At 68.5% G+C, this 113,420-nt stretch carries 98 protein-coding genes, 1 tRNA gene, 1 pseudogene and 1 riboswitch (2 of these 101 only partly in view); of the genes and pseudogenes, 36 read left to right on the top strand and 64 right to left on the bottom strand.

Features of this window, described 5'->3' with window-relative positions; translation table 11 throughout:
• From AB7878_RS07295 to AB7878_RS07275, 5 genes are all read right to left on the bottom strand, one after another.
• Window positions 1-454: the 5' portion of an SLC13 family permease gene (locus AB7878_RS07295; protein WP_369495737.1), read on the bottom strand. It extends 1,364 nt beyond the left edge of the window; only the first 454 of its 1,818 coding nucleotides appear in the window; it begins with the start codon at window positions 452-454; its stop codon lies off the left edge, out of view.
• Between the two features lie 343 nt (window positions 455-797).
• Complete coding sequence (gene trmB / locus AB7878_RS07290) at window positions 798-1,499, bottom strand: tRNA (guanosine(46)-N7)-methyltransferase TrmB (RefSeq protein WP_369493724.1); 702 nt, start codon at window positions 1,497-1,499, stop codon at window positions 798-800.
• A 218-nt stretch (window positions 1,500-1,717) separates the two neighbouring features.
• Window positions 1,718-2,518: a thiazole synthase gene (locus AB7878_RS07285; protein WP_369493723.1), complete on the bottom strand. Its 801-nt coding sequence runs from the start codon at window positions 2,516-2,518 to the stop codon at window positions 1,718-1,720.
• Between the two features lie 171 nt (window positions 2,519-2,689).
• A complete protein-coding gene (gene thiS / locus AB7878_RS07280; protein WP_369493722.1) occupies window positions 2,690-2,830 on the bottom strand; it encodes a sulfur carrier protein ThiS in 141 nt (46 codons plus the stop codon).
• Window positions 2,782-5,205: a DUF6600 domain-containing protein gene (locus AB7878_RS07275; RefSeq protein ID WP_369493721.1), complete on the bottom strand. Its 2,424-nt coding sequence runs from the start codon at window positions 5,203-5,205 to the stop codon at window positions 2,782-2,784. Before AB7878_RS07275 ends, thiS begins: the two co-directional genes overlap by 49 nt.
• Window positions 5,206-5,447: 242 nt before the next feature.
• Between AB7878_RS07275 and AB7878_RS07270 the strand changes: the two genes are divergently transcribed.
• The 5 genes from AB7878_RS07270 to AB7878_RS07250 all read left to right on the top strand — a co-directional run bounded on the left by AB7878_RS07270 (window position 5,448) and on the right by AB7878_RS07250 (window position 9,241).
• Window positions 5,448-5,521 (top strand) — tRNA-Gly (locus AB7878_RS07270).
• A gap of 105 nt (window positions 5,522-5,626) precedes the next feature.
• A complete protein-coding gene (locus tag AB7878_RS07265) occupies window positions 5,627-6,079 on the top strand; it encodes an ATP-dependent zinc protease family protein (protein WP_369493720.1) in 453 nt (150 codons plus the stop codon).
• Window positions 6,076-6,993, top strand: coding sequence for a 30S ribosomal protein S6--L-glutamate ligase (gene rimK, locus AB7878_RS07260; RefSeq protein ID WP_369493719.1), 918 nt, complete (start codon window positions 6,076-6,078; stop codon window positions 6,991-6,993). Before AB7878_RS07265 ends, rimK begins: the two co-directional genes overlap by 4 nt.
• A gap of 294 nt (window positions 6,994-7,287) precedes the next feature.
• Window positions 7,288-7,974, top strand: coding sequence for a response regulator transcription factor (locus tag AB7878_RS07255; RefSeq protein ID WP_077485657.1), 687 nt, complete (start codon window positions 7,288-7,290; stop codon window positions 7,972-7,974).
• Window positions 7,958-9,241, top strand: coding sequence for a sensor histidine kinase (locus AB7878_RS07250; RefSeq protein WP_369493718.1), 1,284 nt, complete (start codon window positions 7,958-7,960; stop codon window positions 9,239-9,241). The genes AB7878_RS07255 and AB7878_RS07250 overlap by 17 nt, the downstream gene beginning before the upstream one ends.
• 101 nt (window positions 9,242-9,342) lie before the next feature.
• Here AB7878_RS07250 and AB7878_RS07245 read toward each other — a convergent pair whose 3' ends face one another.
• The 5 genes from AB7878_RS07245 to AB7878_RS07225 all read right to left on the bottom strand — a co-directional run bounded on the left by AB7878_RS07245 (window position 9,343) and on the right by AB7878_RS07225 (window position 13,251).
• A complete protein-coding gene (locus AB7878_RS07245) occupies window positions 9,343-9,777 on the bottom strand; it encodes a hypothetical protein (protein WP_369493717.1) in 435 nt (144 codons plus the stop codon).
• Between the two features lie 29 nt (window positions 9,778-9,806).
• A complete protein-coding gene (locus AB7878_RS07240) occupies window positions 9,807-10,985 on the bottom strand; it encodes a glutathionylspermidine synthase family protein (RefSeq protein ID WP_369493716.1) in 1,179 nt (392 codons plus the stop codon).
• Window positions 10,985-11,527 carry a DUF1190 domain-containing protein gene (locus AB7878_RS07235; protein ID WP_369493715.1) on the bottom strand — a complete coding sequence of 181 codons (543 nt, stop codon included), beginning with the start codon at window positions 11,525-11,527 and terminating at the stop codon, window positions 10,985-10,987. The genes AB7878_RS07240 and AB7878_RS07235 overlap by 1 nt, the downstream gene beginning before the upstream one ends.
• A 73-nt stretch (window positions 11,528-11,600) precedes the next feature.
• Window positions 11,601-12,548 (bottom strand): serine/threonine protein kinase, encoded by a 948-nt coding sequence (locus tag AB7878_RS07230; protein WP_369493714.1) that lies wholly within the window; start codon window positions 12,546-12,548, stop codon window positions 11,601-11,603.
• Between the two features lie 265 nt (window positions 12,549-12,813).
• Window positions 12,814-13,251 (bottom strand): hotdog fold thioesterase, encoded by a 438-nt coding sequence (locus tag AB7878_RS07225; protein WP_369493713.1) that lies wholly within the window; start codon window positions 13,249-13,251, stop codon window positions 12,814-12,816.
• 29 nt (window positions 13,252-13,280) lie between these two features.
• Between AB7878_RS07225 and AB7878_RS07220 the strand changes: the two genes are divergently transcribed.
• Window positions 13,281-14,372 carry a 2Fe-2S iron-sulfur cluster-binding protein gene (locus AB7878_RS07220; protein WP_439653774.1) on the top strand — a complete coding sequence of 364 codons (1,092 nt, stop codon included), beginning with the start codon at window positions 13,281-13,283 and terminating at the stop codon, window positions 14,370-14,372.
• 85 nt (window positions 14,373-14,457) lie between these two features.
• Here the strand turns inward: AB7878_RS07220 and AB7878_RS07215 are convergent, their stop codons facing one another.
• The 3 genes from AB7878_RS07215 to AB7878_RS07205 form a co-directional block, all read right to left on the bottom strand.
• A complete protein-coding gene (locus AB7878_RS07215; RefSeq protein WP_369493712.1) occupies window positions 14,458-14,904 on the bottom strand; it encodes a rhodanese-like domain-containing protein in 447 nt (148 codons plus the stop codon).
• Window positions 14,905-14,993: 89 nt separating this feature from the next.
• Window positions 14,994-15,407 (bottom strand): hypothetical protein, encoded by a 414-nt coding sequence (locus AB7878_RS07210; RefSeq protein ID WP_369493711.1) that lies wholly within the window; start codon window positions 15,405-15,407, stop codon window positions 14,994-14,996.
• Window positions 15,408-15,475: 68 nt separating this feature from the next.
• A complete protein-coding gene (locus AB7878_RS07205) occupies window positions 15,476-15,955 on the bottom strand; it encodes a YiiD C-terminal domain-containing protein (protein WP_369493710.1) in 480 nt (159 codons plus the stop codon).
• Between the two features lie 72 nt (window positions 15,956-16,027).
• On the opposite strand from AB7878_RS07205, the gene AB7878_RS07200 reads away from it, so the two are divergent.
• From AB7878_RS07200 to AB7878_RS07185, 4 genes are all read left to right on the top strand, one after another.
• Complete coding sequence (locus AB7878_RS07200) at window positions 16,028-16,792, top strand: uroporphyrinogen-III synthase (protein ID WP_369493709.1); 765 nt, start codon at window positions 16,028-16,030, stop codon at window positions 16,790-16,792.
• A 54-nt stretch (window positions 16,793-16,846) separates the two neighbouring features.
• On the top strand, window positions 16,847-17,962 hold the full coding sequence (locus AB7878_RS07195; RefSeq protein ID WP_369493708.1) for a uroporphyrinogen-III C-methyltransferase: 1,116 nt from the start codon (window positions 16,847-16,849) through the stop codon (window positions 17,960-17,962).
• Complete coding sequence (locus tag AB7878_RS07190) at window positions 17,959-19,212, top strand: heme biosynthesis HemY N-terminal domain-containing protein (RefSeq protein WP_369493707.1); 1,254 nt, start codon at window positions 17,959-17,961, stop codon at window positions 19,210-19,212. The genes AB7878_RS07195 and AB7878_RS07190 overlap by 4 nt, the downstream gene beginning before the upstream one ends.
• A gap of 223 nt (window positions 19,213-19,435) precedes the next feature.
• Window positions 19,436-20,332, top strand: a complete 897-nt coding sequence (locus tag AB7878_RS07185) for a crotonase/enoyl-CoA hydratase family protein (protein WP_369493706.1) — start codon at window positions 19,436-19,438, stop codon at window positions 20,330-20,332.
• Here the strand turns inward: AB7878_RS07185 and AB7878_RS07180 are convergent, their stop codons facing one another.
• From AB7878_RS07180 to polA, 5 genes and pseudogenes are all read right to left on the bottom strand, one after another.
• On the bottom strand, window positions 20,333-22,519 hold the full coding sequence (locus tag AB7878_RS07180; RefSeq protein WP_369495735.1) for an ATP-binding protein: 2,187 nt from the start codon (window positions 22,517-22,519) through the stop codon (window positions 20,333-20,335). It lies immediately after the preceding gene.
• A 4-nt stretch (window positions 22,520-22,523) separates the two neighbouring features.
• Window positions 22,524-23,582: an HD domain-containing phosphohydrolase gene (locus AB7878_RS07175; protein ID WP_369493705.1), complete on the bottom strand. Its 1,059-nt coding sequence runs from the start codon at window positions 23,580-23,582 to the stop codon at window positions 22,524-22,526.
• A gap of 182 nt (window positions 23,583-23,764) precedes the next feature.
• The gene (locus tag AB7878_RS07170) at window positions 23,765-26,053 is read right to left on the bottom strand and encodes a DNA helicase II (protein WP_369495734.1); all 2,289 of its coding nucleotides are present in this window, start codon (window positions 26,051-26,053) and stop codon (window positions 23,765-23,767) included.
• 26 nt (window positions 26,054-26,079) lie between these two features.
• Entirely contained in the window at window positions 26,080-26,298 is a 219-nt protein-coding gene (locus AB7878_RS07165; protein WP_369493704.1) for a hypothetical protein, read from the bottom strand.
• A 542-nt stretch (window positions 26,299-26,840) separates the two neighbouring features.
• Window positions 26,841-29,560: pseudogene (polA, locus tag AB7878_RS07160) on the bottom strand (DNA polymerase I).
• A 93-nt stretch (window positions 29,561-29,653) separates the two neighbouring features.
• Between polA and AB7878_RS07155 the strand changes: the two are divergent.
• Together AB7878_RS07155 and AB7878_RS07150 are read left to right on the top strand one after the other, a co-directional pair.
• Window positions 29,654-30,181: a DUF2782 domain-containing protein gene (locus tag AB7878_RS07155; RefSeq protein WP_369493703.1), complete on the top strand. Its 528-nt coding sequence runs from the start codon at window positions 29,654-29,656 to the stop codon at window positions 30,179-30,181.
• 113 nt (window positions 30,182-30,294) lie between these two features.
• Window positions 30,295-31,296, top strand: a complete 1,002-nt coding sequence (locus AB7878_RS07150; protein WP_369493702.1) for a bile acid:sodium symporter family protein — start codon at window positions 30,295-30,297, stop codon at window positions 31,294-31,296.
• A gap of 213 nt (window positions 31,297-31,509) precedes the next feature.
• Here AB7878_RS07150 and purH read toward each other — a convergent pair whose 3' ends face one another.
• The 10 genes from purH to cutA form a co-directional block, all read right to left on the bottom strand.
• Entirely contained in the window at window positions 31,510-33,120 is a 1,611-nt protein-coding gene (gene purH, locus AB7878_RS07145) for a bifunctional phosphoribosylaminoimidazolecarboxamide formyltransferase/IMP cyclohydrolase (protein WP_369493701.1), read from the bottom strand.
• A gap of 87 nt (window positions 33,121-33,207) precedes the next feature.
• Window positions 33,208-33,495: a helix-turn-helix domain-containing protein gene (locus tag AB7878_RS07140; protein ID WP_369493700.1), complete on the bottom strand. Its 288-nt coding sequence runs from the start codon at window positions 33,493-33,495 to the stop codon at window positions 33,208-33,210.
• Between the two features lie 224 nt (window positions 33,496-33,719).
• Window positions 33,720-34,568: a zinc-ribbon and DUF3426 domain-containing protein gene (locus AB7878_RS07135; protein WP_369493699.1), complete on the bottom strand. Its 849-nt coding sequence runs from the start codon at window positions 34,566-34,568 to the stop codon at window positions 33,720-33,722.
• A 48-nt stretch (window positions 34,569-34,616) separates the two neighbouring features.
• Window positions 34,617-35,516 carry a 50S ribosomal protein L11 methyltransferase gene (gene prmA / locus AB7878_RS07130; RefSeq protein ID WP_369493698.1) on the bottom strand — a complete coding sequence of 300 codons (900 nt, stop codon included), beginning with the start codon at window positions 35,514-35,516 and terminating at the stop codon, window positions 34,617-34,619.
• A 230-nt stretch (window positions 35,517-35,746) separates the two neighbouring features.
• Window positions 35,747-37,114 carry an acetyl-CoA carboxylase biotin carboxylase subunit gene (gene accC, locus AB7878_RS07125; RefSeq protein ID WP_369493697.1) on the bottom strand — a complete coding sequence of 456 codons (1,368 nt, stop codon included), beginning with the start codon at window positions 37,112-37,114 and terminating at the stop codon, window positions 35,747-35,749.
• Window positions 37,115-37,124: 10 nt separating this feature from the next.
• Window positions 37,125-37,583, bottom strand: coding sequence for an acetyl-CoA carboxylase biotin carboxyl carrier protein (gene accB, locus AB7878_RS07120; RefSeq protein ID WP_369493696.1), 459 nt, complete (start codon window positions 37,581-37,583; stop codon window positions 37,125-37,127).
• A gap of 58 nt (window positions 37,584-37,641) precedes the next feature.
• A complete protein-coding gene (aroQ, locus tag AB7878_RS07115; RefSeq protein WP_369493695.1) occupies window positions 37,642-38,085 on the bottom strand; it encodes a type II 3-dehydroquinate dehydratase in 444 nt (147 codons plus the stop codon).
• A gap of 266 nt (window positions 38,086-38,351) precedes the next feature.
• The gene (locus AB7878_RS07110; protein ID WP_369493694.1) at window positions 38,352-38,879 is read right to left on the bottom strand and encodes a TlpA disulfide reductase family protein; all 528 of its coding nucleotides are present in this window, start codon (window positions 38,877-38,879) and stop codon (window positions 38,352-38,354) included.
• 64 nt (window positions 38,880-38,943) lie between these two features.
• Window positions 38,944-41,199, bottom strand: a complete 2,256-nt coding sequence (locus AB7878_RS07105; protein WP_369493693.1) for a protein-disulfide reductase DsbD family protein — start codon at window positions 41,197-41,199, stop codon at window positions 38,944-38,946.
• Window positions 41,200-41,319: 120 nt separating this feature from the next.
• Window positions 41,320-41,646, bottom strand: a complete 327-nt coding sequence (gene cutA / locus AB7878_RS07100; protein ID WP_369493692.1) for a divalent-cation tolerance protein CutA — start codon at window positions 41,644-41,646, stop codon at window positions 41,320-41,322.
• A 350-nt stretch (window positions 41,647-41,996) separates the two neighbouring features.
• On the opposite strand from cutA, the gene AB7878_RS07095 reads away from it, so the two are divergent.
• Window positions 41,997-42,290: a co-chaperone GroES gene (locus tag AB7878_RS07095; protein ID WP_077481096.1), complete on the top strand. Its 294-nt coding sequence runs from the start codon at window positions 41,997-41,999 to the stop codon at window positions 42,288-42,290.
• Between the two features lie 110 nt (window positions 42,291-42,400).
• Complete coding sequence (gene groL / locus AB7878_RS07090; protein WP_369493691.1) at window positions 42,401-44,044, top strand: chaperonin GroEL; 1,644 nt, start codon at window positions 42,401-42,403, stop codon at window positions 44,042-44,044.
• Window positions 44,045-44,130: 86 nt separating this feature from the next.
• On the opposite strand, the gene AB7878_RS07085 is transcribed toward groL, so the two are convergent.
• The 5 genes from AB7878_RS07085 to AB7878_RS07065 form a co-directional block, all read right to left on the bottom strand.
• Complete coding sequence (locus AB7878_RS07085; protein WP_369493690.1) at window positions 44,131-45,354, bottom strand: MvaI/BcnI family restriction endonuclease; 1,224 nt, start codon at window positions 45,352-45,354, stop codon at window positions 44,131-44,133.
• A gap of 11 nt (window positions 45,355-45,365) precedes the next feature.
• Window positions 45,366-45,779: a very short patch repair endonuclease gene (locus tag AB7878_RS07080; protein ID WP_369493689.1), complete on the bottom strand. Its 414-nt coding sequence runs from the start codon at window positions 45,777-45,779 to the stop codon at window positions 45,366-45,368.
• Window positions 45,779-46,054: a hypothetical protein gene (locus tag AB7878_RS07075; RefSeq protein WP_369493688.1), complete on the bottom strand. Its 276-nt coding sequence runs from the start codon at window positions 46,052-46,054 to the stop codon at window positions 45,779-45,781. The genes AB7878_RS07080 and AB7878_RS07075 overlap by 1 nt, the downstream gene beginning before the upstream one ends.
• Before the next feature lie 18 nt (window positions 46,055-46,072).
• Window positions 46,073-47,329, bottom strand: coding sequence for a DNA (cytosine-5-)-methyltransferase (gene dcm, locus AB7878_RS07070; RefSeq protein WP_369493687.1), 1,257 nt, complete (start codon window positions 47,327-47,329; stop codon window positions 46,073-46,075).
• A 96-nt stretch (window positions 47,330-47,425) separates the two neighbouring features.
• Window positions 47,426-49,315, bottom strand: coding sequence for an LTA synthase family protein (locus AB7878_RS07065; RefSeq protein WP_369493686.1), 1,890 nt, complete (start codon window positions 49,313-49,315; stop codon window positions 47,426-47,428).
• Window positions 49,316-49,674: 359 nt separating this feature from the next.
• Here AB7878_RS07065 and glnE point away from each other — a divergent pair, with 359 nt between their 5' ends.
• The gene (gene glnE, locus AB7878_RS07060) at window positions 49,675-52,515 is read left to right on the top strand and encodes a bifunctional [glutamate--ammonia ligase]-adenylyl-L-tyrosine phosphorylase/[glutamate--ammonia-ligase] adenylyltransferase (RefSeq protein WP_369493685.1); all 2,841 of its coding nucleotides are present in this window, start codon (window positions 49,675-49,677) and stop codon (window positions 52,513-52,515) included.
• 157 nt (window positions 52,516-52,672) lie between these two features.
• Here glnE and AB7878_RS07055 read toward each other — a convergent pair whose 3' ends face one another.
• Both AB7878_RS07055 and AB7878_RS07050 read right to left on the bottom strand, forming a co-directional pair.
• On the bottom strand, window positions 52,673-52,879 hold the full coding sequence (locus AB7878_RS07055; RefSeq protein WP_369493684.1) for a hypothetical protein: 207 nt from the start codon (window positions 52,877-52,879) through the stop codon (window positions 52,673-52,675).
• Window positions 52,880-53,085: 206 nt separating this feature from the next.
• Complete coding sequence (locus tag AB7878_RS07050) at window positions 53,086-54,051, bottom strand: mitochondrial fission ELM1 family protein (protein ID WP_369493683.1); 966 nt, start codon at window positions 54,049-54,051, stop codon at window positions 53,086-53,088.
• A 239-nt stretch (window positions 54,052-54,290) separates the two neighbouring features.
• On the opposite strand from AB7878_RS07050, the gene AB7878_RS07045 reads away from it, so the two are divergent.
• A complete protein-coding gene (locus AB7878_RS07045; protein WP_369493682.1) occupies window positions 54,291-54,875 on the top strand; it encodes a YceI family protein in 585 nt (194 codons plus the stop codon).
• A 68-nt stretch (window positions 54,876-54,943) separates the two neighbouring features.
• Here AB7878_RS07045 and AB7878_RS07040 read toward each other — a convergent pair whose 3' ends face one another.
• Window positions 54,944-56,206, bottom strand: a complete 1,263-nt coding sequence (locus AB7878_RS07040; protein ID WP_369493681.1) for a Yip1 family protein — start codon at window positions 56,204-56,206, stop codon at window positions 54,944-54,946.
• A 181-nt stretch (window positions 56,207-56,387) separates the two neighbouring features.
• On the opposite strand from AB7878_RS07040, the gene AB7878_RS07035 reads away from it, so the two are divergent.
• From AB7878_RS07035 to AB7878_RS07020, 4 genes are all read left to right on the top strand, one after another.
• Entirely contained in the window at window positions 56,388-56,594 is a 207-nt protein-coding gene (locus tag AB7878_RS07035; RefSeq protein WP_369493680.1) for a zinc-finger domain-containing protein, read from the top strand.
• A 94-nt stretch (window positions 56,595-56,688) separates the two neighbouring features.
• Window positions 56,689-57,816: a glycosyltransferase gene (locus AB7878_RS07030; RefSeq protein ID WP_369495733.1), complete on the top strand. Its 1,128-nt coding sequence runs from the start codon at window positions 56,689-56,691 to the stop codon at window positions 57,814-57,816.
• Between the two features lie 53 nt (window positions 57,817-57,869).
• The gene (locus tag AB7878_RS07025) at window positions 57,870-59,171 is read left to right on the top strand and encodes an O-antigen ligase family protein (RefSeq protein WP_369493679.1); all 1,302 of its coding nucleotides are present in this window, start codon (window positions 57,870-57,872) and stop codon (window positions 59,169-59,171) included.
• The gene (locus tag AB7878_RS07020; RefSeq protein ID WP_369493678.1) at window positions 59,161-59,913 is read left to right on the top strand and encodes a glycosyltransferase family 2 protein; all 753 of its coding nucleotides are present in this window, start codon (window positions 59,161-59,163) and stop codon (window positions 59,911-59,913) included. Before AB7878_RS07025 ends, AB7878_RS07020 begins: the two co-directional genes overlap by 11 nt.
• A gap of 72 nt (window positions 59,914-59,985) precedes the next feature.
• On the opposite strand, the gene AB7878_RS07015 is transcribed toward AB7878_RS07020, so the two are convergent.
• From AB7878_RS07015 to lpxL, 3 genes are read right to left on the bottom strand one after another with little or no spacing between them, the layout of a single operon-like run.
• Window positions 59,986-61,068: a glycosyltransferase family 4 protein gene (locus AB7878_RS07015; protein WP_369493677.1), complete on the bottom strand. Its 1,083-nt coding sequence runs from the start codon at window positions 61,066-61,068 to the stop codon at window positions 59,986-59,988.
• On the bottom strand, window positions 61,065-61,784 hold the full coding sequence (locus AB7878_RS07010; protein ID WP_369493676.1) for a polysaccharide deacetylase family protein: 720 nt from the start codon (window positions 61,782-61,784) through the stop codon (window positions 61,065-61,067). The genes AB7878_RS07015 and AB7878_RS07010 overlap by 4 nt, the downstream gene beginning before the upstream one ends.
• Before the next feature lie 11 nt (window positions 61,785-61,795).
• The gene (lpxL, locus tag AB7878_RS07005) at window positions 61,796-62,731 is read right to left on the bottom strand and encodes an LpxL/LpxP family Kdo(2)-lipid IV(A) lauroyl/palmitoleoyl acyltransferase (RefSeq protein WP_369493675.1); all 936 of its coding nucleotides are present in this window, start codon (window positions 62,729-62,731) and stop codon (window positions 61,796-61,798) included.
• Between the two features lie 81 nt (window positions 62,732-62,812).
• Here lpxL and waaA point away from each other — a divergent pair, with 81 nt between their 5' ends.
• Complete coding sequence (gene waaA, locus AB7878_RS07000; protein ID WP_369495732.1) at window positions 62,813-64,063, top strand: lipid IV(A) 3-deoxy-D-manno-octulosonic acid transferase; 1,251 nt, start codon at window positions 62,813-62,815, stop codon at window positions 64,061-64,063.
• Window positions 64,064-64,126: 63 nt separating this feature from the next.
• On the opposite strand, the gene AB7878_RS06995 is transcribed toward waaA, so the two are convergent.
• Both AB7878_RS06995 and AB7878_RS06990 read right to left on the bottom strand, forming a co-directional pair.
• Window positions 64,127-65,476, bottom strand: a complete 1,350-nt coding sequence (locus AB7878_RS06995; protein ID WP_369493674.1) for a TolC family outer membrane protein — start codon at window positions 65,474-65,476, stop codon at window positions 64,127-64,129.
• A 41-nt stretch (window positions 65,477-65,517) separates the two neighbouring features.
• A complete protein-coding gene (locus tag AB7878_RS06990; RefSeq protein WP_369493673.1) occupies window positions 65,518-66,177 on the bottom strand; it encodes a protein-L-isoaspartate O-methyltransferase family protein in 660 nt (219 codons plus the stop codon).
• A 239-nt stretch (window positions 66,178-66,416) separates the two neighbouring features.
• Between AB7878_RS06990 and AB7878_RS06985 the strand changes: the two genes are divergently transcribed.
• Together AB7878_RS06985 and thiC are read left to right on the top strand one after the other, a co-directional pair.
• Window positions 66,417-67,067, top strand: a complete 651-nt coding sequence (locus AB7878_RS06985) for a TetR/AcrR family transcriptional regulator (RefSeq protein WP_369493672.1) — start codon at window positions 66,417-66,419, stop codon at window positions 67,065-67,067.
• Between the two features lie 47 nt (window positions 67,068-67,114).
• Window positions 67,115-67,211: riboswitch (TPP riboswitch) on the top strand.
• A 104-nt stretch (window positions 67,212-67,315) separates the two neighbouring features.
• Window positions 67,316-69,193, top strand: a complete 1,878-nt coding sequence (thiC, locus tag AB7878_RS06980) for a phosphomethylpyrimidine synthase ThiC (protein ID WP_369493671.1) — start codon at window positions 67,316-67,318, stop codon at window positions 69,191-69,193.
• 40 nt (window positions 69,194-69,233) lie between these two features.
• Here the strand turns inward: thiC and AB7878_RS06975 are convergent, their stop codons facing one another.
• The 4 genes from AB7878_RS06975 to lipA are packed head-to-tail and all read right to left on the bottom strand — an operon-like array spanning window position 69,234 to window position 71,759.
• The gene (locus AB7878_RS06975) at window positions 69,234-70,184 is read right to left on the bottom strand and encodes a PLP-dependent cysteine synthase family protein (protein ID WP_369493670.1); all 951 of its coding nucleotides are present in this window, start codon (window positions 70,182-70,184) and stop codon (window positions 69,234-69,236) included.
• 1 nt (window position 70,185) lies between these two features.
• Window positions 70,186-70,527 (bottom strand): carboxymuconolactone decarboxylase family protein, encoded by a 342-nt coding sequence (locus AB7878_RS06970; protein ID WP_369493669.1) that lies wholly within the window; start codon window positions 70,525-70,527, stop codon window positions 70,186-70,188.
• A 23-nt stretch (window positions 70,528-70,550) separates the two neighbouring features.
• On the bottom strand, window positions 70,551-70,724 hold the full coding sequence (locus AB7878_RS06965) for a hypothetical protein (protein WP_369493668.1): 174 nt from the start codon (window positions 70,722-70,724) through the stop codon (window positions 70,551-70,553).
• Window positions 70,725-70,781: 57 nt separating this feature from the next.
• Complete coding sequence (lipA, locus tag AB7878_RS06960; protein WP_369493667.1) at window positions 70,782-71,759, bottom strand: lipoyl synthase; 978 nt, start codon at window positions 71,757-71,759, stop codon at window positions 70,782-70,784.
• Between the two features lie 214 nt (window positions 71,760-71,973).
• On the opposite strand from lipA, the gene AB7878_RS06955 reads away from it, so the two are divergent.
• Complete coding sequence (locus tag AB7878_RS06955; RefSeq protein WP_369493666.1) at window positions 71,974-72,561, top strand: ferritin-like domain-containing protein; 588 nt, start codon at window positions 71,974-71,976, stop codon at window positions 72,559-72,561.
• A 132-nt stretch (window positions 72,562-72,693) separates the two neighbouring features.
• Here AB7878_RS06955 and AB7878_RS06950 read toward each other — a convergent pair whose 3' ends face one another.
• From AB7878_RS06950 to AB7878_RS06915, 8 genes are all read right to left on the bottom strand, one after another.
• On the bottom strand, window positions 72,694-73,710 hold the full coding sequence (locus tag AB7878_RS06950; protein WP_369493665.1) for a zinc-binding alcohol dehydrogenase family protein: 1,017 nt from the start codon (window positions 73,708-73,710) through the stop codon (window positions 72,694-72,696).
• 141 nt (window positions 73,711-73,851) lie between these two features.
• Complete coding sequence (gene ppa, locus AB7878_RS06945; protein ID WP_369493664.1) at window positions 73,852-74,388, bottom strand: inorganic diphosphatase; 537 nt, start codon at window positions 74,386-74,388, stop codon at window positions 73,852-73,854.
• 237 nt (window positions 74,389-74,625) lie between these two features.
• Entirely contained in the window at window positions 74,626-75,456 is an 831-nt protein-coding gene (locus AB7878_RS06940; RefSeq protein WP_369493663.1) for a 2OG-Fe(II) oxygenase, read from the bottom strand.
• Between the two features lie 177 nt (window positions 75,457-75,633).
• Window positions 75,634-75,960, bottom strand: coding sequence for a hypothetical protein (locus AB7878_RS06935; RefSeq protein WP_369493662.1), 327 nt, complete (start codon window positions 75,958-75,960; stop codon window positions 75,634-75,636).
• Window positions 75,961-76,292: 332 nt separating this feature from the next.
• Entirely contained in the window at window positions 76,293-77,735 is a 1,443-nt protein-coding gene (pdxR, locus tag AB7878_RS06930; protein ID WP_369493661.1) for a MocR-like pyridoxine biosynthesis transcription factor PdxR, read from the bottom strand.
• Between the two features lie 533 nt (window positions 77,736-78,268).
• A complete protein-coding gene (locus AB7878_RS06925) occupies window positions 78,269-81,319 on the bottom strand; it encodes a TonB-dependent receptor (protein ID WP_369493660.1) in 3,051 nt (1,016 codons plus the stop codon).
• Between the two features lie 224 nt (window positions 81,320-81,543).
• Window positions 81,544-82,263 carry a helix-turn-helix domain-containing protein gene (locus AB7878_RS06920; protein WP_369493659.1) on the bottom strand — a complete coding sequence of 240 codons (720 nt, stop codon included), beginning with the start codon at window positions 82,261-82,263 and terminating at the stop codon, window positions 81,544-81,546.
• Window positions 82,264-82,751: 488 nt separating this feature from the next.
• Window positions 82,752-83,405 (bottom strand): glutathione S-transferase family protein, encoded by a 654-nt coding sequence (locus AB7878_RS06915; protein ID WP_369493658.1) that lies wholly within the window; start codon window positions 83,403-83,405, stop codon window positions 82,752-82,754.
• A 310-nt stretch (window positions 83,406-83,715) separates the two neighbouring features.
• Between AB7878_RS06915 and AB7878_RS06910 the strand changes: the two genes are divergently transcribed.
• Window positions 83,716-84,633 (top strand): sigma-70 family RNA polymerase sigma factor, encoded by a 918-nt coding sequence (locus AB7878_RS06910; protein ID WP_369493657.1) that lies wholly within the window; start codon window positions 83,716-83,718, stop codon window positions 84,631-84,633.
• 138 nt (window positions 84,634-84,771) lie between these two features.
• Here the strand turns inward: AB7878_RS06910 and AB7878_RS06905 are convergent, their stop codons facing one another.
• The 3 genes from AB7878_RS06905 to AB7878_RS06895 all read right to left on the bottom strand — a co-directional run bounded on the left by AB7878_RS06905 (window position 84,772) and on the right by AB7878_RS06895 (window position 89,771).
• Window positions 84,772-86,901, bottom strand: a complete 2,130-nt coding sequence (locus AB7878_RS06905) for a prolyl oligopeptidase family serine peptidase (protein ID WP_439653773.1) — start codon at window positions 86,899-86,901, stop codon at window positions 84,772-84,774.
• A gap of 289 nt (window positions 86,902-87,190) precedes the next feature.
• Window positions 87,191-89,248 (bottom strand): sodium-translocating pyrophosphatase, encoded by a 2,058-nt coding sequence (locus AB7878_RS06900; RefSeq protein ID WP_369493656.1) that lies wholly within the window; start codon window positions 89,246-89,248, stop codon window positions 87,191-87,193.
• Window positions 89,249-89,402: 154 nt separating this feature from the next.
• Entirely contained in the window at window positions 89,403-89,771 is a 369-nt protein-coding gene (locus tag AB7878_RS06895; RefSeq protein ID WP_369493655.1) for an RcnB family protein, read from the bottom strand.
• A gap of 185 nt (window positions 89,772-89,956) precedes the next feature.
• Here AB7878_RS06895 and AB7878_RS06890 point away from each other — a divergent pair, with 185 nt between their 5' ends.
• Entirely contained in the window at window positions 89,957-90,775 is an 819-nt protein-coding gene (locus AB7878_RS06890; RefSeq protein WP_369493654.1) for an isocitrate lyase/PEP mutase family protein, read from the top strand.
• 43 nt (window positions 90,776-90,818) lie between these two features.
• Here the strand turns inward: AB7878_RS06890 and AB7878_RS06885 are convergent, their stop codons facing one another.
• The gene (locus tag AB7878_RS06885; RefSeq protein WP_369493653.1) at window positions 90,819-92,096 is read right to left on the bottom strand and encodes a 6-phosphofructokinase; all 1,278 of its coding nucleotides are present in this window, start codon (window positions 92,094-92,096) and stop codon (window positions 90,819-90,821) included.
• 155 nt (window positions 92,097-92,251) lie between these two features.
• On the opposite strand from AB7878_RS06885, the gene AB7878_RS06880 reads away from it, so the two are divergent.
• Window positions 92,252-92,836: an adenylate kinase gene (locus AB7878_RS06880; protein ID WP_369493652.1), complete on the top strand. Its 585-nt coding sequence runs from the start codon at window positions 92,252-92,254 to the stop codon at window positions 92,834-92,836.
• Between the two features lie 155 nt (window positions 92,837-92,991).
• Window positions 92,992-94,398, top strand: coding sequence for a UDP-N-acetylmuramate:L-alanyl-gamma-D-glutamyl-meso-diaminopimelate ligase (gene mpl, locus AB7878_RS06875; protein ID WP_369493651.1), 1,407 nt, complete (start codon window positions 92,992-92,994; stop codon window positions 94,396-94,398).
• A gap of 33 nt (window positions 94,399-94,431) precedes the next feature.
• Here mpl and AB7878_RS06870 read toward each other — a convergent pair whose 3' ends face one another.
• A complete protein-coding gene (locus AB7878_RS06870) occupies window positions 94,432-95,676 on the bottom strand; it encodes an aminotransferase class I/II-fold pyridoxal phosphate-dependent enzyme (protein ID WP_369493650.1) in 1,245 nt (414 codons plus the stop codon).
• Between the two features lie 151 nt (window positions 95,677-95,827).
• Between AB7878_RS06870 and rsgA the strand changes: the two genes are divergently transcribed.
• The 4 genes from rsgA to aceE all read left to right on the top strand — a co-directional run bounded on the left by rsgA (window position 95,828) and on the right by aceE (window position 103,721).
• Complete coding sequence (rsgA, locus tag AB7878_RS06865) at window positions 95,828-96,883, top strand: ribosome small subunit-dependent GTPase A (RefSeq protein WP_369493649.1); 1,056 nt, start codon at window positions 95,828-95,830, stop codon at window positions 96,881-96,883.
• 109 nt (window positions 96,884-96,992) lie between these two features.
• Complete coding sequence (locus tag AB7878_RS06860) at window positions 96,993-98,261, top strand: peptidase MATCAP family protein (RefSeq protein ID WP_369493648.1); 1,269 nt, start codon at window positions 96,993-96,995, stop codon at window positions 98,259-98,261.
• 77 nt (window positions 98,262-98,338) lie between these two features.
• Window positions 98,339-100,615, top strand: coding sequence for an NADP-dependent malic enzyme (locus tag AB7878_RS06855; RefSeq protein ID WP_369493647.1), 2,277 nt, complete (start codon window positions 98,339-98,341; stop codon window positions 100,613-100,615).
• A gap of 409 nt (window positions 100,616-101,024) precedes the next feature.
• Window positions 101,025-103,721 (top strand): pyruvate dehydrogenase (acetyl-transferring), homodimeric type, encoded by a 2,697-nt coding sequence (gene aceE, locus AB7878_RS06850; protein ID WP_369493646.1) that lies wholly within the window; start codon window positions 101,025-101,027, stop codon window positions 103,719-103,721.
• Window positions 103,722-103,836: 115 nt separating this feature from the next.
• Here the strand turns inward: aceE and AB7878_RS06845 are convergent, their stop codons facing one another.
• The 3 genes from AB7878_RS06845 to AB7878_RS06835 all read right to left on the bottom strand — a co-directional run bounded on the left by AB7878_RS06845 (window position 103,837) and on the right by AB7878_RS06835 (window position 106,575).
• Window positions 103,837-105,444, bottom strand: coding sequence for an MFS transporter (locus tag AB7878_RS06845; RefSeq protein ID WP_369493645.1), 1,608 nt, complete (start codon window positions 105,442-105,444; stop codon window positions 103,837-103,839).
• A gap of 66 nt (window positions 105,445-105,510) precedes the next feature.
• Complete coding sequence (locus AB7878_RS06840) at window positions 105,511-105,828, bottom strand: hypothetical protein (RefSeq protein WP_369493644.1); 318 nt, start codon at window positions 105,826-105,828, stop codon at window positions 105,511-105,513.
• 75 nt (window positions 105,829-105,903) lie between these two features.
• Window positions 105,904-106,575, bottom strand: a complete 672-nt coding sequence (locus tag AB7878_RS06835) for a glutathione S-transferase family protein (protein WP_369493643.1) — start codon at window positions 106,573-106,575, stop codon at window positions 105,904-105,906.
• Window positions 106,576-106,895: 320 nt separating this feature from the next.
• On the opposite strand from AB7878_RS06835, the gene AB7878_RS06830 reads away from it, so the two are divergent.
• The gene (locus tag AB7878_RS06830; RefSeq protein WP_369493642.1) at window positions 106,896-107,189 is read left to right on the top strand and encodes a hypothetical protein; all 294 of its coding nucleotides are present in this window, start codon (window positions 106,896-106,898) and stop codon (window positions 107,187-107,189) included.
• Between the two features lie 35 nt (window positions 107,190-107,224).
• Here AB7878_RS06830 and AB7878_RS06825 read toward each other — a convergent pair whose 3' ends face one another.
• The 3 genes from AB7878_RS06825 to AB7878_RS06815 form a co-directional block, all read right to left on the bottom strand.
• Window positions 107,225-108,142 carry an arginine deiminase-related protein gene (locus AB7878_RS06825; RefSeq protein ID WP_369493641.1) on the bottom strand — a complete coding sequence of 306 codons (918 nt, stop codon included), beginning with the start codon at window positions 108,140-108,142 and terminating at the stop codon, window positions 107,225-107,227.
• A 34-nt stretch (window positions 108,143-108,176) separates the two neighbouring features.
• Window positions 108,177-109,433: an MFS transporter gene (locus AB7878_RS06820; RefSeq protein WP_369493640.1), complete on the bottom strand. Its 1,257-nt coding sequence runs from the start codon at window positions 109,431-109,433 to the stop codon at window positions 108,177-108,179.
• 69 nt (window positions 109,434-109,502) lie between these two features.
• Window positions 109,503-111,308: an FAD-dependent oxidoreductase gene (locus AB7878_RS06815; RefSeq protein ID WP_369493639.1), complete on the bottom strand. Its 1,806-nt coding sequence runs from the start codon at window positions 111,306-111,308 to the stop codon at window positions 109,503-109,505.
• Between the two features lie 157 nt (window positions 111,309-111,465).
• On the opposite strand from AB7878_RS06815, the gene AB7878_RS06810 reads away from it, so the two are divergent.
• From AB7878_RS06810 to AB7878_RS06800, 3 genes are all read left to right on the top strand, one after another.
• The gene (locus AB7878_RS06810) at window positions 111,466-112,341 is read left to right on the top strand and encodes a LytTR family DNA-binding domain-containing protein (RefSeq protein WP_369493638.1); all 876 of its coding nucleotides are present in this window, start codon (window positions 111,466-111,468) and stop codon (window positions 112,339-112,341) included.
• Window positions 112,342-112,418: 77 nt separating this feature from the next.
• Entirely contained in the window at window positions 112,419-113,153 is a 735-nt protein-coding gene (locus AB7878_RS06805; RefSeq protein ID WP_369495730.1) for a hypothetical protein, read from the top strand.
• A gap of 169 nt (window positions 113,154-113,322) precedes the next feature.
• Window positions 113,323-113,420 carry the 5' portion of a DUF6491 family protein gene (locus tag AB7878_RS06800; protein WP_369493637.1) on the top strand. The gene runs 355 nt beyond the window's last position, so only the first 98 of its 453 coding nucleotides appear in the window; its start codon is at window positions 113,323-113,325; its stop codon lies beyond the right edge, outside the window.

Genomic DNA, 113,420 nt, shown 5'->3' with positions numbered 1-113,420 from the left:
AGTTCGCGATCAGCGTGGTGTTGGTGCCGGTGAGGATGCAGAACGCCATCGGCAGCAGCAGCTTCGACAGCGGCACGCCGGTGCGCGCGGACAGTCGGCTCGACACCGGGATCATCAGCGCGGCCAGCGCTTGGCTGGGGATCACCGCGCTGAACAGGCTGGCCATCAGGTTGATCACCAGGCCGAGGCGCGACTCCATGCCCTTGGCCAGCCGCATCACCATGTGCGCGGTGAGGTTGAGCACGCCGGCGCGATCCAGTCCCTCGCCCATGATCATGATCGCGATGATCGCGATCACCGCGTTGCCGGCGAAGCCGTTGAACACGCGGTCGGAGGGGATCACCCCGGTGAGGCCGATCACCACCACCACCAGCAGCGCCACCATGTCGGCGCGGATCCACTCCAGCACCAGCATCAGCATGGTGAAGCCCACCAGCCCGAGCACCAGGATCATTTCGGGGGTGAGCGTGAGTGGCACTAGCGCGCTTCCCGGACGGGCACTGGACGTGGGTGGATGCGGGGTGGCAGTGGCGGATTCACGCTGCGGCGCTCGTCCCTGGCAGGATCGCGCAAGTATAAGCGGCGCGATGCAAGGGCTGGTGAACCGCCGCTCCATTCCAGGACACGCTTTTTGCGTTCACCTCCTCTCCCCGGAGGGGGAGGGAGCAAACGAGACGCGGTATGCCCTCTCCCCAACCCTCTTCCTCGCTCCCCAAAGCAGGGCCATCCATGGCCCTTCCCCGCGTCCGCAAGCGGGAGAGGGGGCAAACGAAACGCCGCCCAGGGCGGCGTTGCTCTTATTTGATTGGAGCTCGGTACAGCAGATCCCACACCCCATGCCCCAGCTTCAGCCCGCGCCGCTCGAAGTGGGTCTCGATGCGCCATGCCGGTTTCTCGGCGTACTGGCCGGGTGCAAGAGCATTGCGCCAGTCCGGCGCCGCTTCCATCGTTTCCAGCATGTGCTCGGCGTAGGGCTGCCAGTCGGTGGCCAGGTGCAGCAGGCCGTCGGGCGCCATGCGTGAGGCGAGCAGGGCGACGAACGCCGGCTGGATGATGCGGCGCTTGTTGTGGCGCTTCTTGTGCCAGGGATCGGGGAACCAGATGCGCGCCTCGGCCAGCGTGCCGGGCGGGATCTCGTTTTCCAGCACTTCCACCGCGTCATGCTTGTAGAGGCGCACGTTGCGCGCGTCGCGCGCGGCCAGCGCATTCATCAGCCGGCCCACGCCGGGGCCGTGCACTTCCACGCCGAGGTAGTCGCGCGCCAGGTCGTGCTCACTGGCCCAGGCCAGTGCCTCGCCGTTGCCGAAGCCGATTTCCAGCACCAGCGGCGCGAGCCGGCCGAAGCGGGCGGCGTAGTCCTGCGCACTGCCCGTGTAGTCGATGCCGAAGCGCGACCAGTGCTCGTCGAACGCGCGCTGCTGCGCCGGCGTCATGCGGCCTTCGCGAAGGACGAAGCTGCGGATGCGGCGGAGATGTTCGGGGACGGGATGGTCGGTCATGTCAGGCGAAACGTGTCGAGTGAATCCCTCTCCCTCCGGGAGATGGTGCCGCAGGCGGGTGAGGGTACGGGCGGAGCGGGCAGGTGGAGACTTGTGCGAAGGATTGCTGCCGCGCTTCGCCCGAACCCTCTCCCCCAGCCCCTCTTCCTCGCTCCTCAAAGCAGGGCCATCCATGGCCCTTCCCCGCGTCCGCAGGGAGAGGGGAGAAAGCCAGCGAATCAGCCGATGGTGCCGTCGATCGGACTGGAAGCCGAGGCGTAGCGCTTGCGCGGGATGCGGCCGGCCTTGAACGCGGCGCGGCCGGCTTGGATCGCCAGCTTCATCGCGTGGGCCATCAGCACTGGGTCCTTCGCGCCGGCGATGGCGGTGTTCATCAGCACGCCGTCGCAGCCCAGCTCCATCGCCACCGCGGCGTCGGAGGCGGTGCCCACGCCGGCGTCGACGATGATCGGCACCTTTGCGTTCTCCACGATCTCCAGCAGGTTGTAGCGGTTCTGGATGCCGAGGCCCGAACCGATCGGCGCGGCCAGCGGCATCACCGCCACGCAGCCGATCTGCTCCAGCTTTTTCGCCAGGATCGGGTCGTCCGAGGTGTAGACCATCACGTCGAAGCCGTCGGCGACGAGTTCCTCGGCAGCCTTCAGCGTTTCCACCACGTCGGGGAACAGCGTGCGCTGGTCGCCCAGCACCTCCAGCTTCACCAGCTTGTGCCCGTCCAGCAGTTCGCGCGCCAGTTTGCAGGTGCGCACCGCGTCGGCCGCGTTGTAGCAGCCGGCGGTGTTCGGCAGCAGGGTGAACTCGTCCGGCGGCAGCGCGTCGAGCAGGCTGGGTGCGTTCGCGTCCTGGCCGATGTTCACGCGACGGATCGCCACCGTGACGATCTCCGCGCCGGCCGCCTGCGAGGCGCGGCGCGTCTCGTCGAAATCCTTGTACTTGCCGGTGCCGGTGAGCAGGCGCGAGGCGTAGCTTTTGCCGGCGATGACCAGCGGGTCGGCGATGTCGAGGGTCTTGAGGTTCATGGGGAATATGAAAGTCGGTTTGAGGAACCTGGGATTCATCCGCTGCGCGGATGGACGATGTTGCTAAGCTCGCGCATCCTGCGCTCGCCAAGCAACCCGGCCCTCGGCTCCTGCCTCGGGCGTTCGCTCGTGCGGCTGATGCCCTTCAAGGCATCAGCCAGACGCACGCGCTCACCCTCCGCCGATCGCGTGCACGATCTCGACCTGGTCGCCATCGGCGAGGGTGCGGCTGGCGTGCTGGCCGCGCGGCACGATCTCGCGGTTCAGCTCCACGGCCACGCGCCGACCGCTGTAGCCGGCGGTTTCCAGCAACTGGGCGATGGTGGTGGCGGGAGCGCAATCGCGCGGCTGGCCGTTGAGCGTGATCTGCATGCGCCCATTGTAGCCGCTGGCGCCGGATCGCGGCGCCAGCGGCGGTGGCATGCCTCAGTGCTGCTGCTCATCCTTGCGCGGCGGCGGTGGGGCTTTGCGCGCCGGTTCGGCGTGCTGCTGCGACTGTGCGGCGGGGCGGGGCGCCTCGTAGCGCGGTTGCGGTTGTTCGTAGCGCGGCTGTGGCTGGTAGGTCGGTCGGGCGTATTCGCGCGGCGGCTGGTACGCCGGCTGTGGCGGGTTGTCCGCCCGCTCGTAACGCGGCGGTGCGGCTTCGCGCGTCGGTTCGGTGCGCTGCGGCTGGTAAGGCTGTTCGCGCGGCCGCACGTAGGCCGGCGCGGGAGCGCGCTCGACCGGTGCGGCGGGCTGTGCGGGCTGTGGCGCACGCTCGAAGTGCTGTGGTTGCGGCAGCGTGTTGGCCGGGCGCTCGTTGCGATAGTCCGGTTGCCGGCGTACCTGTTCCGGACTGGCGACGTAGCTCGCGCCCGGCCGCGGCGCCTGGCGCGATTCGGCCGGCGTCGCGCGGCGGATCGGTTCGACCGCGGGCAGGCTGCGCTCGTCGCTGCGCGGATGGGCGAAGCGCGCCGAGGGCAGGGCGCCGGCCTGCGCCGGGGCCGGTTCCGCACGGCGCACGTCCGGCAGGTTGGCGGGGGCATTCGGGGCGCGCATCGTGCGCGATGGCGTCGGGATGGCGCCGGCCGCCTCGGCCTGCGGCGCGGCGGTCGGGGCGGCGCGCCACGGCCGTTCAGCACGCGCACGTTCGCGAACGGCGTGGCCGCACGTTGCGGCGTGCGTGCGGTTGCCGGGGTGAAGTTCGAATGCACCGCAGGCAACGCGGCCGGTGGCGGCGTGCGCGCCACCACGTTGCGGCGGAAGTCGGCAGTCGGCAGCGGCCGCGCCTGCGGCCCGCGCGCCGGCGCCACGCTGCGCACGGAGGGCCGCAGAGCAGTCACGCCACGGGCCAGCACCGGCGCGGCGGCGAGCTGGCGCGGGTCGACGCGCAACAGGTCGCGCTGCACGCGCCGGCCGCCGGCGAAGGCCGTGCCGGACACCGCGGTGAAGCCGCGCGGCGCGGCGCGATTCGCGTAGCGCTGGTTCTGCGGCGCGCGTCCCTCGCGGTAGTAGTTGTACTGGTTGTTGATGTTGTTGATCACCGTGGTGCGGTAGACGGTGTTGTGCACGTAGATGTTGGTGACGTTGACGCGACGGTAGTAGTCGCGGTCGCAGTGGTACCACGGGTTGTAGACCTCGCCCGGGCCGAGCGGGAACCAGCCCACCGGCGCGCCGCCACCGATGCCGACCGACACGCTCCAGCCGCCGCCGCCCACGAAGGCCACCAGCGCCGGCGCATACACCGGGCGCGCCACGATGGGTCCCGGGATCCAGCCCCAGGCGCCGCGGATGTACGCCCAGCGGCCGTAGTGGTAGGGCGCGAAGCCCCACGGCGAATCGTCCACCCAGGTCCAGCCCCACGGCGCGACGTAGGCCCAGTGGCCGTCGCGGTACGGCGCCCAGTCCGTCGGCACCTGGCTGGGGTACCAGACCGCGCCGTAGTCGGGGCTGCTCTGCCAGTTGCCGTACTGGTCGAGGTCCTGGTAGCCGACCACGTCGTCGGACACGTAGCGGCGCGTCTGCGATTGCGCGTAGCGCTGGTCGCGCTCGCTGCTCCACGCGTCGAAGGCGTCGCCGCCGCCGATGTCGCTGACCGTCAGCGCCGCCAGCGAGGCGTCGTCGAACTGGTAGCTGCGGCCCCGGAACACGTCGTGCTGCGCGTTGTTCTCGCCGTAGACCGTGGCCTGGCCGTCGAACACGGTGACGCGGGTGCCGTTGCCGCCGTTGTCCACGTCCACGCGGAACGTGCCGGGACTGGTGACCACCAGCGCCAGCGTGGGCGTGTCGATCTCGTAGCTCTGGCCCTGGTCGAGGTGGCGCACGCTGAGGTTCAGCGCGCCCTGGGTCAGCTCCACCTGGGCGAGGTTGTCATTGAGGTTGAGCAGGCCGAAGTCGGTGCCGCCGGCCATGCGCAGCACGCCGCCACCCAGCTCCAGTTCGGCACGCGAACCGTCGCCGGTGGAGAGGCGGTCGCCGGTGGTCAGCGGCCGGTTGAGGTCGGCGCTGGCCCAGTCCTGGCTACCGGCGGGCAGGAAGCCGAGGTCGCCGGCTATGTAGGACAGCCGCGCCACGCGGTCCGGCGGCGCGGCGTCGCCGTCGTCGGCGGATTGCGCCTGGGCCAGCGCAGCCACGGCGCACAACAGCAGCACGGCCAGCGGTCGCCAGCCGTGGCGCCACGAAGCAAGCAGGGAAGCAAGCACACGCATCGGAGTCTCCCGGTTCCAGGCGCAACGCGAGCGGCGGCGGTGGCCGTCCCAAGGCACGCTGCGCGACGTGCATTGACGGCCCGATTATGCCTACGGTCCGGATTAGGCCCGGCTTAGTTTTCGCGGCGACTGCGACCATGGTTCAGCGGGCGGATATCCAGCGGCCGGCGACGGTTCATGCCGGTGCGGCCGGGCGGCGATTTCCACCGCGCCGTTTCCCGGGTTACCATCCGCCGGCCGATGCGGGTGTAGCTCAATGGTAGAGCTGTAGCTTCCCAAGCTACTGACGAGGGTTCGATTCCCTTCACCCGCTCCATGGCTTCCCCGCCATGGCCTGCCGCCCCATATCGCCACCCCAGCGAGCGCGCCTACACCGATGACGGATCCGATCACTCCGAGCCCGCTCGTGCCGGGGCCGACCGTGCCGGGTCCGACCGTACTGGGCTGGCGCGAACGGCTGGCGCTGCCGCAGTTGGGCATCGCCCAGCTCAAGGCCAAGCTCGACACCGGCGCGCGCAGCAGCGCGTTGCACGTGGAGACGCTGGACAGTTTCCTGCGCGACGGTGCGGTGTGGCTGCGTTTCACCGTGCGCGCCGGGCGGCATGCGTCCGATGCGGTGCGTTGCGAGGCGCGCGCGCTGGACCGGCGCGTGGTCACCGACACCGGTGGCCGCCGCACCGAGCGCTGGTTCATCCGCAGCGAGATCCTCTTGGCGGGGCGGCGCTTCGAGGCCGACATCAACCTGACCGATCGGCAGCACATGCTGTTCCCCATGCTGCTCGGCCGCAGCGCCCTGCACGGGCGCTTCGCGGTCGACCCCGCGCGCGCCTACACCCAGCCCCGGTTGCCGCTGGTGGCCACGGACCATCCATGAAGATTGCCATCCTCTCGCGCAACACGCGCCTGTACTCGACCCAGCGGCTGGTGGACGCGGCGCGCGCGCGCGGCCACGTGGTGCGCGTGCTCGACCCGATGCGCTGCTACGTGCGCATCGCGCCCGGGCACGTGGCGATGCGCTACAAGGGCAAGCCGGTGCGCGACATCGACGCGGCGATCCCGCGCATCGGCACGCAGAGCACGTTCTACGGCACCGCGGTGCTGCGCCAGCTGGAGACGATGGGCGTGTACACGCCGAACTCCTCCGATGCGGTGCTGCGCGCGCGCGACAAGCTGCGCAGCCTGCAGATCCTCGCCGCGCAGGGCATCGCGATGCCGGTCACCGTGTTCGGCGACAACCCCGACGACACCGAAGACCTGCTCGCGATGCTCGGCGAGCCGCCGCACGTGATCAAGCTCAACGAGGGCAGCCAGGGCAACGGCGTGGTGCTGGCCGAGAAGCGCAGCGCCTCGCAGAGCGTGATCGAGGCGTTCCGCGGCCTGTACGCGAACTTCCTGGTGCAGGAGTTCATCGCCGAGGCGAAGGGCTGCGACCTGCGCTGCTTCGTGGTCGGCGGCAAGGTGGTGGCGGCGATGCAGCGCGAAGCCAGCGCCGGCGATTTCCGCGCCAACCTGCATCGCGGCGGCAGCGCGGTGGCGGTGAAGCTGAGCGCGGCCGAGAAACTCATCGCCGTGCGCGCCGCCGAAGCGCTGGGCCTGGGCGTGGCCGGCGTCGACCTGCTGCGTTCCGATCGCGGCCCGCTGGTGCTGGAGGTGAACGCCTCGCCGGGGCTGGAAGGCATCGAGGCGGTCACCGGCGTGGACGTGGCCGGCGCGATCATCGAACTGCTGCAGGCGCAGGTGGGCGGCACCCAGCGTGTCGCACGACGCAGCAAGACAAACGCGACATGAATGCCGCGCGCGGGGGTTAACCCGGTCCTAACCCCCGAGCTTCTATAAACGATTCCGCTGTCGATTTGCCCGAATCGTGCCGTGAGGTTCGACGACGGTGGATGGCGGTAACGGGACGAGCCCTGTACCCGGATGCGACGGCGACTCGCCGGCACATCCGGGTTTTTTCTTGGGCGAGTTTTCCCGGAAGCAGTCATTCAGGCCGGAGCCGGTTGACCGCGAGTTATCGGTGCCGCAAATGTTAAGCTTGCGGCTGGGCCGGCCCGTGCCGCCGGCGACACCATGGAGCAGCGCATGCGCGTACTGGTGATCGAAGACAACAGCGACATCGCGACCAATATCGGCGACTATCTGGAAGATCGTGGCCATGTGGTGGACTTCGCCGGCGACGGCGTCACCGGCCTGCACCTGGCGGTGGTGCACGATTTCGACGTGATCGTGCTCGACCTCACCCTGCCCGGCATGGACGGCCTCGAAGTGGCGAAGAAGCTGCGCCACGAGGCGCACAAGCAGACGCCGATCCTGATGCTCACCGCGCGCGATGCGCTGGAGCAGAAGCTCACCGGCTTCGAGTCCGGCGCCGACGACTACATGACCAAGCCGTTCGCGCTGCAGGAACTGTCCGCGCGGCTGGAAGTGCTGGCGCGCCGCGGCAAGGGCCCGCAGAGCCGCGTGCTCAAGGTGGCCGACCTCACCTACAACCTCGACACGCTCACCGTGAGCCGCGCGGGCAAGGCGATCCAGCTCAACCCGATCGGCCTCAAGCTGCTGCAGGCGCTGATGGAAGCCAGCCCCTCGGTGGTGACGCGCCAGGACCTGGAACAGAAGGTGTGGGGCGAGGAGCTGCCCGACTCCGACTCGCTGCGCGTGCACATCCACGGCCTGCGCGCGGCGATCGACAAGCCCTTCGACAAGCCGCTGATCCACACGCGGCACGGTATCGGCTACAGGATGGTCGAGCCGGATGCAGTCCAGGCGTAAGCTCCGTTTCCGTCTCGTCCTCTCCTTCGCGCTGTTCGGTTTCGGCCTCAGCGTGCTGTTCGCCGTGGCCTCGTTGTACGTGCGCTCCAAGGTGGAAGATCAATTGGTGGTGTCGGCGCTGCAGCACGACGTCGATCAGGCCGTGGAGAACAAGCACGAGCATCCCGACCAGCCGCTGCAATCCGAGCTGGTCTCGGCGTGGTTGTGGAGCGACCGCACCATCTACAAGGCGCCGTTGGCGTGGCAGAACCTGCCCAACGGCGTCTATGACATGCATGACACGGGTCAGGATGGTCGCCCGCGGCATTACAAGCTGGCGGTGAACCGCAAGTACGGCTTGATCGCCTTTCTCAGTTACGACGTGAGTCGCGAGGAGTTGGGTAAGCGCCAGCTGGTGACGGCGCTGGTCACGGTGGTGCTGCTGTTCAGCCTGTTGTCGCTGGCGATCGGCTTGTGGCTGTCACGCAAGGTGCTGAAGCCGGTGACCCTGCTGGCGAATCGCCTGCGCGATTTCCGCAAGGCCGGCAAGGCCGAGCCGCTGGCGCAGCATTTCGCCGACGACGAAGTGGGCGAGCTGGCGCACGCGCTGGACGAATACGCCGCGCGGCTCACCGCGATGGTGGAGCGCGACCGCGAGTTCAACTCCGACGTCAGCCACGAGCTGCGCACGCCGCTGGCGGTGATCGCCAGCACCACCGAGCTGCTGCAGGGCTCGCCGGATCTCACGCCCAAGCTCGCCGAGCGGCTCAAGCGCATCGAGCGCGCCTCGCGCCAGGCCACCGAGCTGATCGAGGCGCTGCTGCTGCTGTCGCGCGCCGAGCGGCGCGGCCCCACCCGCGGCGAGACCACCGAGGTGGCCAAGGTCGCCGCCGACGTGATCGAGAGCCAGCGGCCGCAGGTGCGCGGCAAGCCGCTGGCGATCGAGCTGGCGGCGCACGAGCCGGTCAGCGTCAACGCGCCGGCCTCGGTGCTGTCGGTGGCGCTCACCAACCTGATCGGCAACGCGATCAAGTACACGCTCGAAGGCACCGTGCGCGTCGAGGTGGGCGCGGGCCGCATCGAGGTGATCGACACCGGACCCGGCATCAAGCCGGAGGATGCCGAGAAGCTGTTCCAGCGCGGCGTGCGCGGCGAAGGCGCGGGCGGCAGCGGTGCCGGCCTGGGCCTCGCCATCGTGCGCCGGCTGTGCGAGCTGTACGGCTGGGAAGTGTCGATGCGCCCGCGCAGCGACGCGAACGGCGCGATCGCCAGCATCGTGTTCGGCTGAGCATCCCCGCGCGGAAGGAAATTGTAGGAGCGGCTTCAGCCGCGACCGTGGCGCGAGGAATCGCGGCTGAAGCCGCTGCTACGGCTGCTCCTGCATGGCGATCAGCGCAGCTTGAGCACCAGCCACGACAGCAGTGCCAGCAGGTTGATGCCGAGGTGCGCGGCGGCGGGGCCGCCGACGGCGAGCACGAAGGCCTGGCTGCCGAAGTGCGCGGCCAGCCCCAGGTGCGGCGGCAGGTGCAGCGTGGCGAACACGTTGACGTAGCCGCCGCAGTGCAGCGCCCAGCTGAACACCGGCGTGGCGATCAGCGGCAGCTGCAGCAACTGCGCCCAGCCCGACCAGCGCACGCCGCGCTCGCTGTTCTCCAGCAGCAGCACGCCGGCCACCAGCACGAACGCGTACAGCGCCAGGCCGATCAGGGCGACCACGCTGTCGTGCGCGCGGAACGGCAGCAGGCGGTACAGCATCTGGATCATGCCGTAGCCGCCGCCGGCCACTTCGAGGATGCCGATCAGGCGGAACAGGATCTGGCGCACGTGGCGTCCCTTCTGGAAAAGCGCGCAGCTTACGCGATCAATACGCCGCGCGCTTCTTCCACGATCACATGCGGCACGAAGCACGCGCTGTCTTTCGTGATCGGCGTGGCATCCTCGCGCAGCCCCATGCCGCAGGCGCGGTCGCCCACCACCCAGCTACCGATCAACGGATAGCGCCCGTCGAACGCGCCCAGCGGCTGGCAGACCTGGCGGATGCACGGCCCGCCGTAGGGGCCGCCGGTGGCGAGTTCGCGGCCGTCCGGGAGCCGCATCGCGATGTTCGCGCCCTCGCGCGAGTGCAGCGGCTTGCGCACCCAGCCGCGCGGCAGTTCGCCGCCGTCGTCGAATGTCGCCGGCAGCAGGTTGGGATGGCCGGCATGCGCTTCCCACAGCAGCGGCAGGATGCCCTTGTTGCTGAGGATGGCCTTCCACGCCGGCTCGATCAGCTGCAGGCCGGAACGTGGCAGGTGGCGGCCGAAGGATTCGCGGAACAAGTCCTCCAGCGGGTACAGCTTGAACAGGCAGCCGATCACCTGGTCGTCGAGGTCGGTGTAGCGGCCGTCGGCGGTGATGCCGATGTCCTCGATCGCCAGCTGCTCGCAATCGATGCCGGCCTGCAGCGCGCAGTCGCGCAGGTAGGCGACGGTGCCCTGGTCTTCCGTGGAACCGCGCACGGCGGCGAGCCGGAACGGTCGCGCGATGGAGCGCGCGATCGTGCCGAACGCCTCCACCAGCGATTCCTGGATCGAGTTGAACTGGTCGGCGCCGGCCGGCAATGCGCCTGCCGCAAGCTGGTCCTCGAGCCATTGCCACTGGAAGAACGCCGCCTCGAACAGTGAGGTGGGCGTGTCGTAGTTGAGCTCGTAGAGCTTCGCGGGGCCGGTGCCGTCGTAGGCGAAATCCATGCGGCCGTAGAGGTGTGGCGCGCGCTCGCGCCAGCTTGCCGCGATCCAGTCGCGGAAGCCCTCCGGGATGGCCAGTCTTTCCATGTCGCGTTCGCTGCCCACCACGCGCTCGACCATGTCCAGCGCCATCGCGTGCAATTCCTCGGTGGGCGCCTCGATGTCGCGCTCGATCTCGCGCAGGCTGAACGCGTAATACGCCGTCTCGTCCCAGTACGGCGCATCGTCGATGGTGTGGAAGCCGAAACCGCAGGCGGCGGCCTTTGCACGCCAGTCGGCGCGCTCGGTACAGGCGACGCGGCGCATCAGCCGCCGGCGCCGCGGCTGCCGGCGGATTCGCCGAAGCCGCCGCGGCTCACCGTCACCGCGCGATCCGGCGTGGAGCTGATCGGCACCATCGCGGCGCCGGTGCCGCCGCGGTACACGCCGCCGGCGCCACCACCCGCGGCCGGGCGCTGCCAGCCGCCATTGCTGTCGCGGAACGCCGGCGCGCTGTTGAAGCCGCTGGCGGCCGTGCCGTTGCGCAGCATCTGCGACAGGAAGAAGCCGGTCATCATCGGGCCGAAGAACGAGTGACCACCACCGTCGTTGCGCTCCGTGCACTTGTCCGCACCGTAGTTCGCCTCGCATTCCGCGCGGTTGGCGAAGCGCGGCGCTTCGGTGGTCGCCTCCTGCTGGGCCTTGGCGAACGCCTGTTTGCAGGTGGCGCTGTCGTTGGTCGCCGCCACGCAGGCCTCGACCGAGGTGTACAGGCCTTGGCGCGAGGCCTCCGAATCGGAGTTGCACGCGGTCAGCAGCAGCGGGGCGCTGCCCATCAGCAGCAGGGCGGCGGTGCGGGATCGTTTCATGGTCGTGCTTCGCAGGATATTCCGCCGAGTTTGGCAGTTCGCGCGGGACTCAGGAAGCCCTCGTCCGGCAGGCTCAGGCCAGCGCGTCGGCCAGCTCGTGCAGGTCGGCGATGTGCTCGTCCCACCAGCGCGCCTCGGCCGCGAACGGGAATGCGGCGGGGAAGGCGGGATCGTGCCAGCGCTGGGCGATCCAGCCCGCGTAATGCAGCTGGCGCATCGCGCGCAGCGCGGGCACCAGCGCGAGTTCGGCGTGATCGAAGTCGCGCAGCTGGGTGTAGCCGTCCAGCAGGGCGCGCATGGCCGCGTCGTCGCTGGCGAGCATCCACAAGTCCTGCACCGCCGGGCCCATGCGCGCGTCGTCGAGGTCGACGAAGTGCGGGCCGGCATCGGTCCACAGGATGTTGCCCGGATGGCAGTCGCCATGCAGACGCAGGCTGCGCAGTGGGCCCACGGCATCGAGGCGTGCGGCCACCGCGGCATCGAGCCGCTGCGCGGCGTTGCGATAGGCCGCGTGCAGGTGTGCGGGCAGCAGACTGGAGGCCAGCACGGCCTGCATCGGCTGCGCGATCAGCGTGGCGCGATCCAGCGTGCCGCGCTGCGCGAACGGCCGGCGCGCGCCCACCGCATGCAGGCGCGCGAGCAGGCGGCCCAGCCATTCCAGTTGTTCGCGCGACTCCAGCGAGGGCGCGCGGCCGCCGCGGCGTGGCGTCAGTGCGTAGCGGTAGCCGCCGTGCTGCAGCAGGCTGCGGCCATCGAACACGAGCGGCGCCACCATCGGCACCTCGTCGTCGGCCAGCTCACGCGCAAAGGCGTGTTCCTCCAGGATCGCCGCATCGCTCCAGCGCCAGGGGCGGTAGAACTTCGCGATCACCGGCGCGTTGTCTTCGATGCCCACCTGCCACACACGGTTCTCGTAGCTGTTCAGCGCGAGCAGCCGGCCGTCCGGCCACAGGCCGCAGGCGGCCACGGCGTCGAGCACGAGGTCGGGGGTGAGGTTCGAGTAGGGCGCCGCTTCAGTCATATGAAGCTCCATGATCGAAGGTGCTCAATGCAGCCTGCGCGCTCGATCAGGCGAACCCGCTCACCGCGTTCGCCTCCTCTCCCCTTGGGGGAGAGGATTGAGGTGAGGGGTCGGGGCTCGCGGAAACGCGCATCGAAAGCTGCTTCGAAATTGCCGTGCGGCAAGATTGGCCCCTCACCCCGACCCTCTTCCTCGCTCCTCAAAGAAGGGCCATCCATGACCCTTCCCCGCGTCCCAGAGGGAGAGGGAGAAAAACGTGATGGCATCACTTGGTCACCACCTCCACCGGCACCACCGCCATGGTGATGCGCGACACGCACACCAGCCGCTGCCGCTCGTCCTCGATGCGGATCTCCCACACCTGGGTGCTGCGGCCGATGTGCAGCGCCTTGGCGGTGCCGGTGACGGTGCCTTCGCGCACGCCGCGTACGTGGTTCGCGTTGATCTCCAGCCCCACGACGCCGAACTTCGCCGGGTCGAGCGTAAGCATCGCCGCGCTGCTGCCCAGCGTCTCGGCCAGCGCCACCGAGGCGCCGCCGTGCAGCAGGCCGTAGGGCTGGCGGGTGCGCGCGTCCACCGGCATGGTGCCGCGCAGCCAGTCCTCGCCGATCCCGGTGTAGCGGATGCCCAGCGTCTCCAGCATCGTGTTCGCGGCCCAGCCGTTGATGCGGGCGAGGTCGGTGTCCTGCTGCCAGATGCCCATGGTCGTCGTTGCCTGCGGGAAAACCCGCATTGTCGAACCAGGGCCATCGCGGCGACAATGTGCGGGTGTTCACCGTCACCCTGCAAAGCACCGGCCGTCGCTTCGACGTGGCCGCGGGCGAAACCGTGCTGGAAGCCGCGCAGCGCGCCGGCATCGCCCTGCCGTACTCGTGCCGGGCCGGCGTCTGCGGCAGTTGCAAGGCCACCCTGCTGGCCGGCCGCTGCGAGTACCCGCGCAACCCGCCGCTGGCGCTGGACGCCGACGAGCGCGCGCGCCACGCCGTGCTGCTGTGCCAGGCGGTGCCGGCCAGCGACCTGCTGCTGGCGGCGCGCGAGGTGGCTTCGGTGGAGGACATCGCGCGCCGCCGCCTCGACGTGCGCGTGGTCGAGAAGCGCTTGCTGGCGCCCGACGTGACCGGCCTGCACCTGCTGCCCGCCGACGGCGAGCCGCGCCTGCGGTGGCTGCCGGGGCAATACCTCGACGTGCTGCTGGACGGGGGACGCCGGCGCCCGTTCTCGATCGCCAACGGGCCGCAGCCGGATGGCGCGATCGAGCTGCACGTGCGCCACGTCGCCGGAGGCGGCTTCACCTCGCGGGTGGCCGACGGGCTTGCGGTGGGCGACACGCTGCATATCGAAGGACCGCTGGGTACCTTCGTGGCGCGCGAGGATTCCGAGCGGCCGATGGTCTTCATGGCCGGCGGCACCGGCATCGCGCCGGTGAAGGCGATCGTCGAGCATTTCCTCGCGCTGGGCACGCGCCGCGCGATGGACGTGTACTGGGGCGTGCGCCATGCGGCCGACCTGTACCTGCGGCCGCAGATCGAACAGTGGCAGCGGCAGGCGCGACAGCTGCGCTTCCACGCCGTGCTGTCCGACGTGGCGCCGGATGCCGCCGCGCCGCTACGCACGGGGCTGGTGCACGAGGCGGTGCTGGCCGATTACCCCGATCTTTCCGGCCACGACGTCTACATGAGCGGCCCGCCCGCGATGATCGACATCGCGCGCCATCGCTTCGTGGCCACGGGCCTGCCGGAGGAGCGGCTGTACTACGACTCGTTCGACTACGCGCCGGACGTGCTGGCGCAGATCATCGCCAAGCGCGCGGGTTTCCACCTGTAGGGGCGGCTGCAGCCGCGACAGGATGCCGTGGATCGCGGCTGAAGCCGCTCCTGCAGCCGCTCCTACAGTCGCTTCTGCGCCGTGCCTATTTGTTGCCTTTCGCCACCGGCAGCTGCGCCGCCTGCCAGGACAGCACGCCGCCGCCCAGGGTGTAGACCTTCTGGAAGCCGGCCTTGACCAGCCGCTGCGAGGCCTTCACCGAATTGCCGCGGCCGTCCTTGTCTATCACCACCACCGGCAGTTCCTTGGCCTTGGCCAGGTCCTTGTGCTCGGGGTCGAACTGGCTCATCAGCACGTGGCGCGCGCCGGGCACGTGCATCTTCTCGAAGTCGGCGATCGCCGAGAGGTCGATCAGCAGCGGGCTGTCGCGGTTGATCAGCTGGGTGAGGCCGGCCGGCGTCAGCTCGCGGCTCTTGCCGAACAGCAGGCCGACCTGCACCACGATCAGCGCGATCAGCAGGATCGCGAACAGCGCGGCCAGCGCCGCATGGTTGCCGATGAACTGGGGCAGCTTGTGCAGGAAATCTTGCATGTCGGGTCCACGGGGCGCGACGGTCGCGCCGGTACGGTCAAACCGGCGATTATACGGACATCCGTTGCCGCCATGAGCTTCGGCCGCCGTCAGTCCTGCCGGATGTCCGGCAGGCCGCTTTCCAGCCACCAGTGCTTCAGCTTCTCGTCGTAGCGCCAGACCTGGCGCGTGGTGATGCTGCGCTCGGCCTGGGTGTGGATGTTGATGAGGCGGATCTGCACGGTCTGCTGCACCTCGTTGTCGCCCAGCGGCACCGGGCCGGCGCCGTCGTCGTAGTCGCTCACCGTCACCTGCCGGTAGCGCGCCAGATCGAGATCGGTGGGTGGGCGTGCCTTGAGCACCGCGGGGTCGACGAACTGCAGCGCGCTCTGCAGGCCGTTCCAGCGGACCGCGTTGCCGTAGGCGGTGAGCGTGGAGGTCAGGGCGTCGTTGCGCGTGCTGGCGGCGCAGCCGGCGAGCAGCAGGACGGTGCTGGCGATGAGCGGAAGCAGGATGCGGCGCATGCGGTGTTATCCCCCGGGGAGCCGCGCCATTCTGCGGCGGCGGACGCGCCGCTTCAATCGGAGGGGGTTCAATCGCGGCGCTTGGCCACGAAACGGGCGGTCAGTGTGGCGGCGGGCTGGCCGTCCGTGCCGGGTACGCGGCAGGCCACCTCGATGCGCGCCTTGCCGCGCGCACGCAAGGTGTCGAAGAACGTGGACCAGTCCGCGCCTTCCGCCAGCCGTGCCTCGGCACCGAAGTCCGCCCACACCGGCTGCAGGTAGCGCACCGTGGATTCGCCCACGTACACGTCGCAGTCGTGGCCGCGAGCGCGCAATGCCAGTTCCACCAGGCCCCAGCCGCACAGCGTCATCAGGCTCACCAGGCTGCCGCCGAACGCGCAACCCTTGTCGTTGACGTTCGGCGCCAGCGGCGCGCCCAGCACCAGCAGGTCGTCGTCGTGCGCCTGCAGTTCCAGTTCCATCGCCTGCGCCAGCGGGATCTTGTCGCGGATGAAGCGGATGAGGTCGTGTGCGGCGTCGGTGCCTGGGTTCACGGGCGATGGGTTCACGGACTGTCCATGGGCGGGCGATGGCAGCCGCTACACTGCGGGCTGGCCGAATCATGCAGATGTGGGGCGCGCGTGGTTTCCTCAAGTGCAAGCAAGTCGCCGGCGTTGCATGGTCGCGTGGTGGTGATCACCCGCCCGGCCGGCACCTCCGCCGCGCTGGCAGGGCGCGTGCGCGTGTACGGTGGCGTGCCGCTGCTGTTGCCGGGGCTGTCGCTGCGTGGCGCGACGGATGGCACGGGCCTGCGTGCGGCGATGCGCGCCGCGCTGGGCGATGACGTGCTGGTGTTCACCAGTCCCGCCGCGGTGCGCTTCGCCGCCGCCCTGGCGCCGCTGCGCACGAAGGCCGTGGTGCTGGCGGTGGGGCAGGGCACGGCGCAGGCGTTGCGCCGGCATGGCGTGTCCGCGCAGGCGCCGTCGCGGCAGGACAGCGAAGGCCTGCTCGACCTGCCGGCCGCGCAGGCCTTGCGCGGCCGGCGCGTGGCCCTGGTCGGCGCGCCCGGCGGTCGCGGCGTGCTGCGCGGGCAGCTGGCCGCACGCGGCGCGCGTCTGCGCGAACTGCAGGTGTACCGGCGCGTGCCGCCGCGACTGGATAGCCGGCATGTCGATGCCGTGCTGGCGCTGCCGCGCTCGGCGCGCGTGCTGCTTTCCAGCGCCGAGGCGCTGCAGAACCTAGTTGACCTGTTGCCGATGCCGGCACTGGCGCGCCTGCGCGCGGCGGTGGCCGTGGCCAGCAGCGCGCGACTGGCGCAGGCGGCACGCACGGCGGGTTTCGCGCGCATCGTGCAGGCCGAGTCCGCGCTCGCCGCCGATCTGCTCAGGGCCGCGGCGTTGCGCTGATCGTTTCACGGCCTTGCAACGAACGCCCCGGGCCTGCCTGTTAGCATGCCGGGCATGAGCGAACACGAGCCCGCACCGTCCGCCACGCCTGCGTCCACGCCGCGTGCCACGAAACCCGCCTCGCGCGACGCCGCCCCCCGCGGCGGCAGCGTCGCGCTGGCCCTGCTGCTGGCCTTGCTGGCTTTGCTCGCAGCCGGTTACGTGGGCTGGCGCCAGTGGCAGCAGCGGCAAGGCCAGGCCGCCGATGCGCAGACCTTGAACGCCTTGCAGCAGCGTGTGAGCACGCTGGAATCCACCCTGGCCAGCGTCGGCGGCGACCGTACGAACCTCGCCCAGCGCCTGGATGCCGCCGACCAGCTCGACCGCTCGTTGCAGGCTGCGCAGCAGTCGCAGGGCGATCGCCTGCGCCAACTGGAAGACGCGGTGGGCAAGCTCTCCGAGAACACGCTTTCCGCGCGCGATGCCACCCTGCTCGACGAGACCGAGTCGCTGCTGCGCATGGCCAGGGAACGCTACGAGCTGTTCCACGACGCGCAGGGCGCGGCGGCGGCGTATGCGCTGGCCGCGCAGGCGCTGGCCGCGGTGAACGACAGTGCGTTCGCGGGTTTGCGGCAGAATATCGAGGCGGAACGTCGCGCCTTGCTCGCCAGCCAGCCGACCGGCCAGGCCGAAGCGCTGGCCAGGCTCACGGCGTTGCGCGGCATGCTGCCCACGTTGCCCCTGAAGCCGCTGGACGCGCCGGCGAGCGCGTCGTCGACCAGCGCGTGGTCGCGCATCGGCCGCGCGTTGGCCGGCGTGGTCAGCGTGCAACGCGACAACGGCGCACCACTGGCGGTGGCCGATGCGCGCTTCGCCCGTGAGCTGCTGGCGCTGGATCTTGCGCAGGCGCAGGCCGCGCTGCTCGCGCACGATCCCAAGGCCTTCGCCGCGGCGCTGCAGCGCGCCGACGCCGGGCTCGCCAGCCAGTTCGACGGCAGCGCCGAGACCGTGCAGCAGGCACGCAACACGCTGCAGCAACTGATCGATGCCGCGCCGAACAACGCGCCGGTGCAGCTCGGCGCCGCGCTCACCGAATTGCGCAACCTGCGCGCGGTGCATGCGCTGTCGAACAACCCCGCGCCTGCCGCCAGCGCGGCAGTGCCCGCGCACGGTGCGGGAGCCGCGCGATGAGCCTGTGGCGCTGGATCCTGCTGCTGGTGATCGTCGCCGCGCTGGCCGCGTTCGGCTGGCACTGGGTGGCGGTCGATCCCGGCTACGTGCTGGTGCGCCTGCGCGGTTGGCGCGTGGAGACCACGGTGGTCGCCGCGGTGCTCATCCTGTTCGCGGCCTGGGCGGTACTGATCTTGGCGTGGCGCTTGCTGCGCTGGCCGTTCGGCGCGCTGTCGCGGCGGCATCGCCGGCTCAGCCGCAAGCGGCTGGCTGAGGGCCTGATCGCGCTGATGGAAGGCCGCCACGGCGACGCCGAGCGCGACCTCAACCGCGCCTCGCGGCTGGATGCCCTGCGCGGCGTCGCCCTGCTGGCTTCCGCCGAAGCCGCCTCGCGCCGCGGCGAGCACGGCCGCGCGCTGGAAATCCTCGCCGAAGCTTCGCAGGCCGCGCCGCAGGCGGCCCGCGTGCTGCGCGCCCGCGTACTGCGCCGCGACGGCAAGGCCACCGAGGCGCTGGCCCTGCTGGTGCCCGATGCCGACAAGGCCGCGCTGCCGCCCGGCGGCTGGCGCGAACTGGCGCTCTCCGCGCTGGCCGCGGGCGACACCCGCCGCGCGCTCGCCGCGCTGGAACCGCTGCAGAAAAGTGGCGCGCTGGGCACGCGCGGCTATACCGCACTGGAAGCGAGGGTGCTGGTCGCCGCCATCGACGCCGCACCCGACGGCGCCGCGCTCAACACGCTGTGGTCGCAACTGCCCAAGACCCAGCGCCGCGCTCCCGCCGCGATCGACGCCTACGCCCGCCGCGCCGCCGGCTTCGGCCTGGTGCTGCCGGCGATGGACGAACTCGAATCCGCGCTGCGCCGCGAATGGTCGCCGGAACTGGTGGAAGCCTACGGCGTGCTCGCCGGCGGCGACCTCGACGCCCGCCTGCGCCGCGCCGAAGGCTGGTTGGCCGGCCATCCCAACGATGCCGCCCTGCTGCTCGCCACCGGCCGCATCTGCGTGCGCGCCAAGCTGTGGGGCAAGGCCCGCCAGTACCTCGAACGCTCGCTGGCGCTCGAACCAGGCGTGGGTGCGTGGGAAGCGCTGGGCGATGCCTGGCAAGGCCAGGGCGACGCCACGCAAGCGCAACGCTGCTACCGCAACGCGCTGGCCATGATCCGCGGCGAAATCGTGCGCCAGTCCGCCAGCCAGACCAGCGGCGTGATCGACACCAGCGCCATCGCGGTCGAGGAGCGCGACGAGCACGGGGTGCCGCGGTTGCGCGGGTAGGTTGCCCGGCGAGGAGCGCGTGCCCGGCAAGCGCTGATCGCAACGATGGGTGCAGGGTCGGACCCGCAGCTTCCCATCGATCCGCAGCATGCAACTTCCGGAGCCGGGTGTTTCCTTGCACTCCCGGGCGTTTGGGTGCATAGAGGCCTTCGGGCCTCCCTTGACGTACCTTCCGTGTCCCGCCGGCCACGGCCCGGGCTGGCATCACCCGTCTGGAGCGACCATGGCTACCGCGATCCTGGAGAAGCTTGCTGCTGCCCCCCGTTACCCCACCCTGCGCGTCACCGAGAGTGCCGATGCCGCCGTGCACTGGTGTCACATGCACGCCGATCTGGCCAGCTCGCCCGGCCGTGCCTGCTTCAAGCCGGCACTGGTTGCCGACATCCTGCAGTACCAGAACGTCCTGGGCGACCGCCTGCGCCGGGAGCGCATGTTCGGCGAAGCCGGGCTGCGGCACGTGGTGCTCGCCTCCGACTGCGATGCGTTCAACCTCGGTGGCGACCTGGAATACTTCTGCGACGCGATCCGCCACCAGAACCGTCCTGCCCTGCTGACCTACGCCCGACAGTGCGTGCGCGGCGTGCATGCGTTCCATGCCGGGCTCGATGCCGACGTGCACAGCATCGCGCTGGTGCAGGGCGATGCGCTGGGCGGCGGCTTCGAGGTCGCGCTGAGCTGCCACACCATCGTGGCGGAGGAAGGCGTCGGCATGGGGCTGCCGGAGGTGCTGTTCGACCTGTTCCCCGGGATGGGCGCCTATTCCTTCCTGTGCAAGCGCATCCCGCCGCACCGGGCCGAGCAGCTGATGCTGAGCGGCGACATCCTGTCCAGCGAAGAGCTCTACAAGATGGGCTTGGTGGATGTCCTGGCCCCGCGCGGGCAGGGCGTGCAGGCGGTCGAGGAAGTCATCCGCGGCAACCGCCGCATCCCGCACGCACGCATGGCCATGCATCGGGTCCGGACGCTGGCGCAACCGGTGACCCTGGAAGAGATGATGGCGATCACCGAGGTCTGGGTGGATACCGCATTGCAGCTCGGCGAAAAGTCGCTGCGGACCATGGAGCGGCTGGTGCGCGCGCAGTACCGCCGGCACGGCGAACCAACCGCCGCGCAGGCCTGATCATGACGGCTTCGGGTTGTCCTCGCGCGCGGGTAGCCAGCTCCCGCGCGCTTGCAGCGCCTGTTCGCCGTCGTGCAGGCGCTGGGTCAGGCTTTCGCAATGGCGCCGCCAGTCGCGGTCCAGTTCGAAGGCGGTCATCCGCATCAGGGCGCCGCTCAAGCCGGCGCACTGCACCAGGCCGAGATTGCCGGCGATCCCCTTCATGGCATGGGCATGGTCGCGGAACTGTTCCCAGTCGCCCGCCGCTCCGGTCTGGCGCATCTTGGCCAGCGCCACCCGCGCGTCGGCGACGCACTGGCCGATGAAGTCGGCTTCGAAGACCTTGCCCATGCCTAGCGATGCGAGTTCGTCCAGCACCGACGGGTCCAGCACTTCCGCGGAGGAGGTATGCGCGACCGGTTGCGGGTTGTCCTGCTCCTCGCCGTCGCCGCCGCTCAGGATCGCCGCAATGGCGTCGAGCAGTCTGCCGGCGGCAAAGGGTTTGGTGATGAACGCGCGCGCGCCGGCGTTGCGGCAGGCCTGGGCCGATTCAGGAGTGGCATCGGCGCTGATGATCACCACCGGGGTACGGGCACGCGAGCCCGCTTCCATCACGCGCAGCTGACGCAGCAGGTCAATGCCGCTCAGCGACGGCATGTGCAGGTCCAGCAGCGCCAGCTCGAAGCCGCCACCCACCAGCGCATCGAGCGCGACTTCGCCGTCCTCCACCGTCATCACCCGGTGCCCGGCCTTCTGCAGCACACCCTGCAGGAGCAGGCGGTTGGCGGCATGGTCGTCGGCGACCAGCACACGCGCCGACTTGACCCGCGCGCGATGGCGCGAGAACGGATCGGCGAATGCGATGACGTTGTGCGCGGCCGACGGCGCGGGCGACAGGCGCGCGTCCACGGCCGGCGCTGTGCCGCTACCGGTTGTGTGCGCGGATTCGTCGGCGAGATCGAACGGCAGCTCGACCCAGAAGCTGCTGCCGACGTTCTCGTGGCTTTCGAACCCGATCGATCCGCCCATGGCCTCGGTCAGGCCCTTGGCGATCGTGGTGCCCAGGCCGCTGCCCTGGTGCTTGCGGACCAGGCTGTTGTCGACCTGCTCGAAGGCCTCGAACAGCCGCGCGCGCGCCGATACGGGAATGCCGATGCCGGTATCCGACACCGTGAAGCGCAGGCGCACCTGCCCCGCGCCGGCCACGGCCGATTTCGCCACCGTCATGTGGACCTCGCCCGACGCGGTGAACTTGATCGCGTTGCTGAGCAGGTTCACCAGCACCTGCTGCAGGTGGTGGGCGTCGCCGCGCAGTTGCGTGGGGACTTCCCGCATCACCGTCACCGCGTAGTCCAGCCGCTTCGAACGCGCCTCGGGGCGCAGCATCAGGTTGATCTGCTCCAGCAGGGCGTGCAGGTTGAAGCTTTCCTGCTTCAGCCGCAGCTTGCCGGCCTCGATCGCCGAGATGTCCAGCACATCCTCCACCAGCGCCAGCAGCGAGCGGCTGGCGGCCTGGATGGTTTCCAGGTAGCCGCGCTGCTCCGCGTCCAGCCGGGTGCTCGCCAGCAGCTCCGACATGCCCGACAGCCCGTTCAGCGGCGTGCGGAACTCGTGGCTCATGTTGGCGAGGAAGCGGCTCTTGGCCAGGTTGGCGCGCCGGGCTTCCTCGATCGCGGCGGTCAGCGCCTTGAGCAGGGCGGCGAAGTACAGCGGCACCGCGACCAGGCCCAGCAGCAGTCCCCAGGACAGGTAGCGGTTCTGCAGCCAATAGGGGGTGAACGTCATCATCTCCCCGAACGACAGCGTGGCCAGCGTCGTGGAGGCGTACAGGTAGCGCGGCCCGTAACGCATGCCGTTGCCGATCGTGACCCACAGGTAGGCCGCGTACAGCGGGGAGGCCGATTCGCCCTGCAGGTACATGACGCCGCCGATCGCCGCGTAATCGGCCAGCATCCCCAGCCAGCGCCGCAACTCCGACGGCTGCGGCGCCACGAGGATCGCGACCAGCAGGCCGATCGACAGACCCAGTTCGCCGAGCAGGATCAGCCAGGTCGAGAACAGCGCCGGGGTGTCGTTGCCCCAGCCGACCTTCCAGCCGAGATAGATGGAGAACAGCAAGGTGATCGCGATGCGCACGAATACCTGCGCATGCTCGCTGTCCGCGCGCCCGCGCAACCGCTGGCGCACCCAGGCCAGGGCCGGGCGCAGGCCGTCAACGCCAGTCACGATGGAGCGGAACATGGGAGTAGCGTTCGCAGATGCCGTGCAGGCGCGGCAGGTTGTCCATCAGGGCGCGCACGCAGGCCGGATCCAGCAGCACACCGCTTTGCGTGCCGATGTATTCGAGCGCGCGCTCGATGCTCCAGGCCTCCTTGTACGGGCGCGGCGACAGCAAGGCGTCCAGCACGTCGGCCACGGTGGTCACCCGCGCCTCGATCGGGATCGCCTCGCCGGCCAGTCCGTCCGGGTAGCCTTTGCCGTCCCAATGCTCGTGGTGGCGCAGCGCGATCTGCGCGCCCGCCTGGATGAAGCGGCTCTGGCTGTCCTGCAGCAGTTGGTAGCCGATGCGCGGGTGCTGCTGCATGCGCGCCCGCTCCTCCGCGTCCAGCGGGCCGGGTTTCAGCAGGATCGCGTCGGGGATGGCGATCTTGCCGATGTCGTGCAGCGGCGCAGCCAGTTCGATCATGCGGACCTGATCTTCCGGCAGCCCCAGCCCCTCCGCGATCAGTCCGGCGATGCGCGCCATGCGCTCGAGGAAGGCGCTGGTGCCGGCGTCGCGGAGTTCGATGGCCCGCGCGAGCCGCGACAGCGTTTCGCGCTCGCGTTCCTCGACTTCGTGCATGCTGGCGAGCAGCCGCTGCTCCAGCGACAGTGAGCGTTGCTTGATCGACTCCGACTGCTGGCGCAACTGCAGCAGGTTGCGGCAACGCGCGCGCAGCTCGCGCGGATGGATCGGCTTGACCAGGAAATCGATCACCCCGGCATCCAGCGCCGCCTGCCGCACCGGCTCGTCGCCCACCACCGTGACCAGCACGATGGGCACGTCCCGATTCCGCAGCGGCTTGCGGAAGGCCTTGGCCATCTCCAGCCCGTCCATGCCCGGCATGCGGTAGTCCAGCAGCAGCAGGTCGGGCCGGTTGTCCTCGCACCAGTCCAGCGCCGCTTGTGGCGCGCCGAAATCGTGCACGACGAGCTGTGGCCCGATGTCCTGCACGATGTGTCGCAGCATCGTGCGGGCCGAAGCCTGGTCGTCGACGATCACGACATCCATGCAATCCTCCTTTCAGCCAGAACGCAGGAAGGCGCGACTGTCGGCATCCTCCCCGCAATCCGGCGCCTTGGCAAGGGCCAGCCGGCGGGTTTGGCCACCCAAACAAGCGCGGTCGGAAACAGCGGGAGCGGGGTTTGCTTTCCGATATCGGCAGCCTCGTTGCCGGCTGGAATCGACATGATCTACAAGGGCGTGAGATTGGCGTACGCCGCCACCAGCCACTTGCTGCCCGCGCCCGCGAAATTCACCTGCAGCCGGGTGTGCGTGCCGCTGCCTTCGGCACTGACCACCACGCCTTCGCCGAAGCTGGGGTGGCTGACGCGCTGGCCCAGCTTGACCGGCAGGTCTTCCTGCAGCGAACTGGTGTCAGTGTAGCGGCCGGCGCCGGCGTAGAGCGGGCGGCTCACCTGCACGCGCGGGCGCACCTCGTCGATCAGTTCGGCAGGCATCTCGGCGAGGAAGCGCGAGGGCCGCGCCAGCATCTCGGTGCCGTGCATCCGGCGCGATTCGGCGTAGCTGATGACCAGGCGATCGCGGGCGCGGGTGATGCCCACGTAGGCGAGCCGGCGCTCCTCTTCCAGCCGGCCTTCGTCCTCGGTGGAGCGCTGGCTGGGGAACAGGCCTTCCTCCAGCCCCACCAGGAACACCAGCGGAAACTCCAGGCCCTTGGCGGAGTGCAGGGTCATCAGCTGCACGCAGTCGTCCCAGGCCTCGCCCTGGCCTTCACCCGCTTCCAGCGCTGCGTGCGAGAGGAAGGCGGACAGCTCGTCGAGGCCGGCGTCGATGTCTTCCTGGGTGCGCTCGAAGCGGCTGGCCACGTTGACCAGTTCGTCGAGGTTCTCGATGCGCGCCTCGCCGTTGCCGCGCGAATCCTTCTCGTAGTGGTCGCGCAAGCCGGTATGGGTGAGCACGTGGTCGATCTGTTCGGCCAGAGGCAGCGCGTTGCCCCCCTCTCCCTCCGGGAGAGGGGCTGGGGGTGAGGGTTCGGGTGAAGCGGGGGTGTTCGACGACTCCGGACCCTCTCCCCGACCCCTCTCCCGGGTGGAGAGGGGCTTGAAGGTGCGGGCCATCCCGTCGATCAGGGCGAGGAAACCCTTCACCGCATTCTTCGCGCGGCCCGCCAGCTCGCTGCCGGCAAGTTCGGCCAGCGCGGCTTCCCACATCGACGTGCGCTCGCTGCGGGCGCGGCGGCGCAGCACGTCCAGCGTGCGGTCGCCGATGCCGCGTGGCGGGGTGTTCACCGCACGCTCGAACGAGGCGTCGTCGTGACGGTTGGCGGTGAGCCGCAGGTAGGCCAGCGCGTCCTTGATCTCGGCGCGCTCGAAGAAGCGCTGGCCGCCGTAGACGCGGTAGGGGATGTTGCGCTGGGTGAGCTGTTCCTCGAAGTTGCGCGACTGCGCGTTGGAGCGGTAGAGGATCGCGCAGTCCTTCGCGCTGCCGTGTTCGGCGATGTATTCGCGGATGCGCTCGACCACGAAGCGCGCCTCGTCCTGCTCGTTGTAGGCGGCGTACAGCGCGATGCGCTCGCCCTCGTCGCCGGCGGTCCACAGTTCCTTGCCGAGGCGGCCGCCGTTGCGCGCGATCACGTGGTTCGCGGCCTTGAGGATGGTGGCGGTGGAGCGGTAGTTCTGTTCCAGCTTGATCGTGCGCGCGCCGGGGAAATCCTTGAGGAACTGCTGCATGTTCTCCACCCGCGCGCCGCGCCAGCCGTAGATCGACTGGTCGTCGTCGCCCACCGCGAAGACCTTGCTAGTGCTGCCGGCGAGCACGCGGATCCACGCGTATTGCAGCGTGTTGGTGTCCTGGAACTCGTCGATCAGCAGGTGCCGCCAGCGGTTCTGGTAATGCTCCAGCACGGCCGGGTTCTTCAGCCACAGCTCGTGCGCGCGCAGCAGCAACTCGGCGAAATCGACCAGGCCGGCGCGGCGGCAGGCGTCCTCGTAGGCCTGGTAGATGCGCACCAGAGTGTGCGTGACGGGATGGTCGCGGTGCTCGATCGCGTCGGGGCGCTTGCCCTCGTCCTTCCAGCCATTGATCGTCCAGGTGGCCTGGCGCGGCGGGAAACGGGCTTCGTCCAGCCCCAGTCCCGCGACCACGCGCTTCACCAGCCGCTGCTGGTCGTCGGCATCGAGAATCTGGAAGCCTTCCGGCAGGCCGGCCTCGCGCCAGTGCCGGCGCAGCAGGCGGTGGGCGATGCCGTGGAAGGTACCCACGGTGAGCCCCTGCGTGCCGCCGGGAATCAGCGACTCCAGCCGCGCGCGCATCTCGCCCGCGGCCTTGTTGGTGAAGGTGACGGCGAGGATCGCCCACGGCGGCACGCGTTCCACTTGGGTGAGCCAGCCGATGCGGCGCGTGAGCACGCTGGTCTTGCCGGAGCCGGCGCCGGCGAGGACGAGGTAGTGGCCGGGCGGGGCGCAGACGGCTTCGCGTTGCGCGTCGTTGAGCGAGTCGATCAGGTGCGAGACATCCATCGCACCCATTGTAGCGGCTGCGGCGCTCAGCCCTTCTTGAAGAAGCCGCCGATGGCTAGCAGTGCGCCCACCACGATGCCGGCGATACCCAGCCACTGCGGGAAGGCCTTGTCGTGGGTGGCGGTGAGCTTGGCCGAACCGAATTGCACCAGGGTGTCGGTGGTCTGGTAGCTGCCGTGGCCGAACACCACCCACAGGCCGGCGACGAGCAGGGCCAGGCCGACAAGGATCAGGACGATGCGCATGGGTTCTTCCGTTGCAGGGGCCTGCCCGGAGTATACCGGCGATGGCTGGTGCCCCTTTTGAAGAGTGCGGCCATGGATGGCCGCCCGTCTGACTTTCGCGATCATGGACGAGCGCACAAGTCGAGCAGTGCAGCCATGGATGGCTGCCCGTTTGATCTTCGCGTTCATGGACGAGCGCACAGGACAATCAGTGCGGCCATGGAATGGCCGCTTTTTGATCTTGTTCTGCGCTCACGGACGAGCGCACAAGTCCAGCAGTGCGGCCATGGATGGCTGCCCGTTTGATCTCCGCATTCAAGGGCGAATGCACAGGCAAACCCAAAAAAAAGGCCCCGAAGGCCAGGGGGTGCCTTCGGGGCCGGGGAGGCGGAAACCCAGGGGAGAGGTTCCGCGTCCGGGTGGCTGTCCAGGGAGGTGTCCAGCCATGGATGCCGTTGCGTGCATCCGATGATTGAGAACGCGCGAATCCGGAAAAGTTCTACAGCCGGTGCAAAAAAGTCAGGTTCGATTCATTTCACGGAAACCCAACAACTGGCGCGGACTCAATGCGCCTCGTCCCAATTCGCGCCCACGCCAACGTCGACGATCAGCGGCACCGCCAGTGTGGCGGCGCCCTGCATGCGCTCGCGCACGCCTTCGCGCACCGCGTCCACCGCGTCGGCACGCACCTCGAACACCAGTTCGTCGTGCACCTGCATCAGCATGTGGGCGTCGTCGTCGCGCTCCTTCAGCCACGCGGCCACGGCGATCATCGCGCGCTTGATGATGTCGGCGGCGCTGCCCTGCATCGGTGCGTTCACTGCGGCGCGCTCGGCGCCAGCGCGATGGGCCTGGTTGCGGGACTGCAGGTTCTCCAGGTACAGGCGGCGGCCGAAGATCGTTTCCACGTAGCCGTCGCGATGTGCCTGGGCGCGGGTGGCTTCCATGAAGGCGTGCACGCCGGGATAGCGGGCAAAGTAGCGGGCCATGTAGTCGCCGGCCTCGCCGCGGTCGATGCCGAGCTGGCGGGCCAGGCCGAACGCGCTCATGCCGTACATCAGGCCGAAGTTGATCGCCTTGGCGGCGCGACGCTGGTTGCTGGTGACTTCCTCGGGCTTGAGGCCGAACACCTCGGCGGCGGTGGCGCGGTGCACGTCGCCGCCTTCGTGGAAGGCCTTCAGCAGGCCTTCGTCGCCGGACAGGTGGGCCATGATGCGCAACTCGATCTGCGAGTAGTCCGCCGCCAGCACCTTCCAGCCCGGCGGTGCGATGAAGGCCTGGCGGATGCGCCGGCCTTCCTCGGTGCGCACCGGGATGTTCTGCAGGTTCGGGTCGGTGGAGGAGATGCGCCCGGTGGCCACCGCGCCCTGGTGGTAGCTGGTGTGCACGCGGCCGGTGCGCGGGTTCACCGTGCCGGCCAGCTTGTCGGTATACGTGGAGCGCAGCTTGGCGAGGCCGCGGTAGTCGAGGATCAGCCGCGGCAGCGCGTGATCGTCGGCGATCGCCTCCAGCGCTTCCTCGTTGGTGGAGGGCTGGCCGGTCGGCGTCTTCAGCTTGGCCCGCAGGCCAAGCTCGTCGAACAGGATCGCCTGCAATTGTTTCGGCGAGTCGAGGTTGAACTCGCGCCCGGCCTCCTTGTACGCCTGCTGCTGCAGTTCCAGCATGCGTTTGCCGAGCTGCTGGCTCTGCTTGCGCAGCTCGTCGACGTCGATCAGCACGCCGCGCTGCTCCATGCCGGCCAGCACGGGAATCAGCGGGATCTCGATCTCCTCGTATACCTTGCGCAAGGACGGCACGCTTTCGAGCATCGGCCACAGCGCGTGGTGCAGGCGCAGGGTGATGTCGGCGTCCTCGGCGGCGTAGCGGCAGGCGGTGTCCAGATCCACCTGCGAGAACGAAATCTGCTTCGCGCCCTTGCCGGCCACCTCTTCGTACTTCACGGTGTCGTAGCCGAGATAGCGCTTCGCCAGCGAATCCATGTCATGGCGCGTGGCGGTGGCGTTCCACACGTAGGATTCCAGCATGCTGTCGTGGCGCACGCCTGCTACCGCGATGCCGTAGTGCGACAGGATGTTGATGTCGTACTTCGCGTGCTGGCCCAGCTTGGGGCGGTTCGCGTCCTCGAACACGGGCTTCAGCGCGGCGAGCACTGCGTCGCACGGCAGTTGCGCCGGTGCGCCGGGATAGTCGTGCGCCAGCGGGATGTAGCAGGCCTTGCCCGGTTCGACGGACAGCGACAGGCCCACGATGTCGGCCAGCATCGGATCGATGCTGGTGGTCTCGGTGTCGAAGGCGATCAGCGGCGCATCGCGCAGCTTGTCCAGCCAGGCGTCGAGTTGCGGCTGCGTGGTGACGAGTTCGTATTCGCCGGGTACGGCGAGGTTCGCAAGCAGGGGAGCGGTGCCGGGAACCGGGCCCCTCTCCCCTCGGGAGAGGGGAGTGTGGCGTCGAGATCCTTCAGCGCCGCCTTGAATTCGTAGCGTGTATACAGCTCGCGCAACGTCGCCGCATCGGCCTCGCGCAGCGCGAGATCGGCGGGGCCCTGCTCCAGCGCCACGTCGGTCTTGATCGTCACCAGTGCGCGCGACAGCGGCAGTTGCGGCAGCGCCTCGCGCAGGCTCTCGCCGATCTTGCCGCCGATCTTGTCCGCGTTCGCGATCACGCCGTCCAGCGAGTCGTATTCGGCCAGCCATTTCGCGGCGGTCTTCGGGCCGCACTTGGGCACGCCGGGCACGTTGTCCACGGTGTCGCCCACCAGGGTGAGGTAGTCGACGATGCGTTCGGGCGGCACGCCGAATTTCTCGATCACGCCATTGCGGTCCATCGTGGTGCTGGTCATGGTGTTGACCAGGGTGACGCCGGGGCCGACCAGCTGGGCCATGTCCTTGTCGCCGGTGGAGATCTCCACCTCGATGCCGGCGCGTTGCGCCTGCACGGCGAGCGTGCCGATCACGTCGTCGGCCTCCACGCCGCCCACGCGCAGGATCGGGAAGCCCAGCGCGCCCACGATCGCCAGCATCGGCTCGATCTGCGCGCGCAGATCGTCCGGCATCGGCGGGCGGTTCGCCTTGTAGTGCTCGTACATCGCATCGCGGAAAGTGGGGCCGGAAGCGTCGCTGACGAAGGCCAGGTAGTCGGGCTTCGCCTTCAGCGTGGCGCGCAACATGTTGACCACGCCGAACAGTGCGCCGGTGGGTTCGCCTTGCGCGTTGCTCAGCGGCGGCAGCGCGTGGAAGGCTCGGTACAGGTAGGAGGAACCGTCGATCAGGATGAGCTTGGGCATGGGCCCATTCTGGCACGCGACGCACGATGTCGCGGTTCACGGGGCGGCTGCGTGCGCGCTGCTATGCTTCGGCTCCCCATCGAGGTCGCCGCCATGAAATACGTCGCCAGCCTGCTCGCCCTCACCGCGTTCGTCGCGCTGCCGGTCTGTGCGCAGTCCACCGGCCAGCAGGCGCCGAAGTTCGCGCCGGCGCCGCCGCCGCCGGGCATGAACGATCCGGGCGTGCAGGCGGTGGCGCCGCCCGCCAAGCCGGCCGCGGCCAGCAGCAGCACGCCGGCCACGGTCACCGCCACGCCCCTGCCGGGCAAGCCGATCCCGCTGCCGGTGACGCCGGGCGACAAGGGCGCGCCGCAGACGGCCAGGGGCGATTCGCCGGCGGATGATGTCACCGTGCACACCGAGGGCGATGCGGTCTACCAGGAGTACCGCCGCAACGGTCGCGTCTACATGGTGGTGGTCACGCAGAAGAACGGGCTGTCCTACACCTACATGGTGGACAGCAATGGCGTGATGCGCGCCACCGAGGGCGCGCCGCCGGTGCGTCCGGTGATGTACAAGGTTCTGGAGTGGGGCGGCAGCAAGCCGGCCACATCCGACAACGGCAACGACAACGGCCGCTGAGCTTCGGCTGTTGCGGCGACGGGTGGCGATGACAGCGCAGGCGCGCAGCTCGCGGGATTGATTTGCCACGGCCGCACCGTTGCAATACGCGTTTCCCGCTGCCGGTGCCACGCATGCTCCGCCGTTTCCTGCCCGATCGTTTCACCTGCGCGCTGCTGCTGACCGTGCTGCTGTCCAGCGTGCTGCCCTGCCGCGGCGCGTGGGCCACGGCGTTCGGCTGGCTCACCGACGGCGCGATCATGCTGCTGTTCTTCTTGCACGGTGCCAAGCTGTCGCGGCAGGCGGTGCTGGCGGGCGTCACGCACTGGCGGCTGCACCTCGTCGTGCTGACCAGCACCTTCGTGCTGTTCCCGCTGATGGGCTGGGTGTTGCGGCCTCTGCTGGCGCCGCCGGTGACGCCGGACCTGTACCTCGGCGTGCTGTTCCTGTGCACGCTGCCGTCCACCGTGCAGTCGTCGATCGCGTTCACCTCGATCGCGCGCGGCAACGTCTCCGCCGCGGTGTGCGCGGCCTCGGCGTCCAGCCTGCTCGGCATCTTCATCACGCCGCTGTGGGTGGGCGCGATGCTGGAGTCGCGCGGGGGCGGCGGCATGTCCTGGCATGCGCTGGGCGAGATCGTCACCTTGCTGCTGCTGCCGTTCGTGGCAGGGCAGGTGGCGCAGCGCTGGATCGGCGTCTGGGTGCAGCGCCATCGCCCGCTGGTGGGCGTGGTCGACCAGGGTTCGATCCTGCTGGTGGTCTACACCGCGTTCAGCGCCTCGGTGCTGGAAGGCCTGTGGAAGCAGGTGCCGCTGCCGGTGCTGGGCGGCCTGGTGCTGATCTGCGTGGTGTTGCTGGCGCTGGCGCTGCTGGCCACCTGCCATGGCGCGCGTGCGCTGGGTTTCGGCAAGGAGGACGAGATCACCATCGTGTTCTGCGGCTCCAAGAAGAGCCTCGCCAGCGGCGTGCCGATGGCGAAGGTGCTGTTCGCCGGCCATCCGCTGGGCATGATCGTGCTGCCGCTGATGCTGTTCCACCAGATCCAGCTGATGGTGTGCGCGGTGCTGGCGCGGCGGTATGCGCGGCGGGGCGAGGCGATCTCGCCCGATGAAGGGGATACGGCGCCGGCGGATTGAGCGGGTATCCGTCGCTACCATGATCGCACTGTAGGAGCGCACCCTGTGCGCGATGCTTTTCCGTTGCGTGACGAAGAGCATTCGCGCACAGGGTGCGCTCCTACGCGATCAATGCCGGCGTGCTTGATTGACTTCCGCCACTTTCAGTGTCGGAGTGCCAGATTCATTTCAGGCACTGCCAGTGCCTGAGTATTTGATTTACTTCCGCCACTTTTAGTGGCGGAAGTGCCGCATCCCCGTGAACACCATCGCCATGCCGTGTTCGTCGGCGGCGGCGATCACCTCGGCGTCGCGCATCGAGCCACCGGGCTGGATCACCGCGCTGATGCCGGCCGCGGCGGCCGCGTCGATGCCGTCGCGGAACGGGAAGAACGCATCGCTGGCCATCACCGAGCCGCGCACTTCCAGCTTCTCGTCGGCAGCCTTGATGCCGGCGATCTTCGCGCTGTACACGCGGCTCATCTGGCCGGCGCCGATGCCGATGGTCTGGCGATCCTTGGCGTAGACGATGGCGTTGGACTTCACGAACTTCGCCACCTTCCACGCGAAGATCAGGTCGTCGATCTGCGCCGGCGTGGGCGCCAGCCTGGTCACCACCTTGAGATCCGCGGCCTTGACCATGCCGGTGTCGGCGGTCTGGATCAGCAGGCCCGAGCCGACGCGCTTGGACTGGTTGCCCGGATGCGCGGCGACCAGATCCGCACCAGGCGGCACCGGGATCACCAGCACGCGCACGTTGCCCTTCTTCGCGAACGCCTTCAGCGCCTCGGCGGCATAGCCCGGCGCGAGCACCACCTCGACGAACTGGCGCGCCACGATCGCCTGTGCAGTGGCGCCGTCCACCTCGCGATTGAACGCGATGATGCCGCCGAACGCCGAGGTGGGATCGGTCTGGTAAGCAAGATCGTAGGCCTTGGCTATGCCGTCCAGGCTCACCGCCACGCCGCAGGGGTTGGCGTGCTTGACGATCACGCAGGCCGGTTTGACGAAGCTGCGCACGCATTCCCATGCGGCATCGGCGTCGGCGATGTTGTTGAACGAGAGTTCCTTGCCCTGCAGCTGGCGGAACGTGGCCAGCGTGCCCGGCGCGGGATACAGGTCGCGGTAGAACGCGGCGCCCTGGTGCGGGTTCTCGCCGTAGCGCAGGTCCATCAGCTTCACGAAGCGGCCGTTGGCCTGCGCGGGAAAGGCTTCGTGTCCGGCGATGGCTTCGTGCGCCTCGTCGAGCTTGAGGCCGGAGAGGTAGTCGCTGATCGCGCCGTCGTAGTTGGCCACGTTGTTGAACGCGGCGACCGCCAGCTTGAAGCGGGTCGCGCGTGACAAACCGCCGTGTTGCTCGATCTCGGCCAGCGCCTCGTCGTACTGCGCAGGATCGGTGAGCACGCCCACGTCGTTCCAGTTCTTCGCCGCCGAGCGCAGCATCGCCGGGCCGCCGATGTCGATGTTCTCGATCGCCTGTTCCAGCGTGCAGTCGGGCTTGGCGACGGTGGCCTCGAACGGATAGAGGTTCAGCACCAGCAGGTCGATCGGCTGGATGCCGAGCTCGGCCATCACCGCGTCGTCGGTGCCGCGCCGGCCGAGCAGGCCGCCGTGCACCTTGGGGTGCAAGGTCTTGACGCGACCGTCCATGATCTCGGGGAAACCGGTGAGCTCGCTGACATCCTGCACCGCGATGCCGGCCTCGCGCAGCGCCTTCGCGCTGCCGCCGGTGGAGAGCAGCTCCACGCCCCTGGCGGCGAGGCGGCGGCCCAGCTCGATCAGTCCGCTCTTGTCGGAAACGCTGAGCAGGGCGCGGCGGACGGGGACGGCGGCAGGGGCGGACATGGCGGCTTCCAGGCGGGAAAGCTGCCGATTATAGCCGAGTCCGGGGTGTGGCCATCGTTTGGACGGCCAAATGGGACGGGTGGGAAATTACAGCAGGCCGTGCGCGGCCAGCTTCTTGCGCAACGTGGCGCGGTTGATGCCCAGCGCCACGGCGGCGCGGCTCTGGTTGCCGTCGTGGAACGCCAGCACTTCGCGCAGCAGGGGGCCTTCCACTTCGCGGATCACCAGCGCGTGCAGGCCTTCGCCGCAATCCGCGTCGCCGAGGTCGGCGAGATAACGGCGCACGGTGCGGCTGACGCATTCGCCCAGCGCACTCTGCGAGGCGACCGGACGGGTGGCCTCGGCGGCTGGCAATCTCACGGCATTCACTGACATTTCCCTCTGTGTGTCTTGCGCGGCTGCTTGGGCCGCTGCTTCTGATTGTCTTCCGCGACCGCGGCGGCGGTCTTTCCGCGCATGCCGGTGACGATGCGCGGAAGCACGGAGTCTACCCGCGAGTGCCGCGAATTTTAAGTGCTGTGTGCGTTCAAAAAGCGCGATTGGGCACTTGCATTTCCCGGCGCCTGCGGCGCCGGCCGTATCGCGGAGCCTGCGATGCGCTATTCGAAGCCGAACTCGTAGGCGACCGCCTGGTCGCCGGGATCCTGGACTTCCAGCAACAGGGCCGTGGTCGCGCCGGGAGCAAGGCCGCGATCCAGCACGGCGGGGTCGTCGAGGTAGTCGGTGGGCAGCAGGCGGCGCATCGTCAGCCGGTGGCCTTGCGCGTCCTCCAGCGTGACCACGACCACCGGCCAAGGCTGCGCGAACGCGGCCTCGTTGCGCAGGCTGAGGCTGATCATCAGCGCCTGCGCGGCATTGGGGTGGCTCTCGACGTTGCTGGCGAGCAGGCGCAACTGCTGTGGCGCGGCGACCAGCGGCAGGCGGCAGTCGAACGCGTTGCAGGCACCGCGCAACCAGCCGCCGACCAGCGGGTCGCGGATCAGGCCATCGCGGCCGATCCACGCCAGTTGCAGCCCGAGCGCCAGCGCGAGCGTGCCGCAGACCAGCGTCCAGGGCCAGCGTCGCGGTGTCGTGGTGTCGTGGCGCGGACGGCGCTTGCGTTCCGCTCGCGCCGGCTTGCGCTGGCGCGCGCTTTTCGCGAAACGCGGCGTGAACACCAGTTGCGAGAAATCTTCCGCGGCCGGCGTCGCCGGCTCCGCCACGACCACCGCCGGTTCAGGCGCCGGCGGTTGCGGCCGGTACACCACCAGCTCGATGCGTGGCGGTACCAGTGCCTGGTCGTTCACCGGCAGTTCCTGGAACGGTTCCGGCGGCAACTGTTCGCTGAGCGTGGCGAGGCTGTCGAAGCCGGCGCCGCAATGTCCACACATCACGTAGCCATGCGCTTGCACCAGCGCTTGGGCGCCGAGCGAGAACACGGACAGGCATTCGGGGCATTGCGTATACATGCGGGCCGTGGCTGCAGACGAGCCGCAAGCTTAGCAGGGCGATACCGCTCAGCCGCGCCGCCGGCCGTTGATGCGCACCCAGCCGTCGCGCGTGTCCACGCGCAGCGCGTCGAACCACTCGGCGTAGCGCGCCAGCAGTTCGTCCTGCTGGCCGTCGAGGATGCCGGAGATCGCGAACGGCGCGCCGGGTTTCGCGGCGGCGGCGAAGGTGGGTGCGAGCTCGCCGAGCGGGCCGGCGAGGATGTTGGCGACGAACACGTCGGCCGGTTCGCTCGCGTGGTCTTCGGGCAGGAACAGCGCGAGGCGCTCGGCCACGCCGTTGCGCTCGGCGTTGTCCTGCGAGGCGGTCAGCGCCTGCGGATCGTTGTCCACGCCGATGGCGCTGGTGGCGCCGAGCTTGAGCGCGGCGATCGCGAGGATGCCCGAGCCGCAGCCGTAGTCGATGACAGATTGGCCGGCGAGATCGAGTCCGTCCAGCCATTCCAGGCACAACGCCGTGGTGGGGTGCGTGCCGCTGCCGAAGGCGAGGCCGGGATCGAGGCGCACCACGACGCGTTCGTCGTCCGCGGGCGGCTCGATGTTCCACGGATAGATCCACAGCCGCCGGCCGAATGCCATCGGCTGGTACTGGTCCATCCACACGCGCTCCCAGTCCTGGTCCTCGACCGCGTGGAAGTCCAGCTGGTCGGGCTCCAGCCACGGCAGCAGTTCGCCCAGCGCTTCGGCAAGGCCGCGGCGGTCGGTGTGCTCGTCGAACAGCGCGTTCAGCGTGATGGTGGGCCACAGCGGCAGTTCGCCCACACCCGGTTCGAAGATCGCCTGCTCGTCCGGCGTCTCCGCATCGGCGTCGCGCAGCGTGATCGACAGCGCACCGAGATCCTCCAGCGCTTCTTCCACGCGAGGCTGCTGTTCGAGGCGGGCGGTGAGGGAGAGTTCGAGGAAGGGCATCGTGTCGGTTTCACTCCCTCTCCCCCGTCAACAGATTGGTAAACGGGGAGAGGGTTGGGGTGAGGGGGCATTCTGGCGATGGAGTCTGACTGAGCGGGCTTTGTTCTGGGCTTGTCGCAAGCCCCGCCCCCTCACCTCAATCCTCTTCCTCGCTCCTCAGAGCAGGGCCATCCATGGCCCTTCCCCGCGTCCCGGCGGGGAGAGGAGGCAAACGCGAGAAGCGCGTTGCTTTATTGAAGCGGGCTGGCCTTTTCCTTCTGCTCCGCCATCCGCTTCTCGAGGTAGTGGATGTTCTGGCCGCCGTGCTGGAAACCCACGTCGGCCATGATCCGCTGCTGCAGCGGAATGTTGCACTTCACGCCTTCGATCACCGTCTCGGCGAGCGCGAGGCGCATGCGCGCGATGGCGGTGGCGCGATCGGGGCCGTAGACGATCAGCTTGCCGATCATCGAGTCGTAGTTCGGTGGGATGCGGTAGCCGTCGTAGAGGTGCGTGTCCACGCGCACGCCGGGGCCGCCCGGCGCCTCGAAGCGCTTCACCGTGCCGGGGCAGGGCAGGAACGTGTCCGGGTCCTCGGCGTTGATGCGGCATTCGATGGCGTGGCCGTGGATCTGGATGTCTTCCTGCCTGATCGACAGCTTTTCGCCGCCGGCGATCAGCAACTGCTCGCGCACCAGGTCCACGCCGGTGATGAACTCGGTCACCGGGTGCTCGACCTGGATGCGGGTGTTCATCTCGATGAAGTAGAAGCGGCCGTTCTCGAACAGGAACTCGAAGGTGCCGGCGCCGCGGTAGCCGATGCGGATGCAGGCATCCACGCAGACCTTGCCGATCTCGGCGCGCAGCTCGGGTGTGATGCCGGGCGCGGGCGCTTCCTCCACCACCTTCTGGTGGCGGCGCTGCATCGAGCAGTCGCGTTCGCCGAGGTGGATCGCGTTGCCCTGGCCGTCGGCCAGCACCTGGATCTCCACATGGCGCGGGTTCTCCAGGAATTTCTCCATGTAGACCATGTCGTTGCCGAAGGCCGACTTGGCCTCCTGTTTGGTCATCACGATGGAGTTGCCGAGATGCGCCTCGGTGCGCACCACGCGCATGCCGCGGCCGCCGCCGCCGCCGGCCGCCTTGATGATGACGGGGTAGCCGATCTCGCGTGCGATGCGCAGGTTTGTCTCGATGTCGTCGCCCAGCGGGCCGCCGGAGCCGGGCACGCAAGGCACGCCCGCGGACTTCATCGCCTTGATCGCCTCCACCTTGTCGCCCATCAGGCGGATCACGTCCGCCGTCGGGCCGATGAAGACGAAGCCCGACTGCTCCACCTGCTCGGCGAAGTCGGCGCGCTCGGACAGGAAGCCATAGCCCGGGTGGATCGCCTGGGCGTCGGAGATCTCCGCCGCCGCGATGATGCGCGGGATGTTGAGGTAGCTGTCGGCGGACGGCGCCGGGCCGATGCAGATCGCCTCGTCGGCGAGGCCGACGTGCTTGAGGTTGCGGTCGGCGGTGGAGTGCACCGCCACCGTCTTGATGCCGAGGCTGTGGCACGCGCGCAGCACGCGCAGCGCGATCTCGCCGCGGTTGGCTATGAGGACCTTCTCGAGCATCCGGGCGGCCTCAGGCAATCACGAACATCGGCTGGTCGAATTCGACCGGCTGGCTGTTCTCGACCAGGATCGCCTGGATGGTGCCGGCCACGTCGGCCTCGATCTGGTTGAACATCTTCATCGCCTCGATGACGCCCAGCGTCTCGCCGGCCTTCACCTGCTGGCCGACCTTGACGAACGGCGCCGCGCCCGGCGAGGACGAGGCGTAGAACGTGCCGACCATCGGCGCCTTCACCACGTGGCCGGCGGGCAGGGCGTTCGCGGCGGGCACTTCGGCGACCGCGGCAGGAGCCGGTGCGGCGGCCACCGGGGCCGGGGCCATCATCACCGGCGCGGGCGCGGCGACGGCCACGCCGCCCTTGGGCACGCGCGACAGACGCACCACTTCCTCGCCCTCCTTGATTTCGAGTTCGGCGAGGTTGGACTCCTCAAGCAGGTCGATCAGCTTCTTGATCTTGCGCAGATCCATGGGATGGCCTTCATGTCATAGGCCGCCCGTGGGCGGCCGGGAAAGGAAAAGAGGCGGCTCAGCGCGGAGCCAGCCGCGCGATGGCGGCGTCCAATGCCAGGCGGTAGCTGTCGGCGCCGAAGCCGCAGATCACGCCCACCGCGATGTCCGACAGGTAGGAGTGGTGGCGGAACGGCTCGCGGGCGTGCACGTTGGACAGGTGCAGCTCGATCAGCGGGATCGCCACCGCCGCGAACGCGTCGCGCAGCGCGATGCTGGTGTGGGTGAACGCACCGGCATTGCACAGGATCATCGCCACCTGCTCGTCGCGCGCCTGGTGCACGCGGCCGATCAGCTCGTGCTCGGCGTTGGACTGGAACCAGCTCAGTTCATGCCCGGCGGCCTGCGCCTGTGCGGCCAGCCGCCCGTTGATGTCGGCCAGCGTGTCGCGGCCGTAGATCGCCGGCTCGCGTGCGCCCAGCAGGTTGAGGTTGGGTCCGTGCAGGACCAAGATCTTCGCCACACCATACCTTCGACGACGTCCGGAGGACCCGGAACGGGCGAAGTGTGCGCGCTGTTCCGGATGTTGTCCAGTTCGACGCAGATCGGCGATGTTTGAAGGAGAAGTGCGTCACTCTCCGTGCGCTGACGTATGCGCTGGGACTCATTGCGATCATCCCTGATCGCGAAGATCAAATGGGCGGCCATGCTTGGCCGCACCCCTCATGAACCTTTGCAATCATCCTTGATCGCGAAGATCAAATGGGCGGCCCTCCTTGGCCGCACTCCTCAGAACCAATGATCGAGCATGGCGGCGTCCAGTGGGCCGCGATGAGTGGCGATCACGCGCCCATCGGCGCCGATCAGCACGCTATACGGAAGGATCTCGCCACTATCGCCCCAGAGCAGCGAGGTGCTCGGCGACTCCATCCGACCCAGCAAGATCGGGAAACGCACGGGATGATGGTCAAGAAAGGCACGAATGCGCGCAGGCTCGTCCATTGCGATTCCCAGCACGATAGGCCCGTTTTCGCCGAACTTGGCCTGTGCCTCGTCCAGCGCCGGCAGCTCGTCCAGGCACGGTCCGCACCAGCTGGCCCAGAAATTCAGGAGCACGCGACGGCCGTGGTAGTCGGCCAGCCGGTGCGGATGCCCCTGCAGATCCGGCAACTCCAGTGCGTGCGCAGGCTCGCCCACCTGCGCCACCACCGCACCCGCCGGCACCCGTGCCAACCGGCTCTCGTGCTGCAGCCAGCCACCCAGCGCCGCCGCCAGCACCGCCACCGCGAGAATCACCAGGTTGTCGCGGCTCAGCATGGGGTACCGCCTCGTCTCCTCCCCTGCAGGCAGGGAAGGAGGCAGATGCGGCACAGGAAGCGGCTCACCGCGCCGCCTCGTCCAGCGCCCGCTCCACCATCGCCGTGGTGAGCACGGTCGGCAGTTGCCGCCCCGCGCCGCCGCCCTTCGGAAACACCACGTACAAAGGCACGCCCGGCGAGTGGTACTGCTGCAGGAAGGCCGTGATCGCCGGATCCTCGTTGGTCCAGTCGCCCTTCATGTACACGGCGCCATTGCGCGCCAATGCGGCGCGGAATGCCGCGCCGTCCAGCACCGCGTGTTCGTTGGCCTTGCAGGTGATGCACCAGTCGGCGGTCATGTCCACGAACACCGGGGTGTTGGCGGCGCGCAGTTCGGCGAGCTTCTGCGGGCTGTAGGCCAGCACGCCTTCCTGCACCGCGGCGGCACTCGTCGCGGCCGGCACCTGCGCCAGCAGGTACAGCGGCGCCAGCACGGCCAGCGCCAGCAGCGCGGTCAGCGCGTGGCGCCGCGGGCCGCGCCCGCGGCTGCGTTCGAACCACCACAGCGCCAGTGCCAGCAGCACCATCGCCACCAGCAGCAGGCCCACGGCGTCGGCGCCGCGCTGGTTGGCGAGCACCCAGGCCAGCCATGCCGCGGTGAGGTACATCGGGAAGGCCAGCACCTGCTTCAGCGTCTCCATCCAGCGGCCGGGCTTGGGCAGCCAGCGCGCCAGCGCGGGGATGTAGGCGATGGCGAGGAAAGGCAGGGCCAGACCCACGCCCAGCACGAGGAACACCAGCAGCGCGCTCGCCGCCGGCGCGGCGAAGGCGTAAGCCAGCGCGCCGCCCATGAACGGCGCCGTGCAGGGGCTGGCCACCACCACGGCGAGCACGCCGGTGAAGAAGTCGCCGGCCGCGCCGCCGCGATTCGCCAGTGTGCCGCCGAGATTGCCCAGCGAGGCGCCGAACTGCACCACGCCCGACATCGACAAGCCCAGTGCGAAGATCACGCAGGCCAGCACCGCCACCAGCAGCGGCTGCTGCAACTGCGTGCCCCAGCCCAGCGCGTGGCCGGCGGAGCGCAGCGCGAGGATGCCCAGCCCCAGCGCGAGAAAGCTCGCCAGCACGCCGGCGGTGTAGGCCAGCGCGTGGCGGCGCCGGCGCGCGGGGTTCTCGCCGCTTTCCAGCAGGCTCACCGCCTTCAGCGACAGCACCGGCAACACGCAAGGCATCAGGTTGAGGATCAGGCCGCCGCCCAGCGCCAGCAGCAACGCGGCGAACAGACTGGTTTGAATCGGGCTGGTCTGCAGCGGGCCGGCAGGTGCGATCGCGGCGTCGGTCGGTGCTGCGCCGGAGGAGGAGGGTGCCGTCGGCGCGCCGGGCACGGTCACGCCATTCGCCACGGCGCCGCTTTGCAGGTCCACCGTCGCGTCGCGCGTGATCAGCGGATAGCACACGCCACCGTCCTGGCAGCCGAGGAAGCTCGTTTCCAGCGTCACCTGCCGGCGGCCCGCGGTATCGCCCTCGATCGCCACCGGCAATTCGAGATCGCCGAAATACACGGTCACTGAACCGAGCTGCGCGTCCTGATGCACCACGCCGCCGGCCGGCCACGCGGGCGTGCCGAGCGTGAGGCCGTCGGCGTCCTTGAGTTTCAGCGCGATGTGGTCGCGGTAGACGTAGTAGTCCTTCGGCATCGTCCAGCGCAGCAGCAGGTGCTGCGGGTCCCGCGCCAGCGCGGTGAAGCGGAACGCCTGCTCCGGCGGCAGCGGCGCGGACGTGGTGCCGGTCAGCGCGCCGCCGCTGTCGTTGCCGCCCAACTGCTGCAGCGCGGCGCCCAGCGCCTTGCCGCCGGCGGGCGGTGCGGCGGCTTCGCTCGCCGCCGGCAGCGGCAGGTCGAGATGCTCGGTATGCGGCGGGTAGCAGATCTTCGGCTCCACCTCGTGGCAGCCCTGGTATTGCACGCTCAGCTGCAGGCGCGTGGTGCCCGCCGCCACGGTGTAGGGGATGCTGGCGTCGACGCCGTGGTGGTAGGTCTCCACCGGGCCGAGGTAGGGATCGTCGTGCTTCTCGCCGGGCGGCAGCTGCGCCGCGCCCAGCGTCACGCCGGCGCCGCCGGTGAACTTCATGCGGCCGCGGTAGAGGTAGTAGTCCGGCGCGATCGTCCAGTGCAGCTTGAGCACGCCGGGCGTACCGGCGTCGGCGCTGAGCTGGTACGCCTCGGTCACCGGCAGGATGTTGTCGTCCTGCGTCTGCGCGAACGCCACGGGGGCGGCGAGCAGCAGGACGAGCAGGGTCAGCAGGCAGGGACCGAGGCGGTCGTGCAGAGGGAAACGCATCGATGCTCCAGCGTGTGCTTGATGGGCGCGCAGGATCGCGCCCAGAGGATTATGGCCCAGCTTCCGGTTGCGAGCCCGGGGTGCGGCGTCGCGCCCGGCTCACCCGGCAGGGCCGGCCCATCAGTCGGTCGAATGGGTGCGCACCCAGTCCAGATAAGTTGCGTGGCCGCGCTCCACCGGCAGCGCGATCAGCTCGGGCAATTCGTAGGGATGCAGCGCCAGCAGGCGCGCCTTGAGCGCCTCGAAGCGCTCGGCGGTGGTCTTGATCAGCAGCAGCTCCTCGCCATCCGTCTGCACCTTGTCCTGCCAGCGATAAGTGGACAACACCCCCGGCAGGCGGTTGACGCAGGCGGCCAGCCGCTCGCCGACCAGCGTCTCGGCCAGCCGCTGCGCGCTGGCGGCGTCGGGGCAGGTGCACAGGCAGAGCAGGATGGTGGTTTCGGGCACGGCATGCTCGATGCGATTGAGGATTCATCACTCCAGCGCAGGCTGGAGTCCAGTGGCGTTGCGCTCCCCGGCGCGGCCTCATGGCGCTGGACCCCGGCCTGCGCCGGGGCGACGGTCACGGGCGGATATCGCCACGGTAGCAGAGCGCACACCGGCCTCTTGAAACCCGCCCGCGCCCGCCCCATTCGCTGTCTCAAGGGTCGAACCGGGTGATCTCGCGTTCGCCGCCACTTGCGGCGGGGGCTTGCATCGCTAGAATTGGCACTCATCTATGCCGAGTGCTAACAGCGGTTCCCGGACCGGCCTGTCAGTTCTCCAGCCACATCCACCACCTAGCCTGGGAGCCACCCATGAGCAAACTGCGTCCGCTGCACGACCGCGTCATCGTCAAGCGCCTGGAAGAGGAGCGCGTCTCCGCCGGCGGCATCGTCATCCCCGACAGCGCCACCGAGAAGCCCACCCGCGGCAAGGTCATCGCCGCCGGCACCGGCCTGATCCAGAGCGACGGCAAGATCCGTCCGATGTCGCTGAAGGCCGGCGACGTGGTGCTGTTCGGCAAGTACGCCGGCCAGGAAATCAAGATCGACGGCGAAGACCTCGTGTTCCTGAAGGAAGACGACATCGTGGCGGTGATCGAAGGCTGATCGGCTGAGCGCGTCAATCGCGCTCGCCCGTCGCTAGAGGCTTCCTCCGGCAACGCCTTCGAAACGACAAACCCCTTTCCTTATTTCAAAATTTTTGAGGCAAAAATTTTATGGCCGCTAAAGAAGTCCGCTTCGGCGAAGACGCCCGCTCGCGCATCCTCAAGGGCGTGAACACGCTCGCCAACGCCGTCAAGGTCACCCTGGGCCCGAAGGGTCGCAACGTGGTGCTGCAGAAGAGCTTCGGCGCTCCCACCGTCACCAAGGACGGCGTGTCCGTGGCGAAGGAGATCGAGCTGGCCGACGCCTACGAGAACATGGGCGCGCAGATCGTCAAGGAAGCCGCCTCCAAGACCTCCGACAACGCCGGTGACGGCACCACCACCGCCACCGTGCTGGCGCAGGCCTTCATCCGCGAAGGCATGAAGGCCGTCGCCGCCGGCATCAACCCGATGGACCTGAAGCGCGGCATCGACAAGGCCGTGATCGCCGCCGTCGGCGAGCTGAAGAACCTCAGCAAGCCCACCGTCGACGACAAGGCGATCGCCCAGGTCGGCACCATCTCCGCCAACTCCGACGTCGCCATCGGCGACATCATCGCCACCGCGATGAAGAAGGTCGGCAAGGAAGGCGTGATCACCGTCGAGGAAGGCTCGGGTCTGGACAACGAGCTGGACGTGGTCGAGGGCATGCAGTTCGACCGCGGCTACCTGTCGCCGTACTTCATCAACAACCAGCAGAGCCAGCAGGTCGAGCTGGAAGACCCGTTCATCCTGCTGTATGACAAGAAGATCTCCAACGTGCGCGAGCTGCTGCCCGTGCTCGAAGGCGTGGCCAAGGCCGGCAAGCCGCTGCTGATCGTCGCCGAGGAAGTGGAAGGCGAGGCGCTGGCCACCCTGGTGGTCAACACCATCCGCGGCATCGTCAAGGTCGCCGCCGTCAAGGCGCCGGGCTTCGGCGATCGTCGCAAGGCGATGCTGGAAGACATGGCCATCCTCACCAACGGCCAGGTGATCTCCGAGGAAGTGGGCCTGCAGCTCGAGAAGGCCACGGTGCAGGATCTGGGCCGCGCGAAGAAGATCGTGGTCACCAAGGAAAACACCACCCTCATCGACGGCGCCGGCGAAGCCGAGAAGATCCAGGCCCGCATCAAGCAGATCAAGGCGCAGATCGAGGAGACCTCCTCCGACTACGACCGCGAGAAGCTGCAGGAGCGCGTGGCCAAGCTGGCCGGCGGCGTGGCCGTCATCAAGGTCGGCGCGGCGACGGAAGTCGAGATGAAGGAAAAGAAGGCTCGCGTCGAAGACGCCCTGCACGCCACCCGTGCGGCCGTCGAGGAAGGCGTGGTGCCGGGCGGCGGCGTCGCCCTGATCCGCGCGCTGAAGGCCGTGGAAAACCTCAAGGGCGACAACGAGGACCAGAACCTCGGCATCGCCATCACCCGCCGCGCGCTCGAAGCGCCGCTGCGCGAGATCGTGTTCAACGCCGGCGCCGAGCCGTCCGTCATCGTCAACCAGGTGAAGGAAGGCAAGGGCAACTTCGGCTACAACGCCGCCACCGGCGAGTTCGGCGACATGGTCGCGATGGGCATCCTCGACCCGACCAAGGTCACCCGCTCGGCCCTGCAGTACGCCGCGTCGGTTGCCGGTCTGGCGATCACCACCGAAGCGATGGTGGCCGAGCTGCCGAAGAAGGAAGAGCACAACCACGGCGGCGCCCCCGGTGGTATGGGCGGCATGGGCGGCATGGATTTCTGATCTGGCCCACCGCTGCACGCAAGACGAAAAACCCCGCTTCGGCGGGGTTTTTCTTTGGAGTATTCAAATTGTCGCGTGACAACTGCTTATGACGCGCCCCCTCGGAGTTGTACTTGTACAGCGTAGAGCTGATCAAGGAATGATTCGTCATTCAGCCGCCACGGATATCCATGATTTCGAACGCGGCCTGATGAATTCTCACGCATCGTGAATTCAAACACGAGTTTGTTGCTCTCGACAAGATCGATAAAGCGTCCGATATCAGGCCGCTCACAATACACTACATCCTGGTAATGATATCGCACGGTATTAGCTGTGCAGCTTGGTTTTGCTTTAACAAAAATTGCACGCGAATGTTTTTCTGCAAGACGTTCGGCCAAGGTGTCACGCGTCCAGTACCCTATACCAAGGTCATCCTTGCAGAGAAATAGATTTCCAGGTGATGGATTTACTTTGAGGCGCAATCCAAGGTTGTTCGGGTGTGGTGTCACTTGGGAGTAGCAAGCGAAGAGGCCATCTGGACGCTCTTGGCCTATTAGCCTAAGCCTCGCTCTTGCGTCCATCTTTTCCATCCAAGTTGGAGCCTGCTGGAAAAGATTGACCTTTCCCGAGGATCCACTATTTCGCTTGAGTTTGCATTTGATCTCGATACCTTTGAAGTCGGCACGCTTGTCATTATTTTCTTCGATGCCGATTAGTGTCTCGAATGTATAGCCGATTCCGGTGTCGCCCGATCGCAATGAATTCACTGGGCCCATTGCATTGATTCTGTCGAAATGGCCAAGCAACTCCTCAAGGTTATTATCGATGCTGAAGCGCGGTCCGGAGATAGGAAGGCGAACGAATGCCCCTTCTGCAGCAGGCACTTTTGGTCCGAAAATGAGTTCAAGGAGTGAATAAAATCGAGGATCAACACCCTCCACGCAGGTGTCTGTTATGTAGTTTTGATTGCCTTGATGGTCGCTTAGACGGACAAAAATTAGTAGTCGTCGTCCGTGTTGAATGTCATTTAATGAAGAATTTAACCGCGTGATACGTCTTTCAGGGTACCTCTGGTAATACTTCCATCCCAATGTCATTAATGTGCGCTCTGCGGCGCCCATGCTGTGAAATAGAATTGTCGAGTTTTCGCGTGGATCTGGAACAGGGAGTTCCGGAAAGAAAGAGTACATCTCATTCGGAATCAAAACTCCATGGCGGCCGGAGTCATCGTTTGAAGTAAGGATTTTTGCGAATACTTCAGTGGGTCTAGATTGGATCTTGCAGGCGGTGGCCAGTTCTTCAGCGTAAGCAGTCAACGATGCGGTCAAGTTTTTCTCCCCTAGCTTTGGTTGCTTACGATTTTTTTATGGATGTAATGTAGATCTCTCGTCGAACATTGGCATTCCCAGACAACGAGAATTCGCCAACCATCGCTCCTCAGTTGACGTTGCACACGGCGGTCGCGTGCTGTGTTCGTCTTGAATTTTTCCATCCAGAAAAGTTTGTTTGTGGCAGGCGTTGTCGCATAACGGCACCGTGGATGTCTATGCCAAAAGCACCCATGCACGAACACGACAGTACGGTACTTCGGCAGCACGATGTCCGGCTTGCCGGGAAGGTTCTTCGGTGCGATGCGGTAGCGCAGGCCGTGCGCGTGCAGATATTTCCGCACGATGACTTCGGGCTTGGTGTCGCACCCGCGAATGCCGGACATCATCCGGCTTCGCGTGGCGCGATCGACTATGTCCGTCATCAGTGGCTGCGTGGCTGGCCGGCGGCGTGCATGAAGACGGGGTACGCCGCTTCGCAGACATCGTCGCCGAACCTGTCGAACATCTCGGCCATGATGGCGTCGATCTTGGCGCACTCGTCAGGGCTGAAGAGTTTCTCGCCGGTCGCAATCCTGATCATGTCGCCGGGCCTGTCTTCCGGATGGAACAGCAGGCCGCGCAGCGACATTTCCGAGAACCAGCGCGACATGCCTTCGCGGCTCTTGTTGGCGAAATCGGGGATGCGGAATGCGTGCATGATGACTCTCCTTCGTTATCAGGCATAAGCCGCGAGCAGCGGCACTTGGTGGACACCTTCCTCTTCCTGCCGGATCAGCTCAAGCACGCGCGGCACCATGATGCGTGCCACCTCGCGCATGACCGGCATGACGACACTGTTTCCGAACTGCTTGTAGGCCTGCGTATCGCTGACGGGGATCACGAATGAGTCGGAGAAGCCCATCAGGCGCGCGCACTCGCGCGGCGTCAGTCGCCTGGGTCGCTTGCGTGGTCCTTGCGAGACGAGAATTTCCGAGCCGTCCTTGTAATAGCGTGCCGACAAGGTGCGCGTCACGCTGTCACCGTCCACCAATCCGTAGCCGAAGCCGTTGCCGGCCGCGCGGTGTTTGGCGGCATAGTTCTGCAGATATGCCCACAGATTGGGCGTGAGTGTGTAACGCGCATCGATCTTGGCCTGCTTGCCGGTGGTGTAGTGCGATTCTGTTGCTTCGTTGCCATTCTGCGGGTGCAGGATGCTCGCGAGCTTCGGTCCTTCCTTGGGTAGTTGCAGGTCGTCCCACGTGAAGTCGGTGGACTCGCGGAAGCCGACGATCAGGATGCGTTCGCGGTGCTGCGGGACGAAGTGCTGGCCGTCGATCACCTTGCAGTGGATGTGGTAGCCGAGCTCTTCCCCCAGCGCTTTCTTGATGACGCGGAAGGTGTTGCCCTTGTCGTGGCTGACGAGGTTCTTCACGTTTTCCAGCAGGAACGCTTTCGGCTGCTTCTCCTTGATGACGCGCGCCACGTCGAAGAACAGCGTGCCCTGCGTTTCGTCGGCGAATCCGTGCGCGCGACCTAGTGCGTTCTTCTTCGACACGCCGGCGATGCTGAAAGGTTGGCAGGGAAACCCGGCCAGCAGCACGTCGTGATCGGGGATGTCGCGCTCGTCCACTTTGGTGATGTCGCCAACGAGAGCGTGGGTGGATTCGGGGAAGTTGGCGAGGTAGGTCTTCTGCGCGTAGGGGTTCCATTCGCTCGTGAACACGCAGCGTCCGCCGTGCGCCTCGAAACCCATGCGAATGCCGCCGATGCCGGCGAAAAGATCGATGAAGGTGAAGGCCGCGTCCGGTGTGTTGGCGGGCGAGGCCAGCGGCAGCAAGCGTTGGCGGATCGCGTCGGCCAAGTAGGGCGGAGGATCGGTTTCGCCAAGCTCCCAGCGGCGGATCGTGCGGGTGTCTACCTCAAGGCGTTCGGCCAGTTCCTTCTGCGTGTAGCGGCCGCGCAGGCTGGCGAGCAGGTGGCGGATGTCTTCCATTGCCGCGTTCTCCAATGGGTAATCAGTGCGGTCAGTATGTCCGCTTTTATTCCCCATTGGCAAGCGCGAATTTTCGAGCGGAGCATGGCCCGTTAGTCAACGTGCTAGCTGCGTCCCGCCGCTCGTCGCGTTCGGCACCGGCGCCACATGCGCCACATGCTCAGGCGCGCTCCCGCCGACGAACTTCGCCAGCACCCCGTCCAGCTTGCGGCTCATGCGCAGCTGCTCGACGCTGGCCATGGACTGGTCGAGCTGGCGGGTGGCGGCGTCTTCTTCCGGCTGCGGGGCGCCGGGGGCGCGGGTGAGCGCGGCGAGTTGCGGGCCGAACAGTTCGGTGAGCGCGAAGTAGGGATCGTCGTGGATGCCGGCGGCGGCGAGCAGCTTGCCGGGCAGCAGCCACGAGGCGGTGCTTTCGTGCGCGGGCTGGCCACTGCTGCGCGGGTCGACCAGCAGCCAGGTGCCGGCCTGCGCGAGCATGTCGCCGCCGTCGACGAAGCCGTCGATGTGGTAGCTGTCGGCGAGCCCGGGCAGGTGGTCGCCGTAGAACAGCAGCAGGGTGGGGCGCTGGCGCTTGGCGAGCAGGTCGGCGAGGCGGCCGAGTTCCTGGTCGGCGTGCTGCATGTGATAGAGGTAGGTCTGCAGCTCGCGCTTGTCCTTGCCCTCGATGCCGGCGGGTACGGCGATCGCGTCGCGCGCGGCGGTGTCCCTCGGCTCCACGTCGTAGGGGCCGTGCGCCTCGATGCTGATCGCGAAGATGAACTGCGGCGGGCCGCTGTTCTTGAGCTGGCGCAGGATCTCGTCGGTCATCGCGCTGTCGGCCATGTACTTGCCGTCGTTTGGCGCATCGGGCGGGAACGCGGACTGCGACACGAAGCGCTGGAAGCCCAGCGTCTTGAACGCGGTGCTGCGGTTCCAGAACGCGGGGTCGTTGCCGTGCACCGCCACCGTGGCGTAGCCGTGGTCGTCCAGCACGTGGATGAGGCTGGGCAGCGGCTTGCGGCCGATCTGCAGGTAGGGGAACTGCAGGTTGTCGAAGTAGCGCAGCGAGAGCCCGGTGAGCACCTCGAACTCGGTGCGGATGGTGCCGCCGCCGAACGTGGGCACGTGCAGCGGGCCGCTGGCGCCGTGCTGCGCGAGCCGGCGAAGGTTCGGCGTGAGCTCGCTATGCGCGTAGCCCTTCATGATGGTGGGGTCGAAGAACGACTCGCTCTGCACCACCACGATATCGGGCAGCACGGCGGCGTTCGGCAGCGCGAGATGCTGGCGCAGCGCGTCGGCGGACTGGCCGATCAGCTGTTCGGCGATGGCTCGGTCGGGTTTCGGTTTCTGCTGGGCGTATTGCAGGTGGAACATCACCAGCTCGCTGACGAGCCCGGAATGGATGCGGGTGGAGGCGGCCGACCACGGCTCCAGCCACAGCACGCGGGCGTTGTAGATCTTCGCCCAGCCGCCCCAGCCGCCGAGCAAGCTGCCCAGCATTAGCGCCAGCACGCCGCCGGCGACGAGGCGCTTGCCGCCGGTGCGGCGCGTGAACAGCGGCGGCTCCAGCCGCCACATCGCGATCAGGATCAGCACGCCCGCGAGCAGCGCCAGATATGGCCACGGGCTGTGCGGCAGGTAGCCGGCCAGCAGGTGGAATCCGCCCTTGCGCAGCTGGCCCACCATACGGAAATCCGCCGGCAGCAGCGGCGTGCCGAGGTTCGCCACCTTCAGCGTGTTGACGCCGTAGATCAGCCCCTGCAACAGGTAGGCCAAGCCGAACGACAGCAGCACGCGGCGCGTCATCGCCAGCAGCAGGCCGGCGAACAGCAGGCCGGGCCAGGCGTTGGCGAGCGGGAAGCGCGGCTGGTCCAGCAGGCGCAGCGGCAGCACGCCCTTGCCGCCGTCGAGCAGGCTGGTGAGCAGTACGAAGGCCAGTGCCATCGCGAGAATGAGGGCGATGCGCGGCGCCGTGCGGCGCAGGACGGGGACGGCGGGTGGAGTCATGGCGGAAGCGGGGGCTCGCTTGTCATGGGGTTGATTGAAGAGTGCGGCCATGGATGGCCGCCCGTTTGATTCTCGCAATCACGGATGATTGCAAAGGAATTGAGCAGTGCGGCCATGGATGGCCGCCCGTTTGATTCTCGCGATCACGGACGATCGCAAAGGTTGAGGCGTGCGGCCATGGCTGGCCGTCCGTTGGATCTTCGCGATCACGGATGATCGCAAAGGCAAAGAAACAGTAATCAGGATGACATGAACCGGGTGTTCATCGTGGCCGGGGACGAACGGCTCGACCTGCAACGCGCCGGCGGGGCAACGGTGTACCGGCCACGTGCATGGCTCGGCTGCGGCACAATGGCCTGATGTCCCACGAATCCCCCGCGCTGCGCGCCCTGATCGACGACCGCTACGCCGAGCTGGCCGCCGCCTGCCGCGCGGCCGGCGTGCCGCTGCACGACGACGCCGGCGTGGCCGAGCGCATCCGTCGCACGCTGGCCGCCAGCGATTTCGCGTTCGAGGCCTGGCGCGCCCAGCCGACGCTGCTGTCGCCTGCGGGGCTGGAGCGCTTGCGCTCGAACGCCGACGCTTCCGCGCGCATCGACGCGCTGAAGCTGCCGGAGGACGAGACCCTTGCGCTGGCTGCGCTGCGCCGCTTCCGCCACGCCGAGGCGTTGCGGCTGGTATTCCGCGACGTCAACAGGCTGGACGATTTACCGGAGACGTTGTCCGCCACCAGCGTGCTGTACGAGGTGCTGCTGGAGGTGGCGCTGGGCTGGTCCGAGCGCGCGCTGGCCGCGCGCTACGGCCAGCCGCGCAGCCGCGAGGGCGAGCGCCAGCGGCTGGTGGTGGTGGGCTTCGGCAAGCTGGGCGGCGCGGAGCTGAACTTCTCCTCCGACATCGACCTGGTGCTGGCTTATCCGCACGGTGGCGAGAGCGACGGCGCGCGCTCTCTCGACAACGGCGAGTATTTCGTGCGGCTGGGGCGGCAGCTGGTGCGCCTGCTGGGCGAACCCACGGTGGACGGCATCTGTGCGCGCGTCGACCTGCGCCTGCGGCCGTTCGGCAACGCCGGGCGGCTCGCGCTGTCGTTCAGCGCGATGGAGCAGTACTACCAGCGCGAGGGCCGCGACTGGGAGCGCTATGCGTGGATCAAGGCGCGCCCGGTGGCCGGCGACCGCAGCGCCGGCAAGCAGTTGCAGGAACTGCTGCGGCCTTTCATCTACCGGAAATACCTCGACTACACCGCGTTCGCCGGCCTGCGCGAGATGAAGGCGCTGATCGATGCCGAGGTGGCGCGCAAGGATCTGTCCGACAACCTCAAGCTCGGCTCCGGCGGCATCCGCGAGATCGAGTTCATCGTGCAGCTCACCCAGCTGATCCGCGGCGGCCGCGAACCGTCCTTGCGCGTGCGCGGCCTGCTGCCCGCGCTGGCCGCCTGCGAGGCGCGCGGCCACATTCCCGCCGCGCGCGCGAAGGCGCTGCGCGAGGCCTACGTGTTCCTGCGCCGGCTGGAGAACCGCGTGCAGATGCTGCGCGACGCGCAGACCCACGACATCCCCGATGACGCGCTGAGCCGCGAACGCATCGCGTTCGGACTGGACTGGCCGGCGTGGGAGCCGCTGGCCGCGGAACTGGCTCAGCACCGCGAGATCGTCGCCACCGAGTTTGCGGCCGTGCTGATGCCGCAGGGTGGGCGCGGCGCCAGCGTGCCCGCGGCGGACGCGGCGCTGTGGCAGGCCGCCTGCGCCGAGACGCTGGACGCCGGCACGCTGGAAGCCAGCGGCTTCGTGCCGGGCGCGGAGGTGGCCGACGCGCTGGCCAAGCTGCCGCAGGGCGGCGCGGTGCGCGCGATGTCGGCGCGTTCGCGCGAGCGGCTGGACCACCTGATGCCGCAGTTGATCGCCGCCGCGCGCACCAGCACGGCGCCGGTGCCCTGCCTGCTGCGGCTGTGCCGGCTCACCCAGGCGGTGGCGCGGCGCTCGTCCTACCTGGCCCTGCTGGAGGAGCAGCCCGCCGCGCGCAAGCGGCTGGCCACGCTGTTCGCCGACAGCGCCCTGCTCGCCGAACAGGTGATCGCGCAGCCGCTGCTGCTGGACGACGTGCTCGATCCGCGCATCGACCAATTGCCGCTGAAACGTGCCGACATCGCCGCCGAGATCGCCCGCGTGCTGGCCACGCTGGAGGAGCGCGAGGCCGAGGCCGAGCTGGAGCGCATCAACGAGTTCCAGTCCTCCACCGCGTTCCGCCTCGGCCTTGCCTTCAACGACGGCCGCGCCGATGCGGCGGCCACCGCGCGCCGGCTCGCCGCGCTGGCCGAGTCGGTGGTGGGTGCGGTCACCGCGCTGGCCGAGCGCGAGCTGATCGCCCAGCACGGCCGCCTGCCGGGTGAAGGCTCCGGCTTCGCGGTGCTGGGCTACGGCAGCCTCGGCGGCGAGGAACTGGGCTTCGCCTCCGACCTCGACTTGGTGTTCGTCTACGACGGCAAGCGCGCGCAGGCGATGAGCGACGGTGCGCGGCCGATCGAGGGCGCGCGCTGGTACCAGCGCCTCGCCCAGCGCGTGATGAACTGGCTCACCGTGCCCACCCGCGCCGGCCGCCTGTACGAGGTGGACACGCGGCTGCGTCCCGACGGCTCCAAGGGCTTGCTGGTGGGCAGCCTCGACGCGTTCGTGGCCTACCAGCAGAGCCGCGCGTGGACCTGGGAACACCAGGCCTTGCTGCGCGCGCGCCCGGTGGCCGGCGATGCCGCGCTGGGTGCGGCGCTGGCCGCGGTGCGCCGCGACATCCTCGGCGTGCCGCGCGAGCCGTCGCAGGTGCTGGACGAGGTGAGCCAGATGCGCCGCCGCTGGCGCGCCGAGCGTGACCGCTCCGACGAGCGGCACCTTGACCTCAAGCAGGGCCGTGGCGCCCTGCTCGACATCGAGTTCGCGCTGCAGGGGCTGGTGCTGGCGCACGCGGCGCGGCATCCCGCGCTGCTTGGCGTCACTTCGAATGCGGCCTTGCTCGCCGCCTGCCGGGACGCGGGCCTGCTGGCCGCGGTGCAGGCCGCCACGCTGGCAGGCGCGCATGCCACGCTGCTGCAGCGCTCACTCGCCTGCACGCTGGATGCGCGCTCGCGCGTCGCACCGCGCGATGCGGTGCTGGAGACGCTGTGCAACGAGGTGGTTGCGCTCACACAGGCGCTGGGATTCGCGTTCGACTGATGCGTGGCGGCAAGGGAGTGTCGCCCATGCAGCAGTCGCCGCATGCATCCCGCTCACTTCGGGAGCGGGTTTTTCCGCAGTCCGCAGGCCGGGGCCGCACGGAACCGCAGCGGCCGGCCGCACGCCGGCCGCCGCGCGCCACCAAACGATGCCGCGTTCAATGCACCAGTGCCGGTGCGGCGAACGGCCTGCGCACGACGTAGTCGATCGATTCGCGGCTGTCCTTGCTGGACTCGTGGTAGCCGCCGCCGTAGAACTTGCGCGCCCAGTCGGCGTAGCGCTCGAGCTTGCTGGGCATGTGGTCGCTGCGCGTGATGATCTCGCAGGCATAGGGAGAGCTGGCAAACGCGTCGAACAAGTTCATGACGACACCTCCTCTCTGGATACGCGCCATGCAGTGATGGTGCGATGCTGGCCGCCAGCTTCCCCGCGGGGGTATGCGTCAATGGCCACGCTGGCGTCCGGAACCTTGTGCGTGCCTGACATGCGCCACTATTGGACGCCGGAGCACGGTGCAGCCGTCGTGAAGCTTGCGCGATACGAAAGTGAAGAACTTGTTTTGCGACGGGATCAGCGAATGGCCATGCGCCGTTGCAGTTCGGCCGCGATCGCGGCGGTTTCGCGCAGCGGCGGCTGGCGTGCGGGCGCCTCGTCGTCCAGCCCGTGCAGCAGGCTGCGTTCGCGCAAGGCGGCGTGGAAGCGCGCGAGCTTGTCCGGCAGCGGCGCGGCGACATGGGTGTGCACGGCGCAGCCCACCGCGCAGGCCTCGCTGAGCATGTTCACCGAGTCCGGCGTGACCACCAGCCGGTCGGCCCAGCCCAGCACGCCGGGATAGGGGTTGCGGCCATCGTCGGGGCCGGACCAGACCAATCCCGGCACGCCGGCCAGCGCGTCGCGGAAGATCGCCAGCATCGCCGGCGGCGTGCGTCGCGAGGCCAGCACCAGCAGGCTGCCGCCTTCGCGCGCGTGCCGGGCGAGCAGTTGCGTGGCCAGCATGTGCGCGTAGTCCGCATCCAGCGCCAGCTGCTTGCGCGGTCCGCCCAGCAGCACGCCCACGCGCGGTTGCGGCAGTTCCTCGAAGGCGGGGCACGCATCGCGGCCATCGGCCAGCCAGTCGCCGTCCACCGGGTTCAGCGAGCCCAGCGGGACGAGCACGTTGGATCCGGCGAGCTGGTCGTGGCGCGGCGCGATCACCGTGTCCCAGTGCGCCGGATCGATGCGCGGATCGAGGATCTGCACGCTGTGGCATTGCCCGCGCGACAGCCGGCGCAGCATGCGGGTGAACAGCGCGGCGGCGCGGCCGCAGCCGATCGCCAGTTGCGGCCACGGTGGCGCGAACTGGCCGCGCTGATCCGCGGGCAGCGCCAAGCGGCCACCCAGCGCGAAACGCGGCGCCAGCCACGACCACGGTACGCGCGGTTCCAGCAGCAGGTGGCGCACCGGCAACCCCATCCGTTCGGCCAGCGCCAGCGCCTGTCGCTGGTTGCCCGCGGAGGCGTCGGTGATGGCCCAGCATTCCGCCCTCATGCCGGGCATGCCGGAAGACCTCGGCGGATTGTTTCCCGTGCGTACACGCTGTGTTGCTCCCGGTCGCGTTTATGGTGTGGCAGCGTGTAGATACACTGACGGCTGGCACTGTTCCGGTCCAGCCGGCGGCTCGGAGAATACCCGTGATCGACCGTTCTTCCGAGGCGTCGCCGCGGACCGTCGGTAGCTTTTTCCTTGTCGCAGCGGCCGTCGCACGGCCGATCACCCACCCATTGCGGAGAACTTCCATGCGCGTGTTTCGTTATCTCCTGATCGCGGGCCTGCTCGGCGCCGCGGCCACCGTCCAGGCCAGCCCGGTCACCTACAAGCTGGATCCGAACCACACCATGGTGCTGTTCACCTGGAACCACTTCGGCTACTCCAACCCCACCGCCGACCTGGGCCTGGGCGATGGCACGCTGGTGTTCGACCAGCAGGATCCGGCGAAGTCCTCGGTGGACGTGACCCTGCCGCTCAGCAAGCTGGACACCCACGTGCCGGCGCTGGACAAGCACCTCAAGGAAGCCGATTTCTTCGACGCTGCCAAGTACCCGGTGGTGACATTCAAGAGCACCAGCGTCGAGGCGCTCGGTGACAACCACTACAAGGTGGTCGGCAACCTCACCGTGCACGGCGTGACCAAGCCGGTGACGCTGGACGCCACGCTGAACAAGGTCGGCCCGCACCCGATGACGAAGGCGCAGGCGATCGGCTTCGACGCCACCGCCACGCTGAAGCGTTCGGATTTCGGCGTCAGCACCTACGTGCCGATGGTGAGCGACGAGATCAAGATCCACATCACCACCGAAGGCGCGGTGCCGAAGGCGAAGTAAGCCGCCTCGCGCACAAACACAAAGCCCGCAGCGTGCTGGTGCGGGCTTTTTTCGTCGGGAAACGCGGCTCAGTTTGCCTTCACGCCGGTGTCCTTCAGCGCGGCCAGCTTGTCGAGATCGACGCTGGCCACCGCCTGCTTCAGCTGGTCGATGCTGTCGACGTTGCCGCTCGCCTTCACCGAGAAGCGCTGGCCCACCAGCACGCCGTATTCGCCGTACTTCGACTGGGTGTCCCATTGTTCGTGGACCAGGTTGCCGTTGGCGTTGTAGGTCTTCTCGTAGCCGTGCTCGGTCTGCTTCTCCTCTTCCGGCGCCATCGCGGTGGCGAGCGACACCAGGCCCTTGGCGCCGCCGGTGTCGGAGACTTCGAGCCGGATGTGCCGGCCGTTGTCGGCCGCGTACTCGGCGTCGGCCTCGGAAACCTGCATGCCCATCGCCGCATTGCGTTGGGCCGACAGGCTGGTGCGCTTGAGGTCGCCCAGGCTGTCGGGAAGGAAGGCCTTGATCTGCTCGGGCGGCAGCGCCTCGACGTTGCCGCCGCCGGCCATCGCGCCCATCATCTTGCCCATCGCGGCCGACTGCGCCGCGCTGTCGCCGGACTTCTGCGCCGCGTCCATGTCCTTGCCGGCCTGCTCGGCGCGCTGGCCCATCGCGGCGAGTTTGCCCAGGGCGCTGTTGCTGTCGAGGCTGACGTTGCCGCTGTCGCTGCTGCCCAGATGCATGCCGCCCATCGCGGCGCTGCCCAGCATGGCGGTGCCGACCATGCCGGCGACGATCAGGCCGATGATCCAGCTCAGCACGATCGCGATGACCACGCTGACCGCGGTGTAGCCGCCGGCCTTTTCCGGCGTGCACTTCATGGTCGACGGCAGGCCGAGGTACAGCAGGTAGATCGCGTAGATCGCGCCGGCCAGCGCGATCAGCCAGCCGATCCACGGCAGGATCACCGCGATGCCGGCGATCCAGCTGGCGGTCCAGGAGTAGGCCACCACCTTCAGCGCCTGGGTCATGTCCTTCTGTCCGTCGAAACTCGGCGCCAGCGCGTTGACGATCAGCGCCATCACGTAGACCAGCACCAGCGACAGCACGTAGCCCAGCACCAGGCTCGCGATGCCGCCGCCGAACGAACTGCGCACGGTCATGCCGAACGCGCTGTAGCCGATCAGGCTGCTCTTGATGAAGTGGGCGATCGCCGGCAACGCGGCGACGACGACGATGTAGCCGGTGTACAGGCCGCTGACCGAGGCCGGTTCGGTGGCGACGACGGGCCACTCGGTCTTCGGTGTGGTGAGGATGGCCTTGATCCGCGCGATGATCTTTGCGAAGTCCATGATCGTTCCCCCGCGTGCGTGTGGTCGGCCGTTGCCGGACACGGGCCGGCTGGCCGTGAGTCCCGCGGCGCCGGATGCTGCGCCGCTCCGTTTGCTCCCCTGGCTCCCCTGCGTACCGCGCCGGCAGAATAGCGCAGCCTGCTACCATTGGCGGCCTCGCATCCCGTCCGGAGCCCTTCCCATGTCTGCCTCTGCCGCAGCCGTCGCGCCGATCCTGGCGAATGCCGAAAATCGTTACGAAGTGACGCGCGCCGACCTGCCGCTGTCCTGCCCGATGCCCGGAATGGCATTGTGGAACTCGCACCCGAAGGTGTATCTGCCGATCGTCGACGACGGCGGCGAGTCGGTTTGTCCTTATTGCGGAGCACGTTACGTCTTGCGCGACTGATTCGACCCGTCGTTCAGGATGACCACGGCATTGTTCTTGCTTGGATTTCAGGATGAAACTCGTGCACCAGGATGCAGGCCCGCAGGCGGGAACCATGTCCGGCAGTGTCGACACCGCACCGCGACTGACCGTCGTCCAGCTGATCCCCGCGCTGCAATCCGGCGGCGCGGAGCGGTCCGCGCTGGAGATCGCCCGTGCGCTGGTGCAGGCCGGCCACCGCTCGGTGGTGATCTCGGCCGGCGGCCGGCTGGTGGAACAGCTGGTGGCCGAGGGCAGCGAGCACGTCACCCTGGACATCGGCCGCAAGTCGCCGGGCACCCTGTTGAAGGTCGGCGCGCTGCGCCGGCAGTTGCGTGAGCTGAATCCCGACATCGTGCATGCGCGCTCGCGCCTGCCGGCGTGGCTGGGCTGGTGGGCGCTGAAGGGGCTCAAGACGCGCCCGCATTTCGTCACCACGGTGCACGGGCTCAACACGCCCGGCCGCTACAGCGCGATCCTGTTGCGCGGCGAGCGGGTGGTCGTGGTTTCGCAGACCCTGCGCGACTTCGTGCTCGGCCATTACCGCTGGCTGGAGCCGGGGCGGGTGCGGGTGATCCCCCGCGGCATCGACCCCGAGGCCTTCCCCTACGGCCATCGCCCGGACGAGGCGTGGAAGCGGGCGTTCTTTGCCGAATACCCCGCGCTGGCCGGCGCGCCGCTGCTGACCCTGCCGGGCCGCGGCACCCGGCTGAAGGGACACCACGACGCGATCGAGCTGCTCGCCGACCTGAAGCGCCGCGGTATCGACGCGCGGCTGCTGCTGCTGGGTGTGATCGAGCCCGGCCGCGAGGCCTACGTGGAGGAGCTGCGCAAGCTCATCCGCGAACGCGGCGTGGAAGCGCAGGTGGCGCTGACGCCGCCGCGCCACGACGTGCGCGACGTCTACGCGGTCTCCAGCCTGATCCTGCAGCTGTCGAACAAGCCCGAATCCTTCGGTCGCACCGTGATCGAGGCGTTGTCGCTGTGCCGGCCGGTGCTGGGCTACGCGCATGGCGGCGTGGGCGAGCTGCTGGCCGAGCTGTACCCCGCCGGCCGCGTGCCGCCGGGCGATCGCGAGCGGCTGGTGGAACGCGCCGCCGAGCTGCTGCGCGTGGCGCCGCCGATCCCGATGCTGCAGTCCTACCGGCTGGCCGACATGCAGCAGGCCACGCTGGCGCTGTACGGGGAAGTGGTCGCGGGCTGAGCGCCGGCTTCCTGCCCTCTACAATGCGGGATCGTCGTCGCCACGGCTTCCGCATGACTTCCGCGATCGATTCACTCAAGACCGCCTTGCGTTCGCCGCTGCTGCCGTTCTGGCTGGTGATCCTGCTGCTGCCGTTCGGACGCAGCAGCGAGTTCGGCACCTTCCTCTGCCTGGTCGGAACGATCCTGCTCGTCGCGCGCGGGCCGCGGGACTGGCGCGAGCAGCCCGGCGTGCGACTGCTGCTGTGGCTGCTGGCGGCCTACATCGGCGCGGCGCTGGTCTCGGCCTTCGACTCGCTGGCACCGGGCAAGAGCTGGAGCACGGTGGCCGCGTTGTTGCGCTACCTGCCACTGGGTCTGTATGCCTGCCTCGCGATCCGCGACGAGCGCCGCCTGCAGGCCTTGTACGTGGCGGTGGCCTGCGTGCTGGCGTGGTGGGTGCTGGATGCGTGGATGCAGGCGCTCACCGGCTGGAGCCTGGGCGGACATGCCGAGGCCCAGCGCCTCTCCGGCATCTTCGGCGCGAAGAACCTCAAGCTCGGCCCGACGCTGGCGGTACTGTCGCCGTTCGCGCTGTGGACGGCACGGCGGCGCTGGGGCCTGGCCGGGCTGGTCGTCGCCTTCCTGCTGCTGCTGGGGCCGGTGCTGCTCGCGGGCTCGCGTGCGGCCTGGTTGTGCTACGGGCTGGTGGCATTGGCCTTCGCCTGGCGCGAGGCGCGCTCGTGGCGCCATTTCGCGTTGTACTGCGGGCTGGGCGTGGTGGTGCTGGCGCTGGCCGGCGGCATCGCGTGGCGCACCTCCAGCCGCTTCGAGGCGCGCATGCAGCGCACGCTGGACGTGCTGCACGGCACCGACAGCGGCCTCAACGCCGCGCTGACCGGGCGGCTGGACATCTGGAACGACAGCTTGAAGATGATCGTCGCGCATCCGTGGAACGGCGTGGGCGTGCGCGCGTTCCGCTACGCCTACCCGCAGTTCGCGCCGGCGAACGACCACTTCGTGGTGGCCGAGTCCTGCGGCGAGGGCGAGGGCGCCTGCCATGCCCACCAGATCGTGCTGGAGATCCTCACCGAGACCGGCGGCATCGGCCTCGCGCTGTGGCTGGCCGGCGTGGCGCTGGCGTGGCGCGCGTGGCGGCGGGTGGGCAGGGCGGCGCGCGAACGCGCGTTTCCGGTCACGCTGGCGCTGGGCGTGATGTTGTTTCCGCTCAATACCCATCTGGCCTTCTATTCGGCGTGGTGGGGCCTGCTGTTCGCCTGGCTGCTGGGCTTGTGGTGTGCGGGGCTGTACGTGCGGGTGGAGGAGTGGTGTGCGGGGCTGTACGTGCGGGTGGAGGAGGTCGGCGATGCAGCGTGAACCGCTGTCGGTGGTGGTGATCACCTTGAACAACGCGGCCACGCTGGACGCTTGCCTGTCCGGCGTGGACTGGGCCGACGAGATCGTGGTGCTGGACTCGGGCTCCACCGACGACACGCTGGCGATCGCGCGGCTTCACGGCGCGCGCCTGGCCATGCATCCGTTCGACGAGTTCGGCCCGCAGAAGCAGCGCGCCATCGACATGGCCAGCCACGACTGGATCCTCAACCTCGATGCCGACGAGGTGCTGTCGCCGGCCAGCCGCGCGGTGATCGAACGCGCGCTGGTCAATCCGCGCTGCGCGGGCTTCCGCCTGCCGCGCCGCGAACGCATGTTCTGGACCGTGCAGCACCCGTGGAGCTGGCGCAACGCCCACCTCCGCCTGTACGACCGCCGCCGCGGCCACATGAACGACGTGGAAGTGCACTCGGCGATGGAGGTGGACGGTCCGGTGAAGACGTTGTGGCGCGCCGACTTCATCAACGACAGCGACCCCGACATCGCCAGCCGCATCGAGCGCATCAACCGCTACTCAAGCGCGCTGGTGGCGCACAAGCTGCGCCGCCGCCAGCGTTTCACCGGGCTGCGCATGGTGCTCTACCCGCCGGTGTTCTTCCTGCGCCAGTACCTGTTCAAGCGCTATTTCCTCAACGGCTGGGCGGGTTTCATCGCCAGCGTGGTGGGTGCGAACTACGTGTTCCTGAAGTACGCCAAGCTGCACGAAGCAAGACGGCGCCATTGAAGAGTGTGGCCATGGATGGCCGCCCGTTTGAATTTCGCGATCAGGGGTGGTCGCAAATTAATGATGGACGGGTCAGCGTTTCGCGTCGCCGAGCTGGCGCACGAACTCGGCGGCGATCACCGATGAACTGAAGCGCCGCTCGGCGAAGTCGCGCGCGGCGGCGGCCATCGGCCGGCGCGTGGCGTCGTCGCACAGTGCAAGGATGGCTTCGCACCAGGCGTCGACGTCGCCCGGAGGCAGCAGCAGGCCGGTGGCGCCAGGCTGCAGGGTTTCGGGAATGCCGCCGACATCGCTGACCAGCACCGGCACGTTGCAGGCCTGCGCCTCGACCGAGACGCGGCCGAACGTCTCCGGCTCCAGCGATGGGAGCGCCAGCATCGACAGCACGTTGTAGTACGCCTGCGCATTGTCGACCCAGCCGAGCACCTGGTGGCGATGTGCCAGCGGGAGCACGGCAATCCGTTCCTGCAGCCTTTGCGCATCGGTGCCGTCGCCCAGCCATATGCACTGCAGGCGCGGTTCGCGCGCCATGGCCATGTTGACGGCTTCGAGCAGGGGGAAGATGCCCTTCCATGCGAGCATGCGCCCGGTGTAACCAAGCACGATCGCGTTCTCGTCCAGCCCGAGTACATGCAGCAGCGCCGAGCGCTGCGTCGCGTCCGGGCGGCACGAGTCGGTATCCACCGGGTTGTACAGCACCTGCACGCGAGGCGCGGGCATGCCGCGTTCGATGTAGTCGCGGCGGGCATATTCGGAGACTGCGAAGAAGCGCTGCGCGAGACGCGGCACCAGTCGCGCGGAATACCCCTTCATGGGCTTGATGCGGTGGCGGAACAACGCGACCGGCATGCGCAGCAGTCGGCCGAGCAGGATCAGCGGCCAGTACTCCTTGCCGAAATCGCCTACCAGCCAGTCCGGCTTGAGTCGCCGTGCCGCCGCGGTCACCACGCGATAGCCGCGCAGGTCGAACACGTTGCGGAAGCGCCCCGGGTGCAGGCGCACCGCGGAGCCCGCCAGCGCAAGCGCCACCGGAGCGCCCGGATACACCACGGCCTCGACCTCGTGTCCGGCGGCGGCCAGCGCTTTGGCCAGCGTGACGAAGTGGACCTCGGCGCCGCCGCGCTCGCGGGTCGTGCCGACAAGCAGGAATTTCATCCGCGCCTATCCTCGTAGCCGGTGAGCGCGCGCCAGGCGAACTGCGGCAGGACGTGGCTGCGCGCCACCGCCACGCGCGGCAGGCGCCACGGATCCATGCCCGGCTGCGCGCGGCCGCGGCGGATCGTGGTCGCGGCCGCGTAGCCGGCATCCCGCGTGGCCGCGACCACGCGCTCGTCGTGGTCGCCGTAGGGGTAGCAGAACTGGGTCACCGGCGCGCCGAGCAGGTCTTCCAGCTCGGCCTTGTTGCCGGCGATCTCGTCGTGCAGCTGCGCGTCACTGCACTGGCTGAGGCGCGGATGCGTGCGGGTGTGTGCGCCCACCTCCATGCCGGCCTGGTGCCAGGCGCGCAGTTGAGCGGCGTCCATCATCGGCTTGCGCACGCCGAGCTTGGCGTCGTCCCAGTCGTTGTAGCGGCCCAATGCGCCGCTGACCGCGTAGCAGGTGGCGCTGAAGCCGTGGCGCTGCAGCACCGGCAGCGCGTTGTCGAGGTTGTCGGCGTAGCCGTCGTCCAGCGTGATCGCCACGACGCGGCCTTGCCGTTCGCCGCGCAGGTAGGGCATCGCCGCGTCCATCGACAGGCCGGCGTAACCGAGCCGCCGCAGCAGCGCCATCTGTCGCGCGAACGAGCGCGGATGCACGTACAGGCTGCGCCAGCGCTGCAGCTCGCGCGGCGCCGGTGCGATGTTGTGGTACATCAGGATGGGGATGGGCATGACGGCGATGCTCAATAGATGGGCGGCGCGCCGGACGGACGGGTCTTGAAGCGCTTGTGCACCCACAGGTACTGCTCGGGCGCCTCGCGCACCATCTGCTCGATGCAGGCATTGATGCGCGCGGTGTCGTCGTGTGCGCTGGCTCCGGGAAAGTCGCCCAGCGGTGCGCCCAGGCGCAGAACGTAACCCTGGCCGTCGGGCAGGCGGCGATGGAAGAACGGGATCACCGCGGCGCCGGACAGCCGCGCCAGATGATGCGTGGCGGTGATCGTGGCGGCGGGTACGCCGAAGAACGGCACGAACACGTTGTCCTTGCTGCGCATGTCCTGGTCGGGCGCGTACCACAGCGTGCCGCCGGCTTTCAGGTATTTCACCGTGCCGCGGATGTCGTCCTTGTCGAACATCGCATCGGCATAGCCGAGGCGCGCACGCAGCACCACCCACTCGAACACCGTGGAATCCATCTTGCGGTACATGCCGGCGATGCGGATGCGCCGCGAGACCAGCCGCGCGCACAGTTCCAGGTGCGAGAAGTGCCCGCCCACCAGCAGCGCGCCGCGGCCCTGCGCGCGGACGGCTTCGAGATATTCGAGGCCTTCGATGCGTACCGGCACGCGCGTGATCGCGCGCTCCGGGCCCAGCCAGCCCAGCGCGAACTCCATCAGCATCAGGCCGAGGTCGCGCAGGTGGGCGTCGACCAGCGCGGCCTGCGCCTTCGCATCGAGCTCGGGGAAGCACAGCGCGATGTTGGTTTCCGCCACCGTCCGCCGCGCGGACGGCACGCGCTGGATCAACCAGCCCAGCGCACCGCCCAGCGCCATCAGCGCACGATACGGCAGCCGCGCCACCGCCCGGATCACGCCCACGCCCAGCCAGGCCGGCCAGTGGCGCGGCGCGAGCAGGGCGCGCTGGAAATCGGGGCGTGGGGTGCCGGGCATCCGCGGCATTGTAATGGACGTCCCTGCTTGCCCCGTATACTCGTGCGCTGTTTCCGGAGCCCGCCGTTGCGTTATCTCTACACCCTCGCGATGTATCTGGTGACGCCGCTGATCGTGCTGCGGCTGGCGTTGCGCGGTTTCCGCTCGCGGCCGTACTACTGGCGCTGGGCCGAGCGCTTCGGCTTCTTCAAGGCGCCGCCGGAACTGCGCGGCAGCCTGTGGGTGCATGCGGTGTCGGTGGGCGAGGTGAACGCGGCCGAGCCGCTGATCAAGGCGCTCCGGCGCGACTACCCCGACGCGCCGCTGGTGGTGACCACGGTGACACCCACCGGCACCGCGCGCGTGCAGCAGCTGTTCGGCGACGGCGTGTTCCACGTCTACCTGCCCTACGATCTGCCGTATGCGGTGAACCGTTTCCTCCGGGGCGTGCGCCCACGGCTGGCGCTGATCGTGGAAACCGAGATCTGGCCGAACCTGTACTTCGCCTGCCGGCGCCGCGGCGTCCCGCTGATGATCGTCAACGCGCGCTTGTCCGAGCGCTCGCTGCGCGGTTACCGGCCGCGGCCCTTGCGCGGCATGGTGCGCGCGGCGCTGGGCTGCGTGGATCTGGTGGTCGCGCAATCCCGCGCGGACGCCGCGCGCTACCGCCTGATCGGTGCGGCGGCCGAGCGCGTCATGGTCGGTGGCAACCTGAAGTACGACATGCCGGTGCCGCAGGAGGCGCTGGCGGACGGCGCGCGCCTGCGCGAGCACTGGGGCGCGCGGCGACCGGTGTGGATCGCCGCCAGCACCCACGAGGGCGAGGAGCAGTCCGTGCTGGAGGCGCACCTCGCGGTGCTGAAGCGGCTGCCCGACGCGCTGCTGCTGATCGCGCCGCGCCACCCCGAGCGCTTCCGTCCGGTGGAACATGCCGTGCGCAGCCTGGGATTCGCCGCCGGCAGCTATGGCGCCGACGGCATGCCGGCGCCGTCGAACCAGGTGTTCGTGATCGATGCGATGGGCCAGCTGATGCCGTTCTATGCGGCCGCGGGGCTGGCCTTCGTGGGCGGCAGCCTGGTGCCGATCGGCGGCCACAACGTGCTGGAGCCGGCCGCGCTGGGCACGCCGGTGCTGGTGGGGCCGTACACCTTCAACTTCGAGGAGATCACCACCAGCCTGATCGAGGATGGCGGCGCGCTGCGCGTGCCGGACAGCAGCGCGCTGGGCGAGGCGGTGCTGCGCCTGCTGCGCGACGACGCGCAACGGCGCGCGATGGGCCAGGCCGCACAGCAGGTGTTCGAGCGCGAGCGCGGCGCGGTGGGGCGGTTGATGCGGCTGATAGCCGCGCAACTGCGGGAATGACGGCGCCGAAACGACGATGGCCGGGCATTCGCCCGGCCATCGATCCAGCGTGCGCTGGACGGCTTACTGCAGCAGGGCGTTGATGGTCTGCATGTCGCCGAGGCTGGCGGTGCCGGCGCTCTGCTTGAGCAGCAGGCGGTTCAGCACCAGCTGGTGGCGCGACTGCGAGTAGGTGCTCTCCGCCTGGGTCAGGGTCTGGATGGCCAGCAGCACGTTGACCATGGTCTGCGTGCCGACCTCGAAGCCCGCGCGAGTGGCGTCCAGCGCCTTCTGCGCCGACTCCACCGCGGCCTTGCCCGACTGCACCTGGCTGACGCCGGCCAGCACCGAGCGGTAGTAGTTGAGCGTGCTCGCCTTCACCTGGCGGCGCTCGATCTCCTCCGAGTCCTGCGCGGCGTCGCGGTTGTAGATGGACTGGCGCACGCGCGACTGGGTGAGACCACCGGAGAAGATCGGCACGTTGAGGGTGAGCCCGATCGTGGTCTGCGACGGCGTGTTGGAATGGATCGCCGCGTTCTCGTACCAGCTCGCGCTCTTGCCGTAGCTGACGTTCGCGGTGATCGTGGGCAGGTGGCCGGCGCGCGCCGCGGTGATGTTGTGCTCGGCGGCCGCCACGTTCTGCTTCTGCGCCAGCAGGTTCGGGTTGTTGATCAGCGCCTGCTTGACCCAGGCATCCGGATCGGCCGGGTCGGGCGAGTTCATCGGCAGCTCGTCGCGCAGCTTCTTCAGGTTGCCGGTGGGCTTGCCGGTGATCTGGCTCAGCGCCTCGCGGTCGTTGTCCAGCGTGTTCTGCGCGGCGATCGTCGTCGCCTTGGCCGCTTCGTAGAAGCTCTTGGCCTGGTACACGTCGGTGATCGCCGACAGGCCGACCTTGAAGCGCTGGTCCGCCTGCTCGAACTGCTGCTTGAAGGCATCTTCGTTGGCTTTGGCGTTGGCCAGCAGGTCCTCGTCGGTGAGCACCGTGAAGTAGGCACCGGTGACACGCACGAACAGGTTCTGCAGCGCGGCCTGGTAGAGCTCGTCCTGCGCGTTCGCGGAGGAGTGTGCCGCCTTGAGGTTGGCGTACTTGCTGAAGTCGAACACGGTCTGGCTGAGATCGACGCTGAGGTTGCGCGTGCGGCTGTGGCCGACCTGGCTGCTGGTGAGGAACTGATTGGGATTGTTCGGATCCTGGAAGCGGCCGCCGGTGCCGCCGTTGGTCTGGCTCAGCGAGAGGCTGCCGTTGATCTGCGGCAGCAGCAGCGCACGCGCTTGGGGCACACCCTCGCCGACAGAGAGGCGGTTGGCATCGGCCTGGGCCAGCACCGGATCGTTGGCGCGCGCCTCGCGGTAGGCGTCGAGCAGGTCTTCGCCGTGGCTGGGCAGCGAGACGGCGGCCAGGGCCAGTGCCAGGGTGAGCAGCTTCAAACGCATGGGTTGCCTCGTGGGGAAGTCGATGTCGGTCGGTGGGGCGTTCAGAACACGAAACGCGACGACGGCGCGGCGTGGGCGAGATAGGGCAGGTCGGTCTCGAACAGGCTTTGCTCGCGCTGGCGGCCTTCGCCCTCGTGGACGATCAGCATGGCCTGCTGCGCGGGCGACTCGCCGCGGATCACCAGCAGGCGACCGCCCGGCTTGAGCCAGCCGAACCAGCGCGCAGGCGTCTCGGCCACGGCGCCCGTGGCGACCACGGCGTCGAACTGGCCGTCCGGCTGCCAGTCGCGCACGGCTTCGCCGGTGTGCAACCGCGCGTTCGTCACGCCGGCGGCCTGCAGGCGCTGGCTGGCGGCCGCGATGAAGTCGGCATGGATGTCGACGCTGACGACCTCGGCCGCGAGCCCGGCGAGGCAGGCGGTGAGGAAGCCCGATCCCGTGCCGATCTCCAGCACGCGCTCGCCGGGCTGGAGATCCAGCGCCTGCAGCACGCGGCCTTCCAGCACCGGTTTCATCATCACCTCGCCATGGCCCAGCGGCAGGCACAGGTCGGCGAAGGCGAGCTGGCGGTGTTCGGGCGCCACGAAATCCTCGCGTCGCACGCGGCCAAGCATGTCCAGCACGCGGCCGTCCAGGACCTCCCAGGGACGCACCTGGTTCTCCACCATGTTCGTCCGCGCCTGCTCGAAGTTCATCGCCATGTCTGCCGGGTTCCGTGAGTGTCGAAAAAAGACCTGAAAGGATAAGGGCTTGGCCTTGCCTCGACAATGACTAGACTGCGGCCCGCGCCCTGTGTCACGAAGTGCCGGAAGTCACCGCGATGCGCTGACTTAAGTCATGCCCCGGAGCGTGTCCGCGGACACTCTGCCGCCTGTCGACTGGAAATAATTGAACCAATGCGTATAATAAAGTCCATGTATCGTTTTGGGAAGGCTTGGACATGAGCAGCATCTCGCCGGTCAGGTCGCAGGGACCGGGGCGACCGAAAGACCTTGAGAAACGCGCGGCGATCCTTGCCGCGGCCAAGGCGCTGTTCATCCGCAACGCCTTCGCCGGCACCAGCATGGACGCGATCGCCGCCGAGGCCGGGGTCTCCAAGCTCACCGTCTACAGCCACTTCGGCGACAAGGACAACCTGTTCCGCGAGGTGATCCGCGCGCGCATCGAGGATTTGTTGCCGGAAAACACCTACGACTACGACCCGCAGGCCACGATCGAGCAGACCCTGCTGCGTGTGGCGCTGATCCACGCCCGGCTCGACTGCGACGCCGAAACCGTGGGCACCTTCCGCGCCATCCTCGGCGACTGCCGCCAGGGCAACCCGCGCTTCGGCCGGCTGCTGTGGGAAGAGGGCACCCTGCGCACGCATGGCCTGATGGAACGCCTGCTGCAGCAGGCGGTTGACGCCGGCCAGCTCGCGATCGACGACGTGCCGCGCGCCTGCGTGCAGTTCTTCGCGCTGATCAAGGGCGACCTGTTCATGCGCCGGATGTTCGGCTGCGTGGACTGCGGCGAGAGCTACGCCGCCGAAATCGAGGCCACCGCCCGCGCCGGCGTGGCCAGCTTCCTGCGCGCCTGGGCGCCACGCTGAACTGCACCGCACTCGCGGCCGATCCCCGCTTCGTGCTTGAATAGCCGTTCCAGAAGCGGGGGTGCCGGCGCAACGGTCGGCTGAGAGAGTCCCTTCGAACCTGATCCGGTTAGCACCGGTGTAGGGAGCTTCGCCGCACGACGTTCCGCCTGTCGTGCGTCCGGCGCCAACGCTTCGCGCGCGAACTCCATCGCGCAGAGACCGCACACGTGTGCGGATTTCCCATGCAAGCTGCCGGACTTAAGCCGATGAATGCCCAGCTCTCCGACCTCGCGCGTGCCGCGCAGGAACTCTCCGAAGCCGTCACCCGGCCGATTCCCGGTTCGCGCAAGATCCACGTGGCGGGCAGTCGTGCCGACCTGTGCGTGCCGCTGCGCGAGATCGCGCAGGCCGACACGCCGGCGATGTTCGGCGTGGAGCGGAACCCCGCGATCACCGTCTACGACACCTCCGGCCCGTACACCGATCCGGATTACTCCGTGGACCTGGCCGCCGGCCTGCCCGCGCTGCGCGCGGCGTGGATCGCCGAGCGCGGCGACACCGAAGTGCTGGATGGCCGCAGCTCCGAGTTCGGCCGCCGCCACGCGAGTGCACCGGAACTGGCGGCGATCCGCTTTCCGCGGCTGCCCGTGCCGCGCCGCGCGAAGGCCGGCGCCAACGTCACCCAGATGCACTACGCGCGCCGCGGCATCGTGACGCCGGAGATGGAATACATCGCGATCCGCGAGAACCAGCGCATCGAGGCGCTGGGCGACAGCGCGCTGCGCACCCAGCACCCGGGGCAGTCCTTCGGCGCCGCGATCCCGCGCATCATCACGCCGGAGTTCGTGCGCGACGAAGTGGCGCGCGGCCGCGCCATCATCCCCGCGAACATCAACCATCCGGAAAGCGAGCCGATGATCATCGGCCGCAACTTCCTCACCAAGATCAACGCGAATATTGGCAATTCCGCAGTGACGTCGTCGATCGCGGAAGAGGTCGAGAAGATGGTGTGGTCGATCCGCTGGGGCGGCGATACGGTGATGGACCTCTCCACCGGCAAGCACATCCACGAGACGCGCGAGTGGATCCTGCGCAACTCGCCGGTGCCGATCGGTACGGTGCCGATCTACCAGGCGCTGGAGAAGGTCGGCGGCGTGGCCGAGGACCTCACCTGGGAACTGTTCCGCGACACGCTGATCGAGCAGGCCGAGCAGGGCGTGGACTACTTCACCATCCACGCCGGCGTGCTGCTGCGCTTTGTGCCGCTCACCGCGAAGCGCGTCACCGGCATCGTGTCGCGCGGCGGCTCGATCCTGGCTAAGTGGTGCCTTGCACACCACAAGGAGAACTTCCTCTACACGCACTTCGAGGACATCTGCGAGATCATGAAGGCCTACGACGTGTCCTTCAGCCTAGGCGACGGCCTGCGGCCGGGCTGCATCGCCGACGCGAACGACGCCGCGCAGTTCGGGGAACTCGACACGCTGGGCGAGCTGACGCAGATCGCGTGGAAGCACGACGTGCAGACCATGATCGAGGGCCCCGGCCACGTGCCGATGCAGCTCATCAAGGAGAACATGGACCGCCAGCTGGAGAAGTGCGGCGAGGCGCCGTTCTACACGCTGGGGCCGCTCACCACGGACATCGCGCCCGGCTACGACCACATCACCAGCGCGATCGGCGCCGCGATGATCGGCTGGTTCGGCACCGCCATGCTCTGCTACGTGACGCCGAAGGAACACCTGGGCCTGCCGAACAAGCAGGACGTGCGCGACGGCATCATCGCCTACAAGATCGCCGCGCATGCGGCGGATCTCGCGAAAGGTCACCCGGGCGCGCAGGTGCGCGACAACGCGCTCAGCAAGGCGCGCTTCGAGTTCCGCTGGGACGACCAGTTCAACCTCGGCCTCGATCCGGAGAAGGCCAAGGAGTTCCACGACGAGACGCTGCCGAAGGATGCGCACAAGAGCGCGCATTTCTGCTCGATGTGCGGACCGAAGTTCTGCTCGATGAAGATCACCCAGGACGTGCGCGACTACGCCGCCGAGCATGGCACCGGCGAGGCCGAGGCGGTGGCCGAAGGCATGGCCGAGAAGGCCGCCGAATTCCGCGCGCAGGGCGCGGAGGTGTACCACAAGGCCTGACGCGGGCGGATGGAGCGTGCCGACACCTGTCCCGGCACGCTCAATGGAATGGCGCCGCTCCCGCTCCGGGAGTGGCGGTCGCCATGAAGTACTCGTGCAGGTACTTCTCCCCCTCGTCGCAGAACACCGTGACCACGGTGGCCAGCTCGGGGTAATGCGCGCGTACGCGTTTGGCGGCGAGCAGGTGGGCGCCAGAACTTGGCCCGCAGAAGATGCCGTAGCCGCGCGCCAGCCGTTTCATCTCGGCCACCGCATCCGTGCTGGACACGCTGAGCAGGTCGTTCACCAGATCCTTGTGGCGCTGGAAGATGCCCGGCACGAAGCCGTCGGAAATGCCCTCGATGGCGTGCGTGGCCACCTCGCCGCACAGGATGGTGCAGGACTCGGAGGGCTCCATCGCAAACAGCCGCACCTTCGGGTTCACCGCGCGGAACGCCTGGCCCACGCCAATCAGCGTGCCGCCGGTGCCCACGCCCAGCACCAGCGCGTCGGGCACGCGGCCGGCGGGCAGTTGCGAGAGGATTTCCGGGCCGAGGATCTCGCGGTTCTCCTCCACGTTCCATTCCGACTCGAACTGGCCGGGGCAGAAATGTCCCGGCTGCCGGCCCAGCTCGCGGGCGCGCGCGAGGGCGGCATCCACGTGGAAGCTGCCGCAAAACAGCACCTCGGCGCCGAACGCGCGCGAGATCGCCACGCGCTCGCCCGACAGCCCCTCGGGCATCACCACCAGCATGCGGTAACCCTTGGTCGCGGCCACCATCGACAAGGCGTTGCCGGTGTTGCCGCTGGTGGCCTCCACGATGGTGTCGCCGGGCTTCAGCCGGCCCTCCTGCTCGGCGCGCTCGATCATGTACTTGGCGATGCGCGCCTTGATCGAGCCGGAGGGATTGAGGAATTCCAGCTTGGCGAACACGCCCTCGATCTCCACCAGCGGGGTGTCGCCCACCGCGTCGAGGATGCTGGCGGAAACGCCGATGTAGCGCGCGCCCATGTCAGTCTTCCTTGTGCGCGTGCGCCATGGTGTCCAGCGCCAGGTTGGCGTGCGCGTAGGCGCCGCCCGCCCGCATCTCGGCGGCTACCCAGATCGCCTCCATGACCTGCGCCTCGCTGGCGCCCTGCTTCAGCGCCCCGGCGGTGTGGCCCTTGATGCAGTAAGGGCACTGCGTGACATGCGCCACCGCCACCGCGATCAGCTGCTTGGTGACGGCGGGCAGTGCGCCGTCGGCGAACACCGCGGCGCTGAACGCCTTGAATGCGTCGAGCTGCTTCGGCGCCAGCTCGCGGCGCTTGCGGGCCAGCTCCGCGCTGGCCTGCGGGTACATCGCGTGTTCCATGCTTGTCTCCTCGAATGCGGACTTCAATGCGGTCTCGGCGCCGTGCCTTGCACCCAGCTCGGCGGATCGCTGGCCGGGAAACTGTCGTCCAGTTCGTCGTCGACGAGGCGTTCGCGCGCCTGGCGCAGGCCTTCGTCCTGCCATGGGATGGTGGCCGGGTCGCGGCGCGGTGCGGGTTGCAGCGTGGGTGTGGACATGACGAGCCTCCTGATGCCGTCGGGCATCGCAATACGGGCCGCGCCGTCGCGCCTCGGCTACAGCCCCAGGTTGTTGTGTTCCAGCACGCGTTCGGCGCGATAACTCGAACGCACCAGCGGCCCAGCGACCGCTTCCACGAAACCCTTGACCAACGCCCGTTCGCGCAAGGCGCGGAACTCGTCCGGGGTGACGAAGCGCTGCACCGGCAGGTGGTGCGGGCTGGGCCGCATGTATTGGCCCAGGGTGACCACGTCGACGCCGGCGGCGCGCATGTCGTCCAGCGCCTCGTCGATCTCCGCATCGGTCTCGCCCAGGCCGAGCATCAGGCTGGTCTTGGTGAGTGTTCCGGGGGCGTGACGCTTGGCGAAGGCCAGCACGTCCAGGGTCTGCCGGTAGTCCGCGCGCGGATCGCGCACCGGGTGGGTGAGCCGGCGCACCGTCTCCAGGTTCTGCGCATAGGTGGCCAGGCCCGCATCCAGCACGGCGGCCACCGCGGCGTGGTCGCCGGCGAAGTCAGGAGTCAGCGCCTCCACCGCGGTGGCCGGCGAGCGCTGGTGGATGGCGCGCACGCAGGCGGCGTAGTGCGCGGCGCCGCCGTCGGCGAGGTCGTCGCGATCCACCGAGGTGAGCACCACGTACTGCAGCCCCATCAGCGCCACCGCATCGGCCACCTTCGCCGGTTCCAGCGGGTCGAGCCAGCGCTGCGGGTTGCCGGTGGACACCGAGCAGAACTTGCAGGCCCGCGTGCACACCGAGCCCATCAGCATCAGCGTGGCGGTGCCGCGGCCCCAGCATTCGGCGATGTTCGGGCACTTCGACTCGGCGCACACCGTGTTGAGCTGGTGCGTGCGCACGATGTCCGCCACGGCTTCGTATCTGGCGCCGCCGGGCAGCTTCACCCGCAACCACGGTGGCTTGCGGTCCACATCGGGCACGCCGCTGCCGGCGTTGGGCTTCTGGCCGCCCTTGACCGCACGGGTGCCCTGCGGGCTGGTGAATTTGCGGCCGTCGGGAATGAGGGTGCTGCCGGACATGGAGGCGCGCCAATGGGAACTGCGCCCAGTCTCCCGCCGCGCGCCGTGCATCACCCTGATCCAGGTCAGGGCCGCCCGTGCGTGCGGGAGCGGTTCACGTTGCCCGCCGCGCGGCGGGCCTTCACCTGCCTTTCCCGCGCGGGTTCCTAGTCTGTCGGGACTTTTCCTTCACGACGGACGCGCCTTCGTCGGCGCCAGCCCACCGGAGCCAGCCATGTCCAAAGCCAAGCCCTTCGTCAGCGACATCGAAGCCATCCGCAAGCGTGCGCGCCAGGACATCGACAAGGGTGCGATGACTGCCGGCTACAAGGCCGACCGCGCCACCGTGGTGAAGCTGCTCAACCACGCGCTGGCCACCGAGATTGTCTGCGTGCTGCGCTACAAGTACCACTACTACATGGCTTCGGGCATCCACTCGCAGGCGATCAAGGCGGAGTTCCTGCAGCACGCGAACGAGGAGCAGGGCCACGCCGACCTGATCGCCGAGCGCATCACCCAGCTCGACGGCAAGCCCAATCTCTCGCCCGACGGCCTGGCCACGCGCAGCCATGCCGATTACGTGGAAGGCGAGGACATCGTGGACATGATCAAGGAGGACCTGGTCGCCGAGCGCATCGCGATCGACAGCTACCGCGAGATGATCGACTACGTGGGCACGGCCGACCCCACCACGCGCCGCATGCTGGAAGGCATCCTGGCGATGGAGGAGGAGCACGCCGAGGACATGAACACCTTGCTGGAGCAACTGGGCAAGAAGGGCGAGCCGGCCCGGCCGGCGCCCGCGCACGGCAAGAAGAAATGAGAAGTGAGAAGGGGCGGGCAAGGTGCATGCCTTCTCTCGCTTCTCGCTCCTCTCGACTCGCTTCGCTTCCATCATTTCGCGGCCGCCCATGGAGGCTGCAAAGGTCGCAGTGAATCGAGCGACCCTGCCGTCTCACCAGCCGGTCAGCACCAGCTTGCCTATGCTGGCGCCCGATTCCAGCCGGCGATGCGCCTCGCGCAGGTTCGCCGCATTGATCGGACTCAGCGCCTCGCGCTGGATGCTCTTCAGCTCGTCCGCATCAATCAGTTGCGCCACGCGCACGAGGATGCGGCCCTGCTCGGCCATGTCCGGTGTTTTCCAGCGCGCCCGCGCGAACATGAATTCCCAGTGGATGCCGATGCACTTGGCCTTGTACGGATCGCCGATCTTCAGCGCGCCGCTCGGCTCCACGATCAGGCCCACGTGGCCTTGCGGCGCCAGCAGCTCGCCCAGCGTGTCCCAGTAGCGGTCGGTGTCGGCGAGGTTGAGCGCGGCGTCGACCTGGGGAAAGCCCAGTGCGGCGAGCTGCGGCGCCAGCGGTTCGCGATGGTTCACCACGTGCTGCGCGCCCATCGCGCGACACCAGTCCAGGGTCTCGGGACGTGAGGCGGTGGCGATCACCGTGAAGCCCGCGCGCCGTGCCAGCTGGATCGCGATCGAGCCCACGCCGCCCGCGCCGGCGATCACCAGCAGCGACTTGCCCTTGCCGCCGTGCTCGCTGTCGAACGGCATGCGCTGGAACAACAGCTCCCACGCTGTGACCGCCACCAGCGGCAACGCGGCGGCGTCGGCGAAATCCATCGAGCGCGGCATCGCCGCCGCCAGCCGTGCATCCACCAGCTGGAATTCGGCATTGCTGCCCGGGCGGGTGACGTCGCCGGCGTAGTACACGCGATCGCCGGGGCGGAAGCCCTGCGCCTCGGCGCCCACGGCCTCGACCGTGCCGGCGGCGTCGTAGCCCAGCACCTTCGGCTGCGCTTCCACCTGCGGCTTCGGCGCGCGCAGCTTGGTGTCGACCGGGTTCACCGAGACGGCTTCCACACGCACCAGCAGGTCGTGCGCGCCGGGTATCGGCTGCGGCAATTCCACGTCGACCAGCGAGTAGGGATCGTCGATAGGCAAGTAGCGGGTGAGGGCGACGGCTTTCATGGCGGCGAATCCGGGCAGGCTTGTCGGGCCATTATCGGTCGTGTCGGAGCCATCGCCTGCCCGACCTTTGTCGATGACTGGTGATGCGTGCATGAAAAACGGCGCGTCGCCTCGCGGCGACGCGCCGTCGGTTCGGTGAACTCAGGCCTTGGAAGCCTTGTAGCGCGCGACGCCGGCGATGATCTCGGCCTTGGCCTCCTCGGCGCCGACCCAGCCATCCACCTTCACCCACTTGCCCTTCTCCAGGTCCTTGTAGTGCTCGAAGAAGTGGCCGATGCGTTCCAGCCAGTGCGGCGAGACGCCCTTCATGTCGTTGATGTGGGCGTAGCCGGGGAACACCTTGGGCGAGGGGATCACCACCAGCTTCTCGTCGCTGCCGGCCTCGTCGGTCATCTTCAGCATGCCGACCGGGTGGCAGCGGATCACCGAGCCGACGGCCAGCGGCAGCGGCAGGATCACCACCACGTCCAGCGGATCGCCATCGCCGCCCAGCGTGCCCGGCACGTAACCGTAGTTGCAGGGGTAGCGCATCGGCGTGGACAGGATGCGGTCGACGAAGATCGCGCCCGAGTCCTTGTCCACCTCGTACTTGACCGGCTCGGCATCCTTGGGGATTTCGATGATGACGTTGATTTCGTCCGGCACGTTGCGGCCGGCGGGAACCAGGTGCAGACCCATGGGGATGTCCTTGCGCGATTTCGGAGGAAGAAAGCCCGCAAGGATACGCCACTGGCTGCTGCGATGCAGCAGCGGAGGCTGAACGCTGGGGCGGAATGGCTGGCTGCCCTGTGCCGTGCGGCAGGCGCTCAACCCGTGTACGACAAGGCCTTGCAGGAGCGGCTTCAGCCGCGACCGACGGTAACGAATCGCGGCTGAAGCCGCTCCTGCGCAGAGGGAGCCATCATATGGCCATGCTCAATACGGCCGCTCGCGCAGCCACTTGGTGGCGATCCACTTCTCGCCGCGCTGCACCGGCAGGCCGGCGTGCAGCGAGCTGGCGTCGCCGCCCTCGTAGGCGAAATAGACGGCCGAACCGCGCAGTGCGCTGACGGTGAGGCCGACCTCGGGGAACGCGGTGCCGCCGCCGGCCTCGGGCGTGTTGAGGTACATCACCACGCTGGCGATGCGCTGGCCGCCGCGCGCGGTGATCGTGGCGTAGCCGGGCTGGTCGGGATCGAACCAGTCATAATGCGGCTGGTATTCCTGGCCGGGCAGGTAGTGCAGGATCTGCAGGCCCTCGCCGTGGCTCACCGGGATGTCGAGCAGCTCGGCGATGCGCTGTTCCAGCCGCGCCACCAGCGGCAGCTCGCCCAGCTTGAAGAACATGCCCACGCTGGTGCGCCGGTGGTCGACCTGCTGCTTGCCGGCCGCGTCCACGGTGAGCGCGCGCGCCATGCGCGGCTGGGCCAGCGCGATCAGCTCGTCGCATTCCTCGCCCGAGAGCAGGCCGTCGAGCACGCGCAGCGCCGGCCGGTTCATGCTCAGCGCGACCCGTATCTCGCGATCGCCCACCGTGGCCAGCGGCCCCTCGGGGTGCTTCGTTCGGCGTCCCGCCGGCACGGCGGCATCCGCGTCCAGGGCAGCGAGCTGCAGTTGCAGCACTTCCGCCACGATGGCGCGGCTCTGCCGCGGTTCGTAGCCATGTGCCCGCATCAGTTCGAGCACGTCCTGCGGGCCGTGGCCGGCACGCGTGGTGGCGAGGATCCATTCACGCAGTTCGGGGCTGATCGCAGTGCGGTTGTTCATGGTGCGAGGCGGGTCGTGGGTTCGCCTAAGCTTACTTCACGAGGCCCGGCGCAACCGAATCGGCGCGGCGTCGATTTTGCGCTATTGAATGGCCATGGCTGTCGCCAGCAGAAGCTCGAAAGCTCAGGGCAAAAGCATCATGCGCCTGGGCTTGATCAGAAGTTTCTTACGGAGTGGTTAGGCTGCTGGAGAGCCGGAGATGAAGAAGGACAGCCAAAGGAACAGAACCAAATAAATTGCGAAGAACACCAGCATGGCATCGGATAGCTTGGATAAGTAGGGGTCGTTGAGTGTTCGATGCTCGCGTGTGAACAAGAACTTCATGGTTGCCCAGCCGGTAGCAATGTTGTTGCGCAGAAATGGCGACGGCCTGCCCATTGCCTCGTACTTTTGTGGATGTGCTGTCTCAAGGCGAATGCAGAGCAGCTTGATGAGCACGAACCACACAACGACCATGCCAAACAGCACTGCGAAGAGAACATTAAAAGGTGCCTGCGGATTCACGGAGTATCGATTTCCAGCCTAACGTCAAGTAGACCCCGGAACGAGGCATATGCCGCGATGCTCTGCCACCACCCCCTTGCCGTCAAGCGCACCAACTCAGTGCTGCAATAGGCGCTTGCCACAGCATTCCAAGCATCGATTTGCGAGCATACCGGTTTGCATATCGCGCGAACGGTGCGTCGTGCGTTGTCGGAAGTTAGGAGTTGCACGCTGACGCTCTAGTTGCCGCACGAGGCGCCATGGTGGAATGGTGTGGTGCCCGCGGCACGGCAAGGGCAAGGTCCGAGGCATGCCATCGCCGATGGAATGGATCGGCAGGCCGACTGAATGGCTCAGCCCGCCGCGGCCGGGACTGCGGCCAGACACTCGCCAAACAGCCGCATCGCCTCGCGCAATTCGGTGGTCGACAGGTTGCAGTAGCCGAGCAGCAGGCCGGGCCGGGCCGGTGGCGCGAGGTAATGCGGCGCGATCGGGTGCAGGCCGAGCCCGCGGTCGTGTGCGTATGCAATCAGCGCCTCGGCGCGCGCGTGGTCGTAACCGTTCAGCCACGCCACCACGTGCATGCCGGCCGGCGAGTGCACGATCTGCACGCGTTCGCCGGCGTGGCGGCGCAGGCCTTCGATCAGCGCTTCGCGGCGGGTCTTCAGTTCCTTGCGCGCATGGCGCAGGTGTCGCTCGAAGCCGCCGCTTTCCATGAAGTGCGCGAGCGCCGCCTGCTCGATGCCGGGGGACGACATGTCGATGAGGTATTTGGCGGTGTTGAAGTCGTTGCACAGCGCCGTCGGCAGCACCATGTAGCCGAGGCGCAACGCGCCGAACAAGGTCTTGGAGAAGGTGCCCACGTAGATCACGCGGTCGCTCTCGTCGAGCGAGCGCAGCGCGGCCAGCGGGTGGCCGTCGTAGCGCAGTTCGCCGTCGTAGTCGTCCTCGACGATCCAGCAGCGCTTGCTGGCGGCGTAGCGCAGCAGTTCGAGCCGGCGCGGCAGCGACATCACCGCGCCGGTGGGGAACTGGTGCGATGGCGTCACGCTGATCAGTTTCGGCGGCATGTCCGGCAAGTCGCTGCAGACCAGGCCGTCGTCGTCGGTGCGCACCGGGAGAAAGTCCGCGCCGTGCGCATCGAGGACGTGATGGGCACCGAAGTAGTGCGGCTCCTCCAGTACCACGGTGTCGCCTTCGTCAAGCAGTGCGCGCGCACACAACGCATAGGCTTGCTGGGTACCGGTGACGATCAGCAGGTTCTCCGGGCGCGCCTGCACGCCGCGTCGGCGCGCCAGGTAGTCGCAGATCTGCTGGCGCAGGGCCGGCAAGCCCCACGAGCTGGTCACCTTGAGCGACGAGTAGGCGGCGGCGCGCGCCAGTTCGCGTCCCCACGCGGCGTTCAGCGCGGGATTGGTCACCGGATCGCCGTACAGCAGGTCGTAGCGCAGGCCGTGATGCATGCCCGCGATGCCGCGGTTCCGCAACCGTCGGGCACGTTCCGCGTAGCGCGAAGCGGGGGGGATGGCCTCGCTGTCGGCGGGCTGCAAGGCCGGCGCGATCTGCAGGCGGGTCACGTAGCTGCCCGAACCGACGCGGCCGTTGATGAAGCCTTCCGCGCGCAGCTGCTCGTAGGCGGCCAGCACGGTGGTGCGCGACACCGCGAGCTCCTGCGCGAGTTCACGCGTGGGCGGCAGGCGCGCGCCGGCGGCCATGCGGCCATCGAGGATGGCGCCCTTCAGCGCGCGGGTCAGTTGTGCGTACTGCGGCCCGTCGCCGTCCAGGTCGAGGAACATGCAAGCGCACTCTCGGATGGGGAGTCGGAGGGTGGAGGTTCGACTGCGGCAAGAGTTTGCGCACAACAGCCGAAGTACGGCAACACTTGCGTAACCGATGGCTTCGCACGTTCCTGCGATCGCGGCCTGCGCGTTGGCCAGGTCGTGCTCGAAGTCGACTGCCGTCGAATGCACGCCCACCGCGAGGCCGCTGTCCTTGCAGTTCTCGCGCGGCCGTTGACACGCGGCAACGCGCGCAGGCAGTCGATGCGGGAACACGCCCGGAAATCGACCGCACCCGCTTGCCGCGCAGGCTGATGGCAGCGAGTCGAACCCGTGGTCGATGCCGGTAACCCGAACGCCTGCGCAAGCACAGGCGCCGGCGCCGCGAGGACTCCGCTGGACGCGACGCCCGGCAGCCATCCCGCGAACAGCGGTGGGCTTTTCGCGGCATCGATCCCGCATCGAAAGCGACGCCGGCGTCCGTGGCGGACGCCGGCGTCTGGTCAGCATCGCGCCCGGCCGATCACCGGCCGGGCTGGTGCCGCGACGGCTCAGTAGTCGTAGGTCACCGAAAGCCGCACGGTGCGCGGCGGGTTCCAGAAGATGCCCTGGCCGTAGCTGTTGTTGATCGAGATGATGTTGGTGGCGCTGTTGTAGGCGGCTTCACCGACGGGCTGGGTCTGGATGGCCCGCTGCTGGTTCAGAGCATTGAAGACATCCAGGTTGATGCCCAACTTGTGGTCGGCGAACGCCGGCATGTAGTGCACGCCGAGGTTGAGCAGCTCCGTCCACGGCGTATGACCGACGGAGCCCGGCGGGATGCGCACCCCGTGGCACCAGTGGTAGTTGCCCGCGCCGCCGAGGTTGTAATTGGTGGGGTCGCCGGTGCCCGAAGGTCCGTAGTAGCCCAGGCATTCCTTCGGGAAGCCGGACTGCACCAGCAGGACGGCGGAGACCAGCCATTCCGGCGTGATCTGGTAGGCGCCGCGGAAGCGGAACTGGTGCTTGCGGATGTTGCTCAGTTCACCGTTCTGGCCGTCCATCAGCTGCCAGCTGTCCCAGTCCTCGGTCTTGGAGACGTCGGCCTGGCCGAAGTCGCTGCGCACCTGGCCTTCGGTGTTGCCGAAGCCGCGGCTGAAGGTGTAGTCGGCGCGCCCGTACCATTTGCCGTCGAACGGATGCTCGAGGTACAGGTCCAGCGAACCGATCTTGCGGATCACGCCCTGCTGGTAACCCCAGTCCTTCATGGTCATCGGCACGATGAGCTTGCTGCTGCCGTCGTTGGAAACGACCAGCATGTTGTTGGTCAGGCCCGGGTTGATCAGGCGGCAGTACGAGGCGCCGTAGAGCGAGTCGGAGTACTTGCTCGGGTCCAGCCCCATGCTCGTCATCTTGGCGCCGATCTGCCCCGGCGAGCACTCGTCGTCGATCGCGGTCTTCAGGTCGCGCCACATCGCCTTGGCGCCATAGACCCAGTGTTCGCCCAGCTTCTTGTCGAAGCCGACGATGAACTCGTCCACGTACTCCGGCTTCAGGTTGCGCGCGGTGACCTGCTGCGGATCCTTGGGCAGGCCAAGCTCGCCGTCGGGCGAAGTCGGTTTGCCGATCTGGGTCAAGCCGGTCGGTATGCCGGTGGCCGGATCGATGCCGGTGTAGTTGTAGGTGGTGACGAGATAGGTCGAGCGGTTTGCCGCGCGTTCGGCCGCGTTGTCCGGCAGCGCGAGGTAGTAGCGGCCCGCGTTGCCGTAGAGCTTGAACGAGGAGTCGCCGAACACGTCCCAGCTCACGCCGAGGCGCGGTTCCCACTGGTTCTTCTCGTCGACGAAGGCCTTGCCGAGGTCGTTGTAGTTGGTGAAGTGGTCGTTGCGCACGCCCACGTTCAGCAGCACGTTCGGCGTGACCTGCCAGGCGTCCTGCAGGTAGTACGCCTTCTGCGTCATCGTCATGCTGGTGGCCCAGCCGAGCTCGCGCTTCTTCACGATATCGCCCGGGTAGTAGCGCCAGAAGTAGTTCAGCGACGGGTTGAACGGGTTCTGCTGTTCCGGGCCCTGGTTGCGGGCCTTGTAGCTCATGTTGTCGATGCCGACGGACAGGTCGTGGTCGCCCAGCTTGTAGTCGAAGTCGACGCGCAGGCCATGGGTGCCGTTGGCGGCCTGGGCCGAGGTCCAGCTGGTGTTGGTCTGGCTGTTGACGATGCCGTTCGAGCCGGTGCCCGGCGGCAGCAGGGCCGGGTCCTGGCGGTCCGCGCGGGAAATGAACGGCAGCGGGCTGTGGTTGCCGTAGATCGTGGGATCCTGGAATCGCGCCTTGCCGTACAGGATGCTCAGCGTGGCGTTGTCGGTGATGTAGCTGGTGAAGTGGCCGAGGTAGAACTGGGCGTTGTCCTTGGTGACGTCGTTGTTCGTGACGAAGGGCCCCGACTTCAGCGTGTCGGTGTCGAACGCGTAGGACGTGCCGGCGCCGATGCTGGAATTGTTCTTGAGCGCCGTCAGCTCGAGGACGTTGTTGTCGGTGATGTTCCAGTCCAGCTTGCCGTAGAACTTGTTGTCCTTGTCCCGGTTGTACTGCACGAGCTGGTTGGCGGCGAACTCCACGTTGGTGGAATGCGTCCTGGTGGTTTCGGCCGCCAGGAACAGGAACAGCTTGTCCTTGATCAGCGGGCCGCCCACGTAGGCCGAGTAGATCGTCTGCCATTGCTTGTTGTCGGCGCGGTACTGGTTCAGCGTGCCCGGCTGTTTCGGGTTTTCCAGCTGGTAGGTGACCGGACCGATCGGCGCGGGAATCACCGGGTGGCTGTTGTAGTAGTTGTTTACCGGGTTGCTCTCAAGAAAGCGCGGCTGCCAGGCCACCTGGCCACCGAAGTGCCACTCGTTGGTGCCACGCTTGCCGAGCTGGTTGATCACACCGCCGTCGGAACGGCCGTACTTGGCGCTGTAACCGCCGGTGAGCGTCTCCTGCTGGTCGATCGCGCCGTAAGGCAACTGGAAACCGCCTAGGTTCTTGTAGGGCTCGCCGGTGTTGTAGCCATTGACGTAGTAGGCGTTCTCGGTGACCGACGAACCGCCGAACGCGACCAGCGTCTTGTTGCCAGGGCCCATGAAGAAGCTGCTGCCCGCGACCGTGCCCGGCGCCAGCAGGGCGATCGATTCGGCGCTGCGCGCCACCGGCAGCTTGCGCAGGTCGGCGGCGGTGATGATGGTGCTGGAGTTGACGCTGGACACGTCGATCGATGGCAACGCGTTGGCGACCACGCGCACGGCGCTCAGGTTCTGGGCGTTGGCCGCGTTGGCGGCCGCGGTGAACGGCACCTCGATGCCGGTGGCGACGCTGACCGCCACGTTGTCGTGCGTGGCGATCGTCTGGCCGCCGTTGCGCAGGGTCACGGTGTACGTGCCCACCGGCAAGGACTTGATGGCGTAGCGGCCGTCCGCACCGACTGCCACCTCGCGCGTGACGCCCGAGGCGCTCTTCGCCATCACGGTTTCGCCGGCCGCCGCGGGTGCGCTCCCGAAGATGCTGCCGGTCGTGGCCTGGGCGTGAAGCGGGTTGGTCGCGCCGAGGCCATACAAGGTGGCGGCCATGGCCAGGCTCAAGGTCGTCAAGACCGGCTTTCGGCTGTGGCGACGATTTGCAACGTGCGTGCTGCTGTTCATGCAACTCCCCTCTCAGTGAGATGTGAAACCGGATTCGCCCGGCGAACCCCGGCCGCATGGAATGCGGATGCTTGTGGCGATCTACTTCGTTTTCTGGATGGCCATGCCGATGTTTTCCGGAATCGGTCGGTGCCGGCGTCGCGGAATCGGTCGCGCCCCTGCGCCACGCCCGATCACGCGATGAGGGTGCGGCGACTGCCGCGCAGGAGGTTGCCGAGCGTGGCGTGGAAAGCGATCAGGCGTTCGGCATGCCCTGGCTCGCCGGCGCGTCCCAGCAGTTCGTAGAGTTCGACCAGCACGTCGGCACGCTGCGACGGATCCAGCGAACCGCCGGCCAGGCCGATGTACGACTGCAGCAACCGCAATGCGGAAGCGAGCAGGCGTGCATCGACCGCTGGCGTGCGAGCTCGCGGTGTGCCCTCGGTGGCGCCAGTTGGCGTCGGCGAGTCGGCAAATGTCGTCGTGGCGGCGGCAGCGCGGGGCTCCACGCGCATGGTCCCTTCGCCGGAAACCAGCCAGAGCAGCGAGATGCCGAGTGCCTGCGCGAGAATCACGCAACGCTCGCGCGACATGTCGCTGTGGCCATCGCGCCAGTTGCGTACCGTGCCTTCGGAAACGCCACAGCTCCGCGCGATGGCGCTGGCGCTGCCCGCGGTCCGGATCAGCCACTGGATGCGCGCGGACAAGCCGAGCGCGGTGTCCGCAGGCGCTTGCGACGAAGCCATGCGCACGTCATCCGTGACTCCGTCGCGCACCGTTCCAGATCCGCGCGGCGGGTGTTCGAGAAACGCAATGCGCGCGTGGAACGGATCACCCTGGAAGTCCGCTGGGTTGCCGTTTCCTGCAATGCAGCGAGACGGATCCGCATGGGGCATGGCGGCGAGCGTTGACATGGGTCTTTGCTCTGCGAGTGGGGAAAAGGTGGAGAAGGGATTCGCCTGGGGCTGGGGAGGCTCCCAGGCGAACCAGACGTCGGCGCAGACGAATCGCTGATGTCGCCGTCAACTATTCGTTACGAAAGCGTCCGGCGAGCAGCGTAGGTATGCGAGGCGACGCGATACACAACCAATTCGCGCGAAATCGTCAAAGCCATTCGGAGAATGCTGCGAGCCACGGGCGAATATCGCGGTGGGAACAAGCAACACGTTGCCGGTGACATGGAGAAGCCTTCTCTCGGGCCAGCCTGGCGCGTGAGGCGGGACCGATGCGGGACGCGGCCACATGGTGGTGGGGGTGTCATGCGCGTGGTTCGGCCATCGCGGTCGTGCTTGACGACGACACGCGACGGCCATGCGACGACCAAGCCCATGCCTGGCATGGATGCGCTCCATTCCGGCGATGTATTTGTTCGCCCGCTTTCCCTCCGCGGCTTTTTTCCCGATCAGGCGGCGACTGGTTCGTGCCGTGCGTAGCCGGATGACTGGTTTTGCAAGGCAGCCTTGAATGCCGGCCGCGATTCGCAGCGTTTGACGTAAGCGTCGACCACCGGATATCCGGCGACCAGATCGGTGTGCCGGATGAACCGCAGCACCGTTGTCATCAAGATGTCGGCGGCCGTGAACGAGCAGAGCAGGTACATGCGGCCGTCGAGCCAGCCGGAAAGCGCGGCCAGTCGCGCCTTGACCTCCTCGACCGCCCCCGCGCGCCGCAGCTTCGTCCACTCCTCGTCGCCGTGCAGCTTGTCCAGCACGAAAAGATTCCACAGCGGCGGTTCGACCGAATTGAGTGCGGCGAACATCCAGGTGAGCGTTTCGAAGCGCAGATCGGCGGGCATGAGCGCTTCGCATTGCTCGGCGAGCATGTAGATGATGGCGCCTGTCTCGAATTGGGTCTGGTCGCCCGATTCGAGGACAGGCACCATCCCGAACGGATGCCGGCTGCGGTGTGCCGCGGCGTTGCGTTCGTCGATGCCGACCCAGCGGCTTTCGTAGGCGAGCCCGGCCTCCTCCAGTGCCCAGCGTACCCGCAGGTCCCGCACCAGTCCCTGGGCGAAAGGCGGCACCCAGCTGAAACCCCATACGGCAATCTTTTTCATCTCGTTCCTCCTCGTTCGAACGGCCATTGACGCCGGTCGTATCCGGCGTGTATTCCGCCGTGCATTCGGCGGGTCTCACCGAGAGAACGAACCGGCCAGGCGAAAGGAATCGGTGCGGGGATGATTTGCCGGCCTCACGCCAGGCGGGACTCATGGGCGGCCGAAATTCGCCGCCGGGTCCGATTCTTTTGCGCGGCCCAAAACGTCTTGATGAAAGGGAGCGCGTCGACGACGGGGATGACGCCGTCCGGCGCATAATCGCGACCGCCCCGAAACCACTGCGACCCACTGTCGAGGATCAACCGTTTCCATGAGCGACGCCCCTGCTTCCATCCACGCACGACGCCAGCTGCTCGACCGGATGCTGGCCGAAATACGACCGCGGCTGCATCGCTACGCGGCGCGCATGACCGGTTCGGCGGTGGATGGCGACGACGTGGTGCAGGAGACCGTGGTGAAGGTGCTCGATTCGCCGCCGGACATCGACAACTTCTCGGTGCTGGAGCGCTGGCTGATCCGGGTGACCCACAACACCGCCATCGACTTCTTGCGGCGGCGCACGCGCGAGGACGCGCGTCACGCGGATGAGGAGCTGGACATGATCGTCGACCATTCCGCCCGCATCGACGCCTTCGACGCCGCGCTCGTGGGTTTCCGGATCTTCGCGCGGCTGCCGCCACTGCAGCGCAGCACCGTGATCTTCAAGGACGTGCTGGGCTACTCCCTGGACGAAGTCTCGAACTTCACCGACAGCACGGTGCCGGCGGTCAAGTCGGCATTGCAGCGGGGTCGTGCCCACCTGAAGGAGCTCGCCAACGCGCCGGACGACGCGCCGGTGCCCATGCTCGATGCACGCGAACGTCGCCTGCTGGCCACTTACGCTTCCCACTTCAACGCGCGGAATTTCGACGCGGTGCGGGACATGCTGGCGGACGAGGTCAAGCTCAACCTGGTGAACCGCATCCAGGCGGACGGCAAGGCGCGGGTCTCCAACTACTTCGAGAACTACAACCGCTTGAACGGCTGGCAACTCGGGTTGGGTTTCGTGGACCGCAACCCTGTGCTGCTCGTGTTCGATCCCGACGACCCGGACGGCGCACCCCTGTATTTCGTGGTGCTCGAGTGGAGCGGCAACGAGGTCGCCGCGATTCGCGACTTCCATTACGCACGCTACGCGCTGGAGGGCGCGCAGGTCGTCGTCGTGGAGCGGCTGCAGGCGGCGGTCTAGTTCTGCCGTGTGAATGGGCGCGCGGAGCTCGCTGATGCGCGCTCTCGCCGCGAGGACGTTTCAAATCGGCGGGTTTGGAAATTCGCGGGCACCGGGCCGGCACAAGGCCGGCCCACGCGCACGGCAAAGCTCAGCGTCTTACTGCAGCTTGCTCCACAGGAAGTCGTACACCATCGCGTGCATGTGCGCGGACTGCTTGTTGTCCGCGCCGGCACCGTGGCCGCCTTCCAGGTTCTCGTAGAACCACACGTTCGGGATGTCCATGCCCTCCATCCTCGCGGCCATCTTGCGCGCCTGCGCCGGGCCCACGCGGTCGTCGCTGGTGGTGGTGTAGAACAGCACCGGCGGATAGTGCGAGCCCTTGTGCAGGTTCTGGTAGGGCGAGAAGGTCTTGATGAAGGCCCACTGCTTCGGGTCGTCGGGGTTGCCGTATTCGGCGATCCACGAGGCGCCGGCGTCGAGGTGGATGTAGCGCTTCATGTCGAGCAGCGGCACCTCGCAGGCGATCGCGCCGAACAGCTGCGGGTACTGGGTGAGCATGTTGCCCATCAGCAGGCCGCCGTTGCTGCCGCCCTCGGCGCCGAGGTGCTGCGCGGAGGTGACGCCGCGCTTCACCAGGTCCTCGGCCACCGCGGCGAAGTCCTGGTAGGCCTTGGGCCGGTTCGCCTGCAGCGCGGCCTGGTGCCAGGCGGGGCCGTATTCGCCGCCGCCGCGGATGTTCGCGATCACGTAGACGCCGCCGCGATCCAGCCAGGCACGACCGATCGAGCCGGAGTAGTGCGGCTGCAGCGAAACCTCGAAGCCGCCGTAGCCGTAGAGCAGGGTGCGGTTCTTGCCGTCGAGCTTGAGGTTCTTCGGCGCGATCTCGAAGTAGGGCACGCGGGTGCCGTCCTTCGAGGTGACGAAGTGCTGGCTCACGACGAACTTCGCGGCGTCGAAGAAGGCCGGCTCGTGCTTGATCGTCCGGGCCGCGCCTTCGCCCAGCACGCCGCGTTCCAGCGAGGACGGGGTGAGGAAGCCGGTGACGCTGAGCCAGTATTCGTCGCTGCGGTCGGGGTCGGTGTCGACCACGCTGACCGTGCTCATCGCCGGCGCACCGGGCATCGCGGCGCGCTGCCAGTCACCGGCGGTTGCGGAATTTCCGGGGGGCGTCAGCACTTCCAGCTTGCTCTTGACGTCGTCCAGCACGTCGAGGATCAGGTGGTGCTGCGTCCATGTGTACGTGGAGAGTGCGGTGTGTGCATCGGGCTTGAACAGCACGGTGAACGCACGCTTGCCGGCCATGAAGTCGTCGAATTTCATGGCGATCAGCGCACCGTTGGGGTAGGTGACGCCGTCCACCGTCCACGGCGAGCGCAGCGTCACCAGCAGCCATTCGCGGTGCGCGTCGGCGTTGGCGTCGTCGGGGATGTCGAGCTTCACCAGCTTGCCGTCCTTGCGCAGGAAGGTCTCGCTGTGGAAGAAGTCGGTGGCGACCTGCACGAAGTCGCGCTCGTAGCCCGGCGTGCGGTCGTGGAAGGCGCTCACCGCGAGGTCGCTGGTCTTGCCCTCGTGCACCGTGGTGGCGGCGGCAAGCGGCATGCCGCGCGTCCATTCCTTGGCGATGCGCGGATAGCTGGACGCCGTCATCGAACCGGGACCGAAGTCGGTGCCCACGTAGAGGTGGTCCTGATCGATCCAGCCGACCTGGGTCTTGGCGATCGGCAGCTCGAAGCCGCCTTGCACGAAGGACTTCGTGGGGATGTTGAACTCGCGTACCGCCACCGCGTCGCCGCCGTCGGGCGACAGCGAGAGCAGGCAGCGCGTGTAGGCGGGCTTCAGGCATTGCGCGCCCTTCCACACCCAGCGCTTGCCCTCGGCCTTGTTCAGCGCGTCCACGTCCAGCACGGTCTCCCACTTCGGGTCGGCCTTGCGATATTCGGCCAGCGTGGTGCGGCGCCAGAGGCCGCGCGGGTGCGCCTGGTCCTGCCAGAAGTTGTAGAGCCAGTCGCCCATGCGGCGCACGTAGGGGATGCGCGCATCGGAGTCGAGCACTTCGAGGATCTGCGTGCGGGTGTGCTCGAACGCGGGCGTGCTGGCGAAGTCCTTCTCGGTGATCGCGTTCTGCTGCTTCACCCAGTCCATCGCGCGCACACCGTGGGTGGCTTCCAGCCACAGGTAGGGATCGTCGCTGGCGGTGGCTTGGTCGGTGGCGGCATGGGCGATGTTCATGCCGCCCAGTGTGATGCCCAGCACAAGCGCCAGCCAGAGGGAGGTCTTGGAAGTCATGGGGGCTCCTTGGTGTGCGGCGAAGGCACGAGTGTGACCGCGCGGTGAGGTGCGTGCCTGTGAGCAAAGTCAGGGGTGGAGCCGTTGACTCCGTTCGCCCTGAGCGTAGGCGCGTAGCGCCGGAGTCGAAGGGCAGTGTGGCAGGTGCGTCGACTTCCTCGCTCCCCAAAACGGGCGCCATCCATGGCGCCTCCCCGCGTGCACTTGCTGGCGCAAGCGACGCTCACCACGAACGGGGCGAAAAAGGAAAGCCCCGCATGCGCGGGGCTTTCCTGGTGGCACGTATGCCTCAGTGCAGCAGCGGAATGATCAGCAGCGCCACGATGTTGATGATCTTGATCAGCGGGTTCACCGCGGGACCGGCAGTGTCCTTGTACGGGTCGCCCACGGTGTCGCCGGTGACCGCGGCCTTGTGCGCCTCCGAACCCTTGCCGCCGTGGTGGCCGTCCTCGATGTACTTCTTCGCGTTGTCCCAGGCGCCGCCGCCGGTGGTCATCGAGATCGCCACGAACAGGCCGGTGACGATGGTGCCGATCAGCACGCCGCCCAGCGCCTTCGGCCCCAGCAGCAGGCCGACCACGATCGGCACGATCACCGGCAGCAGCGAGGGCACGATCATCTCGCGGATCGCCGACTTGGTGAGCATGTCCACCGCCTTGTCGTACTGCGGCTTGCCGGTGCCCTGCATGATGCCGGCGATGTCGCGGAACTGGCGGCGCACTTCCTCCACCACCGCGCCCGCGGCGCGGCCCACCGCCTCCATCGCCATCGCGCCGAACAGATACGGGATCAGGCCGCCGATCAGCAGGCCGATGATCACCATGTGGTCGGACAGGTCGAAGGTGAGCACTTGCGCCACGGTGCCGCTGTTGGCGGCCTTCTGTTGGGCGGCCACGTCGAGGTTGTGCGTGTAGTCGGCGAACAGCACCAGTGCGGCCAACGCGGCCGAACCGATCGCGTAGCCCTTGGTCACCGCCTTGGTGGTGTTGCCCACCGCGTCCAGCGGGTCGGTGACGCCGCGCACTTCCGGCGGCAGATCGGCCATCTCGGCGATGCCGCCCGCGTTGTCGGTGATCGGACCGTAGGCGTCCAGCGCCACGATCATGCCGGCCATCGACAGCATCGCGGTCGCCGCGATCGCGATGCCGTACAGGCCGCCCAGTGCGAACGCACCCCAGATCGCCACGCAGATCGCCACCACCGGCCACGCGGTGGCCTTCATCGAGATGCCCAGGCCCGCGATGATGTTGGTGCCGTGGCCGGTGGTCGAGGCCTGCGCGATGTGTTGCACCGGCTTGTAGTCGGTGCCGGTGTAGTACTCGGTGATCCACACGATCGCGCCGGTCAGCGCCAGGCCGATCAGCGAACAGAGCCACAGGTTCAGTGCGCCGCCGTCGAAGCTCGCCATCAGCTGCATGGTGATCGGATAGAACGCGGCCGCGGCCAGCACCGCCGAGACGATCACGCCCTTGTACAGCGCGCCCATGATCGAGCCGCCCGCGCCCACCCGCACGAACAGCGTGCCGATGATCGAGGCGATGATCGACACCGCGCCCAGCAGCAGCGGGTACAGCACCGCGTCGGCACCGGCGTTGCTCAGGGTGAGGCCGCCCAGCAGCATGGTGGCGATCACGGTCACCGCGTAGGTCTCGAACAGGTCGGCCGCCATGCCGGCGCAATCGCCCACGTTGTCGCCTACGTTGTCGGCGATCACCGCGGGGTTGCGCGGGTCGTCCTCGGGGATGCCGGCCTCGACCTTGCCCACCAGGTCGGCGCCCACGTCCGCGCCCTTGGTGAAGATGCCGCCACCCAGGCGCGCGAAGATCGAGATCAACGAGCTGCCGAAGGCCAGGCCCACCAGCGCGTGCAGCGCGTGCTCGCTGGTGATGCCGCTGCGGTTGAGGATCAGCCAGTAGCCGGCCACGCCCAGCAGCGCCAGGCCCACCACCAGCATGCCGGTGATCGCACCGCCGCGGAACGCCACGTTCATCGCGGCGGACAGGCCTTGCCGTGCCGCCTCGGCGGTGCGCACGTTCGCGCGCACCGACACGTTCATGCCGATGTAGCCGGCCGCGCCGGACAGCACCGCGCCGATCAAAAAGCCCACCGCGGTGGGCCAGGAAAGGAAGAAGCCGATCAGCAGGAACAGCACCACGCCGACCAGGGCGATCGTGCCGTACTGGCGGTTGAGATACGCGCGGGCACCCTCCTGGATCGCCGCGGCGATCTCCTGCATGCGTGCATTGCCCGGCGACTGTGCCAGTACCCAACGCGCGGAGATCGCGCCATACAACACTGCCACCACTGCACACGCGAGCACGATCCACCAGCCATACTGCTGCAGCATCGGAGCCTCCCCATGAGATGTAATGGCCGTCCGGAGCGGGCGGTCACGGGGAGTATAGGCAGAGCCCGGCGCGTATCCTGTTGTGCGGCGCAACGTCCTGCGGAAACACGAAGGCCGCGCAGTGCTGCGCGGCCTTCGTCGTCACGGCGCGGGTTCAGCGCATGGCGATATCGAGGATGATGCCGGTGGCGAGCGCGACCAGCAGGTAGTCGTTGTTGCTGCCGCGCACCCAGCCGTAGCCGTGCGGCGGCGGACGCAGGCGGTAGTGGCCGTAGTCGTGCACCACGTAGATCGGGCCGCCGTAGCGATGGCCGCGCTCCCAATGGCGGTAGTGGTCGCGGTGATGGACGACCACGTAGCGGCGATCGTCGCGGTGTCCATGGCCGCGCCGCTCCTGCCAGCCGTGGCGGTCGTGACGGTCGTGACCGCGATCATGGCCGCGGCCGTGGTCGCGATCGGCCAGCGCCAGGCCGCTGGCGGCGAGCAGGGGCAGGGCGAGCATCAGGCTGTACAAGGTCTTCATCGCGGTTCCTCCGGTCGCGCCGACTGACGGCGTGAATGGATCGTATGAAATTGCGTCTGAACGAAAGATATGTCGACGACATGCCACTTCAGGTGCCAGTCAGCGGTCGCCCCGGCGTGGGCCGCGTGTCAGCAGTGATGATCGGGTCGGCATGGCGGCCGCGCATGGCGTAGTAGGCTGCGCGGATGCATCCCACCGACTTCGCGCCGCGTCGCGCCGCCTTTCGCCAGCTGCATGCCCGCGGCTGCTTCATGCTTCCCAACCCCTGGGATCCCGGTTCTGCCCGGGCCTTGCAGGGGCTCGGCTTCAAGGCGTTGGCGACCACCAGCTCGGGCTTCGCGTGGTCGCAGGCGCATGCCGACAATGCGATGGGCGTGGAGGCGGTGCTCGCGCACTGCCGCGCGATCGTGGCGGCCACCGAACTGCCGGTGAACGCCGATTTCGAGGACGGCCACGCCCGCGACCTCAAGGAGCTGGCGGACAACGTGCGCCGCTGCGTCGACACCGGCGTGGCGGGCCTGTCGATCGAGGATTCCACCGGCGATGCCGCGCGGCCGCTGTACGAACTCGACGAGGCCGTGGCGCGCATGCGCGCTGCACGGGCGGCGATCGACGCTTCGGGCCAGGACGTGATGCTGATCGGCCGCGCCGAGTGTTTCCTGGTCGGCCATCCCGATCCGCTGGATGAATCACTGCATCGTCTGCAGGCCTACACCGAAGCGGGCGCGGATTGCCTGTACGCGCCGGGACTGCGCAGCGCCGAGCAGATCGAGGCGGTGGTGCGCGCCGTGGCGCCGAAGCCGGTCAACGTGCTGGTGGGCTACGCCGCGCCGTTCACGCTGGCCGAGCTCGCGAAGCTCGGCGTGCGCCGGATCAGCGTGGGCGGCGCGCTGGCGGGCGCGGCCTGGGGCGGCTTCCTGCGCGCGGCACGTGGTCTGGCCGAAGGGCGCTTCGACGGTTTTGCCGACAACGCCACGCACGCGCAGGTCGACGGCTTGTTCTGAGCGCCGCGTCCGGCGTCTGCCGTGCCGGCATCGCCGCGCGACGTCAGGGTTTGCCCGGTGACCACGCCGCCAGCTTCTTCGCCACCGGCAGATTCTTCAGTTGCACGTAGGCCGGCAGGCCATCCTTGCCGTTGGGCGGCGGCGCTTCGCCGGCGATCAGCGGCGCGAGGTAGCGCCGCGCGGCGGCGGTGATGCCGAAGCCGTCCTTGCGGATGAAACCCTTCGGCAGCTTCTTCTCGCGGTTTGCGATCTTCGTCAGCGGCGCCGGCTCGATCTTCCAGCGGTAGGGCGCGTCGGACGTGCGCACGATCACCGGCATCACCGCGTTCATGCCGGCCAGCGCGCAGTCCACCGCAGCCTTGCCCACGGCGTAGGCCTGCTCGGCGTCCACTTTCGAGGCGAGGTGGCGGGCCGAGCGCTGCAGGTAATCGGGCAGCGCCCAATGCACCTTGTAGCCGAGCTGGCCCTTCACTAGCGTGGCCAGCGTGGGCGCCACGCCGCCGAGCTGCACGTGGCCGAAGGCGTCGCGCGTGCCGGCGTCGGCGAGGAACTGGCCCGCGGCATTGCGGATGCCCTCGGAAGCCACCACGGTGCACCAGCCCACGCGCTCCACGGTGGCCTTCACCTTGGTGAGGAACGTGGCCTCGTCGAACACGTTCTCGGGGAACAGGATCAGGTGCGGCGGCGCATCCGCGCCTTCGCCGGCGAGGCCTGCGGCGGCGGCGATCCAGCCCGCGTGGCGGCCCATCACTTCGAGGATGAACACCTTGGTCGAGGTGGAGGCCATCGAGGCCACGTCGAGGCTGGCTTCCAGCGTGGAGACGGCGGTGTACTTCGCCACCGAGCCGAAGCCGGGGCAGCAGTCGGTGATGGCGAGGTCGTTGTCCACCGTCTTCGGCACGCCGATGCAGCGGATGTCGTAGCCCAGCGCCTTGCCGATCTGCGAGAGCTTGAGCGCGGTGTCGGCCGAATCGTTGCCGCCGTTGTAGAGGAACCAGCGGATGTCGTGGGCGCGGAACACCTCGATCAACCGCTCGTATTCCGCGCGATTCGCCTCCAGCGACTTCAGCTTGTAGCGGCAGCTGCCGAACGCGCCGCCGGGGGTATGGCGCAGGGCCGCGATCGCGGCCTTCGATTCCTTGCCGGTATCGATCAGCTCCTCGCGCAACGCGCCGAGGATGCCGTTGCGTGCGGCGTAGGCCGGCAAGCCCTTGGCGCGGGCGGCCTCGATCACGCCGGCGGCGGTGGCGTTGATCACGGCAGTGACACCGCCGGACTGAGCGTAGAGCAGGCGGCCGGGCGGGGCGTGGCGGGTCGGCATGGGCATCTCCCTGGACGAGGGCCCAGTATCGCGCCGATGCGACGAATGTCGGTACTGCCGCGGCGGTTTTCGTTTGACGCCAATGGCCTCCAAACGCTACCGTGAAACCCATTTCCCAGGGAATCGGCGGCCGTCCGCCGCCATTGTGGAGCGATATGCGACTCGTGCTACTCGGTGCGCCCGGTTCGGGCAAGGGCACCCAGGCCACCCGGCTGAAGAACGACCTGGGCGTGCCGCACATCTCCACCGGCGACATGCTGCGTGCGGCCGTGGCCGCGGGTACGCCCACCGGCCTCAAGGCCAAGGCGGTGATGGACGCCGGCAAGCTGGTCTCCGACGACATACTGCTCGCGATGCTGGAAGAGCGCCTGGCCCAGGCCGACGCGAAAGCCGGCTTCATCCTCGACGGCTACCCGCGCAACCTCGCCCAGGCCGACGCGCTCGACCACCTGCTGGCCCGCATCGGCCAGCCGCTGGACGCGGTGGTGAAGCTGGACGTGCCGAACGAGGTGATCATCGGCCGCTGCGAGATCCGCTACGCCGCCGAGCACCGCAAGGACGACGACCCGGCCGTGGTGCGCGACCGCCTCAAGGTCTACGCCGAGCAGACCGCGCCGGTGGCGGACTTCTACGCCAAGCGCGGCAAGCTGCAGGTGGTCGATGGCGTGGGTGAGCTGGACGAGGTCACCGCGCGGGTGAAGCGTGCGCTCAAGGCCGAATCGGCGGCCGCGAACGGCTGATCGCTTTCCCTCTCCCGCTTGCGGGAGAGGGTTGGGGTGAGGGCGCTCTTGATTCGATTCGCCTTGCGTGAGTTTTCCCGCAAGTCCCGTACCCTCCCCCCCCCAACCCCTCTCCCGGTGGGAGAGGGGAGTTGGCTCGAAGGAACCCCGGCACCATGCGTCTGCACATCCTCGGCATCTGCGGCACCTTCATGGGCGGCGTGGCCGCGCTGGCGCGCGAACTGGGGCATGAGGTCGAAGGATCCGACGCCAACGTCTACCCGCCGATGAGCACCCAGCTCGAAGCGCTGGGCATCCGGCTGATGGACGGCTATGCGGCCGAACACCTGCAGCCCGCACCGGATCTTGTGGTGGTGGGCAACGCGATGACGCGTGGCAACCCCGCGGTGGAATACATGCTCGACGCGCAGCTGCGCTACGTCTCCGGCCCGCAGTGGCTGGGCGAGACGGTGCTGGCCGGGCGCGAGGTGCTGGCGGTGGCCGGCACCCACGGCAAGACCACCACGACCAGCCTGCTGGCGCACCTGCTCGACAGCGCGGGTATGGCGCCGGGTTTTCTGATCGGCGGCGTGCCGGACAATTTCGGCGTGTCGGCCCGGCTGGGAGGAAAAAACCGGGGTCAGAGTGGCCTTTCGCTTGCGAAAGGCCACTCTGACCCCGGTTTTTCACCATTTGTGATTGAAGCGGACGAATACGACACCGCGTTCTTCGACAAGCGCTCGAAGTTCGTGCATTACCGCCCGCGCATCGCGATCCTCAACAACCTCGAATATGACCACGCGGACATCTTCCCCGACGTGGCGGCGATCCAGCGCCAGTTCCACCACCTGGTGCGCACCGTGCCGGGCAACGGCCGGCTGATCGTCAACGCGCACGACGAACGCCTTGCCGAGGTGCTGGCGATGGGCTGCTGGACACCGGTGGAGAGCTTCGGCATCGGCCGCGGCGACTGGCAGGCCGAGCTGATCGAAGCCGACGGCAGCGCATTCCGCGTGCTGCGCAAGGGCGAACTTCTGGGCGAAGTGCATTGGTCGTTGCTCGGCAACCACAGCGTGATGAATGCGCTGGCCGCGCTCGCTGCGGCGACAGCCGCCGGTGCCGATCCGCATGCCTTGCTGCCGGCCTTCGCCAGCTTCGAGAGCGTGAAGCGGCGCATGGAGCTGGTGGGCGAGGTAGGTGGCGTGCGCGTCTACGACGACTTCGCCCATCACCCCACCGCGATCGCCACCACGCTGGCCGGGCTGCGCGCGAAGGTGGGCAAGGCGCGCATCCTGGTGGCGCTGGAGCCGCGCTCGAACTCGATGCGCCTCGGCGCGCATGCCGAAGCGCTGGCGCCCTCGCTGGCCGATGCCGACGCGGTGGTGTTCCTGCATCGGCCCGAGTTGCCGTGGGATGCGCACCGCGTCACCGACGCGTTGCAGGGGCGCGGCAGCACGGCGCCCGGCGTCGATGCACTGCTCGCGGCGCTGCGCGCGCAGGCTCGGCATGGCGACCACGTGGTGTTCATGTCCAACGGCGGCTTCGAGGGCGCGCCGCGACGCTTCGTCGAGTTGCTTGCCTGACGCCACCCTCCCCGAACGGGGAGGGCCACACTATCAGGCGGCAGCCGTGGCGCGGCGAGGCTGTTCGGCCGCCATGCGCGTCAGCACCCGTTCCATGCGCACGAACACCTCGCGCAGCTGCACCGGCTGCGGCAGCAGGGTGAGGCGCAGGTGGCGGCTGGACGGCACGTTGAAGCTGGTGCCGGGCACCACCAGCACCTGTTCCTCTTCGAGCAGGCGCAGCGCGAAGGCCTCGTCGTCGAATACGGGCATGCGATCGGCGCGCACCTGAGGGAAGGCGTACAGCGCGCCGGCGGGCGCCACCACGTCGAGGAACGCGCTGGCGGCCACGCCGTCGAGCACGGCTTGGCGCGCCTCGTGCAGCCGTCCGCCCGGTGCGGTGAGCGCGGTGATGGTGGGGGCGTCCGCGAGCGCCGGGATCACCGCCCATTGCGCGGTGACGTTCGCGCACAGGCGCAACGCGGCGAGCAACTGCAGCGCGTCGCGGTAATCGGCGCTGCGCGCGGGGGCGCCGGAAAGCGAGAGCCAGCCCACCCGGTAGCCGCAGGCGCGGTGCACCTTGCTGAGGCCGCCGAGGCTCACGCAGGGCAGCTGGCCGGCGACTTCCGCCAGTGGCTGGAACGGCGCGTCGTCGTAGAGGATCTCGTCGTAGATCTCGTCGGCCAGCAGCAGCAGGCCGTGGTGCGCGGCCACCGCCACGATGCGCTCCAGCAGCGCGCGCGGGTAGACCGCGCCGGTGGGGTTGTTCGGGTTGATCAGCACCAGCGCGCGGGTGCGCGGCGTCACCAGCGCCTCGATCTCGTCGGGATCGGGCAGGTGGCCGTGCTCGGCGAGGCAGCGGTAGTAGCGCGGCTTGCCACCGTTCAAGATGGTGGCGGCGCTCCACAGCGGGTAGTCGGGGCTGGGCAGCAGCACCTCGTCGCCCGGCTGCAGCAGGGCGCGCAGCGACAGGTCGATCAGTTCGCTGACGCCATTGCCGATGAAGATGCGCTCCACCTCCACGCCACGGGCGCCGCGGGCGCGCTGCTGCGCGGCGATCGCCTCGCGGGCCGCTTCCAGGCCCTGCTCGTGGCCGTAGGCCTCGCTTTCGGGCAGGTGGGCGGCGATCGCCTCGCGCAGGTGCGCCGGCGTCTGGAAGCCGTAGCGGCCGGGGTTGCCGATGTTGAGCTTGATGATGTCGCGGCCGGCGGCCTCCAGCTCGCGGGCGCGCCGGGTGAGTGCGCCGCGGATCTCGTAACGCACGTCCGCCAGATGCGTGCTGGGTCTGATCGAAGCCAACGCCGGAATCCTCGGGTTCTGGGCCGGCACGTGGCCGGATTGCCGCCGATGCTAGCAGCATGCTGCGCTGCAGCGCGAGTCGCCGGAAAGGCAGTAGGCGGGCATTTCCGGGGCAGGGCATAATCGCCCGATCAGCGGAAGTCCACCACACATGAGCGATGCCGAAACGACTGAACGGCTGCGGCGCATCGGCTGGCGCGGCAAGGCCTTGCCGGCGACCGGTCGGCGGCTGGCGCGGGTGGTGGCGCAACACCGCACCGGCTACGAGCTGCACGACGGCGAACGCAGTTTCGGCGCGCAGCCGGCGGGGCAGTTCCTGAAGCGCAGCCTCGATCCGGCCGAGCGGCCGGCAGTAGGCGATTTCGTGGAGATCGAGCCCGGCCAGCCGCCGCACATCGTCGCCGTGCTGCCGCGGCGCAGCGTGCTGTCGCGCGCTGCCGCGGGTGAACGCTACGCGCGGCAGATCATCGCCACCAACATCGACTACGTGCTGGTGCTCACCGGGCTGGACGGCGACTACAACCCCGCGCGCATCGAGCGCTACCTCTCGCTGATCGAGGATTCCGGCGCGCGGCCGGTGGTGCTCTTGAGCAAGCCCGATCTGCACGACGACGCCCGCGAACGCATAGCCGAACTGCACGCGCGGCTGGCGCCCGGCACCGCCGTCCATGCGATCAACGGCAAGGACGCAGCCAGCGCGGCGCTGCTCGCGCCCTACCTGCAATCCGGCGACAGCGCGGTGCTGGTGGGCTCCTCCGGCGCCGGCAAGTCCACGCTCACCAACACCTTGCTCGGCATCGACAAGATGGCCACCAGTGCGGTGCGTCACCACGACAGCCGCGGCCGCCACACCACCACGCATCGCGCGCTGCTGCAACTGCCCACCGGTGGCTGCCTGATCGACACCCCCGGCATGCGCGAGCTGAAACTCACCGGCGAGGAGAACCTCGACCTGTTCGCTGACATCGAGGAGCTGGCCGAGGCCTGCCGCTTCGCCGACTGCGGCCACGGCAGCGAACCGGGCTGCGCGGTGCAGGCCGCGCTCGACAGTGGCGAACTGTCGCCCGAGCGCTGGCGCAACTACCTCAAGCTGCGCGACGAGCGCGAGGAGCAGGCCAGTACGCTGGAGGCGAAGCTGCGCCGCCAGCGCGGCGGCCGGCCGATCGAGCGGCCGCACGCGCCGCGCGGTCGGCGGGAACGGGAATGATGCACTTGCGATCCGGCCTAGCTGCTCGTCATTCCGGCCTGCGCCGGAATGACGGCTGGATGTTTCGTTCTGACGATGGTGTGACCGTCGACGCCGAAAGGATGTCGGCATGAACAGCATCGCCCCCGCCCTGCAACCCGTCGCCGCGCTCGACCAGCGCCTGCTGGCCGCGGCGAAGGGCATCCGCATCCTGCCCACGGTGGCGTGGCCGGCCTCGCTGGAAAACCGCATGATCGCGGACTACGCAGCGGGCCGCTTCGCCTTGCCCACGGTGCAGTACCAGAGGCCCGATCTCGCTGCCGCGCGCGCCGAGCTGGCGGCGATCGAACGCGAGGCGACGGCGCTGGGCGGCGATCCGCTGGGCGATTACCTCGCGCGTACCGCCGAGTCCTGGCGCATCGCGGCGGAGATGCTGGAGGCGGTGGGCACCGCCGGGGTCAGCGCACCGTCGATCGCGCTGTACGGCCGGCCCGGTGACGCGCTTCCCGGCAGCCAGCGCAGCAACCTCGATGCGGCGCGCTATTTCGTGGAGCTGTCGGACGAATTGGGCGCCGACCTGCTCGCCGACGACGCCCGCGAGGGCATCAGTGCCGAGACGCTGCGCGACGAGCTGGCGAAAACCCTGGACGATTTCTTCGGCGCGGACACGGTGAAGGTGGAGGTCGACCCCGAGCTCACCGCCAAGGCGGCCGCCGGCGCCACCCGCATCCGCCTGCGCGGCGGCGCCAGTTTCACGGACTACGATCGCCACCAGTTGCTGGCGCACGAGGCGCTGGTGCACACGCTCACCGCGCTGAACGGCCGCGCCCAGCCGCTGCTGGCCTCGCTGGGACGCACCTCGCCGCGCGTCACCGCCACCCAGGAAGGTCTCGCGGTGTTCGCCGAGCTGATGTCGGGCGCGATCGACATCGCGCGGCTGAAGCGCATCAGCCTGCGCATCCTGGCGATCGACATGGCGCTGTCCGGCGCCGACTTCGTCGAGGTCTACAAGTTTTTCGTCGAACACGGGCAGAGCGCGGCGGACAGCTTCCATTCCGCCCAGCGCGTGTTCCGCGGCGTGCCGCCAGGCGGCGGCGCGGCGTTCGCCAAGGACAACGTCTACCTCAGCGGCCTGCTCACGGTGCACACCTTCTTCCGCTGGGCGCTGAAAGAGCGGCGCCTGGAGATGCTGCGCCACCTGTTCGCCGGCAAGCTCACCCTGCATGACGTGGTGGCGCTGCAGCCGCATTTCGAATCCGGCGCGATCGCGCCGCCGCGCTGGCTGCCGCCGTGGATGCAGCACGTGCATGGTTTGGCTGGCAAGCTGGCGTTCTCGGTGTTCGTCAACGGCATCCGCATGGGCAAGGTGCATGCCGACGAATTGTCGCTGGGCGTGTAGCCGCAGCTGGCTTGGCGCCCCGGTGCTACCATGACGCAGGCCGCACCGCGGCCTCCTGAACCCCACGAAAAGCCCCCATGGCCAACTCCGAAGACCTGCGCCTCGCCGCGCTCGAGTATCACCGTCACCCGCGCCCGGGCAAGATCAAGGTCGCCCCGACCACGCCACTGCTGACCCAGCGCGACCTGTCGCTGGCGTATTCGCCGGGTGTGGCCTACGCCTGCGAGGCGATCGTCGAGGATCCGAACGCGGCCAGCGAGATGACCGCGCGCGGCAACCTGGTCGCGGTAATCACCAACGGCACCGCGGTGCTGGGTCTGGGCGACATCGGCCCGCTCGCTGGTAAACCAGTCATGGAAGGCAAGGGCGTGCTGTTCCAGAAGTTCGCCGGCGTGGACGTGTTCGACATCGAACTGGCCGAGCGCGACCCGGACAAGCTGGTCGACATCATCGCCGCGATGGAACCCACCTTCGGTGGCATCAACCTCGAAGACATCAAGGCGCCTGAGTGCTTCATCGTCGAGCGCAAGCTGCGCGAGCGCATGAAGATCCCGGTGTTCCACGACGACCAGCACGGCACCGCGATCATCGTGGGCGCCGCCGTGCTCAACGCGCTCGAAGTGGTGGGCAAGAAGATCGCGGACGTGAAGGTCGCCACCACCGGCGCCGGCGCGGCCGGCATCGCCTGCCTCGACATGCTGGTGGCGCTGGGCGTGAAGCCCGAACACATCCTCGCGTTCGACCGCGAGGGCGTGATCTACACCGGCCGCGACCACTTGGACCCGGACAAGGCGCGCTATGCGCGCGACACCGACAAGCGCACGCTGGCCGAGATCGTGGCCGGCGCCGACGTGTTCCTGGGTCTCTCCGCCGGCGGCATCCTGAAGCCGGAGATGGTGGCCACGATGGCCGCGAAGCCGGTGATCCTGGCGCTGGCCAACCCGAACCCGGAGATCCTGCCGGAGGACGCCAAGCGGGTGCGCCCGGACTGCATCATCGCCACCGGCCGTTCGGATTATCCGAACCAGGTCAACAACGCGCTGTGCTTCCCGTACATCTTCCGCGGCGCGCTGGACGTGGGCGCCACCGTCATCAACGAGGCGATGAAGACCGCCTGCGTGCGCGCGATTGCCGAGCTGGCTCGCATGGAAGCCTCTGACCTCGGCAGCGCCTACGGCGGCGAGGTGCCCACCTTCGGCGCCGACTACCTGATCCCGCGGCCGTTCGACCGGCGTCTGCTGGTGATGCTGGCGCCCGCGGTGGCGCAGGCGGCGATGGATTCCGGCGTGGCCACGCGACCCATCACCGACATGGACGCGTACAAGGAGAAGCTCGGCCAGTTCATCTACCGCACCGGCCTCATCATGAAACCGGTGTACGACCGCGCCAAGGCCGATCCGAAGCGCGTGGTCTATGCCGAGGGCGAGGAGGAAACCGTGCTGCGCGCGGTGCAGAGCGTGGTCGACTACAAGCTGGCCAAGCCGATCCTGATCGGCCGCCCCGACGTGATCGAGATGCGCATCGAGCGGCTCGGCCTGCGCCTGCGCCCCGGCGTGGATTTCGAGCTCACCAACATCAACGACGACCCGCGCTTCAACGACTACTGGCAGCAGTACCACGCGATGACCGAGCGCCGTGGCGTGACGCCGGACGCGGCGAAGAACCTGATGCGCTCGCGGCCCACCCTGATCGCCGCGATGATGGTGGAGCGCGGCGAGGCCGACGCGATGATCTGCGGCCTGGTCGGCCGTTACCACAAGAAACTCGGCTACCTGCGCAGCGTGTTCGGGCTGGACCCGGGCGTGCAGTGCACCTCGGCGATGACCGGCGTGATCAACGACAAGGGCGCGTGGTTCTTCCTCGACACCCACGTGCAGTTCGACCCCGGTGCCGAGCAGATCGCCGAGGCCACCCTGCAGGCTTCCTATCGCCTGAAGCTGTTCGGCGTCGAACCCAAGGTGGCGCTGCTGTCGCATTCCAACTTCGGCAGCCACGACAACCCCAGTGCGGTGAAGATGCGCAAGGTGCGCGAGATCCTCAAGGCGCGCGCGCCGAAGCTGGACATGGACGGCGAGATGCAGGCCGACACCGCGTGGGACGAGGTGCTGCGTCGGCGCATCTTCCCGGGCACCACGCTGAGCGGGCGCGCGAACCTGTTCGTGCTGCCCAACCTCGACGCCGCCAACATCGTCTACAACATGGTGCGGGTGATGACCGACGGCGTGGCGATCGGGCCGATCCTGATGGGCGTGGACAAGCCGGCCCACATCCTCACCACCGCCTCCAGCGTGCGCCGCGTGGTCAACATGACCGCGGTCGCCGCCGTGGATGCGCAGATCCGCGCCCGCGGCTAGCGCGCTGTCGAAGACAGCGCGCTAGCCGCGGGCAAAGGATGAGGTCGACGTCGAAGCCGGACGTTCCTTCGCCCCGAGGCGCTTGGCAAGCGAACCCGCTCACCGCGTTCGCCTCCTCTCCCCTTTGGGGGAGAGGATTGAGGTGAGGGGCGGGTGCTCGCGCAAACGCAGCAGAGGAGCGCGCTTCGTTGCCCCTGCATCGCCAGCCTGCCCCTCACCCCGGCCCTTTTCCCAGAAGGGAGAGGGAGAAAATGGCCCACCCATGCGCCCCCGCATGGCCGTCCATCGACGGACGTCCAACTGGCAGCGATGTGCCGCGAAGGCTAGACTTGGACGTCGGCCTGCCGCTTCCCCGGCGACGGCTTCCCCTACAGGCATCTGCGCCGCGCGGCGCAGCGGAGAATCTTCCATGGATCAGCTCGACGACGTCCTCAACCAGGATCTCGATCCCACCGAAACCCGCGAGTGGATCGATTCGCTCAGCGCGGTCATCAACCATGACGGCACCGAGCGCGCGCACTACCTGCTGGAGCAGATGGTCGACTCGACGCGCCGTGCCGGCGGCTACCTGCCGTTCGATCCCACCACCGCCTACGTCAACACCATCGCGCCGGCCAACGAGGCGAAGAGCCCGGGCGACGCGGCGATGGAATGGCGCATCCGCTCGCTGATCCGCTGGAACGCGATGGCGATGGTGGTGCGCGCGAACCGCAAGCCGGGCGAGCTGGGCGGGCATATCGCGAGTTTCGCCTCGTCGGCCACGCTGTACGACGTGGGCTTCAACCACTTCTGGCGCGCGCCCAGCGCCGATCATCCGGGCGACCTGGTGTTCCACCAGGGCCATTCCAGCCCCGGCATCTACGCGCGCTCCTTCCTCGAAGGCCGTTTTGCCGAAGACCAGCTCGACCTCTTCCGTTCCGACGTGATCGGCCACGGCCGTTCGCTGACCTCCTACCCGCACCCGTGGCTGATGCCGGACTACTGGCAGGTGCCCACGGTGTCGATGGGCCTGGGCCCGATCCAGGCGATCTACCAGGCGCAGTTCTTCAAGTACCTGGAGAACCGCGGGCTGGTGCCGAAGACCGACCGCAAGGTGTGGTGCTTCCTGGGTGACGGCGAGACCGACGAGCCGGAGTCGCTCGGTGCGATCGCGCTGGCCGGCCGCGAAGGCCTGGACAACCTGGTGTTCGTGATCAACTGCAACCTGCAGCGCCTGGACGGTCCGGTGCGCGGCAACGGCAAGATCATCCAGGAGCTGGAAGGCGTGTTCCGCGGCGCCGGCTGGAACGCGATCAAGGTGATCTGGGGTTCCTACTGGGATCCGCTCCTCGCGCGCGACAAGGACGGCGTGCTGCGCAAGCTGATGATGGAAACCGTCGACGGCGAGTACCAGGCCTGCAAGGCCTTCGGCGGCGCGTACACGCGCGAGCATTTCTTCGGCAAGTACCCGCAGACGCGCGAGATGGTCGCCAACCTCAGCGACGATGACATCTGGCGCCTCAATCGCGGCGGCCACGACCCGCACAAGGTCTACGCGGCCTACCACGCGGCGTCGACCACCAAGGGCATGCCCACGGTGATCCTCGCCAAGACGGTGAAGGGCTACGGCATGGGCATCGGCACCGGCGAGTCGCAGAACCCCACCCACCAGCAGAAGAAGCTGGACGACGAGGCGGTGCGGCATTTCCGCGACCGTTTCCAGATCCCGATCGCCGACGACAAGCTGCACGAGGTGCCGTACTACCACCCCGGCAAGAACTCGCCGGAAGTGGAATACATGATGGAGCGCCGCCGCGCGCTGGGCGGCTTCCTGCCGCAGCGCCGCCGCAAGGCCGAGGCCAAGCTGAAGGCGCCCGAGCTGGCCGCCTTCGCGCAGATCACCTCCGGCACCGGCGAGCGCGAGATCAGCACCACGATGGCGCTGGTGCGCGGGATGAACCTCTTGCTGCGCGACAAGCAGCTCGGCGAGCGCGTGGTGCCGATCGTCGCCGACGAGGCGCGTACCTTCGGCATGGAGGGCATGTTCCGCCAGATCGGCATCTACGCGCCGTTCGGCCAGAAATACCGCCCGCAGGATTCCGACCAGCTGCTGTACTACCGCGAGGACCAGAAGGGCCAGGTGTTGCAGCAGGGCATCAGCGAAGCCGGCGGCATGGCTTCGTGGATGGCGGCGGCCACCAGCTACAGCATCAGCAACCAGGCGATGCTGCCGTTCTTCATCTACTACTCGATGTTCGGCTTCCAGCGCATCGGCGACCTGTGCTGGGCCTCCGGCGACATGCGCGCGCGCGGCTTCCTGGTCGGCGGCACCGCCGGCCGCACCACGCTCAACGGCGAGGGCCTGCAGCACGAGGACGGCCACTCGCACCTGATGGCCGGCACGATCCCGAACGTGAAGGCGTACGACCCCACCTTCTCCTATGAAGTGGCGGTGATCCTGCAGGACGGCGTGCGCAGCATGATGCAGGAGCAGGAGGACCACTATTACTACGTCACCGTGATGAACGAGAACTACGTTCATCCGGACATGCCCGAGGGCAGCGCCGAGGGCATCATCAAGGGCATGTACCTGTTCAAGGACGGCGGCAAGCCCAAGAAGGGCGAGCCGCGCGTGCAGCTGCTGGGTTCCGGCACCATCCTGCGCGAGGTGATCGCGGCGGCCGAACTGCTGGACAAGGACTTCGGCGTGAAGTCCGACATCTGGTCCTGCCCCAGCTTCATCGAGCTGCGCCGCGACGGCTTCGACGCCGAGCGCTGGAATCGCCTGCATCCCGAGGACAAGCCGCGCGTGCCCTACGTGGCCAGCCTGCTGGAAGGCCGCGGCGGCCCGGCGATCGCCGCCACCGACTACGTGCGCGAATACGCCGACCAGATCCGCGCCTTCCTGCCCGACGGCATGCGCTACACCGTGCTCGGCACCGACGGCTACGGCCGCTCGGACACCCGTGCGCACCTGCGCGAGTTCTTCGAGGTGGACCGCCACTGGATCGCCCACGCCGCGCTGGCCGCGCTGGCGAAGGACGGCAAGGTCAATGCCAAGGACGTGGCCCGCGCGATCAAGGAATACAAGCTCGATCCGGAGAAGCCCAACCCGATCACGGTGTGAGCGGTTCGCAATGACCAAGAGAAAACCCGCCGCGAGGCGGGTTTTCTTGTCTGGGGCGTGTGCCCACGAATGGCCGTCCGTTTGATTCCGGCGACCATCGGAGATCGCCAAGGGATCATTCGGATAGCCGGCGCTGGATCGCCTCCAGCGCATGCCCGCGCGTCTCGACCCCGTGGCGCGCCAGCAGCCAGCCGGCGGCGGCCATCGGCAGCGCGATCAGCAGCGCCGACAGCGCGAAGTGCGAGAACAGCCCCAGCACGCCCAGCGCCGCGCCCAGGATGCCGCCGAACTTCGAGCTGGCGGCGATCAGGCCCGAGCCGGTGCCGCGCAGGTGCACGGGATAGATCTCCGCCGAGTACGGAATCATCGTGGCGATCACGCCGCCGCTGCTCACCAGCAGCGCCGCCGTGGCGGCGACCATGACGGCCTCGGCGCGCATGCCGGTGAACGCGATCGCACAGAATGCGAGCAGCGCCAGCGCGGTCAGCGCGATGAACAGCACCAGGGTGCGGAAGCTGCTCCAGCGCTGATACAGCCACACCACCGCGGCCGTGCCCGGCACCGCCAGCAGCGCAGAACGCGCGATCAAGGCGCTGGAGGCCTGCGCATCCAGCCCGAGCCGCGCCAGGTTGGCCGGCAGCCACAGCAGGAAGCCGAAATTCACCAGGCCCCAGGCCAGTCCGCAGCTGCCCAGCCCCAGCGTGAGCCGTGCATGCCGACCGCGCAGCAACTGGCGCAGGTCGGCCGCGGGATGCTCGGCCTCCATGATCGGCGGATCGCTGTCGACGCCCGTGGGATCCGCGCGCAGCGCCGCCGGCGAACCGGCGAAGCGCGCCAGCACGGCGCGCGCCTGCGCATGCAGGCCGGCATCGGCGAGGAAGCGCGGCGACTCCGGAATGTAGCGGTTGATGAACACGATCAGTGCGCCGGTCGGCAGGTTCAGCAGCCACAGCGCGCGCCAGCTGAAGGACGGCATCAGCGCGGTGGCCGCGCCCGAGGCGGCGAGATAACCCGCCGAGGTGCCCAGCCCGCCCAGCGCCACCAGCAGCCAGCCGCGGTGGGCTGCCGGCACGGTCTCGGCCATCAGGGTGAACGCGATCGGCAACATGCCGCCCGCCGCCGCGCCCATCAGGAAGCACATCGCCAGGTTCCAGCCGAATACCGGCATCGTGCCGCAGATCGCGGTGCCCATGAACAGCAGCGCCGACAACAGGATCGAGGCGCGACGGCCGAACCGGTCGGCCAGCCGCCCCCACACCACCGAACCGAGCGCGGTGCCGGTGAGCGCCGACAGCGCCAGCCAGCCCGCGGTGGTCATGCCGATGCCGTATTCCGCGGTCATGCCCGGCATCACGAAAGCCAGCGAGGCCGGCTTCATCACGTCGATCGCCAGCGCCACCGACAGCGCTGCTGCGAGGATCCAGTGCGCGCGATTCAGCGGTGCGCGATCCGCGATGTGCAGGTGTGGCTGGCTGTCGTGCTCCTGGCGGTTGCGCCGCATCTGCGCCAGTCGCGGCATCAGGCCGTAGCCGGCCAGCAGCACGCCACCGGGGATCAGCACCATGCCCACGAGCATGCCGGTGTCCATCGGCATGCCGGCAAGCTGGTAATGCATCGGCGCCGCCATCAGGTACATCGGCAGATGCAGCAGCACGCCGGCCGCCACCGCGACGCAACCCAGCCAGAACGCGAGCGGATGATGGAAACGCAGTTCCTGGGACATGGCGACCGTCGAAAGAATGACGATCGCCAGCTTAGCAGTGGCGTCGCTGCGCGAAGTCGCGCTTGCTCAGTCCTCGTCGCTGTCGCGCAGCACCCGGCGCAGCAGCAGGAACGCGCCGATGGTGCCGGCCACGATCGCGACGGTGGCGACCGGATGGCGGTTCACCTGGCGCCTGAGTCGCCGGTAGCGGTAGTTCGTCTCGTCGACGAAGTCTTCGGCCGCGCGGGCCAGCCGGCGCCGGTAGCCCTCGCCATCGAAACGCGCCGCCGCATTGCGCCCGTGGGCGATCCAGCCGCGCGCGGTATCGCCGGCGTCACCGGCGTAGCGGCGCGCGCGGTCGCCGAGCTCGTCCAGGCGTTCTTCGATGTCGCGACGGGTACTCATGACGGACTCCTGCAGGAACCGGCACCACGCTGCCAGCGCCGGCGTGAGCTGCGTGTAAACGGCGCGTCGTGGCGTTCAGTCGGCGAGCGCGTATTCGCCGCCGCGCTCCAGCGCGCGCTGGTACGCCGGGCGCGCATGGATGCGTTCAAGGAGCGCCCACAGCCGCGGCCGGCCGGCATCGAGGCCGGCGCGCGCGGCGGCGGCCTCCAGCGGAAAGCTCAGCGCGATGTCGGCGACGCCGAACGCATCGCCGCCGAACCACGCACTCTTGCCCAGTTCGGCTTCGAGGTAGTCCAGATGCAGCGCGATCTGCGGATCGACGAAGCCGCGCTGCACCTTGCCGGCGATGCCGCGCGCCACCGGCTTGACGAAGAACGGCGCGGGGGCCATTGCGACGCGGCGGAACACCAGCTTCAGCAGCAGCGGCGGCATCAGCGAGCCTTCCGCGTAATGCAGCCAGTAGTCGCAGCGCAGGCGCTGCGGTGTGCCGTGAGCGGGAATCAGGCTGCCGCTGCCGTAGCGGTCGGCGAGGTAGCCAAGGATGGCGCCGGACTCGGCCAGCACCAGCCCGTCGTCCTCGATCACCGGCGACTTGCCCAGCGGATGCACCGCGTGCAATTCCGGCGGCGCCAGCATCGTCTTCGGATCGCGCTGGTAGCGGCGGAGTTCGTAGGGCAGGCCGAGTTCTTCCAGCAGCCACAGCACGCGCTGCGAGCGCGAGTTGTTCAAGTGGTGGACGACGATCACGCGGCGCTCCTGTTTGAACGGAATTTGTCCGGCAGCTCGGCACCGTCGAAGCGCAGCCGATGGCCGTCGGGTCGATCCCGGTCGCGTCGAAACGGACTCGGTCGGATGTTTCGTCGCCGCTCATGACCGGCTCCGGCCCGAAGTCGCCTCCGCCGCCCGATCAACGGTTGGCGCGCATACCCAAGGCGGCCCAAGCATTCTCCAAGCATTCCCTCGCGCCCGGCTCGTCAAACCCTCAAGACCTGCCGGGGCAGGGCGGGAAGACTACACCTGCCGCTGCGTCGCAGTGGCCCGTTTCCGCCAGCCAAGGAGGCCATGCCATGAAAACCCTGCTCTGCACCCTTGCCATCGCCCTGTTGCCCTGCGCCGGCCCCGCGTTGGCCGGCGAGCCCACCAGCCTCATCATTGCGTGCCCGGCCGACCACCTGCCGAAGGCAGCTGACGTCGTGCGCGTGTTCGACCAGCACAACCTCGGCGAGGTCTTTGAGCTGCGCCAGCGCGTGCTCGATTACGCGCGTCACGAATGCCGTCCCGGGGTCGGCTACGTCCGGGTCGTCGCGGCGCCGGTGCCGGCCAAAGCGCAGGCTCTGCCGCGCACGCTGGCCAAGCGCTGAGCCGTCGACATCGTCGAGCCAAGCGATGCGGACGTTCAGTAGATCTCACCCACGCAACAGCGCAGGCTGCCGCCGGCCTTCTCGATCTCGGAGAGATCCACCGTGCCGAGGCGGAAGCCCCAGCCGGCCAGCGCGTCGCGCTGCTCGCCGGTGAGCGAGGCGGCGGCCACGGCGCTCATCCACACGCGATCCTCGCTTAGTGTGATCGCGTTGGCGGCGTAGGCCTGCTTCTGCGCGGGCGAGAGCCACAGCGCACGGTTGCCATAGGCCTGCGCGATCGCCTGCGGCACCGCCGGATCGGCGAAGCCGTCGGCGGCGAGAATCGCCGCGCGGCCGGCGAGCAGGGCGAACACCACGTTGGTGTGGTACTCGCCTGGCGCCAGCTCGAAGGCGTAGGTGAGGCGCAGGCCGAACGCCCGGTGCATCGCCTCGGCGCCGGCGAGGTCGCAGCGTTCGCTCAGGCCGCAGTAGCCGATGCCGCGGGCGCGGTCGATCACCAGCGAGCCGGTGAGCTCGGCGACCAGGTTGTCGCAGCCGGACAGGTCGATCTCGTCGTAGCCCAGCAGCTCGCCGAAGAAGGCGCGGATGTCGGTGCGTTCCGCCTCGCGCTGGCGCACGGCATGGCGCATGCGGCCCACTACCAGCGTGTCCGGCGCGGTGCCGAACACGTTGTTCGGGAACACCGCATCGGGCGTGGTCGCATCGCCGGGGAACACGATCACGGGCACGTCCGCGCGCAGGGCTTGCGCCAGCGCCTGATGCTGGGCCAGCGCGCGCAGTGGGTCGACGGATTGCTCCATCGCCATGTAGCGATTGTCGCGCGCCGATTCCGCCGCCAGCGAGAAATCCGCCGGCGCCACGAGGAACGCTCCGCGCGCGGTGGCAGTGGCGCTGGGCAGGGGCGCGAGCGTGGCGAAGGCGTCGAGGAAGTCGGTCGGTGTCGCGACGATCACGGGCAAGTCCGGCGAGATGGTGCGAGGGGCGTTCTCAAAGTGTATCGGCTGCCGCTTCCGTGGCATCCGGCGTGGGTTCCACGTGCAGCTGCTGGCGTCGGCGCAGGCCGGGGAACATCGCCATCCACGCACCCACCACCAGCAGCGTGCCGATGCCGCCGACCACCGCGGAACCCACCGCGCCCAGCCAGGCGGCGAGCATGCCCGACTCGAATTCGCCGAGCTGGTTGGAGGTGTTGATGAAGATGGAGTTCACCGCGTTGACCCGGCCGCGCATCGCGTCGGGCGTGTCCAGCTGCACCAGCGAGCCGCGGATCACCATGCTCACCATGTCGAACGCGCCCAGCGCGAACAGCGCGGCCAGCGACAGCCACAGCGCGCTGGAGACGGCGAACACCAGGGTCGCCACGCCGAAGCCGGCCACGGAAGCGAACATGGTCATGCCCACGCGGCGTTGCAGGTCGTGCTTCGCCAGCCACAGCGACATCAGCAGTGCACCCACCGCGGGCGCCGCACGCAGCAGACCCAGGCCCCACGGGCCGGTGTGCAGGATGTCGCGCGCGAAGATCGGCAGCAGCGCGGTGGCGCCGCCCAGCAGCACCGCGAACAGGTCCAGCGAGATCACGCCCAGCACGTCCTTGCGCTCGCGGATGAAGTGCACGCCGGCGAACAGCGACTTCAGCGTGGCCGGCTCGCGCTTCGGCGGCGTCTGCTCGTAGCGCAGCAGCGCCATCATCGTGGCGGCGACCAGGTACAGCGCGGCGGCACTGAGATACACCACGCCCGGCCCCGCCACGTAGAGCAGGCCGCCCACCGCGGGGCCGAGGATCATCGCCATCTGGAACGCCGAACCGCTCACCGCCACCGCGCGCGGCAGGATCGCCGGCGGCACCAGTGCCGGCAGCAGCGACTGCATCGAGGGCGATTCGAACGCCTTGGCCACGCCGATCGCGAACACCAGCGCGAGGATGCCGGTCTCGTGGATGCGATGGGTCAAGGTCAGCACGGCCAGCAGCACGATGGCCGTCCATTCCACGACCTGCCCGATCAGCACCACGCGCCGGCGCTCATACTGGTCGGCCACGTGCCCCGCCGGCAGCGCCAGCAGCACCGAGGGGATGAACTGCACCAGTCCGATCAGGCCGAGGTCGAAGGCGCGCCCGGTGATCGCGTAGATCTGCCAGCCCACCGCCACCGACAGCATCTGGAAGCCGAAGCCGGAGGCGACACGTGCGCACCAGAACTGCACGAAGGCGCGGTGGCGCAGCGGCGAATCGGGCTGTGGGGACATGGATCGTGCAGGGCGGGAAACCGCCAGTTTAACCGGCCCATCCGACAGGCATGTGGCGGCACGACACGATCAGCCCGTGCGTGTGAAGCCGTCCGCGCTCCAACCCTCGCTGCCGACGCCGTGGTGCACGAAGAACAGCTCGTCGGGATCGTACTTGCGCTTCGCCGCGGCGAGCCGCGGGTAGTTGCCGCCCCAGAATCGCTGCTGCCAATCGCGCAGGAAGTAGTCGCTCTCCGAGACGTAGGAGCCGGCGCCCGGCGCCACCTTGAGCAGCGCGTCCATCGTCGCGGCGACTTTCGCCGACTGCGTGTGCGCCGTCGCAAGATCAGGCCCGGGTCCGGGCATGCCGGGGAAGGCCGGGTCGCCGCTGCAGGCGCAGATCACCAGCGCGAAGGCCTCGCACACTTGCGAGTTGGTTGCGGTGTCGCGGGCGCGGGCGATCGCGTCGGCCGGTGCGCCGGCCAGTCCCTTGTTGAAGTGCAGGGAGAAACCCCAGTGCCGCGAGGCCTCGAACAAGGCATCCGCCAGTTGCGCCTGTCGCCCCGGCTGCAGCAGCGTGGCCGGCAGCCAAGCCGACTGGAAGCCGTGGATGAACCAGCCCACTTGGCCATGGTCGCCGGCCCACAGGAAATGGTCACGGGCGGCTCCTGGCCGGCTGTCCGACACGATGGCGCTCGGCAGGTACTTGCGCAGGAATTCGGCGTCCCAGAGGTGTCGGGCCGGTGCCGCGAGCGCCTGGAACGGTTTGGTGATGCGGCAATCCTTGCGGGCCTTTACCCAATCAAGGAACGGTGCCCAGGTCTGTTCGGCCTGTTGCTGGGTGAGATCCTGGAACATCATGGAGATGTCGAGGGTGTCGCCGCCGTAGAACTTCATCTGCTCGCCCCAGTGCGGGTTGAACAGTGCGCGCTGGTAGAAGCTCACCGCCGCGGCGATCAGGGCGCGATAGGCCGCGTCGGAGTCAGCCTTGACGATGAGACCGACACCGCCGAAGAACTCGGGCAGCTCGAAGGTGCGCAAAGTCAGCCGCGTGACCACGCCCAGGCTGCCGCCACCGCCGCCCTTGAGGCCCCAGAACAGCTCCGGATTCGTGCGGGCATTGGCGATGCGTATCTGGCCGTCGGCGGTGACGACTTCCGCCTCCAGCAGGTTGGATGCCGCGGTGCCCCAGCGCTTCGACAGGCTGCCGAAGCCGCCGCTCTGCACCAGCCCGGCCACGCCCACCGTGGTGCAGCCGCCGCCCTGCACGTAGCGGCCGCCTCGGGTGGTTACCGCGTCGTAGGCGTCGATCCACATCGCACCCGCCTGCACGCTCACCGCCGGTTGCGGCGCCACGTGCCCGGCACAGCCTTGCGGCACGAAGGCGTCGTGCAGGTTCACCTGGTTCATGTGGCGGGTCCACACCAGCAGCGAATCCGGCGCGTCCGAGGTGCCCTGGTAACTGTGGCCGCCGCCCTTCACCACCAGGCGCAGGTGGTGCTTGCGCGCGAAATCGACGGCGGCGACCACGTCGGCGGTGTTTTCCGCCGCCACCGCCCAGGCGCTGGGTTGCGAAGCCCAGGCATCGGCCCAGCCGCTGGTCTGGGTCAGCGCGGGGTTGTCGCCTACCGCGAACGGGTTGTCCAACTGCTTCAGCGCCGGCGATGCGGCGCCTTGCGCGAACGGCGGCTCCAGCTTCAGCAGCCGGCCACCGACGTCCTGTTTCAGTCGGTTCCATTCCGCCGCCGTGGGCCAGCCCGGCTGCCCCGGACGCACCCGCGAGCGCAGCGCCGTCGCCAGCTTGCCGGCGCCGTGCGCCAGGGCGCCGCCGCTGCGCATCAGCAGGGGCAGCAAGGGCAGGGTAACCACTGCCTTCAACAGGTCGCGTCTGTTCATCGTGTCGCTCCGGGTCGGGTCCGATCCGCTGGCAGGATGACCCCATGTCCGTGCCTCGCCCAGTGCGGGGTGACGGATCGCGGGCGGCAGGGACGAGCCGACGCCGCCGTGGGACGGGTCGCGTGGGCTGTCGCCGCATGCACGTAGAATCGTCGGCATGAACGGACAGGCGGATGTCGAACACGGGGTTTTCCGGCCTTGGCCAAGGCCGGTCACGGTCGGTTTCTGGCTGCTGTTCGTTGCACTGAATGCCGTGTTCAACGGCGTGGATGCGCAGCTCAGCCATCCGGAGCTGCCGGCCTGGATGCCATGGTCGTGGGAGTGCAGCAGCGGGCTCCTGATCCTGGCGCTGCTGCCCGCGGTGGTCGCCTTCGAGCGGCGCTGGCCGATTCGCCTCGACGACTGGCAGCGCCGCGTTCCGCTGCACCTGGCGGCCAGCGTGGTGTTCAGCCTGGTCCACGTGGGCGGCATGGTGGGCCTGCGCAAGCTGGCCTATGCCGTGGGCGGCTGGCATTACGACTTCGGCGCGTGGTGGATCAATTTCGGTTACGAGTACCTCAAGGACGTGCGCAGTTATTTCCTGATCGTGGCCATGCTGGCGTTCTATCGCCTGTGGCGGCTGCGCCGGCAGGGCGAGGCGAAGCTGCTGGCCGAGCCGGACGACGGCCTGCCGGTGGAGCCGGTGGAACGGCCCGAGCGCTTCCTGGTGCGCAAGCTGGGCAAAGAGTTCCTGCTCGCCGCACGCGAGATCGAGTGGCTGCAGGCCGCGGGCAACTACGTGAACCTGCGCGTGCGCGGGCGCGACTACCCGCTGCGCAGCACGATGGCGGCGATCGAGGTACGGCTGGACCCGGCGCGCTTCCTGCGCGTGCACCGCGGCTACTTCGTCAACCTCGATTACCTCGCCGAGATCGAGCCGCTGGACACCGGCGACGCGCGCCTGCACCTGCGCGACGGCACCACCATCCCGTGCAGCCGGCGTTATCGCGTCACGCTGCGCGAGCGCTACGGCCAGCCGGCGGCGGCCGAGTGAACCAAGCCGCGCTTGCGTCGCGGCGCGCGCTCGTTCCAAGCTAGCTCCCTGGTTCCGCTCCGGATGCTCTGCCGATGATGCACGTGCCATCGCCCCGCCACCTCGTTCTTGCCGCCCTTGCCGGCACGCTGATCCTCGCCGGCTGCTCGCAGGGCGGCGCGCCCGCGCCGGACGCCGCGCAGCAGCAGGCGCAGGCCAAGGCCGCCGAAGCGGCGCGCAACCTCGACACCTACCGCCAGCTGCTGCGCATCCACAACGACCAGATGGCGGCGACGCTGGGCCAGGACATCGTGCAGCGCTTCCCCGACAGCGCCGCGGCGAAGGAGGTGCAGCAGACCCTGCCCGAGGTCGAGCAGCGCTGGAAGGAGAACAGCGAGAAGGCGCGCCTCGCCGCGCTGTGGCAGTACCAGGTGGCGCCGATGGCCGGCGGCACCCAATCCACCGCGGCGACCTACAACAGCCGGCCGATCGGCGTGCACGTGCGGCTGGTGCTGCGTCGGCACACCAGTTGGGGCCAGAGCGCGTTCCTGTTCAACGACGGCCATGGCGGCTTCGTCTGCAAGGGCGAGTGCACGATCGCGGCGAAGTTCGACGACAAGACACGCGCGATCAAGGCCTACGCGCCGTCCACCGGCGAACCGGCGCTGATGATCCGCGACGACAAGGGCTTCATCGCGGCGCTGGAGAAGGCGAAGAAGATCAGCCTGCCGGTCACCCTGCAGGACGGCGAGAAGAAGGTGGAGCTGGTCTACGAGGTCGGCGGTTTCGTGCTGGACCAGTGGCAGGCGCTGCCGAAGAAGGGCAGGAAATAGGCGGGAGAGGAGTGAGTGGAGAGGAGTGAGGAGTGAGAGAAGGGCTGGGGCGCACCGCCGGATCTGCTTTCTCTCACTCCTCCCCCCTTTTCACTCACTTCCTGCTTTCTGGTGCACCCACCGACCGTTCGCGCGTTCCAGTGCCTATCGACGAATGGAGGAAGCAGCCATGTCTCGCAAAGCTTCGTGGATGGCCGTTGCACTGGCGGCGACGTTGGGCGCGTGTTCCAGCGTGCCGTATGCGCAGCGGATGGCCCAGCGCCAAGC

The sequence above is a fragment of the Rhodanobacter humi genome (assembly GCF_041107455.1).
Taxonomy (GTDB): Bacteria; Pseudomonadota; Gammaproteobacteria; order Xanthomonadales; family Rhodanobacteraceae; genus Rhodanobacter_A.
The sequence above is the reverse complement of the archived record's forward strand: the minus strand, read 5'-3'. Positions and strand labels throughout refer to the sequence as shown.

Excerpts from the sequence above, each read along its gene's own strand:
- trmB (WP_369493724.1), bottom strand. The coding sequence starts at position 1,499 with ATGACCGACCATCCCGTCCCCGAACATCTCCGCCGCATCCGCAGCTTC.
- AB7878_RS07285 (WP_369493723.1), bottom strand. The coding sequence starts at position 2,518 with ATGAACCTCAAGACCCTCGACATCGCCGACCCGCTGGTCATCGCCGGC.
- AB7878_RS07275 (WP_369493721.1), bottom strand. The coding sequence starts at position 5,205 with ATGCGTGTGCTTGCTTCCCTGCTTGCTTCGTGGCGCCACGGCTGGCGA.
- rimK (WP_369493719.1), top strand. The coding sequence starts at position 6,076 with ATGAAGATTGCCATCCTCTCGCGCAACACGCGCCTGTACTCGACCCAG.
- AB7878_RS07255 (WP_077485657.1), top strand. The coding sequence starts at position 7,288 with ATGCGCGTACTGGTGATCGAAGACAACAGCGACATCGCGACCAATATC.
- AB7878_RS07250 (WP_369493718.1), top strand. The coding sequence starts at position 7,958 with ATGCAGTCCAGGCGTAAGCTCCGTTTCCGTCTCGTCCTCTCCTTCGCG.
- AB7878_RS07240 (WP_369493716.1), bottom strand. The coding sequence starts at position 10,985 with ATGCGCCGCGTCGCCTGTACCGAGCGCGCCGACTGGCGTGCAAAGGCC.
- AB7878_RS07235 (WP_369493715.1), bottom strand. The coding sequence starts at position 11,527 with ATGAAACGATCCCGCACCGCCGCCCTGCTGCTGATGGGCAGCGCCCCG.
- AB7878_RS07230 (WP_369493714.1), bottom strand. The coding sequence starts at position 12,548 with ATGACTGAAGCGGCGCCCTACTCGAACCTCACCCCCGACCTCGTGCTC.
- AB7878_RS07225 (WP_369493713.1), bottom strand. The coding sequence starts at position 13,251 with ATGGGCATCTGGCAGCAGGACACCGACCTCGCCCGCATCAACGGCTGG.
- AB7878_RS07215 (WP_369493712.1), bottom strand. The coding sequence starts at position 14,904 with ATGCAAGATTTCCTGCACAAGCTGCCCCAGTTCATCGGCAACCATGCG.
- AB7878_RS07210 (WP_369493711.1), bottom strand. The coding sequence starts at position 15,407 with ATGCGCCGCATCCTGCTTCCGCTCATCGCCAGCACCGTCCTGCTGCTC.
- AB7878_RS07195 (WP_369493708.1), top strand. The coding sequence starts at position 16,847 with ATGAGCGAACACGAGCCCGCACCGTCCGCCACGCCTGCGTCCACGCCG.
- AB7878_RS07190 (WP_369493707.1), top strand. The coding sequence starts at position 17,959 with ATGAGCCTGTGGCGCTGGATCCTGCTGCTGGTGATCGTCGCCGCGCTG.
- AB7878_RS07185 (WP_369493706.1), top strand. The coding sequence starts at position 19,436 with ATGGCTACCGCGATCCTGGAGAAGCTTGCTGCTGCCCCCCGTTACCCC.
- AB7878_RS07175 (WP_369493705.1), bottom strand. The coding sequence starts at position 23,582 with ATGGATGTCGTGATCGTCGACGACCAGGCTTCGGCCCGCACGATGCTG.
- AB7878_RS07170 (WP_369495734.1), bottom strand. The coding sequence starts at position 26,053 with ATGGATGTCTCGCACCTGATCGACTCGCTCAACGACGCGCAACGCGAA.
- AB7878_RS07165 (WP_369493704.1), bottom strand. The coding sequence starts at position 26,298 with ATGCGCATCGTCCTGATCCTTGTCGGCCTGGCCCTGCTCGTCGCCGGC.
- AB7878_RS07155 (WP_369493703.1), top strand. The coding sequence starts at position 29,654 with ATGAAATACGTCGCCAGCCTGCTCGCCCTCACCGCGTTCGTCGCGCTG.
- AB7878_RS07150 (WP_369493702.1), top strand. The coding sequence starts at position 30,295 with ATGCTCCGCCGTTTCCTGCCCGATCGTTTCACCTGCGCGCTGCTGCTG.
- purH (WP_369493701.1), bottom strand. The coding sequence starts at position 33,120 with ATGTCCGCCCCTGCCGCCGTCCCCGTCCGCCGCGCCCTGCTCAGCGTT.
- AB7878_RS07140 (WP_369493700.1), bottom strand. The coding sequence starts at position 33,495 with ATGTCAGTGAATGCCGTGAGATTGCCAGCCGCCGAGGCCACCCGTCCG.
- AB7878_RS07135 (WP_369493699.1), bottom strand. The coding sequence starts at position 34,568 with ATGTATACGCAATGCCCCGAATGCCTGTCCGTGTTCTCGCTCGGCGCC.
- prmA (WP_369493698.1), bottom strand. The coding sequence starts at position 35,516 with ATGCCCTTCCTCGAACTCTCCCTCACCGCCCGCCTCGAACAGCAGCCT.
- accC (WP_369493697.1), bottom strand. The coding sequence starts at position 37,114 with ATGCTCGAGAAGGTCCTCATAGCCAACCGCGGCGAGATCGCGCTGCGC.
- accB (WP_369493696.1), bottom strand. The coding sequence starts at position 37,583 with ATGGATCTGCGCAAGATCAAGAAGCTGATCGACCTGCTTGAGGAGTCC.
- AB7878_RS07110 (WP_369493694.1), bottom strand. The coding sequence starts at position 38,879 with ATGCTGAGCCGCGACAACCTGGTGATTCTCGCGGTGGCGGTGCTGGCG.
- AB7878_RS07105 (WP_369493693.1), bottom strand. The coding sequence starts at position 41,199 with ATGCGTTTCCCTCTGCACGACCGCCTCGGTCCCTGCCTGCTGACCCTG.
- AB7878_RS07095 (WP_077481096.1), top strand. The coding sequence starts at position 41,997 with ATGAGCAAACTGCGTCCGCTGCACGACCGCGTCATCGTCAAGCGCCTG.
- groL (WP_369493691.1), top strand. The coding sequence starts at position 42,401 with ATGGCCGCTAAAGAAGTCCGCTTCGGCGAAGACGCCCGCTCGCGCATC.
- AB7878_RS07080 (WP_369493689.1), bottom strand. The coding sequence starts at position 45,779 with ATGACGGACATAGTCGATCGCGCCACGCGAAGCCGGATGATGTCCGGC.
- AB7878_RS07075 (WP_369493688.1), bottom strand. The coding sequence starts at position 46,054 with ATGCACGCATTCCGCATCCCCGATTTCGCCAACAAGAGCCGCGAAGGC.
- dcm (WP_369493687.1), bottom strand. The coding sequence starts at position 47,329 with ATGGAAGACATCCGCCACCTGCTCGCCAGCCTGCGCGGCCGCTACACG.
- AB7878_RS07065 (WP_369493686.1), bottom strand. The coding sequence starts at position 49,315 with ATGACTCCACCCGCCGTCCCCGTCCTGCGCCGCACGGCGCCGCGCATC.
- glnE (WP_369493685.1), top strand. The coding sequence starts at position 49,675 with ATGTCCCACGAATCCCCCGCGCTGCGCGCCCTGATCGACGACCGCTAC.
- AB7878_RS07055 (WP_369493684.1), bottom strand. The coding sequence starts at position 52,879 with ATGAACTTGTTCGACGCGTTTGCCAGCTCTCCCTATGCCTGCGAGATC.
- AB7878_RS07050 (WP_369493683.1), bottom strand. The coding sequence starts at position 54,051 with ATGCCCGGCATGAGGGCGGAATGCTGGGCCATCACCGACGCCTCCGCG.
- AB7878_RS07045 (WP_369493682.1), top strand. The coding sequence starts at position 54,291 with ATGCGCGTGTTTCGTTATCTCCTGATCGCGGGCCTGCTCGGCGCCGCG.
- AB7878_RS07040 (WP_369493681.1), bottom strand. The coding sequence starts at position 56,206 with ATGGACTTCGCAAAGATCATCGCGCGGATCAAGGCCATCCTCACCACA.
- AB7878_RS07035 (WP_369493680.1), top strand. The coding sequence starts at position 56,388 with ATGTCTGCCTCTGCCGCAGCCGTCGCGCCGATCCTGGCGAATGCCGAA.
- AB7878_RS07030 (WP_369495733.1), top strand. The coding sequence starts at position 56,689 with ATGTCCGGCAGTGTCGACACCGCACCGCGACTGACCGTCGTCCAGCTG.
- AB7878_RS07025 (WP_369493679.1), top strand. The coding sequence starts at position 57,870 with ATGACTTCCGCGATCGATTCACTCAAGACCGCCTTGCGTTCGCCGCTG.
- AB7878_RS07020 (WP_369493678.1), top strand. The coding sequence starts at position 59,161 with ATGCAGCGTGAACCGCTGTCGGTGGTGGTGATCACCTTGAACAACGCG.
- AB7878_RS07015 (WP_369493677.1), bottom strand. The coding sequence starts at position 61,068 with ATGAAATTCCTGCTTGTCGGCACGACCCGCGAGCGCGGCGGCGCCGAG.
- AB7878_RS07010 (WP_369493676.1), bottom strand. The coding sequence starts at position 61,784 with ATGCCCATCCCCATCCTGATGTACCACAACATCGCACCGGCGCCGCGC.
- lpxL (WP_369493675.1), bottom strand. The coding sequence starts at position 62,731 with ATGCCGCGGATGCCCGGCACCCCACGCCCCGATTTCCAGCGCGCCCTG.
- waaA (WP_369495732.1), top strand. The coding sequence starts at position 62,813 with ATGTATCTGGTGACGCCGCTGATCGTGCTGCGGCTGGCGTTGCGCGGT.
- AB7878_RS06995 (WP_369493674.1), bottom strand. The coding sequence starts at position 65,476 with ATGCGTTTGAAGCTGCTCACCCTGGCACTGGCCCTGGCCGCCGTCTCG.
- AB7878_RS06990 (WP_369493673.1), bottom strand. The coding sequence starts at position 66,177 with ATGGCGATGAACTTCGAGCAGGCGCGGACGAACATGGTGGAGAACCAG.
- AB7878_RS06985 (WP_369493672.1), top strand. The coding sequence starts at position 66,417 with ATGAGCAGCATCTCGCCGGTCAGGTCGCAGGGACCGGGGCGACCGAAA.
- thiC (WP_369493671.1), top strand. The coding sequence starts at position 67,316 with ATGAATGCCCAGCTCTCCGACCTCGCGCGTGCCGCGCAGGAACTCTCC.
- AB7878_RS06975 (WP_369493670.1), bottom strand. The coding sequence starts at position 70,184 with ATGGGCGCGCGCTACATCGGCGTTTCCGCCAGCATCCTCGACGCGGTG.
- AB7878_RS06970 (WP_369493669.1), bottom strand. The coding sequence starts at position 70,527 with ATGGAACACGCGATGTACCCGCAGGCCAGCGCGGAGCTGGCCCGCAAG.
- AB7878_RS06965 (WP_369493668.1), bottom strand. The coding sequence starts at position 70,724 with ATGTCCACACCCACGCTGCAACCCGCACCGCGCCGCGACCCGGCCACC.
- lipA (WP_369493667.1), bottom strand. The coding sequence starts at position 71,759 with ATGTCCGGCAGCACCCTCATTCCCGACGGCCGCAAATTCACCAGCCCG.
- AB7878_RS06955 (WP_369493666.1), top strand. The coding sequence starts at position 71,974 with ATGTCCAAAGCCAAGCCCTTCGTCAGCGACATCGAAGCCATCCGCAAG.
- AB7878_RS06950 (WP_369493665.1), bottom strand. The coding sequence starts at position 73,710 with ATGAAAGCCGTCGCCCTCACCCGCTACTTGCCTATCGACGATCCCTAC.
- ppa (WP_369493664.1), bottom strand. The coding sequence starts at position 74,388 with ATGGGTCTGCACCTGGTTCCCGCCGGCCGCAACGTGCCGGACGAAATC.
- AB7878_RS06940 (WP_369493663.1), bottom strand. The coding sequence starts at position 75,456 with ATGAACAACCGCACTGCGATCAGCCCCGAACTGCGTGAATGGATCCTC.
- pdxR (WP_369493661.1), bottom strand. The coding sequence starts at position 77,735 with ATGTTCCTCGACCTGGACGGCGACGGGCCGCAGTACGCACAACTGACC.
- AB7878_RS06920 (WP_369493659.1), bottom strand. The coding sequence starts at position 82,263 with ATGTCAACGCTCGCCGCCATGCCCCATGCGGATCCGTCTCGCTGCATT.
- AB7878_RS06915 (WP_369493658.1), bottom strand. The coding sequence starts at position 83,405 with ATGAAAAAGATTGCCGTATGGGGTTTCAGCTGGGTGCCGCCTTTCGCC.
- AB7878_RS06910 (WP_369493657.1), top strand. The coding sequence starts at position 83,716 with ATGAGCGACGCCCCTGCTTCCATCCACGCACGACGCCAGCTGCTCGAC.
- AB7878_RS06905 (WP_439653773.1), bottom strand. The coding sequence starts at position 86,901 with ATGACTTCCAAGACCTCCCTCTGGCTGGCGCTTGTGCTGGGCATCACA.
- AB7878_RS06900 (WP_369493656.1), bottom strand. The coding sequence starts at position 89,248 with ATGCTGCAGCAGTATGGCTGGTGGATCGTGCTCGCGTGTGCAGTGGTG.
- AB7878_RS06895 (WP_369493655.1), bottom strand. The coding sequence starts at position 89,771 with ATGAAGACCTTGTACAGCCTGATGCTCGCCCTGCCCCTGCTCGCCGCC.
- AB7878_RS06890 (WP_369493654.1), top strand. The coding sequence starts at position 89,957 with ATGCATCCCACCGACTTCGCGCCGCGTCGCGCCGCCTTTCGCCAGCTG.
- AB7878_RS06885 (WP_369493653.1), bottom strand. The coding sequence starts at position 92,096 with ATGCCGACCCGCCACGCCCCGCCCGGCCGCCTGCTCTACGCTCAGTCC.
- AB7878_RS06880 (WP_369493652.1), top strand. The coding sequence starts at position 92,252 with ATGCGACTCGTGCTACTCGGTGCGCCCGGTTCGGGCAAGGGCACCCAG.
- mpl (WP_369493651.1), top strand. The coding sequence starts at position 92,992 with ATGCGTCTGCACATCCTCGGCATCTGCGGCACCTTCATGGGCGGCGTG.
- rsgA (WP_369493649.1), top strand. The coding sequence starts at position 95,828 with ATGAGCGATGCCGAAACGACTGAACGGCTGCGGCGCATCGGCTGGCGC.
- AB7878_RS06860 (WP_369493648.1), top strand. The coding sequence starts at position 96,993 with ATGAACAGCATCGCCCCCGCCCTGCAACCCGTCGCCGCGCTCGACCAG.
- AB7878_RS06855 (WP_369493647.1), top strand. The coding sequence starts at position 98,339 with ATGGCCAACTCCGAAGACCTGCGCCTCGCCGCGCTCGAGTATCACCGT.
- aceE (WP_369493646.1), top strand. The coding sequence starts at position 101,025 with ATGGATCAGCTCGACGACGTCCTCAACCAGGATCTCGATCCCACCGAA.
- AB7878_RS06845 (WP_369493645.1), bottom strand. The coding sequence starts at position 105,444 with ATGTCCCAGGAACTGCGTTTCCATCATCCGCTCGCGTTCTGGCTGGGT.
- AB7878_RS06840 (WP_369493644.1), bottom strand. The coding sequence starts at position 105,828 with ATGAGTACCCGTCGCGACATCGAAGAACGCCTGGACGAGCTCGGCGAC.
- AB7878_RS06830 (WP_369493642.1), top strand. The coding sequence starts at position 106,896 with ATGAAAACCCTGCTCTGCACCCTTGCCATCGCCCTGTTGCCCTGCGCC.
- AB7878_RS06820 (WP_369493640.1), bottom strand. The coding sequence starts at position 109,433 with ATGTCCCCACAGCCCGATTCGCCGCTGCGCCACCGCGCCTTCGTGCAG.
- AB7878_RS06815 (WP_369493639.1), bottom strand. The coding sequence starts at position 111,308 with ATGAACAGACGCGACCTGTTGAAGGCAGTGGTTACCCTGCCCTTGCTG.
- AB7878_RS06810 (WP_369493638.1), top strand. The coding sequence starts at position 111,466 with ATGAACGGACAGGCGGATGTCGAACACGGGGTTTTCCGGCCTTGGCCA.
- AB7878_RS06805 (WP_369495730.1), top strand. The coding sequence starts at position 112,419 with ATGCACGTGCCATCGCCCCGCCACCTCGTTCTTGCCGCCCTTGCCGGC.